Source organism: Blautia sp. AM47-4, from assembly GCF_003479865.1.
GTDB classification, from domain to species: domain Bacteria; phylum Bacillota; class Clostridia; order Lachnospirales; family Lachnospiraceae; genus Fusicatenibacter; species Fusicatenibacter saccharivorans.
This window is the reverse complement of record NZ_QUHY01000004.1, coordinates 115,344-205,110: the sequence shown is the minus strand read 5'-3', so window position 1 is coordinate 205,110 and position 89,767 is coordinate 115,344. Positions and strand designations below refer to the sequence as shown.

Annotated in this window: 78 protein-coding genes and 6 pseudogenes (1 of these 84 running past the window's edge); 75 read left to right on the top strand and 9 right to left on the bottom strand. The window is 49.2% G+C overall.

The annotated features are described in order from the left end of the window. Positions 1–251: 251 nt before the first annotated feature. Together DW965_RS04490 and DW965_RS04485 are read right to left on the bottom strand one after the other, a co-directional pair. Positions 252–2,324 carry an EAL domain-containing protein gene (locus DW965_RS04490; protein WP_119198081.1) on the bottom strand — a complete coding sequence of 691 codons (2,073 nt, stop codon included), beginning with the start codon at positions 2,322–2,324 and terminating at the stop codon, positions 252–254. A 364-nt stretch (positions 2,325–2,688) separates the two neighbouring features. Further along, a complete protein-coding gene (locus DW965_RS04485) occupies positions 2,689–4,224 on the bottom strand; it encodes an aminotransferase class I/II-fold pyridoxal phosphate-dependent enzyme (protein WP_118697361.1) in 1,536 nt (511 codons plus the stop codon). A gap of 298 nt (positions 4,225–4,522) precedes the next feature. On the opposite strand from DW965_RS04485, the gene DW965_RS04480 reads away from it, so the two are divergent. From DW965_RS04480 to DW965_RS20820, 3 genes are read left to right on the top strand one after another with little or no spacing between them, the layout of a single operon-like run. Further along, positions 4,523–5,845 carry an APC family permease gene (locus DW965_RS04480; protein WP_119198080.1) on the top strand — a complete coding sequence of 441 codons (1,323 nt, stop codon included), beginning with the start codon at positions 4,523–4,525 and terminating at the stop codon, positions 5,843–5,845. Between the two features lie 22 nt (positions 5,846–5,867). Next, on the top strand, positions 5,868–6,653 hold the full coding sequence (locus tag DW965_RS20825) for an MATE family efflux transporter (protein ID WP_330420880.1): 786 nt from the start codon (positions 5,868–5,870) through the stop codon (positions 6,651–6,653). Further along, positions 6,641–7,246, top strand: coding sequence for an MATE family efflux transporter (locus tag DW965_RS20820; protein WP_330420879.1), 606 nt, complete (start codon positions 6,641–6,643; stop codon positions 7,244–7,246). The genes DW965_RS20825 and DW965_RS20820 overlap by 13 nt, the downstream gene beginning before the upstream one ends. Positions 7,247–7,323: 77 nt before the next feature. Here DW965_RS20820 and DW965_RS04470 read toward each other — a convergent pair whose 3' ends face one another. Continuing rightward, positions 7,324–7,728, bottom strand: a complete 405-nt coding sequence (locus tag DW965_RS04470; protein ID WP_117801750.1) for an amino acid-binding protein — start codon at positions 7,726–7,728, stop codon at positions 7,324–7,326. Between the two features lie 322 nt (positions 7,729–8,050). Here DW965_RS04470 and DW965_RS20370 point away from each other — a divergent pair, with 322 nt between their 5' ends. The 6 genes and pseudogenes from DW965_RS20370 to glgD all read left to right on the top strand — a co-directional run bounded on the left by DW965_RS20370 (position 8,051) and on the right by glgD (position 13,307). Then, positions 8,051–8,629: a glycoside hydrolase family 3 C-terminal domain-containing protein gene (locus DW965_RS20370; protein WP_256372845.1), complete on the top strand. Its 579-nt coding sequence runs from the start codon at positions 8,051–8,053 to the stop codon at positions 8,627–8,629. Beyond that, the gene (locus DW965_RS20365) at positions 8,626–10,665 is read left to right on the top strand and encodes a glycoside hydrolase family 3 N-terminal domain-containing protein (protein ID WP_256372844.1); all 2,040 of its coding nucleotides are present in this window, start codon (positions 8,626–8,628) and stop codon (positions 10,663–10,665) included. Before DW965_RS20370 ends, DW965_RS20365 begins: the two co-directional genes overlap by 4 nt. Positions 10,666–10,964: 299 nt before the next feature. Beyond that, positions 10,965–11,680, top strand: a pseudogene (locus DW965_RS22455) (sugar phosphate nucleotidyltransferase); the annotation flags it as partial. After that, complete coding sequence (locus DW965_RS22450) at positions 11,660–12,040, top strand: sugar phosphate nucleotidyltransferase (RefSeq protein ID WP_442857823.1); 381 nt, start codon at positions 11,660–11,662, stop codon at positions 12,038–12,040. The pseudogene DW965_RS22455 and the gene DW965_RS22450, both read left to right, overlap by 21 nt. Before the next feature lie 5 nt (positions 12,041–12,045). Next, positions 12,046–12,171: a hypothetical protein gene (locus DW965_RS22445; RefSeq protein ID WP_256372491.1), complete on the top strand. Its 126-nt coding sequence runs from the start codon at positions 12,046–12,048 to the stop codon at positions 12,169–12,171. Further along, positions 12,165–13,307, top strand: coding sequence for a glucose-1-phosphate adenylyltransferase subunit GlgD (gene glgD / locus DW965_RS04455; RefSeq protein WP_022461388.1), 1,143 nt, complete (start codon positions 12,165–12,167; stop codon positions 13,305–13,307). The genes DW965_RS22445 and glgD overlap by 7 nt, the downstream gene beginning before the upstream one ends. A 221-nt stretch (positions 13,308–13,528) precedes the next feature. On the opposite strand, the gene DW965_RS04450 is transcribed toward glgD, so the two are convergent. Continuing rightward, positions 13,529–15,292, bottom strand: a complete 1,764-nt coding sequence (locus DW965_RS04450; protein WP_119198079.1) for a Na/Pi cotransporter family protein — start codon at positions 15,290–15,292, stop codon at positions 13,529–13,531. Between the two features lie 283 nt (positions 15,293–15,575). After that, positions 15,576–16,004 (bottom strand): hypothetical protein, encoded by a 429-nt coding sequence (locus DW965_RS04445; RefSeq protein WP_022461386.1) that lies wholly within the window; start codon positions 16,002–16,004, stop codon positions 15,576–15,578. A gap of 371 nt (positions 16,005–16,375) precedes the next feature. Between DW965_RS04445 and DW965_RS04440 the strand changes: the two genes are divergently transcribed. The 9 genes from DW965_RS04440 (at position 16,376) to DW965_RS04400 (ending at position 25,302) form a co-directional block, all read left to right on the top strand. Continuing rightward, the gene (locus DW965_RS04440) at positions 16,376–17,251 is read left to right on the top strand and encodes a methionyl aminopeptidase (RefSeq protein ID WP_022461385.1); all 876 of its coding nucleotides are present in this window, start codon (positions 16,376–16,378) and stop codon (positions 17,249–17,251) included. Between the two features lie 90 nt (positions 17,252–17,341). After that, entirely contained in the window at positions 17,342–18,250 is a 909-nt protein-coding gene (locus DW965_RS04435) for a radical SAM protein (protein WP_243036384.1), read from the top strand. 136 nt (positions 18,251–18,386) lie between these two features. Beyond that, a complete protein-coding gene (locus DW965_RS04430) occupies positions 18,387–19,589 on the top strand; it encodes a class I SAM-dependent rRNA methyltransferase (RefSeq protein WP_117760780.1) in 1,203 nt (400 codons plus the stop codon). 183 nt (positions 19,590–19,772) lie between these two features. Continuing rightward, positions 19,773–19,949, top strand: a complete 177-nt coding sequence (locus DW965_RS04425) for a DUF6472 family protein (RefSeq protein ID WP_226906373.1) — start codon at positions 19,773–19,775, stop codon at positions 19,947–19,949. A gap of 74 nt (positions 19,950–20,023) precedes the next feature. Continuing rightward, positions 20,024–20,545 (top strand): nitroreductase family protein, encoded by a 522-nt coding sequence (locus DW965_RS04420; RefSeq protein ID WP_022461381.1) that lies wholly within the window; start codon positions 20,024–20,026, stop codon positions 20,543–20,545. 135 nt (positions 20,546–20,680) lie between these two features. After that, on the top strand, positions 20,681–21,352 hold the full coding sequence (locus DW965_RS04415; protein WP_022461380.1) for a response regulator transcription factor: 672 nt from the start codon (positions 20,681–20,683) through the stop codon (positions 21,350–21,352). A 23-nt stretch (positions 21,353–21,375) separates the two neighbouring features. Next, positions 21,376–22,395 carry a sensor histidine kinase gene (locus tag DW965_RS04410; protein ID WP_243036376.1) on the top strand — a complete coding sequence of 340 codons (1,020 nt, stop codon included), beginning with the start codon at positions 21,376–21,378 and terminating at the stop codon, positions 22,393–22,395. 146 nt (positions 22,396–22,541) lie between these two features. Continuing rightward, positions 22,542–23,309, top strand: coding sequence for an ABC transporter ATP-binding protein (locus tag DW965_RS04405; RefSeq protein ID WP_055227632.1), 768 nt, complete (start codon positions 22,542–22,544; stop codon positions 23,307–23,309). Beyond that, positions 23,302–25,302: an ABC transporter permease gene (locus tag DW965_RS04400; RefSeq protein WP_117509265.1), complete on the top strand. Its 2,001-nt coding sequence runs from the start codon at positions 23,302–23,304 to the stop codon at positions 25,300–25,302. The genes DW965_RS04405 and DW965_RS04400 overlap by 8 nt, the downstream gene beginning before the upstream one ends. Positions 25,303–25,420: 118 nt before the next feature. Here the strand turns inward: DW965_RS04400 and DW965_RS04395 are convergent, their stop codons facing one another. Continuing rightward, positions 25,421–25,960, bottom strand: coding sequence for an FKBP-type peptidyl-prolyl cis-trans isomerase (locus DW965_RS04395; RefSeq protein ID WP_199681629.1), 540 nt, complete (start codon positions 25,958–25,960; stop codon positions 25,421–25,423). Positions 25,961–26,287: 327 nt separating this feature from the next. On the opposite strand from DW965_RS04395, the gene DW965_RS19670 reads away from it, so the two are divergent. From DW965_RS19670 to DW965_RS04335, 13 genes are all read left to right on the top strand, one after another. Beyond that, a complete protein-coding gene (locus DW965_RS19670; RefSeq protein WP_243036375.1) occupies positions 26,288–27,175 on the top strand; it encodes a hypothetical protein in 888 nt (295 codons plus the stop codon). Further along, positions 27,064–27,759 (top strand): VWA-like domain-containing protein, encoded by a 696-nt coding sequence (locus tag DW965_RS04385; protein ID WP_243036373.1) that lies wholly within the window; start codon positions 27,064–27,066, stop codon positions 27,757–27,759. The genes DW965_RS19670 and DW965_RS04385 overlap by 112 nt, the downstream gene beginning before the upstream one ends. 87 nt (positions 27,760–27,846) lie before the next feature. Continuing rightward, entirely contained in the window at positions 27,847–28,980 is a 1,134-nt protein-coding gene (locus DW965_RS04380; protein WP_119198075.1) for an ATP-binding protein, read from the top strand. Next, on the top strand, positions 28,956–29,285 hold the full coding sequence (locus tag DW965_RS04375) for a hypothetical protein (protein WP_119198074.1): 330 nt from the start codon (positions 28,956–28,958) through the stop codon (positions 29,283–29,285). Before DW965_RS04380 ends, DW965_RS04375 begins: the two co-directional genes overlap by 25 nt. 29 nt (positions 29,286–29,314) lie before the next feature. Further along, positions 29,315–29,911, top strand: a complete 597-nt coding sequence (gene truA, locus DW965_RS04370) for a tRNA pseudouridine(38-40) synthase TruA (RefSeq protein ID WP_256372490.1) — start codon at positions 29,315–29,317, stop codon at positions 29,909–29,911. Continuing rightward, entirely contained in the window at positions 29,896–30,051 is a 156-nt protein-coding gene (locus DW965_RS22440) for a hypothetical protein (RefSeq protein ID WP_256372843.1), read from the top strand. Before truA ends, DW965_RS22440 begins: the two co-directional genes overlap by 16 nt. A gap of 106 nt (positions 30,052–30,157) precedes the next feature. Next, positions 30,158–31,486 carry an electron transport complex subunit RsxC gene (rsxC, locus tag DW965_RS04365; protein ID WP_119198085.1) on the top strand — a complete coding sequence of 443 codons (1,329 nt, stop codon included), beginning with the start codon at positions 30,158–30,160 and terminating at the stop codon, positions 31,484–31,486. A 13-nt stretch (positions 31,487–31,499) separates the two neighbouring features. After that, a complete protein-coding gene (locus tag DW965_RS04360; RefSeq protein WP_118700452.1) occupies positions 31,500–32,456 on the top strand; it encodes an RnfABCDGE type electron transport complex subunit D in 957 nt (318 codons plus the stop codon). Beyond that, complete coding sequence (locus DW965_RS04355) at positions 32,453–33,091, top strand: FMN-binding protein (RefSeq protein WP_118749969.1); 639 nt, start codon at positions 32,453–32,455, stop codon at positions 33,089–33,091. Before DW965_RS04360 ends, DW965_RS04355 begins: the two co-directional genes overlap by 4 nt. After that, complete coding sequence (gene rsxE / locus DW965_RS04350) at positions 33,088–33,792, top strand: electron transport complex subunit RsxE (protein ID WP_022461369.1); 705 nt, start codon at positions 33,088–33,090, stop codon at positions 33,790–33,792. The genes DW965_RS04355 and rsxE overlap by 4 nt, the downstream gene beginning before the upstream one ends. Next, complete coding sequence (gene rsxA / locus DW965_RS04345; protein ID WP_022461368.1) at positions 33,789–34,364, top strand: electron transport complex subunit RsxA; 576 nt, start codon at positions 33,789–33,791, stop codon at positions 34,362–34,364. Before rsxE ends, rsxA begins: the two co-directional genes overlap by 4 nt. A 13-nt stretch (positions 34,365–34,377) precedes the next feature. After that, positions 34,378–35,172, top strand: a complete 795-nt coding sequence (locus DW965_RS04340; protein WP_118640218.1) for an RnfABCDGE type electron transport complex subunit B — start codon at positions 34,378–34,380, stop codon at positions 35,170–35,172. 191 nt (positions 35,173–35,363) lie between these two features. Continuing rightward, positions 35,364–35,864 (top strand): heme-degrading domain-containing protein, encoded by a 501-nt coding sequence (locus tag DW965_RS04335; protein WP_243036372.1) that lies wholly within the window; start codon positions 35,364–35,366, stop codon positions 35,862–35,864. Between the two features lie 113 nt (positions 35,865–35,977). On the opposite strand, the gene DW965_RS04330 is transcribed toward DW965_RS04335, so the two are convergent. Further along, complete coding sequence (locus tag DW965_RS04330; RefSeq protein ID WP_119198073.1) at positions 35,978–36,868, bottom strand: RluA family pseudouridine synthase; 891 nt, start codon at positions 36,866–36,868, stop codon at positions 35,978–35,980. Between the two features lie 257 nt (positions 36,869–37,125). On the opposite strand from DW965_RS04330, the gene ftsH reads away from it, so the two are divergent. The 39 genes and pseudogenes from ftsH (at position 37,126) to DW965_RS04130 (ending at position 84,513) form a co-directional block, all read left to right on the top strand. Beyond that, positions 37,126–38,985: an ATP-dependent zinc metalloprotease FtsH gene (ftsH, locus tag DW965_RS04325; RefSeq protein WP_117509257.1), complete on the top strand. Its 1,860-nt coding sequence runs from the start codon at positions 37,126–37,128 to the stop codon at positions 38,983–38,985. A 152-nt stretch (positions 38,986–39,137) separates the two neighbouring features. After that, positions 39,138–40,835: a hypothetical protein gene (locus DW965_RS19055; protein WP_158582805.1), complete on the top strand. Its 1,698-nt coding sequence runs from the start codon at positions 39,138–39,140 to the stop codon at positions 40,833–40,835. 61 nt (positions 40,836–40,896) lie between these two features. Then, complete coding sequence (locus DW965_RS19050) at positions 40,897–41,289, top strand: TIGR04086 family membrane protein (RefSeq protein WP_158554962.1); 393 nt, start codon at positions 40,897–40,899, stop codon at positions 41,287–41,289. A 133-nt stretch (positions 41,290–41,422) separates the two neighbouring features. Beyond that, the gene (gene scfA / locus DW965_RS04315) at positions 41,423–41,563 is read left to right on the top strand and encodes a six-cysteine ranthipeptide SCIFF (RefSeq protein ID WP_022461131.1); all 141 of its coding nucleotides are present in this window, start codon (positions 41,423–41,425) and stop codon (positions 41,561–41,563) included. Between the two features lie 116 nt (positions 41,564–41,679). Next, entirely contained in the window at positions 41,680–43,038 is a 1,359-nt protein-coding gene (scfB, locus tag DW965_RS04310) for a thioether cross-link-forming SCIFF peptide maturase (protein ID WP_117509255.1), read from the top strand. Between the two features lie 21 nt (positions 43,039–43,059). Beyond that, entirely contained in the window at positions 43,060–45,273 is a 2,214-nt protein-coding gene (gene secD / locus DW965_RS04305; protein ID WP_330420878.1) for a protein translocase subunit SecD, read from the top strand. Between the two features lie 147 nt (positions 45,274–45,420). Continuing rightward, a pseudogene (recJ, locus tag DW965_RS21995) lies at positions 45,421–47,144 on the top strand (single-stranded-DNA-specific exonuclease RecJ). A gap of 131 nt (positions 47,145–47,275) precedes the next feature. After that, positions 47,276–47,800, top strand: coding sequence for an adenine phosphoribosyltransferase (locus DW965_RS04295; RefSeq protein WP_117509253.1), 525 nt, complete (start codon positions 47,276–47,278; stop codon positions 47,798–47,800). 47 nt (positions 47,801–47,847) lie between these two features. Further along, positions 47,848–50,143: pseudogene (locus DW965_RS21990) on the top strand (RelA/SpoT family protein). 15 nt (positions 50,144–50,158) lie between these two features. Then, positions 50,159–50,668: an MBL fold metallo-hydrolase gene (locus DW965_RS04285; RefSeq protein WP_305764534.1), complete on the top strand. Its 510-nt coding sequence runs from the start codon at positions 50,159–50,161 to the stop codon at positions 50,666–50,668. Further along, positions 50,575–50,781, top strand: a complete 207-nt coding sequence (locus DW965_RS21985) for an MBL fold metallo-hydrolase (RefSeq protein ID WP_305764535.1) — start codon at positions 50,575–50,577, stop codon at positions 50,779–50,781. Before DW965_RS04285 ends, DW965_RS21985 begins: the two co-directional genes overlap by 94 nt. Further along, the gene (hemZ, locus tag DW965_RS04280; RefSeq protein ID WP_119198072.1) at positions 50,753–52,252 is read left to right on the top strand and encodes a coproporphyrinogen dehydrogenase HemZ; all 1,500 of its coding nucleotides are present in this window, start codon (positions 50,753–50,755) and stop codon (positions 52,250–52,252) included. Before DW965_RS21985 ends, hemZ begins: the two co-directional genes overlap by 29 nt. Further along, complete coding sequence (locus DW965_RS04275) at positions 52,249–52,929, top strand: HD-GYP domain-containing protein (protein ID WP_119198071.1); 681 nt, start codon at positions 52,249–52,251, stop codon at positions 52,927–52,929. The genes hemZ and DW965_RS04275 overlap by 4 nt, the downstream gene beginning before the upstream one ends. Beyond that, the gene (gene hisS / locus DW965_RS04270; RefSeq protein ID WP_055227609.1) at positions 52,862–54,118 is read left to right on the top strand and encodes a histidine--tRNA ligase; all 1,257 of its coding nucleotides are present in this window, start codon (positions 52,862–52,864) and stop codon (positions 54,116–54,118) included. Before DW965_RS04275 ends, hisS begins: the two co-directional genes overlap by 68 nt. Before the next feature lie 92 nt (positions 54,119–54,210). After that, entirely contained in the window at positions 54,211–56,019 is a 1,809-nt protein-coding gene (gene aspS, locus DW965_RS04265; RefSeq protein ID WP_119198070.1) for an aspartate--tRNA ligase, read from the top strand. A 223-nt stretch (positions 56,020–56,242) separates the two neighbouring features. After that, positions 56,243–56,506: a hypothetical protein gene (locus DW965_RS04260; protein ID WP_022461142.1), complete on the top strand. Its 264-nt coding sequence runs from the start codon at positions 56,243–56,245 to the stop codon at positions 56,504–56,506. Positions 56,507–56,728: 222 nt separating this feature from the next. Further along, positions 56,729–58,174, top strand: a complete 1,446-nt coding sequence (locus DW965_RS04255) for an efflux RND transporter periplasmic adaptor subunit (protein WP_119198069.1) — start codon at positions 56,729–56,731, stop codon at positions 58,172–58,174. Beyond that, entirely contained in the window at positions 58,171–58,854 is a 684-nt protein-coding gene (locus tag DW965_RS04250) for an ABC transporter ATP-binding protein (protein ID WP_119198068.1), read from the top strand. Before DW965_RS04255 ends, DW965_RS04250 begins: the two co-directional genes overlap by 4 nt. Next, entirely contained in the window at positions 58,851–61,238 is a 2,388-nt protein-coding gene (locus DW965_RS04245) for an efflux RND transporter periplasmic adaptor subunit (protein ID WP_119198067.1), read from the top strand. Before DW965_RS04250 ends, DW965_RS04245 begins: the two co-directional genes overlap by 4 nt. A gap of 11 nt (positions 61,239–61,249) precedes the next feature. Continuing rightward, on the top strand, positions 61,250–62,500 hold the full coding sequence (locus DW965_RS04240; protein ID WP_119198066.1) for an ABC transporter permease: 1,251 nt from the start codon (positions 61,250–61,252) through the stop codon (positions 62,498–62,500). Between the two features lie 275 nt (positions 62,501–62,775). Next, complete coding sequence (locus DW965_RS04235; RefSeq protein ID WP_022461147.1) at positions 62,776–63,243, top strand: CBS domain-containing protein; 468 nt, start codon at positions 62,776–62,778, stop codon at positions 63,241–63,243. A 22-nt stretch (positions 63,244–63,265) separates the two neighbouring features. After that, positions 63,266–65,032: an arginine--tRNA ligase gene (gene argS / locus DW965_RS04230; RefSeq protein ID WP_022461148.1), complete on the top strand. Its 1,767-nt coding sequence runs from the start codon at positions 63,266–63,268 to the stop codon at positions 65,030–65,032. A gap of 142 nt (positions 65,033–65,174) precedes the next feature. After that, entirely contained in the window at positions 65,175–66,782 is a 1,608-nt protein-coding gene (locus DW965_RS04225; RefSeq protein ID WP_117509242.1) for a serine/threonine protein kinase, read from the top strand. After that, positions 66,779–68,224: a hypothetical protein gene (locus DW965_RS04220; protein ID WP_022461150.1), complete on the top strand. Its 1,446-nt coding sequence runs from the start codon at positions 66,779–66,781 to the stop codon at positions 68,222–68,224. The genes DW965_RS04225 and DW965_RS04220 overlap by 4 nt, the downstream gene beginning before the upstream one ends. Positions 68,225–68,314: 90 nt before the next feature. After that, the gene (locus tag DW965_RS20790) at positions 68,315–69,934 is read left to right on the top strand and encodes an HAD hydrolase-like protein (RefSeq protein ID WP_022461151.1); all 1,620 of its coding nucleotides are present in this window, start codon (positions 68,315–68,317) and stop codon (positions 69,932–69,934) included. A 178-nt stretch (positions 69,935–70,112) separates the two neighbouring features. Continuing rightward, a complete protein-coding gene (gene rpsB / locus DW965_RS04210) occupies positions 70,113–70,844 on the top strand; it encodes a 30S ribosomal protein S2 (protein WP_022461152.1) in 732 nt (243 codons plus the stop codon). Between the two features lie 120 nt (positions 70,845–70,964). Further along, positions 70,965–71,902 (top strand): annotated as a pseudogene (gene tsf / locus DW965_RS21980) (translation elongation factor Ts). A 254-nt stretch (positions 71,903–72,156) separates the two neighbouring features. Further along, a complete protein-coding gene (locus DW965_RS04195) occupies positions 72,157–73,590 on the top strand; it encodes an FMN-binding protein (protein ID WP_119188815.1) in 1,434 nt (477 codons plus the stop codon). A gap of 8 nt (positions 73,591–73,598) precedes the next feature. Continuing rightward, positions 73,599–73,835 (top strand): FMN-binding protein, encoded by a 237-nt coding sequence (locus DW965_RS04190; protein ID WP_119221468.1) that lies wholly within the window; start codon positions 73,599–73,601, stop codon positions 73,833–73,835. Between the two features lie 175 nt (positions 73,836–74,010). Continuing rightward, on the top strand, positions 74,011–74,418 hold the full coding sequence (locus DW965_RS19655; protein ID WP_226906371.1) for a hypothetical protein: 408 nt from the start codon (positions 74,011–74,013) through the stop codon (positions 74,416–74,418). Positions 74,419–74,575: 157 nt separating this feature from the next. Next, the gene (locus DW965_RS04175; protein WP_118719127.1) at positions 74,576–77,314 is read left to right on the top strand and encodes a translation factor GTPase family protein; all 2,739 of its coding nucleotides are present in this window, start codon (positions 74,576–74,578) and stop codon (positions 77,312–77,314) included. 1 nt (position 77,315) lies between these two features. Beyond that, a pseudogene (locus DW965_RS20485) lies at positions 77,316–78,019 on the top strand (IspD/TarI family cytidylyltransferase). Further along, positions 78,016–79,029 (top strand): galactitol-1-phosphate 5-dehydrogenase, encoded by a 1,014-nt coding sequence (locus DW965_RS04160; protein ID WP_117760820.1) that lies wholly within the window; start codon positions 78,016–78,018, stop codon positions 79,027–79,029. The pseudogene DW965_RS20485 and the gene DW965_RS04160 overlap by 4 nt, the downstream one beginning before the upstream one ends. 6 nt (positions 79,030–79,035) lie before the next feature. After that, positions 79,036–79,707, top strand: coding sequence for a ribulose-phosphate 3-epimerase (locus tag DW965_RS04155; RefSeq protein WP_022462993.1), 672 nt, complete (start codon positions 79,036–79,038; stop codon positions 79,705–79,707). An 80-nt stretch (positions 79,708–79,787) separates the two neighbouring features. Next, a complete protein-coding gene (locus DW965_RS04150) occupies positions 79,788–80,348 on the top strand; it encodes a manganese efflux pump (RefSeq protein ID WP_055219426.1) in 561 nt (186 codons plus the stop codon). Positions 80,349–80,487: 139 nt separating this feature from the next. Beyond that, on the top strand, positions 80,488–81,252 hold the full coding sequence (locus DW965_RS04145) for a glycosyltransferase family 2 protein (protein ID WP_055219423.1): 765 nt from the start codon (positions 80,488–80,490) through the stop codon (positions 81,250–81,252). Further along, positions 81,252–82,647: pseudogene (locus DW965_RS04140) on the top strand (exopolysaccharide biosynthesis polyprenyl glycosylphosphotransferase). Before DW965_RS04145 ends, DW965_RS04140 begins: the two are co-directional and overlap by 1 nt. Next, positions 82,640–83,515 (top strand): LicD family protein, encoded by an 876-nt coding sequence (locus tag DW965_RS04135; protein ID WP_055219421.1) that lies wholly within the window; start codon positions 82,640–82,642, stop codon positions 83,513–83,515. Before DW965_RS04140 ends, DW965_RS04135 begins: the two are co-directional and overlap by 8 nt. A 17-nt stretch (positions 83,516–83,532) precedes the next feature. After that, positions 83,533–84,513 (top strand): glycosyltransferase family 2 protein, encoded by a 981-nt coding sequence (locus DW965_RS04130; RefSeq protein ID WP_055219419.1) that lies wholly within the window; start codon positions 83,533–83,535, stop codon positions 84,511–84,513. 58 nt (positions 84,514–84,571) lie between these two features. Here DW965_RS04130 and DW965_RS04125 read toward each other — a convergent pair whose 3' ends face one another. Together DW965_RS04125 and DW965_RS04120 are read right to left on the bottom strand one after the other, a co-directional pair. Beyond that, a complete protein-coding gene (locus DW965_RS04125; RefSeq protein WP_119198064.1) occupies positions 84,572–85,030 on the bottom strand; it encodes a hypothetical protein in 459 nt (152 codons plus the stop codon). 14 nt (positions 85,031–85,044) lie between these two features. After that, positions 85,045–86,817: a hypothetical protein gene (locus tag DW965_RS04120; protein ID WP_158582801.1), complete on the bottom strand. Its 1,773-nt coding sequence runs from the start codon at positions 86,815–86,817 to the stop codon at positions 85,045–85,047. A 199-nt stretch (positions 86,818–87,016) separates the two neighbouring features. Between DW965_RS04120 and DW965_RS04115 the strand changes: the two genes are divergently transcribed. The 5 genes from DW965_RS04115 to DW965_RS04095 form a co-directional block, all read left to right on the top strand. Then, positions 87,017–88,084 (top strand): DUF6077 domain-containing protein, encoded by a 1,068-nt coding sequence (locus DW965_RS04115; protein WP_118600536.1) that lies wholly within the window; start codon positions 87,017–87,019, stop codon positions 88,082–88,084. Between the two features lie 12 nt (positions 88,085–88,096). Continuing rightward, complete coding sequence (locus DW965_RS04110; RefSeq protein ID WP_055227571.1) at positions 88,097–88,933, top strand: hypothetical protein; 837 nt, start codon at positions 88,097–88,099, stop codon at positions 88,931–88,933. A 156-nt stretch (positions 88,934–89,089) separates the two neighbouring features. After that, positions 89,090–89,299: an EamA family transporter gene (locus DW965_RS19645; RefSeq protein ID WP_242998502.1), complete on the top strand. Its 210-nt coding sequence runs from the start codon at positions 89,090–89,092 to the stop codon at positions 89,297–89,299. Further along, positions 89,292–89,630: an EamA family transporter gene (locus DW965_RS04100; protein WP_022462983.1), complete on the top strand. Its 339-nt coding sequence runs from the start codon at positions 89,292–89,294 to the stop codon at positions 89,628–89,630. The genes DW965_RS19645 and DW965_RS04100 overlap by 8 nt, the downstream gene beginning before the upstream one ends. 95 nt (positions 89,631–89,725) lie before the next feature. After that, a protein-coding gene (locus DW965_RS04095; protein WP_055227568.1) for an acyltransferase family protein crosses the window boundary here: on the top strand, positions 89,726–89,767 show its 5' end (the start). Its footprint extends 1,089 nt past the window's final position; the window shows 42 of its 1,131 coding nt (coding positions 1–42); its start codon is at positions 89,726–89,728; the stop codon falls past the right edge of the window.

The window sequence follows — 89,767 nt, the reverse complement described above, 5'->3', positions numbered from 1 at the left end:
ACGAGTACAAAGAGAAGGGGATAAGTATGCCCATATACAAACAAAAAGCAGGAATCATAGTTTTATAAATGCTTACGATTTCTGCTCTTTGCTAAAGTTAATGACATTGTGCTTTTGCAGGGTTTGCTATGGATGTTTTTTGAGGGATGATTGCTCAGATACGCTCCGGGTCGCTGACTGGTACCTGTTTCGAAGCAGCAGATCAGACATAGATGCTGTGATTTGAAATGATGCTGCAGGAAGAGGTGGAATTACGCAAGATGCTTCCGGAAGTGTTCTATGACAGCAACGGATTCTGCACTGACAGGTTTCGGAACAGCGGACGGTTTTGCAAGAAAATAGCCCTGCAGGAGATCAACATCCAGTTCCAGTACCTTCAAAAGTTCAGCTGGAGTTTCCAGACCCTCGGCAATGATTTTCATGCCTCTTTGATGTGCATAGGAAACAATATTTTCTACGATCTGCTGCTTGTCCGGATCGGAGTCGATATCGCGGATGATGGAAAGATCCAGCTTGATATACGCCGGTGCAAGCTCCAGAAGCGTTTTTTCATTGCTGTAGCCGCTGCCGTAGTCATCCAGGGCAAATACACTGGAAAATCCCGGCATCTCACGTTTTTTCAACAGAGCTGTAAGATCCTGTGAATCCTCCTCTGTGATCTCGATGACAATCCGATCCTGAAGAAAGCTGTATTGTTCGACGTAAGCCACTGACTCATCGTGATTCATGTATTGGCTTGCAATCGAATTGACAAAGAGAAGCTCATCACCGCGTATCTGATGGGTGGAGAGGAATGTGGCATAGGATTTTGCAGAGAGAAACATAGTCAGACGTTCTATTTCATGCAGGCACTCTTCCTCGTGAGCCAGCTGCAGGATCTGATCCGGACGAGTAAGTGCCGGGAGATTTCCGCGCATCAGCGCCTCGTAGGCGTAGATACTGCCGTCCGCAGCGGAAACAATTGGCTGGAAGTAATACGTAAACAGCTCTTCATTCAACATTTTATGGAACAGGCGGCGCATCTCGGTTTCCTTTGCGTTTTTTGTAAAAAGCTCCAGATCGAATTCGGTAATGTACCCTTTTTCTGCTTTCTTTACCTGGTACATTGCGAAATCCGCATATTTTTTCAGCGTAGACAGATCTGTACTGTTTTCCGGATACCAGGAAACTCCGCCGGAAAGGCGAAGGGGCAGTTTACGACCACTTGGCAGCTCCAGGGCTGTATTTGAAACCGCAAGGGAAAGATTCTGCAGAAGTGCTCGAATTTCTTCCTGCGATTGGTAGCCGTAGAACAGAAGATTAAATTCATCGCCGGAAATACGGGCACAGAGCGTTTTAGCCGGCACAGAGGAGATAAAACACTGTCCTGCCTGCCGGATATAGGCATCGCCCCAGTCGTGGCCGAAGGTGTCGTTGGTGCGTTTTAGATTGTCAAGGTCGATCATCAGAAGGGCAGCGTGACCGAGAACTTCCGAATGCTCAAAAAGAGCTTCACTTTCCCGCTGAAACGCGCGTCGATTGTAGAGACCGGTCAATGCATCGTAATCACGCTCGTGCTCTATGCGCTGCCGTTCCAGCATAACGGAGGTAAAATCTTCGACAAGTCCGATCTGCGCATAGCCCTCGCGGGAGGTCTCCATACGGATGTAGCGGATTGTTCCGTCAGAAAATGAAATTTCATACACCTTGGAATGCCCGACCCATACGGTATGAGAATGTGTCTGGTCAAATTCACGCAGCATCTGCTGGAAATACCGGGTGGAAAGCCCGGAAACATCTTCAGATGGAAGGTTGAGCATGGGAAAAAAGTTCTTTGTGACATAGACCGTGTTGAGATCAAAACGCATCTCATAGCCACCCAGTTCAATACTTGCCATTTCCATGATACGCAGGAATTTTGTGGAGGTTGTCAGAATAATGTGGATACTGCCGTCATCGGAAAAGTCACCTTCTTCCAGGTAATTGGGAAGATAGGCAGCCTTTTCTTTCTCTGTAAGATAAGGGGAAAGATCAACGACCTGTCCCATCTGCTCAAGCGTATAGGCGGTATCGGCGTAGGCGGAAAAAATATTTGGCATGGCAAGGGCACCAACCCTTCCTTTGGCGGCATCGAGAACATTTTTTTCCAGGTCATTGATGCTGCCCTGACTGGAGGCTTCGACCGTAATATGCTCTTTTTTTCCGATCGTTGTATTGAATTCCTCAACAAGACGTTCAAAGGAAGCTAACTGATCTCCGTTGTAATACGTCCATACGGTCAGCGTAACGGGTTTGTCGGAGGCGCGGCATCCGCCAAGAAGCGATACAGCGAGAACAGAACTCAAAAGAAAGGTTGTGACTTGATTTGAAAGAATTATAACATAAAGGAACAGGAGCCGCAATCGAAATTAAGCCGTGGAACAGAAAAGTTGTTACAGTTCACTGGTTCCCAGCGAACTGTAACATTCGCAGCCCTCATTTAAAGTTTTGCTTCGCAAAAGGAGGGCTGCTCACGCCTGAATCACTTTCTTACGCAGCGAAACAGCAAGTGTTTCACTGCTGAGTGAACAGTAACGAAAAGTTACCTGTTGTTTGCCGGGTACCGGTGAAGTGTAATGCAGCAGGAAAGAATCCGGTAAAGGAAAAAAGCTCCGCCGGAAAAAAAGGTGGTATTTCCGGTGGAGCTCTGTGAAAAAAGTGATCAGAATTTTACTGATGATAATAAGAGAGAAAGTCGGTGATCTTTCCAACCGCATCCTTTAAAACTTCAATTCGCGGCAGGTAAACAACGCGGAAGTGATCCGGCTGTCCCCAGTTGAAGCCGCCGCCGTGGACAATCAGAAGTTTCTTGTCGCGCAGCAGATCGAGAGCAAATTTTTCATCGTTTGTAATATTGAACTTTTTGGTGTCAATTTTCGGGAACATGTAGAACGCAGCTTTTGGTTTGACTGCGGTGATACCCGGAATATCGCAGAATGCCTTGTAAACGTATTCGCGCTGCTCGTAAATCCGTCCGCCCGGAATGATGTAGTCGTTGACACTCTGGTGGCCGCCAAGAGCGGTCTGGACAACGGACTGTGCCGGAACATTGGAGCAGAGACGCATGTTGGAGAGCATTTTTAGCCCTTCAATATAGTCCTTTGCGATAGCTTTATTTCCACTTAAGATCATCCAGCCGATACGGAAGCCTGCGATCATGTGCGATTTGGAAAGACCACTGAAGGTGACACAGAACAGATCCGGTGCGAGGGATGCAATAGAAACATGCTCGAGACCGTCCATGACGAGCCGGTCATAAATTTCATCGGAAAAGATGATCAGCTGATGTTCTCTGGCAAGCTCGACAATCTGCTGCAGTACCTCTTTCGGATAGAGTGCACCGGTCGGGTTATTCGGATTGATGATAACAATCGCTTTTGTGCGGTCGGTGATCTTCTTTCGCATATCATCAATGTCCGGATACCATTCGGACTGTTCATCGCAGATGTAGTGGACGGCTTTTCCACCGGCCAGCGTTGCGCAGGCGGTCCAGAGCGGGTAATCCGGGGATGGGATGAGGATTTCATCCCCGTCATCCAGAAGAGCGGACATGCAGAGGTTGATCAGCTCACTGACGCCGTTTCCGGTGTAGATATCATCGATAGAAACATTTGGCAGTTTCTTTAACTGCGCATACTGCATGATCGCTTTTCGTGCAGAGAAGAGACCCTGGGAAGGAGAGTAACCCTCGCAGTCGGTAAGCTGATGGCTCATGTCGTAGATGACCTCATCAGGAGTACGGAAGCCAAATGGAGCCGGATTTCCAATGTTCAGTTTCAGAACCTGTGTGCCGCACGCTTCCATGCGGTTTGCTTCTTCTACGACAGGTCCGCGGACATCATATAAGACATTGTCGAGTTTCGATGATTTTTTAAATTCTCGCATAGGGGAACCTCCTGTTTTTGTCTGGGAAAGGGAAGCGGCAGATGGATCAGAAAAGGATTCTGCCGGATCGGAAACCGTATCTGCCGTATAGTTTACTGTGGAATCTTTTGCAAGCAGCCAGTCGGGATCGACCTGGAGCACATCGGCCAGAAAGTGAAGAATGTCGGAGCGCGGAACCGTTTTTCCGCTGACATACTGGCTGACATGGCTTTTTCCAAGCTTCACACCGCGCCGCTGGGCCGCTCGGATCAAATCGACCTGCTTGAACTGTTTCGCCTGCATGGCCAGTTTCAGACGGTCGGAAAAGGTTTCATTTGTCATAGAAAATCTCCTTAAGATAGAATACAAAATAAAAAAAAGTTCAAAACTGTGCTTATTGTAGCATGGACAAGAAAAAAGTTCAATAGAAAAACTGAAAATTGTAGAAATGTTGAAAAGTTCAAAATTAAAGCGAAACAAGTTCAATTATAATATTGTCTATTCTGTACAGGTAAAGCGTTAAACCTTGCGCATTTTGCAAATTGACAAACGATGAGATTTCGGTAGAATAAAAAATAGGATGCTATGCGTTTCTGTTGGGATCCGCCAATAGAAACGGGAGAGAAAGGAAGGAAAATGTATGGGGGAAGGTCATAAAAAACTGAATTTTTCCGATTGTATGGGACTTGCGATCGGACAGATCATCGGTTCGGGCATCATGGTACTGACGGGAATCGTCATCGGTCTGACAGGACACGGCATTGCCGCAGCGTTTATTTTAGGTGCCGTGCTTGCCATTATCACCTGTGTACCGTTCATCATCCTGACGTCCGCAATCCCGTCATCAGGCGCCGGCTTTACTTACATCCGACGATTGATGGGTGAAAAAGCCGGCTTTATGTACATTGCGATGTTTGTCTTAAGCCAGGTTCTGATCGCAACGTACGCGAAAGGCTTTGCGAGCTATTTCTGCTCGATTTTTCCACAGTTTGGCGAGTCGGCTGTCGCAATGGCAGCACTTGTAATCTGTACCGCCGTCAATCTCATCGGACTGAAATCGAGCGCACTGGTGCAAAAGGGCATGGTTGTGCTGTTGCTTTTGAGCCTGTTCTTATTTATTGTATTCGGTCTGCCCAAGGTGAGCTGGGATGCCCTGACACCGACGGTATCCAACCTGATGCCGAACGGTCCGAAGAACTTTTTCACAGGCGTAGCGCTTTTAAGTTTTGCGTGCGGAGGCGCAAAATTCGTTGCGGAGAACGGAGATGATATCGTGGAGCCGTCCCGCACGATTCCAAAGGTTATCGTGCTTTCCACGAGTATCGTTGCTGTATTCTACGTGCTGATCGGTATCGTGGCAGGCGGCGTGCTTCCGGTCGAAACGGTCGCATTTCAGAATCTGACGCTTGTCGCACAGGAGATTTTTCCAACCTGGCTGTACCTGTTTTTCGTGTTCGGTGGTGCCGTATTTGCGCTGCTTACCACCCTGAACGGAACCTTGAGCTGGGTGACAAGAGGACTGCAGGCTGCCGCAAAACAGGGCTGGCTGCCGGAAAAAACCGCGGAGGAGAATAGAAACGGTGTTCCGGCGATCCTTCTGATGGTCTTTTTCCTGATGGGCGCCATTCCGATCCTTACGGGAATGGATCTGACATTGATTTCCAACATGGGTGTCGGAACCGATATGGTGACGGAATTTATGGTACTCCTGGCCTGCTGGCGTCTGCCGGATATCTTCCCGGAAGAGTATCAGAAGTCTGCGTTTTGTATGAAAAAGCGGACACTTCACATTCTGCTGTTTTTCATCGGCATTCTGATGATCGGAACCTCGTATGTCAATCTGTCGGATCTTACCGTTCCAGCGGCGATTGCATGCGGCATCTATATTCTGGTGATGTTTGTTTACACGCAGGTCCGATATCCGTATGTGAAGGCAAAACAGGAAAAGAAAGAAAACAAATAAAGAAGAGAAATGGAGAAGAAACATGAGGGCAACAACAAAAGAGCAGGGTTTTTACAGCCAGATTTTTAAGCTGGTTCTGCCGATTGTGATTCAGAATCTTTTAAGCGCGGCAGTCAACTCTGCCGATGTCGTGATGCTGAATTACGTGGGACAGTCCGCTATTTCCGCGGTATCTCTGGCATCCAACTATGCAAATGTATTATTTATGGTTTATTACGGACTGGGAACAGGAGCAACACTTCTGTGTGCCCAGTACTTTGGAAAGGGCAATATGCGCGCAATTCAGACTGTTGAGGGAATCGCACTTCGATTCTCCGTCATCATCTCCGTTGTTGTGGCAGGAATTGCTTTTACCATGCCGCAGATGATGATGCGTCTGTTTACAGATAATGCGGAACTGATCCGGATCGGTGCTTCGTATCTGCGCGTCATGGGTGTGACCTACCTGTGCTGGGGCATCACGGAGATCTATCTTGCGGTACTTCGAAGCCTCGGCCGTGTGACGATCAGCATGGCGATGAATATGATGGCATTCGCACTGAACGTATTTTTCAACGCATGCTTCATTTTTGGCCTCTTCGGATTTCCGAAGCTTGGAGCAACCGGCGTTGCAATCGCAACGGCGATGTCGCGTGTCATTGAACTGATCGGCTGCGTGATTGTGTCGATTATGAGTAAGGATATCAAGCTTGATTTGCGGTATATGTTTATCCGCAACAAGCTGCTGTTTTCCGATTTTGTGAAGCTTTCACTTCCGGCACTTGGAATGATCTTTCCTGGGGCGTTGCATTTTCGATGTATTCTGTGATCCTGGGCCATCTGGGAAGCGATGCGGTAGCGGCAAACTCGCTCGTTGTCGTTGTAAGAAATATCGGAACCGTGCTGTGCTTTGGTGTGGCAAGTGCAGGCGGTATTCTGCTTGGAAATGTTATGGGAGAAGGAAATCTGGAAAAGGCGAAGGAATATGCATCGAAACTGCTGAAGCTGACGGTTGTTGCCGGAGCTGTGGGTGGACTGGTTGTGCTGGGTATCACGCCGTTTGTACTGAAGTTTGCTTCTTTAAATGAGACCGCGATGCATTATCTGAAATATATGCTGCTGATTAACACCTATTATATTATGGGGGCGGCCGTCAATACGACGCTGATTGCCGGAGTATTCCGTGCCGGAGGTGACACAAAGTTCGGACTGGTCTGCGATACGATTGATATGTGGTGCTACGCGGTGCCGCTTGGATTTATTGCAGCGTTTGTCTTCAAGCTTCCTGTCCTTGTGGTTTATTTCCTGCTGTGTACAGATGAGTTTGTAAAATGGCCGTGGGTTCTGAAACGGTATAAGAGCGGACTGTGGGCAAAAAACATTACGCGGGATCACCTGTTTGAGGATGAAGCAAAAGAATAGATGATATAGAAAAAGACATCTGCAGAGGTGAAAAATCACTTCGCCAGATGTCTTTTTTCGTGTTTTTCAAACATGCTCTAGAGAACGGTATATCCCTTGCTTTTTAAGCTTGCTTCTGTCTCGTATACATCCGGTACATGGAACACCATGATCGGGCAGCCGGACTCGCGGTTGAAGGAGAGATAGATATAGTCGATGCTGATATTTGTCTCAAGCAGTGTTTTCAGAAGGGAATTTAAGTTGCCCGGCTGATCGACGACTTCAACACCGAGTACATCCGTCTGGCGTGTCATGTAACCGGCAGCCTGAAGCGCCTGCTCTGCTTTATCCGGATCGGAAACGACCATGCGGACAATGCCGTACTCTGCGCTGTCGTTGTTGACAGAACCTAAAATATTGACGTCGTTTTCAAACAGAATCTGTGTGATCTGCTGCATCGTGCCTTTTTTATTTTCTGCGAAAATAGAAAGTTGTTTTAACATAATGGGGGCCTCCTAAAATTGATCTCTGATTCCATTATACTGCCAAAATCAAACGCGTCAACGAATTTTGTAAAAGAAGACGAAAAAAAGGTAAAAAAGCGTATCGTTTACAGAAAATTAATAGAATAAAAGCATCAATATAAAAAAATAAAAAAAGAAATCAATGAGCGAAAAAAAGACAGAAAAGTCGGATAATAAGAGAAAATGTACAAAATACAAATAAAATATGAGAAAACGGGTGAAAAAACTTTTGCATAATGACGAAAAATGCGTTACAATATAAGCGCTATATGTGAATTTATTATTGGGAGGTATTAGAATTATGGCAACATTTTATGCATCAAAAACAGGAGAAGTATCTGCAAGAGAAAAAGAACATTCCGCGCTGGTACGTGAACTGGCCGGTGAGTGCATGACACTTCTTGAAAACGACGGAACCCTGCCGCTTGCCGGTGCAGGAAAAGTCGCAGTTTATGGTAACGGCGTCCGCCACACGGTAAAAGGGGGTACCGGTTCCGGAGACGTTAACACAAGAACGGTTGTTACGATCGAACAGGGCTTAAAAGAGGCCGGCTTTGAAATTCTGACTGGTAAATGGCTCGATGAATATGACAAAGTGCTTGCAGATGCGCAGGCTGCATATCAGGCAGAGCTGGCAAAAAAAGCAGAGGAGCTTCACGTTCCGATTTTTGCTGTTATGTTCTCGGAAGTATTTGTGCAGCCTGACGTGCCGGTAATTACCGAAAAAGAGGACACCGATACCGCTATCTATGTTCTGTCAAGAAACTCCGGTGAAGGTGCAGACCGCTATAACAGAGCATGCGATTATCTGCTCGGCGAAAACGAGCTCGCTGACATTGCCTATCTGGCAGAGCATTATGAGAAAACAGTTTTATTTTGAATATTGCGAACCTTGTAGACACCACAGAGTTAAAGAAAATCAAAGGACTGAATGCAATTCTTCTTGCAGGACAGGCCGGAAATGCAACCGGAAACATCGTTGCAGACGTTGTTCTCGGAAAGAGCATCCCATCCGGAAAGCTGACTGATACATGGGCTGCTTCCTATGAAGACTATCCGTCCTCAAAAAATTTCAGCCACAACAACGGTGACACCAACGATGAGTATTACAGCGACGGCATTTATGTCGGCTACCGTTATTTTGACACCTTCAACGTAACCCCGAACTACTGCTTCGGCTATGGCAAAGGTTATACTGATTTTGAGACGGAAGTAAGGGACGTGGAGGCAGATGCCAAGAACGTTACCGTTACCGCATCCGTAAAGAATATTGGTGATACATTCGCCGGAAAAGAAGTCGTACAGGTTTACTATTCCGCACCGGATGGCACGATTGAGAAACCGTATCAGGAGCTTGGCGGCTTCGGAAAATCCGATCTGCTCTCGCCGGGTGAGTCCCAGACGATTACCATTTCCTTCCCGACGAGATCTATGGCTTCCTACGATGAGAAAAAAGCAGCATGGGTACTCGAGGCAGGAACGTATTACATCCGTGTCGGCAACAGCTCCAGAACAACGAAAGTAGCAGCAGCCCTGAATCTCAAAGAGACCGTTGTTACGGTTCAGGGAAAGAATCTCTTCCCGGCAGATGACGCTCCACAGGAACTCTCCAAAGCAGGCGTAACACCGTACAGCTATGAAGGTGAGGCAGAAGAAAAAGCAGCTGCAAAACAGATCGATATCTGCAGCAAATGCATCAAGACGGAGACTGTTGTCTACAGTGAGACACCGGAAGCATTCCCGGCTTATGAGGGAGAGAAGCTGACAGCGGCAGATGTAAAGAGCGGAAAAGCGACGTTAAAAGATCTCGTATCGCAGCTGACCGTAGAGGAGATGGCTGCCGTCTGCAATGGTACTGCAGACGGACTTGGCCAGGAAGGATTTATCGGATCTTCTTCCGATATGGCGCCTGGAGCAGCGGGAGATACAACTTCCATTCTTCTTGAGGACAGAGGTATTTACAATACGATTCTTGCAGACGGTCCGGCCGGTCTTCGTCTGATTCCGCACTTTGTCGTTGATGCAGACGGAAAGATGGTATCCTCCGGAAATCCTCTGGAAGATGCGTTTAACAAAAATGAAATCGAAGTTCCGGAAGGCGGCACGGAGTATTTCCAGTACTGCACCGCAATCCCGGTAGCAGCGCTTCTTGCGCAATCGTGGAACATGGATCTGATCCGGAAATGCGGTGATATCGTCGGAAAAGAGATGGAAGAATTCCACATTTCCGTATGGCTGGCGCCTGGCATGAATATTCACAGAAATCCGCTTTGCGGAAGAAACTTCGAGTACTACTCGGAAGATCCGCTGGTGGCAGGTATGTGCGCCGCAGCCGATACCAGAGGAATCCAGTCCCATGCCGGAATCGGAACCAGCATTAAGCACTTTGCAGCCAACAACCAGGAAGACAACCGTATGTACGTCAATGAGCACATCAGCGAGCGCGCAATGCGTGAAATCTATCTGAAGAGCTTTGAAATCGCAGTCAAGACAGCACAGCCGATGACGATCATGTCTTCCTACAACCTGGTAAACGGTGTGCATACTGCCAACAGCCACGACCTTCTGACCGCAGCAGCAAGAGATGAGTGGGGCTTCGCAGGCTATGTCATGACCGACTGGGGAACCTCAGAGGACATGAGCGGATTGTTCGCTTACAAATATAACCTGAAATATGGACATTCCACTTCAAGAGAGTGTGTTCTTGCAGGAAACGATCTGCAGATGCCTGGCCAGCAAGGAAACCGTCAGGAAATTGTAGCATCTGTTGCAGACGGAACTCTGCCGCTTGGACAGCTTCAGACCTGTGCATACCGCATTCTGAATGTTGTTCTGCAGTCCCTCGCCTATGATGACTGCAAACCATACGGTGATCAGTTCGATCTCGAAGAGGCAGTTACCGTTACAAAAGCATAAAAAATCAAAAAACATAGAAGCAGCCCCGCAGACCTTTACCATAAGGCTTTGCGGGGCTGCTTTTTGTACGGTCAAAGGAGCAAGGCTGTGACTGCAAGAGATAAGCGATTTCCGCAATCTGCAAGCCCAGCTTGGTGGCATAAAATGTAAAAAGCTCACGAAAGAACTGTAAAACTGGAGAAAAATACAGAATAAAATCGGTAAAAAAATAAAAAATAGTGAAAAATGCACAAAAAGATTGTCCATAGAGCAAATAGTGTGTTATAATGAATGCATCTATTAAAACAGGGGGATAGATTATGGCAAAAGAAATGATAGCAATGCTTCTTGCCGGAGGTCAGGGATCTCGCCTTTATGCGCTGACCGAGAAGCTTGCAAAACCGGCAGTTCCATTTGGCGGAAAATATAGAATCATCGATTTCCCACTTTCTAACTGCGTAAATTCCGGAATTGATACCGTAGGTATTCTGACACAGTATCAGCCAATGGTGTTAAATGAGTACATAGGAAACGGCCAGCCGTGGGATCTGGACCGCCTCCATGGAGGTGTTCACGTGCTGCCTCCTTATCAGAAAGCCTCAGGTTCTGACTGGTATAAAGGAACTGCAAATGCCATCTACCAGAATATTCCATTCATCGAGAGCTACGATCCGGAGTACGTCATCATCCTTTCCGGAGACCAGATCTGCAAACAGGACTACAGCGATTTCCTCCGCTCCATAAGGAAAAGGGGGCAGAGTTCAGCGTTGCGGTTATGGAAGTACCGTGGGAGGAAGCATCCCGTTTCGGACTTATGGTGGCAGATGAAAATGACAAAATCACCGAGTTTCAGGAAAAACCAAAACAGCCGAAATCCAATCTGGCATCCATGGGTATCTACATTTTTAACTGGGATATCCTGAAAAAATATCTGATTGAGGACGAGGCAGACCCGAATTCTTCGAATGATTTCGGAAACAACATCATCCCGAATCTTTTAAAAGACGGACGCAATATGTACGCTTATCACTTCAGCGGATACTGGAAAGATGTAGGAACCATCTCCTCCTTGTGGGAGGCAAACATGGAAATCCTCGATCCGGAACACAGCGGAATCAACCTGTTTGACAATAACTGGAAGATTTACAGCCGAAACAGCGGAAAAACAGGCCATAAGATCACCGAAACCGCTGTTGTGGAAAACTGTATGATCACCGATGGCTGCCGTATTGCAGGTCATGTCAAACATTCGATTCTGTTCTCCGGCGTAAAAATCGCAGAGGGCGCAGAAGTAGAAGATGCCGTTATCATGGGAGGAACCGTGATCGAATCCGGAGCAGTCGTGAAACACTGTATTGTTGCGGAAAACGTTGTGATTGGCCAGAATGCGTGGTAGGAGAAATGCCGCATGACGGTGAAAAAGGTGTTGCCACCATCGGATCCGGAATCCATATCGGTGAGCGTGCCAAAGTAGGACCAAATGCAATGGTAAATGCAAATGTAAAGGATGGTGAAGAAGAATGGTAAACGCAAATGCAGATGCACTGGGCATCATTTTCCCAAACAGCTATGATGAGCAGGTACCGGATCTGGTAAACGAGCGTCTGATGGCCTCCATTCCTTTTGCCAGCCGTTACCGCATGGTGGACTTTATTTTATCCAGCATGGTAAACTGCGGAATCGGAAATGTATCCATTATCGTCCGCAAAAATTACCATTCGCTGATGGATCATCTCGGCTCCGGACGTGAGTGGGATCTTGCCAGAAAAAAAGGCGGCTTAAACATTGTTCCGCCTTATTCCGAGAAGAAAATTCAGGTGTACTCCGGAAGAGTGGAAGCACTGGCAAATGTTCTCGATTTCCTGAAATGGCAGAAAGAAAAATACGTTGTTATGGCAGATACCAACATTGCCTGCAATTTTGATTTCAAAGAGATGCTGAATCAGCATATCGAAAGCGGCGCAGATGTTACTGCAGCTTATACCAAGCAGCCGATTCCGGAAGGCGTCAGAAGCTCTTACGAGAAAACCAATTATCTGCACTACACCTTCTCCATGGCAGGACAGAAGATCAGCAAGATTTTTGTAAACTCAGAGGAACACGGAGTACAAAATGTATCGATGAATATCTACGTGATGGAGCGTAAGCTTCTGATCGACGAAATCAAAAAAGGCTTTGTCCTTGGAAATAAATTCTTTGAGCGTGATGTTCTGGCACCGCAAACGGAGAAACTGAACATTCAGGGATATGAGTTTACCGGTTATCAGGCAAGAATCGACGATATGAAGAGCTATTTTGATGAGAACATGAAGCTCTTAAAAGATGAGAATCTGGATAGTCTCTTCTCCGGCAACCCGATCTATACCAAAGTCCGCGACGACAATCCGACCCGTTATATCAACGGATCAAAAGCGAAAAACGTGATGGTAGCAGACGGCTGTGTGATCGAAGGCGAAATCGAAAACAGCATTTTGTTCCGTGGTGTCAAGGTAGCCAAGGGAGCAAAAGTAAAGAACTGCATTCTGATGCAGGATACTGTGATTGAAGCAGGCGCTGAGATTGAGTACGTTGTTTCTGATAAATACGTTACGGTATCTGAAGGAAAACAGCTCAAAGGAACCGATTCCTTCCCGGTATTTATTGCGAAGGATCAGGTTGTATAAAGAAAAGAATAGAATGAAATAGAAATACCGACTGCCAATGTAGAATATATCAATATTGATGGGCAGTCGGTATTTTTTGGAAAAATTCAGAGAAAAATAGTAGATTGAGTAATGCATCTGTGATATGGTAATAAAACAAAACAGTGATAGCCTAAGGAAGGGAAGATTCTTACCATAAAAATTCCCGGTTGTACAGCTTATGGTTACAGTACAGTCTGTTTTTAGGCTTTCAGCGTTGGCAGCTGATACTGTTTTTTCAGCTCTTTATATTCTGTCTCAAATTCTTCTTCTTTCTTTAATGCATGCAGATACTCATGTGTATCAAAGGATCCGCTGTGGATCTGGCTGACGCAGACGGCAATGTTGGAGCAGTGGTCGGAAATCCGTTCGAAGTCGGTCATCACATCGGAAAGGATAAAACCAAGCTCGATCGTGCATTTTCCACTCTGGAGCCGTTCGATGTGGTGGTTCTTCAGGCTGGAATTCAGGCTGTCAATCACCTGCTCGAGTGGTTCCACTTCATTTGCTTTTTTTACATCTTCATTATTGAAAACGGAGAAGGTCAGGCTGACAATATCTTTGACTGCTTTTCCATAAACAGCAAGCTCTGCGGCTCCATCAGAAGAGAACTGCAGGTTCTTGTCATGCATCTCTCTTGAAGCTTTCATGATGTTGACGGTGTGATCGGAAATTCGTTCGAAATCGCCGATGCAGTGCAGAATCATGGAAAGTGTCTGGCTGTCCTTCGGGGAAAGCTTTTCGCTGGAAAGCTTCACCAGATATGTGCCGAGGGCATCTTCAAAATGATCCACCTTTTTCTCAAGAATATCTACATTTTCCGCATCCGCCTCGTTGTAGGAGGCCATCAGGTCAACAGAAGTAACAAGGCCGGTTTCGGTCAGTTCTGCCATTTTTGCGGCTGCAACTTTACACTGCTGCAGAGCAAAAGCCGGGCTGTCGAGGAAACGGGTATCGAGCATCTGAACAGCTTCGTCTGCTTTTTCTTCCGGTCCGTCCGGAATGGTCAGTTTCGCAAGTTTGACCAGTCCGTCTGCAAACGGGAACAGGATCAGTGTTGCGAAAATATTGAAGCCGGAGTGAACGATTGCGATGCCGGCTGCATTTGCCGAGGTTTCCAGGAATGGAAAATGTACAAAGGCATTGATTCCATAGAAGAGAACCAGGAAAAGAACAGTACCGATAATGTTAAAATAAAGGTGAACCATTGCGGTACGGCGTGCATTGCGGCTTGTACCGATGGAGGAGAGCAATGCGGTGATACATGTACCGATATTCTGTCCCATGATGATAGGGATCGCTACGGCGTAGCTGACGGAACCGGTTGCGCAGAGTGCCTGGAGAATACCGACAGAAGCAGAGGAACTCTGGATCACGGCGGTCAGAATGGTTCCGGCAAGAACACCGAGCACCGGAATTGAGAATTTTACGAGAAGTCCCGTGAATTCCGGTACATCTGCGAGCGGTGATACAGCGCTGCTCATGGTGTGCATACCAAACATCAGAATGGAAAAACCGGTTAACAGGGTACCGACATTTTTCTTTTTATCGCTCTTTGCCAGCATCAGCATAAAAACGCCGATGATTGCAAGAATGGGGGAAAAGGACGACGGGTTCAGCATTTTAATGAATACATTGTCGCCCTGAATGCCGGTAAGACTTAAGATCCAGGAAGTGATGGTGGTACCGATATTGGCGCCCATGATGATGCCGACTGCCTGGTTCAGCTTCATGATGCCGGAGTTTACGAATCCGACAACCATAACAGTAGTTGCAGAAGAGGACTGGATAACTGCGGTAACACCGGCACCTAAAAGAACTGCCATAATCCGCTTTGATGTCAGCTTTTCCAGCAGGTATTCCAGTTTACCGCCGGAAAGTTTGGTCAGGCCATCGCCCATGGCACTCATGCCGTATAAGAACATGGCAAGGCCACCGACAAAGGATAACACTCCAAAAATGTCCATAATTTCTCCCTTTACGTAATTTTCTTTTTCTTTTCGTGGTTTTAACAATAGATACACGTTTTGCAGGTCTTACTCGAGAAAAAACCTACATTTAGAAGATAACACATCTAAAAACAGTTTTGTGTTAAATGTATGTAAAGTTTGTAAAACGGTCAAAACAACTCAAAATCCGGTGCGGCACTGTTTTGTGCCGGTACCGGATCGTTTCTCGATTCCTTTGCATCCGAAAGAAGCTGCCACTCGCAGGATCTGCAGATGCGGGTAGTTTGGCTGAATATGATTTTCATAAGAAATCTTTTAACTTTTCCATGTTGTATTCTTCAAATTTTCGCAGCTTATCCATCAGATCCCGGATTTTGGGATCCGCGTCCTCATACTGGCGGTACTTCTGGATTGCCTCGACGATGCCCATGCTGCTTCCGGTAATCAGCATGCTGGCAATGTGTGAGACGGACGGATCCGTCATAGTCTGCAGGTTTATCATAAAATACGTGCGTGCTTTTTCCATTATGCCAAGGCCTTTTTCATCGTAGCCGTGTTCATTCAGCAGCTCCTTTGCCGCCTGATGAAATTCCTCATAGCCCTGAAACTGGGTTTTCAGATGTTCTTTTAAGTCTTTGTCCTCAACGACTCCAATGAGCTGCCGGATCGTGTCGACACCCATCTGGGAGTTCTGGTAAATAAAGTTTAAAAGCTCTGCATCTCCACTCATCGTGCATCTTCCTTTCTTACTTTCTTTGGTGGTTTCATGAAAAAGTATTGCCGGAAATCGGGGCAAATATACCTGATTTGAATTGTAATTTTACCTGGAATCCATATTTCGGCAGCGACAGGAAAGGAGGCTGGCATTTGCTGACCACAAAAGATATGGTGCATTACGGGCCGGAGTCGGCGATTGGGATTCTGGGAGAAACGGGATCTGTCATCTGGGCAGATGGTCTCTTTTGAGAGAGTTATTCATTTGGGAACTTTTGCTTGCAGTTTTGCCGGAGTGTGGTAAAGTAGTAGAGGAGTTATATGAATTTCAGCGGGAGACAGAAAATCGGATCTGTCGTTCCGCGTTCAGAAAGAGGATAGAACATTATGCTGAAAAAAATTGGAAGAAATGATCCCTGCTGGTGCGGCAGCGGGAAGAAGTACAAAGACTGCCATCTGGCGCTGGATGAGAAAATCAATTCTTATAAATTAAAGGGATGGAAAATTCCGCCGAAGAAAATTATCAAAAGACCTGATCAGATCGATGGGATTCGTGAAAGCGGTCTTGTCAATATTGCAGTTCTGGATTATGTGGCCGAAAACATTCATGCAGGCATGAGTACGGAAGATATCGACCGTCTGGTCGCAGAAAAGACAAAAGAACTCGGCGGAATTGCAGCACCGCTGAACTATGAGGGATTTCCGAAGAGCGTGTGTACCTCCATCAACGATGCGGTATGCCATGGAATTCCGAACGAAGAGGAAATTCTGCAGGACGGAGATATCATCAATGTTGATGTTTCTACCATTTACAAGGGATATTTTTCCGACTCTTCCCGTATGTTCTGTATCGGTGAGGTAGACGATGTTTCAAAGAAGCTGGTGGAAGATACGTTAAAAGCCGTACAGCTCGGACTCTCCGAAGTACGTCCGTTTAACCGGCTTGGCAATGTCGGCGCGGTGATCAATGAATTTGCCCAGAGCCAGGGCTATAAAGTTGTCCGTGACATCGGTGGCCATGGCGTCGGTCTGGAGTTTCACGAGGATCCGTTCGTCAGCTATGTCACAAGACGAGATACCGGAATGCTGCTCGTGCCGGGCATGGTATTCACCATTGAGCCTATGATCAATCTCGGAACCGATGAAATTTTCATCGACTCCGACAACGACTGGACTGTCTACACCGAAGACGGCGCACCGTCAGCCCAGTGGGAGGTTACGGTTGCGGTAACAGAAGATGGATATGAAATTCTGGCATATTAATTGACGCATAGAAATACAAAAGCTGTGTCTGTGGAAGAAACTATTTTCCGGAGACACGGCTTTTTTCTAAAGAGAAAAGGGAGAAATATTATGCTGGATTTGGAACAGGAGATGAGCCGGTGCCGGGTTTGTCCGCGGAAGTGCGGAGCGGACCGGGAGCATGGAAAGACGGGATATTGTAAGGCGCCCTCCGGGGTTGCGGCGGCGCGGGCTGCACTGCATTTCTGGGAGGAGCCGTGTATTTCCGGGACGACGGGGTCGGGGACGGTTTTCTTTTCCGGATGTAATCTGCGGTGTGTTTACTGTCAGAACCATCATATTGCGGAGATGGAGAGCGGAAAAGTGATTTCGATCGGGCGGCTTTCGGATATTTTTCTGGAGCTGCAGGCGCAGAATGCGAATAACATCAATCTCGTGACGCCGAGCCACTACGTGCTGCAGATCCGGGAAGCACTTCTTCTGGCGAAAGAGAAGGGACTTACCGTACCGATTGTCTATAACTGCGGTGGGTATGAGAGCGTGGAAGCCCTGCAGGCCCTTGATGGGCTGATCGATATTTACCTGACGGATTTTAAATATATGGTTCCCTCGCTTGCAAAAGCGTACTCGCGGGCAGAAGATTACCCGGAAACAGCAAAACGGGCGCTGGCGGAAATGGTGCGTCAGACGGGCAGGGCTGTATTCGATGAGAATGGTCTGATGAAAAAAGGTGTGATTGTGCGCCATTTATTGCTGCCCGGTGCTGTAAAAAATGCAAAAGCTGTGGTAAAATACGTCTATGAGACGTACGGCGATACCGTCTGGCTGAGCCTCATGAGCCAGTACACGCCGCTTCCGCAGGTGGAAAACATAAGTCCGCTGAACCGGAAAACGACAAAGCGGGAGTATGAGCGTCTGCTGGACTATACGTTTTCCCTCGGCGTCACCAACGCCTTTTTACAGGAAGGCCCGGTGGCCGAGGAGAGCTTCATTCCGAAGTTTGACGGAAGAGGAATCTGACGTTATAGTTCACTCGTGCAAAAAGGAGCTGTGCAGCAGCAAAAAGCGCTGGAAGCGCGGTTTTGAGAATGCAAGCAAAACACATTTGTCTATGATTAGATATGACTAACTATATTGTTTTAAGGAGGAAAAACTTTTGAGCAACGCAGTTGTAACACTGAAAAAAGGAGAGGGCCGCGCCTTAAAGCAGGGCGGAGCCTGGATTTTTGATAATGAGATCGCTTCGATTTTAGGAGCATATGAAAACGGAGATATCGTGCTGGTGCGCGACTTCGACGGATATCCGATGGGACGAGGTTTTATCAACGAGCATTCCAAAATCCGCATCCGTATGATGACAAGAAATATCGACCAGGAAATCGATGAAGCATTTTTGAGAAAAAGAGTGCAGGATGCCTGGGAATACCGCAAAAAAGTGACAGACACATCAAGCTGCCGCCTGATCTTTGGCGAGGCAGACTTCCTGCCGGGACTCGTAGTGGATAAATTCTCCGATGTGCTGGTCGTTCAGTCACTGGCACTTGGTATCGACAAAATGAAAATGACGATTATCCGCCTGTTGGAGGAGGTTCTGGCGGCTGACGGGGTTAAGATCCGCGGCGTGTTTGAGCGAAGTGATGCAAAAGTGCGTGAGCAGGAGGGCATGGAGCGTGTGAAAGGATTTCTCTCCGAGCCGTTTGACACCAGCGTGGAAATCGTCGAGAATGGTGTCCACTATCTCGTCGATGTCAAGGACGGCCAGAAAACTGGTTTCTTCCTGGATCAGAAATACAACCGTCTGGCTGTGCAGAAGCTCTGCAAGGACGCGAGAGTGCTCGACTGCTTTACCCATACCGGATCGTTTGCACTGAATGCGGCATATGCAGGAGCAAAGGAAGTTATCGGCGTTGATGCATCAGAGCTCGGCGTAGAGCAGGCACGGAAAAACGCATCCTTAAATGGTCTGGAAAACGTAGCATCTTTCGTGTGCGAGGATGTCTTTGAACTGTTGCCGCGTCTTGAAAAAGAGGGAGAAAAATTCGACGTCGTTATCCTTGACCCGCCGGCCTTCACAAAATCAAGAAACTCCATCAAAAACGCAATCAAGGGATATCGTGAAATCAATCTGCGCGGCATGAAACTGGTCAAAGACGGCGGCTATCTGTGCACCTGTTCGTGTTCCCACTTTATGGACTACGAACTCTTCACGAAAACCATCAACCAGGCGGCTCACAACGTCCACAAACGCCTTCGTCAGGTAGAATACCGCACCCAGGCCCCGGATCATCCAATTCTGTGGGCGGCGGATGAGTCCTATTACCTGAAATTTTATATCTTCCAGGTTGTGGATGAAAAATAAGAAGTAAAAAGCCCCGAAATCCCAGTGTTTATGCGGCTTCCCGGGTTTTCTTGGAAAAGTGAAAAAGTACCGTAAATATCGTAAAATGGTGTAATTTGATACGAAAATGGTGTAAAAAATGGGAGGAATTACCATATGACAGAACCAACACCCCATGCACAAAAGAAAAAGCACTCCCGCCAGATGGCCACAAGCTGTGAGTCGTGTGGCAATTTTGTGTATGATGAGGATTATGAGTGCTACACCTGCGAGGTGGATCTCGATGAGGATGAGATGGCACGTTTTCTGCAGGATAAATTTTACAACTGTCCGTACTACCAGCTCGGCGACGAGTATCGGATTGTGCGGAAACAGATGTAGGCAGGCAATGCGTCCGGTATACAAAGCTGCGGCGTTTGCGATAAAAACAAAAAAAGAACAGGAGGATTTTTACCATGAACAACGAAGTATTAAATGCAATCAAAACAAGAAGAAGCATCCGCAAATACAAAGCGGAGCAGATTACGGATGAGCAGCTCGATGCGATTCTGGAGGCTGGAACGTATGCGGCAACCGGCATGGGAAAACAGTCGCCGGTGATTGTTGTGGTACAGAAACCGGAGCTGATTGCAAAGCTTTCGAAAATGAATGCGGCTGTTATGGGTACAACATCCGATCCGTTCTACGGCGCTCCGACCGTTCTGATCGTGCTTGCTGACCCGGAGCGCGGAACTTATGTGGAGGACGGCTCTCTTGTCATGGGAAATCTGATGCTGGCAGCACATGCCGTTGGTGTGGATTCCTGCTGGATCCATCGTGCAAAAGAAGAGTTTGCAAGCCCGGAGGGAAAAGCTCTCTTAAAAGAGTGGGGACTTTCCGAAAATTACGTTGGCATCGGCCACTGCATCCTCGGTTATCGTGACTGCGAGTACCCGGAGGCAAAAGAAAGAAAAGCAGATTACATTGTAAGAGTATAATCATCTGCGAAAACGGCTCCGGGAGCGGCTGTGCGTTGAAAACACCCGCCCGGAGTCCATATTTTTAACGGAATCAAGCAAGTAGCGAAGCGGATTGCGAATATCCGCTTTGCTAGAGACAACAGAGGAACAGCCATGTATCGAATTATGATTGTAGAAGATGATGAAGTCATCGCCCGCGCCGTGCAGCAGAGCCTGGTTTCCTGGGGCATGGATGCGTTCTGCGTACAGGATTTTTCCGGCGTTCTCGCCGAATTTGCCGTGAAAAATCCGCAATTAGTGCTGATGGACATTCATCTTCCCTTTTTTAACGGATTTCACTGGTGCCAGGAGATTCGAAAAGTCTCGAAAGTGCCGGTAATTTTTCTTTCTTCTGCATCGGACAACATGAACATCATTATGGCCGTTAATATGGGCGGCGATGACTTTATCGCGAAGCCGTTTGATTTAAGTGTCCTGACCGCCAAAGTCCAGGCGATGCTCCGCCGCACCTACGAATTTGCCGGAGAAACGAATTTCCTCGAGCACCGCGGTGCCATGCTCGATACGGGAAGTGGTGTGCTGAATTACCGGGGAAAGCGGATTGAGCTGACAAAAAATGAGTGGCGCATTCTGCAGTCCCTTCTCGAAAATAAAGGAAAAGCCGTCAGCCGCGATATGCTGATGATGCATCTGTGGGAGTCGGACAGCTTTATAGATGACAACACGCTGACCGTCAACGTCACGCGCCTGCGGAAAAAACTGGAGGAGGCAGGACTTACAGACTTTATCCAGACGAAAAAGGGTGTCGGCTACCTGATCGCATGACGGAAGCAGAACAGGAGAAAAGGATGGAACAACAGAAAGAGGGAATCCGGCAGGAGTTTATGCTTCTTAACTGGTATTTGAAAGAGCATCTTGCATCGGCCGTGCGGATTGCCGCTTTTATAGGAGTATTTTCACTCCTCTGTTTTCTGCGCAATGTGCCGCAGGATGTCACCGTTTATATGATCGTGCTGATGGCTGCTGCCGGAGCCGCAGGTTTTTGCTTTCATTATGGGAAGTACCGGAAACATCATCTGGTCTTAGCACTCCTTGCCGCCGAACCGCAGGGCAAAACAGAAGCGCTTCCGGAGGCGGACGGGCTTCTGGCGCGGGATTACCAGCAGATCATCGCATCCTACGAGCGGCAGTTTCAGGAAGAACAGATTAAGATGGAGCAGAAATACCGCGATATGATGGAGTATTACACGATGTGGACCCATCAGATCAAAACGCCGATTGCGGCGATGCGGCTGCTTCTGCAGGAGGAGGATACGCCGCTTTCGCGTGAAATGCAGAGCGAACTTTTCCAAACGGAGCAGTATGTGCAGATGGCGCTGCAGTACCTGCGCATGGAAAAAATGACATCGGATCTTGTCTTTGCAAGGTACGATTTGGATGCGCTGATCCGCCAGGCTGTGCGGAAATATGCCCCGCTTTTTATCCGCCGGAAAATTATCCTTTCCTACGAGCCGGTGCACTGCGAGGTGCTGACAGATGAAAAATGGCTCGTCTTTGTGCTGGAGCAGATTCTGTCAAATGCGCTGAAATACACGAAAAGTGGCAGTATTCACATCTATCTGTCACCGGATGCACCAAAAACGCTGGTGATTGAGGACACCGGCATCGGCATTGCGCCGGAGGATCTGCCGCGGATTTTCGAAAAAGGCTACACGGGCTGCAACGGCCGCGCAGACAAGCGGTCAACGGGCATCGGACTGTATCTGTGCCGCCAGATCATGGAGAAACTTTCGCATACCATCCGCATCGAGTCGGAGATGGGAGTGGGAACGAAGGTGTATCTTGGGCTGGATACCGTATCTCTGTAGTACATAGAGAGCTTCGCCGGGAATCTTACAGAAATGTAAGGTTGCCGGTCTTTTTGTAAGATGATCCTAAGGCAGAAGAGGGCGCGGACGGGTATAATAAGCCTTGTCAATTAAGAAAACAGTTCAGACAGAAAGGAAAATGTGACATGGCAATTCTGGAAGTAGAACATCTGAAAAAAACATATACCACGCGCCTTGGCAGCAACCGGGTGGAAGCGTTGAAAGACGTTAATTTTACAGTGGAACGGGGCGAATTTGTTGCAATCATGGGCGAATCGGGAAGCGGAAAAACGACGCTTCTGAATCTGCTCGCAGCACTAGACAAGCCAACTGGCGGACAGGTGCGGTTAAATGGAAAGAATCTCGGCGAATTAAAAGAGAAGGAGATTGCCGGATTCCGCCGCGAAAACTTAGGCTTCGTGTTCCAGGACTTCAACCTGCTCGATACCTTTTCCCTGCGTGACAACATTTATCTGCCGCTCGTGCTGGAAGGAAAAAAATACGAGGAGATGAGTCTTCGGGCAGAGCCGATTGCGAAAAAACTCGGCATCACCCAGGTCCTCAATAAATACCCATATGAGGTGTCCGGCGGACAGAAGCAGCGTGCAGCCGTTGCGCGTGCGCTGATTACCAATCCGGAGCTGGTTCTTGCGGATGAGCCTTCCGGCGCGCTCGATTCCCATGCAGCGGATGGCCTCATGAAACTGTTCGGGGAGATCAACGAGGAGGGCCAGACGATTGTTATGGTAACGCACAGTGTGAAGGCGGCCTGCTCGGCGAAACGTGTGCTGTTCATTAAGGACGGCGAGGTCTTCCACCAGCTGTATCGCGGTTCTTTAGGGCGCGATGAGATGTATCAGAAGATCTCCGATACGCTGACAATTCTTGCGACGGGTGGTGAACGGGATGAATAATCTGCTGTATGCCAGACTGGCAAAAACAAATTTGAGCAAAAACCGTCAGAATATTCTTCCGTATCTGCTGTCATGCATCGGCACGGTGGTGATGTTTTTTATCATGGATACACTGGCGCAGGGAAGTGGCTTTGATTCCATGATCGGAAAAGATACGATCCTGACAGTGATGGGGATGGGAACCTATATCATTGGCCTGTTCGCGGTGATTTTTCTGATCTACAGCAACAGTTTTCTGGCAAAAAGAAGAAAAAAAGAGTTCGGTCTGTTCCAGATTCTCGGCATGGAGAAAAAGCATCTGGCGAAGATCCTCTTTTTTGAGAGTCTGTATCTGTGGGCGGCATCGCTTGGAATCGGTATTCTGCTCGGTGTGTTGCTGTACCGCCTGCTGTTTCTGGTGCTGATGAAGCTGACCGGACTGAACGGAACAATTGGTTTTGCGTTCAGTGCAAAAGCCGTGGGAAGTACGATGCTGCTGTTCGGCCTGACTTTTGTGATCAATTTTCTCTTAAGCCTTCGCCAGATCCACGTCTCACAGCCGGTCGAACTGCTGCACGGCGGCGCGCAGGGTGAGCGGGAACCGAAAACGAAGCTTTTGACGGCGGTTCTTGGATTCATGCTTCTTGGTGTTGGCTATTATCTGGCTCTGACCTGCCAATCCTCGATGGATGCACTTGATAAGTTTTTTAATGCAATCGCTTTGGTTATGGTGGGAACGTACTGCCTGTTTTCTGCTGGAAGTATTGCATTTTTGAAAATTCTGAAGAAAAACAAGAATTACTATTACCAGACACGCCATTTTACAAGCATTTCGGGCATGCTGTACCGCATGAAGCAAAATGCGGTCGGTCTTGCGAATATCTGTATTCTGTCAACGGGTGTGCTTCTGGTTATCTCCATCAGCACATGTCTGTGGACGGGAATTGAGGAGGTTACCTATACGCGGTTTCCACATCAGATTTCGATCGAAGCAAATACTGGCGTGAGCGGCATTATGAAGACGGTGGAGCCGGTCAGTCAGAAGATGATAGAGGAAGTGAAAACTGGGATTGATCAGCATCTGGAAGAAAAGCAGCTCAGAAAAAAGTATGAAAGTGATCAGAGATACTATGTTATGCTTGCTGCTGTAGATAGAAACAAAGTAGAAAAAACACAGTCAGATGATGCTGCGGCGAGCACACTGATAAAAATCATGGAAGAGTCGGAGTACAATCAGGTAACCGGCGAACAGGTAGAGCTGGAACCAGGGCAGGCTCTGGTTTTTCAGGCAAAACAGAAAAATTATGGATATGACACGATTGAACTGGGAAATCAGATGTATGAAGTAAAAAAATGGAATACCGATAAAAAATCGTACATTCTGGATGAGAAGACGCAGGTGTATGAGACAATGACGGTGGTGACGCGGAACCATGAAGCAAAGGAAGCGTATGCGGCTGTGCAGGGAAAGGAGCCAGAAGGATACAGTTGGGAATATGCTCTGGATCTTATCGGGGATGCTGGCGAACAGATCACAGTTGGAGATGAGATTGAGACGATACTGACGGAATCATCTTTTAACGGATGGGTGGAAGTGCGCGAAAAAGAGCGCAATACGGTTTACAGTCTGTATGGTTCACTTCTGTTTTTAGGTGTTTTCGTCGGCGCGCTGTTTTTGATGGGTGCTGTTATGATTATCTATTACAAGCAGGTTTCAGAAGGCTTCGATGACCGAAAACGGTTCCAGATTATGCAGAAGGTCGGCATGAGCCGCAAAGAAATCCGTCAGACGATTCAGTCACAGGTGGTAACGGTCTTTTTCCTGCCGCTCGCGGTGGCCGTGGTGCATACAATGGTAGCGTTTCCATTGACCAGGCGTATCATGGCAATGCTGAATTTCCCGGACAGCAATCTGTTCCTGGCTGCAACAGCGATTACGATTGCGGCGTTTGCCGTGGTTTACCTGATCGTCTATGTGCTGACGGCGCGGGCGTATTACAAAATTGTGGAATAAGAAGATGTACTTTTTTTAATACATCGAAGCGCCTTTGAAAAAAACTTAACAAAAAAATAATAAGAAAAAGACATCCGGCGCAGACGGAAAATCTGCTGGGGATGTCTTTTTGGTTGTTCTATTTATAAATGCCGTTGATGGTAACTTTGAAAAGAGCTTCCTTTCCATTGAGTTCGTCTTTTCCATAGTCTTCCGGGAAAGTGACGGTTACATCTACGCTGTCGCCCGGGTGATGGCCGATGAGCTGTTCTTCAAAGTCATCGATGTAAGTGTGGGAGCCGATCACAAGATCAGCGCCGTTTCCTTTTGTGTTTCCACCTTCAAATTCCACGCCGTCAATGGAGCCGACATAGTCGATATTGACGGTATCACCGTCCTCGATGGTAAGGGAAGTGTCGGTCTGCAAAGAGGCAGAAGCCGAAGTGGAGGCTGATGAGGCGGATGCGGCCGATGAGGCTGTGGAGGTATCCTCCGAGGCACTTTTGACAGAGAGTCGTTTGGAATCGAGTACGCTGGCAATAATAAGGCCGACGATCACAACGACAATCAGAGCCGGTCCGGCCCAGCTCCAGATCTTTTTGTAATGCGCTACTTTCGCTTCGTGCTCCCGCTCTTTGGCACGCCGTTCCTTGGCAGCTTTTCTGTTTTCTTTGTTCATAAAAAGGATCTCCTTTGCACTTTTACGACTGCAATCGTATTTTATAATATCAAGTATATCATAAAAATATGGTAAAAGTGTGAAAAAAATAACACGATCCAACATTGTCAATGCTCAAAAATGACGATATAATGAGTGCAAGTGAGCCAAATGAAAATTTATTTTCAGTTGGCGAACGACGAATGTTGCTTACGCGGCAGCGTAAGATTGAGTGCAAGTGAGCCAAATGAAAATTTATTTTCAGTTGGCGAACGACGAATGTCGCTTACGCGGCAGCGTAAGATTGAGTACAAGTGAGAAAACGCGGCGAGTAAGGGAGTGAATAAAATGGATGACTGGAGTAGTTTCAGAACGACGACATCCGAACAGCAGCGCCTCCGGGCTGCACTTTCCAGCTTTTGTGAATCGCAGGATCTTCCGGAAGAACAGCGAGCCGCATATACCGCATACCTGCGGAAACGCATTCGTCCCGCTGTCGAAATGCTGATTCGTGAGGATGATTTTTCAAAGCTGGAACGTATTCTGCAGACCGGATGGCTGTCCGATGCAGACCGAAAACGTTTTCTCAACCTTGCTGCCGACCAGCAGAAATGGCAGGCCTTCCGCATTCTCCTGAACCGGAGCTCACAGGATCCGATGCAGGAGAATACGGAAAGCAGAAAAACAGAAGCTGCGTTTCAAAAAGAAAAGCCCACAAAAGAAAAAGAAGCGCTGGCGCTCCGGCTTTTCGAAGAAGCCCGCAAAAACCTCTGCTGGCTGTACCCGGAACTTGGTGAAGCGATTCTTTTCTTTCAGCATCAGCCATCCGACAGGACAAAAGCCATCACATCCGACGGTCATACGATATATTTTAACTCCGATTTTGTACTCTGCATGTGTGCCGAAAATTCATCGTTCCTCAAGGAAGGCTATCAGCACCTGCTGCTGGAATGCATCCGCCGGTTTGGGAAAGAAACACCGGAGCCGGAAAAAAAAGAACAGCCCCCGGTTTCATGGCTGATGCCGGAAAAAGAAAAACAGTCTCCGGTTCATGGCTGGTGCCGGGAAAAGAACCGGAACTTATCGAGTCTTTTCAATCAGTCTGGAAACGTGCTTCCCGCAAGTTGGCGGAAAACTACGGCACCGGCGGCCTGCGGCGAGGCCAGAACCGTGGTGGAAAAAAAGAAACCCTGTCCGGGATCGAAAAAAGAGCGTACGATTACCGCCGCTTCCTGAAACGCTTTACCGTTACCCGCGAGGAAATGGAGCTGGATCTCGACAGCTTCGATCCAGTCGCTTACCATTATGGGCTTATGTATTACGGAAATTTCCCTTTCATCGAGCCGCCGGAGACGCGCGAGGGAAACCGTCTCGAAGAGCTGGTTATCGCGATCGACACATCCGGTTCGTGCAAAAAAGAAATTGTAGCAAAGTTCCTTGGTGAGACGCGCAGCATTCTTGAAGAAAAAGAAAACTTCTTTTCCCGATGGAACGTCTGCCTGATCCAGTGCGACAGCTTCGTGCAGGATGTCACGATGATCCATTCACCGAAAGAATGGGAAGCTTACCGTGAAACAATTATCATCAAGGGCCGAGGCGGAACCGATTTCCGTCCTGTCTTTCAGAAAGTGGAAGAGTTGCGGAAACAGCATGTATTCCGAAACTTAAAAGCGTTGATCTATTTTACCGACGGAGACGGAATTTATCCCGAACAAAAGCCCGATTACGAGACGGCATTTGTCTTTGTCAGACAGACCGAAAAAATGAATCTTGTCCCAAAATGGGCAAAAAAACTGCTGACAGAAGAATGTACTCTTTGAACAAAACTGACAAAAAAGCATCTCGCAAAATCAAACACAGAAAGATTTCGAGAGTACATAAAGAGTGCATAAGATAAGAGAGATCATATGAACATACAAGAAGCAAAAGAGACAATTGAAAAAGCCCTGCGCGCATACTTTGCAAGAGATGAAATTGGTTTTCCGCTGGTTCCGCTCCGGCAGCAGCGTCCCATTCTCCTGATCGGCCCGCCGGGCATCGGAAAAACGGCAATTATGGAGCAGATCGCAGAAGAGTGCGGTGTGGGGCTTGTCGCCTACACGATGACACACCATACGCGTCAGAGTGCCATGGGCCTTCCGGAGATCTGCACACGTGGAATCGAAGGGAAAATGGTACATACAACGGAATACACGATGAGCGAGATCATCGCCTCGATCTATGACTGCATGGAGCAGACCGGAAAGAAGCGGGGTATCCTCTTTCTCGATGAAATTAACTGCGTCTCCGAGACCCTCGCTCCGGTAATGCTGCAGCTTTTGCAGGACAAAAAATTTGGCAATCAGCACATCCCGGATGACTGGCTGATCGTGGCCGCCGGAAATCCGCCGGAATATAATAAATCTGTGCGGGAATTTGATGTGGCAACGCTTGACCGTGTGCGGAAGATCGAGGTGCTTCCCGAGCTTTCCGTCTGGCTCTCCTACGCAGAGAAAAATCAGATCCACAGCGCCGTGACAACGTACCTTATGGCACACAGTGACCATTTTTATTCTGTTTCGCAGGAAGCGGATGAGAAGCGTTTTGTGACAGCACGCGGCTGGGAGGATTTGTCGGCAGTGCTGAAAAGTTATGAAATCCTGCATTTTCCGGTCGACGAAGCACTGATCGGACAATATTTGCAGGAAGAAAAGACGGCGGAGGAATTCAGCTCGTACTACAGGATTTACGAAAAATATGGACAGGATTACGGTGTAGAGGAGATTCTGACCGGTGCATTTTCCGGAAAATCATGGCAGAAAAACAGAAGATGGCGGCAAATGGTTCCGCAGAAGAGCGATCTGTACTGTTGTCTCTGTTTCATGCGGCACTTCAGAAAGAGGCATCTGGCTGCCAGAAGCAGGAGCACACGGCAAAGGAGCTCTCCGAGTGCTTTCGCCAGTTTACCGGGCTTTGCAGGCAGAAAAAAGATGAGACATACGCATCCTGGCTACAACAGAAAGAGCAGGGATTTGCAGTGTGCAAACAGCAGGGACTGCTGAAAAAGGGCGAGGAAGAAACGAATGCGCGGGTCTTGAAAAAGTTAAAAAAACTCGAGGAGACCGCTAAAAAATGTCGCAAAACCGATTCAGATCAGATGAAAGAGCTTTTTGAAACGGTATGTGAACTGGAACAGGAAAAAGTGGAGAAGGAAGTAAAGGATGTGAAACTGCAGATCCGCCGTGCCGCTGAATTTTTACAGAACAGCTTTCCGGGCGGAGCAGAAGTGGTGCTGTTTGAAGCAAATCTGGCGCGAAGTCCAGCGTTACGGAGCTTTTTGATTGAGAAAAGCATGGATGCCGAATGATAAGCGGCCACTTTGGAAAGGAGAAAAAGATGAATTATAAAATGATCCTGCAGTACGACGGCACGCGCTATAACGGCTGGCAGAAGCAGGGAAATACGGACAACACGATTCAGGGCAAGCTCGAAACGCTGCTGTCCAGGATCGCAGGAGAGCCGGTGGAGATCCACGGCGCGGGCAGAACCGATGCCGGCGTCCATGCGGCGGGACAGGTCGCAAATGCAAAGTTCCATACCGATCTATCCGATGAAGAACTTCTGCAGACAATCAACCATTATCTGCCGGAAGACATCGAAGTCACCAGCCTCGCGCGGATGCCGGAGCGCTTCCACAGCCGTCTGAATGCGGTGGACAAAACATACGAATACCGTATCGTGATCGATGGCAGAAAGCATGTTTTCGAGCGGAAATACGTGTATTTTCCGGAAGCACCGCTCGATGTGGAAAAAATGAAAGAAGCATCGAAAGCGTTTATCGGAACGTATGATTTCAGGAGCTTCTGTGCCAACAAACGTATGAAAAAATCGACGGTACGGACGATTACCGGAATTGATTTCTGCGAGAAAGACGGGATTCTTATCATTCCTATACCGGAACCGGTTTTCTGTACCACATGGTGCGGATCCTGACCGGAACGCTTGTGGAGGCCGGGATGGGAAAACGGGATATCGCATCAATGACGGAGCTTCTCAAAGCAAAAAATCGCGAAAGTGCGGGTTTTCTTGCACCGGCATGCGGACTCCTGTTAAAAGAAGTCCGATATGAATAACCGAAATAATCAGGGCAATGCACCAGCCTTTTTTGCATAAAAAACCGAAAAAAGGCTGTGAATTGATAAATGCAGCATAGAAAAGAGAAAGGATGAGGTGAAAAGCATGTTTCAGAAGAAAAGAAATACTTTTCATGGCGGCGTTCACCCGTACGAGGGAAAAGAGCTCTCCAAGGACAAACCGATTGTCAAAGCGCAGCCGGGCAACTTATTGTATTACGCAGTGTCACAGCACATCGGAGCGCCTGCTGTGCCGATCGTACAAAAAGGCGACCATGTAAAAGCGGGACAGAAAATCGCAGAAGCGGGAGGATTTGTTTCGGCTCCTGTTTACGCATCGGTTTCCGGCACGGTAAAAGGAATTGAGAAAAAAGTTTCCGCAGCCGGTTCCCCGGTAGACTGTATCGTTGTGGAGAACGACGGGCTGTATGAAAAAGAAACATTTGAGGAGTGCCCGCACTGGGAAAAGCTCGATGCAGATACGATCCGGAAGAAGATCAAAGAAGCCGGAATCGTCGGAATGGGAGGTGCGGGTTTCCCGACACACGTCAAGGTATCACCGAAAGATCCGTCAGCGATTGACCACATTCTTGTCAACGGTGCCGAGTGCGAACCATATCTGACAAGCGACTACCGCAGAATGCTCGAAGAGCCGGAAAAGGTGATCGGAGGTTTAAAAATCATGCTGCATATGTTCCCGAGGGCAAAGGGAGTCATCTGCATTGAAGACAACAAACCGGACTGTATCGCGAAGTTCCGTGAGCTGGTGCTTCCGGAGGATAACATTGAGGTTCTGGAGCTTAAAACGAAATACCCGCAGGGTGCCGAGCGTATGCTGATCTATGCAGCAATGGGACGAAAGGTAAATTCCTCCATGCTGCCGGCGGACGCGGGCTGTATCGTGGACAACATCGACACCGTAACCGCTATTTACCAGGCAGTCCGCTTCGGCGAACCGCTGATGAGCCGTATTGTTACCGTGACGGGAGATGCAGTACAGAATCCATGCAACTTTGAAGTGCCGGTCGGCATGCTCTTGTCCGAACTTTTAGAGCAGGCAGGCAGTCTGAAACATGAGGCAGCTAAGATCATCTGCGGAGGCCCGATGATGGGAAAAGCATTGTTTACAATGGATGTTCCTGTTACTAAGACAACATCTGCACTGACCTGCCTTACGGAGGATGAAGTATCTGCGCTGGCACCATCTGCCTGCATCAACTGCGGACGCTGCGTTTCCGTCTGTCCGGGTCAGATTCTTCCGGCCCGCCTTTCCGTTTTTGCGGAGCACGGAGAGGAAGAGAAGTTCCTGAAATACGGCGGAATGGAGTGCTGTGAATGTGGCTGTTGTTCCTTTATCTGCCCGGCAAGACGTCCGCTGACGCAGGAAATCAGCTCGATGCGTAAAGTGCTTCTGGCAAAGAGAAAGAAGAAATAGGGGGATCTTACATATGAATGGATTATTACACGTATCATCTTCCCCACACGCGCGGTCCAAGGTGACGACAGACAAAATCATGTTTGCCGTCCTGCTTGCCCTTGCCCCGGCAGCCTGCGTGGGAGTCTGGAATTTCGGCCTTCGGGCACTGCTTCTGATTGCGATTTCGATGGCAGTCTGTCCCCTGACGGAATATCTGTATGAAAAAGGAATGAAGAAACCGGTGACGATTGCCGACGGCAGTGCACTGGTAACCGGTCTTCTGCTGGCAATGAACATGCCGGTGCAGGCACCTCTTTGGATGCCGGTGATCGGTGGTGTGTTTGCAATTCTCGTTGTAAAACAGCTTTTCGGCGGTCTTGGCCAGAACATCATGAACCCGGCGCTTGCAGGAAGATGTTTCCTTTTGATTTCCTTCCCGGGTCATATGACAAACTTCGCTGCCCCGGCAGCCGCACACCTCGTGGATACCGTATCCGGTGCGACACCGCTCGCCGCAGCAAAAGCAGGAGAGCAGGTGAATCTGCTGTCTATGTTCCTTGGAAATACGACCGGAACGATCGGTGAGACTTCCGCACTGGCACTTCTGCTTGGCGGCATCTTCCTTGTCTGTATTCATGTGATCGACCTCAATATTCCGCTCATCTACATTGGAACAGAGCTTTTATTTGCCCTGATTTTCGGCGGCCACGGTTTTGATATCAATTTCCTTGGCGCGCATCTTTTTGGCGGTGGTCTGATGCTTGGCGCATGGTTCATGGCAACCGATTACGTTACCCGCCCGATCACAAAGAAGGGACAGTATATCTACGCGGTCATTTTAGGACTTCTGACCGGTGTATTCCGTATCTTTGGAAATTCGGCAGAGGGCGTTTCCTATGCTATCATCTTTACCAACCTTCTGGTTCCGCTTATTGAGCGCGTGACCGTGCCGGTTGGATTCGGAAGAGGAGGCAAGAAGAAAGCATGAATAAAATAGTAAAAAATGCCCTGATTCTTGCGGCGATTACGCTGATCGCCGGCCTGCTTCTCGGTGCGGCCCACCAGGTAACCTTAGAGCCGATCCAGAAACAGCAGGAAAAAGAAAAACAGGAATCCTGCCAGAACGTATTCCCGGAGGCAGTTTCCTTTGAAGAAGTAACAATGAGCGATGCAGAACAGGCAGAGCTTACGGCAGCACTGATCGGCCACGGTTTTGAAGCACAGACGATTGACGAACTGCTGCTTGCAAAAGACGCATCCGGCGCGACGATCGGCCTGGTTGAGATCATCTCCACAACCGAAGGCTATGGCGGCGGCATGCAGTTCTCGATGGGAATTGCATCGGACGGAACGACAAAAGGAATCTCTTTCCTGTCACTTTCCGAGACGGCCGGCCTTGGTATGCGTGCCGACACAGACGATTTCAAGAATCAGTTCAAGGATAAAAACGTAGAAGCATTCTCCTACACAAAATCCGGCGCATCCGCGGATGATGAAATCGATGCGCTGAGCGGAGCAACTCTGACAACGAACGCTGTAACAAACGGTGTCAATGCAGGAATCTGCTGTTTTAACTACTGCAGTGAATCCGGTCTGCTTTCCGGAGAGGGAGGGAACTCATGAGAAAAGATACGCCGCTGGAACGGCTTTATAATGGTATCATAAAAGAAAACCCGACCTTCGTCATGATGCTGGGTATGTGTCCGACGCTTGCGGTTACCACTTCTGCAAAGAACGGTATCGGCATGGGCCTTGCGACGATGGTCATCCTGACCGCCTCCAACCTGATGATTTCCCTGCTTCGGAAAATCATCCCGGACGGCGTGCGTATGCCAGCATACATCGTTGTTGTGGCATCGTTTGTAACCATCGTGGAATTTTTGATGGAAGGTTTTATTCCGGCACTCTATTCCGCCCTTGGCATCTACATCCCGCTGATCGTTGTAAACTGTATCATCCTGGGACGCGCCGAGGCATATGCTGGAAAACATGGTCCGATCCCGTCTTTATTTGATGGTATCGGCATGGGCCTTGGATTTACCGTCGGCCTGACCCTGATCGGTATGTTCCGTGAGCTGATCGGAGCCGGAACCCTGTTCGGTATCCAGGTAATGCCGAGTGCTTACGAGCCGGTCAACATCTTCATCATGGCGCCGGGTGCATTCCTTGTGCTGGCAATGCTCGTTGCGGTGCAGAACCGCATCAAACGCCAGAAGTCAGAGAAAACCGGAAAACCGGCAGTCCCGGCAGAAGAGACCGGCTGTATGGCATGCGCCAATAAGGCATACTGCCAGGCTGTGAAAGGAAAGGAGGAAGCGAAATGAAAGAACTGATTTTGATTGCCATCGGTGCTGCGCTGGTGAACAACGTTGTCTTAAGCCAGTTCCTCGGCATCTGTGCGTTCCTCGGTGTTTCCAAAAAGATGGATACGGCGGCCGGCATGGGCGGAGCGGTTATTTTTGTCCTCACGATTTCTTCATTTGTGACAAGTCTGATTTACAAATTTATCCTGGCACCGGCAGAACTTGATTATCTGAAAACGATCGTTTTCATTCTTGTCATCGCGGCGCTGGTACAGCTCGTTGAGATGTTCCTGAAAAAGACGATTCCGTCTCTGTACCGAGCGCTCGGCGTTTACCTTCCGCTGATTACAACAAACTGCGCGGTACTCGGTGTGGCACTCATCAACGTACAGAAGGATTACACGATTCTGCAGGGTACGGTTTACGGTCTGGCAACCGCAATCGGCTTTACGATTGCCATGGTGCTGATGGCCGGCCTGCGGGAAAAGATGGAGTACAACGATATCCCGGAGTCATTCAAAGGAATGCCGATCGTTCTTCTTACGGCTATGCTGATGTCAATGGCATTTATGGGATTTTCCGGAATGATCTAGGAGGGATGAAGAGATGAATGGTATTTTAGCAGCCACCCTGATGGTGGGTGGAACCGGCCTTTTGATTGGTATTCTCCTTGGAATTGCCGGAAAGAAGTTTTATGTGGAAGTGGACGAGCGCGAGACGAAGGTCCGTGAAGCGCTGCCGGGCAACAACTGCGGCGGCTGCGGTTACCCGGGCTGTGACGGAGCGGCGGCTGCAGTGGTAAAGGGTGAAGCCCCGATTTCGGTCTGTCCGGTCGGCGGAGCGCCGGTTGCGGCAGCGATCGGTGCCATTATGGGACAGGAAGCCGGAGCACAGGAGCGCAGAAAAGCAGTGGTACGGTGCGCCGGTACGTGTGACGTGGCAAAGAACAAGTATGAATACACGGGTGCAAGGGACTGCTCCTACGCCGGTTTTGTACCGGGCGGCGGTCCGAAGAGCTGCGGAAACGGATGTCTTGGTTTTGGAAACTGCGTGAAGGCATGTAAGTTTGATGCGATCCATATTGAAAACGGCATTGCCGTTGTGGACGGCGAAGCGTGCAAGGCATGCGGTGCCTGCGTGAAGGCCTGTCCGAGAAATCTGATCGACCTGATTCCGTATGAGCAGAAGATCACGGTGAAATGCCGCTCAACCGAGAAGGGCAAGGCGGTGATGGCAGCGTGTGAGATCGGCTGTATCGGATGTAAGAAGTGCGAGAAGAACTGCCCGTCGGATGCAATTCACGTTGTGGACCAGCGCGCCGAAATCGACCCGGCAAAATGTACAGGCTGCGGCCTCTGCGCGGAGAACTGCCCGCGGAAGTGTATTATGGTAGAAAAATAAAAATGAGAAATTCCATGCTGTGGGAGGGAACTTCTGCGGCGTGGAATTTTTGCTTTTCGGTGATATCGTGTTAGCCAATGCCGGGGGTGGCTGGCTTGACTTGAATTTGGGAAAATGATAAACTGAAAGTCAGAAAACGAGGGGCGAAAAGCTAAAAAAATATAAAATGGCAGAAAGGACGGGGCAAAAGTATGACAATGACAATGGATGAACTGATGAAAGTGCTCGATATGCAGGAGGATATTCTGCAGTTTACGCATTTTACAAATGCAGACGCATGGGAACTGGGAACGATGATCCTGATGGAGGCAAGACGGCGCGGAGCACAGGTTGGCATCATGATCCGCAGAAGCAACGGGGAAGTTGTATTCCAGTATTGTGATAACGGCATTACGCCGCACAATGTGGAGCTGATGAGACGGAAGAGCAATTCGGTGCTTCTGACGGAGCGGAGTTCGCTGCAGCTCTACATGGCAGCGACGAATGCGCCGGAGAGCGTAAAACAGATGGTACTGGACCCGAAGGAATACGCAATGCTGGGCGGAGGTTTTCCGATCTGCGTGGAAGAAGTCGGCGTTGTGGCAACCGTAGCAGTGTCCGGCATGGGACAGGTTTCGGATCATGATATGATTGTGAAATGCATCAGCAAATATTTGCATATCGATGAAGTACCGAGAATCAGAACTGTATGAAAATGATGATTGAAACTAAATTTTGTGTATGATACAATGTCACCGGCAAAAAGACATGACAGTTCCATCAGGGACAACAAAACCCCCGTGAGCGGCAACTCACGGGGGTTGGTTTATGTCAGCAGGTTTTGCATATCTTCCGGCAGTGGTGCGTGGAAGTTTAAGGGTTCTCCGGTGATCGGATGGACGAAGGAGAGCGATGCAGAGTGAAGTGCCTGGCGGGGGAAAGTGCCGGGAGTTTTGTTGTAGAGGGTATCGCCGAGCAGCGGATGGCCGATGTAAGCCATGTGGACGCGGATCTGGTGGGTGCGGCCGGTTTCGAGATTGAGTTCGAGGTGGGAGAAAACGGAGCAGTGCGCGAGGGTGCGGTAATGGGTTACGGAGCGCTCGCCGGAGGCAAAGTCGACGGTGCGCTGGATGAGGGAGCCGTTGAGGCGGGCGATCGGGGCGTCGATGGTGCCGGATGCAGCGGTTTCGCCGAGGGCGAAGGCCTGATACGTGCGGTGGATTTCGCGGGAGCGCATGGCCTGGGAGAGGACGGCGGCGCTTAAGGCGTGCTTGGCGAGTACGATAAGGCCGGTGGTGTCGCGGTCGAGGCGGTTGATGCAGCGGTAGACGAAGGGTTCACCTTTCTGTTCAAAATACCATGCAATGCCGTTTGCCAGCGTATTTTCATAATTTCCAATCGACGGATGAATCGGCGTATCAGCGGGTTTATCCACAACGAGGATGTCGTCATCCTCATACACAACCGAAAACGGAACCGGTCGCGGCAGAATTCCGTCGGAGGGTTCTGTTTCGACAAGGTGCGTTTCGATCACATCCCCGGCGTGCACGGTCTGGCTCGTCCAGGCGCGGACGCCGTTTCGGAAAATGCCGTCCTCTGTGCGTTTTAAGCCCGTAATAATATGGCGCGAATATCCATGCCGGCGGAGAAACCATTCCACAGTCAGATTTTCCCGTTCCTCCTCCGGCGAAACCACATATGTAAACCTGTGTCCCATACACAAAACCTCCGTTTCTATAGCTTTTTTATCGAATGAACCCCGTCATTTCGGGGCAAAATTTCAAAAAGAGACTTTCCCAGTCTTTCGCAAGTATAGCCGAAAACAGATGGAAAAGCAAGAAACTTACCTTTCTATAGCGAAAATATAAAAAAGTATAAAAGTTTCATGAAATGTCAGAATTTGATTGATTTTAGCGAAAGAAAAGTTTATGCTACTAAAAAAGAAAGAAAATCAAGAAACAGGAGGGGATACAGATGAAACAGGTGCAAAAACCGAAAAAACCCATAATTTTTTATTATGTGATTGCGCTGATCGTCATTCTGCTGTTAAATCTTCTGCTTTTCCCGAGACTTCTCGAGCCAAAAGTAACAGAAGTTGATTACGGAAAATTTTTGCAGATGGTAGATAACAACGAAATCAGCGAAGTCCAGATCCAGTCAAATGAGATTATTTTCAGCGACAAATCAAGCCCGGCGAATTATTATAAGACGGGTGTGATGAATGATTACAAGCTGGTAGATCGTTTATATGAGGCAGGTATTACCGAATTCGGAACGCCGATCATAGAGCAGATGTCGCCACTCATGGAATTTCTTTTAACATGGGTAATACCGATCGTTGTGATGGTTGCGCTCGGACAGTGGCTGATGAAACGCATGACGAGCAAGATGATGGGCGGCATGGGAAATGCGATGAGCTTTGGAAAGAGCAACGCCAAGGTTTATGTACAGTCCGAAACCGGCATTAAATTTGCAGATGTTGCCGGAGAGGATGAGGCAAAAGAAATTTTACAGGAGATTGTTGACTTCCTGCATAATCCAAAAAAATATGAAGAAATTGGTGCAAAAATGCCGAAAGGAGCACTGCTTGTCGGCCCTCCAGGAACCGGTAAAACGCTGCTTGCAAAGGCAGTAGCCGGAGAGGCAAATGTTCCGTTCTTCTCCATTTCCGGTTCTGAGTTTGTCGAGATGTTCGTCGGCATGGGAGCTGCGAAGGTGCGTGACCTGTTCCAGCAGGCAAATGAGAAAGCACCGTGTATCGTCTTTATCGATGAGATCGATACCGTCGGCAAAAAACGTGACGGCGGCGGATTCTCCGGAAACGACGAGCGTGAGCAGACCCTGAACCAGCTGCTTGCCGAGATGGATGGATTCGATGGAAAGAAAGGCGTTGTCATTCTGGCAGCGACGAACCGTCCGGATTCCCTGGACCCGGCACTTCTTCGTCCGGGCCGTTTCGACCGCCGTGTGCCGGTTGAACTGCCTGACTTAAAAGGCCGTGAGGAAATCCTGAAAGTCCATGCGAAAAACATCCGCGTGGGCGACAATGTCGATTACAATGCGATCGCACGTATGGCATCCGGTGCTTCTGGTGCAGAACTTGCCAATATGATCAACGAGGCAGCACTCCGTGCCGTCCGTGATGGAAGAAAATTCGTCACCCAGGCGGATCTGGAGGAGAGCGTTGAGGTTGTCATCGCCGGATACCAGAAGAAGAATAAGATCATGACCGACAAAGAGAAACTGATCGTTTCCTACCACGAGGTCGGCCATGCACTCGTCGCAGCACTGCAGAGCCATTCCGCTCCAGTTACGAAGATCACCATTATCCCGCGTACGTCCGGCGCCCTCGGCTATACGATGCAGGTGGATGAAGATGAGCATAATCTGATGAGCCGTGAAGAGCTGGAAAATAAAATTGCAACCCTGACCGGCGGCCGTGTGGCAGAGGATCTGGTGTTCCATTCCATCACGACAGGTGCTTCGAACGATATCGAGCAGGCAACGAAGGTGGCAAGAGCCATGATCACCCGCTTCGGTATGAACGAGGAATTTGGTATGGTTGCATTTGAGACGGTAACGAACCAGTACCTCGGCGGTGACACTTCCCTGGCATGCTCCGAATCGACAGCAGCACAGATTGATGAGAAGGTTGTTGCAGCAGTCAGAAAACAGTACGACAAAGCAGAGCAGCTCTTAAAAGATAACATGCCGAAACTCCACGAGCTGGCAAAATATCTGTATGAGAAAGAGACAATCACAGGTGATGAGTTTATGGAAATCCTGAATTTATCCCCGGATCAGCTCACGACAACGAGAATGGAAACAAACTAAAAAGCGATAAAAGCAGATGAGAATCCCGCGTTTCAAGGCGACTTCAGCCTTGCGCGGGATTCTTTCTTGTGCTATAATGCTGTAATGCGAAATTATGACACAAAAAGACAGATTTTTTTAGGATAGACCAAGAGAACATAAGGAGAAACGCAATGAAGAAAAAACAGGCATGGAAAGTGATGGGTGCTGTCCTTGCGGGCACACTGGTATTTTCCGATGCAGTTCCGCTCCGTGCCAGCGCATCGGCAGGAACGGAAAAAAGCGCAGTACAGAACGAAACTGTCTCCGGAACGGAGAACGGTACAGAGACAAAACGGGCAGCCGTTTATGTGAATCTGAAAACCGGCGATGATACGGCAGACGGTACAACGGCAGAGACAGCAGTAAAAACCGTGGAAAAAGCACAGGAGCTTCTTGCGGTTGCAGCGGCAGAACTGCAGGCGGACGGGAAAACAACCGAAAAAAACACTGCTGCAGATACCAGCAAAACGGCAGCGGAGGAAGCAGCAGAAAAATATCTGGTATTCGTCGGAATGGATGAAAAAGAGCTGGAAACGTATCGAAAGAAACAGCAGAAAACAGACTTCAGGGGAAGAGTAACAGATACCGTTTTTGCGGCAGATGAAATCGTGGTGACAGAAGCCGGATATGAGGCTGTTCTGGCAGCAGAAAAAGCAAAAGAAACGGTTTCGGAAACACCAACGCTTGCGCCAGGCGAGTCTCCGGCACCGGATGCGGCAGAAGATACCGTAACACCAACTCCGGGTCCGACGGAAACGCCGGATGCAGAGCCAACCGCAGAACCAACGGTGACCCCGGACGCAGAACCGACGGAAACGCCGGACGCAGAGCCGACCGTAACGCCGGCGGAGGAACCAACGGCAACTCCGACACCGGATGCGGACAACGGAGAAGATACAGGGGATACACCAACGGCAGCGCCGACACCGGATGCGGAACCGACCGTAACGCCGGAAGTAACTCCGACGACAGCACCGGGCGAGAATACCGATGACAGTGAAAATCCGGAGAATCCGGAAACTCCGGCAGAAGATCCAACCGTGACACCTGCCCCGGATGATACAGCAAAAGACGATCTTGCAGCAGATGATACAAACCAGGACGATACAAACCAGGATAACCAGAACGGAACGGGAAATGATGCATCATCGGACCAGTGGAAACAGGATGAAAATCTGGATGACCTTGTAAAAGATGAAATTCAGAAAGAAAACGAAACCGTAAAAAATTTCGATGAAATTTCCAATCCATCCGGTACGGACAGCACAGAAGACGGCTATCTGATCTCCAATGTCTCTCTTTTGATCCAGCCGGTGGCAGTAAGTCTGTCCAGAAGCCTTGTATCAGAGGAGCAGACGGAAACAGCAGAAGCTGAGACGGCGGACGAAGGCGAGCATGAACTGCTTGCAGCTGCAGAGCAGAAATCCAACCTGAGTGCAGGTGAAATGACAGCAAGTGCAGCCGATGACGTAAGTACGCTGCGTGCCGCAGGAACGATCCTTGTAGGACCGGACAACTACGGAACGAATAAGACATCCACTCCGACTCCGACAGCCACACCGTCGAAGAGCAGCAGTAACAACAGCTCTTCCAATTCCAATACCGGAAGCACAAAGATTCCGCAGAAGAAGACACAGACCACTGTAAGCATCCGCAGCATCCCGGTCAACACCGGCGATGAGACGATGGTGCTTCCGCTGGCGATCAGCTCCGCACTTTCTGCAGCCGTTATGTTCTGCATGGCATTCCTTCAGATGCAGGCGAAACGCGCAAAGAGCATGGCCGCATGGCTGGAATTCAAAAAGAATCATCCGTTTGACGAAAAATAAAGAAACAGGCATATCCGGAAAAGCCATTCCATACATTTACAGTATGGGAGGGCTTTTTCTTATGGAAGAAAAGAAAACATGGGCGGTGGGTGCGGGCAGCGGGATCAGCTGGCTGAAGGCTCTTCTCGTTTCCTATCTGATCTCGGTGCTTCTTCTTTTGCTGCTGTCTTTCCTGCTCTGGAAATTTTCCTGGAAGGAAAGCTGGGTGCAGGCGGGCATTGTGGTGATCTATCTGGCATCAAGCTTTTCCGGCGGAAGAATGGCAGGAAACATGGCGGGAAAACGGCGGTTTCTCTGGGGCATCTGCTTTGGAATCGTGTATTTTGCCATTCTGATCATCGTCTCCGCAGTCTTCCTGCCGGGCGGATTTGCCGGAGCCGGAAGACTTCTGTGGGCGGCAGCAGTCTGTGCCGTCGGCGGAATGGCAGGCGGAATGACGGCACACGGCAGATAAAAGCGGACAAAACAGAACATTTTTTCAAAAAACAGACTTTTAAATTTGAAAAACCTATGCTATAATGGGAAGAGCTAATGGCCGAAGACTATAAAAAAGTCGCGCGTCAACTACAATGAAGGAGGAATGTGCCATGAAACACATCAAAACTTTAAATACAAAAAGCTTACAGAACACTGTAAAAAAAGGTGGATGCGGTGAGTGCCAGACATCCTGCCAGTCCGCATGTAAGACTTCTTGCACCGTAGGCAACCAGAGCTGCGAGCATAAGTAAAAGTAATCCATAAGGACGAGTAAAAGGTGTTCCCAGAACCGGTTTCGCCGGATTTGGGAACATTCTTTTTGCCAGGCACATCAAAAAAAGAGAGAGTTATAGAAAGGAATACCACAGTGATACATTTATATAAAAGCAATGGCTTCAACATGGTGCTGGACGTCAACAGCGGCTCCGTCCATGTTGTGGATGACTGCGTATACGATGTCCTTTCCTGCATGAACGAAGGAAAAAATGCAGAAGAGGCAGCAGAGGCGCTTAGCAGTAAATATGCCGAGCAGGACATCACCGAAGCCAGAGAAGAAATTCAGGAACTTACAGACAACGGCATGCTCTTTACAAAAGACATTTACGAAAACGCAATTGATCAGTTTTCCAACCGTCCGACCGTCGTAAAAGCACTCTGCCTCCACATTGCACACGACTGCAACCTTGCCTGTCGTTACTGCTTCGCAGAAGAGGGCGAGTATCACGGAAGACGTGCACTGATGTCCCTGGAAGTCGGCAAAAAAGCGCTTGATTTCCTGATCGCAAACTCCGGCAGCAGAAGAAACCTCGAGGTAGATTTCTTCGGCGGTGAACCGCTGATGAACTGGGATGTTGTAAAACAGCTCGTAGCCTACGGAAGGGAACAGGAGAAGTTACATAACAAGAACTTCCGTTTCACCCTGACCACCAATGGTGTTCTCTTAAACGACGAGGTCATGGAGTTCTGCAATAAAGAGATGGGCAACGTCGTATTAAGTATCGACGGAAGAAAAGAAGTTCACGATCACATGCGTCCGTTCCGCAAAGGTGCCGGAAGCTACGATCTGATCGTGCCGAAATTCCAGAAATTCGCTGAGCTTCGTCATCAGGATAAATACTATGTGCGCGGAACCTTCACGCATTACAACACAGACTTTGCAGCTGATGTTCTCCATCTGGCAGACCTCGGCTTCAAGCAGATCTCGGTTGAGCCTGTTGTAGCGCCTCCGACCGAGGACTATGCGATCCGTGAGGAAGACCTTCCGGTGATCTTCGAACAGTACGACATTCTGGCAAGAGAGATGATCAAGAGAGAAAAAGAAGGAAGAGGCTTCAATTTCTTCCACTTTATGATCGATCTGACCGGCGGACCATGTGTTTATAAACGTCTTTCCGGCTGCGGTTCCGGAACCGAGTACCTTGCGGTAACACCGTGGGGCGATTTCTATCCGTGCCACCAGTTCGTAGGACAGGAAGATTTCTGCCTCGGAAATGTTTACGAAGGCGTGAAAAAGACAGAAACTGTCAACGAATTCAAAAAATGCAACGTTTATTCCAAGAAGGAGTGCAGCCAGTGCTTTGCACGGTTCTACTGCAGCGGCGGATGCGCGGCAAACTCCTACAATTTCACAGGTAAGATCAACGATGTTTACGAGATCGGATGCAAGATGCAGCAGAAACGGATCGAGTGTGCATTGATGATAAAGGCAGCTCTGGCCGAAGATTAAAGAAAAGAGGAAAATCGCGACATGATGAAGAAGAAACAGAGTATCATCGCACTCGTCCTGGCAGCCATTGTAACAGTGCTTCTTGGATGGACGATGATCAAAGGATGGGGTCCTACCGGAACCGGTTCGATGAAGAACATCAACCTGGGTCTGGATCTGTCCGGCGGTGTCAGCATTACCTATCAGGCCGTAAAGGACAACCCGACAGACGAAGAAATGTCAGATACCCGCTACAAGCTGGAACAGCGTGCGCAGCAGTACAGCGAAGAGGCACAGGTATATCTGCAGGGCGACAACCGTATCACCATTGAAATCCCGGGTGCAACCGATGCAACCACCATTCTGGAAGAGATGGGTAAACCGGGAAGCCTGTATTTCATCAAACAGACCAACGATGACGGAACAGAAAACTACACCTACGACAGCACGACCGGCGAGTACGTTCTGAACGGAAAAACTATCGAAGAGCTCGAGGAGGACGGCTCCGTCGTTCTGACCGGTAAAGATGTGGAGAGCGCAGAAGCCATGCATCAGCAGAACTCCACCACAAAAGCAACCGAGAGCGTCGTTCAGCTGAAAATGACCGACGAAGGAAAACAGAAATTTGCAGACGCAACCCAGGAAGCCTACAGCGCAGGAAAGAGCATCGGTATCTACTATGATGAAAAATTCGTCAGTGTACCGAGTGTAAACGCTGTGATTTCCGATGGTACTGCAGTCATCTCCGGCGGAAACATGGACTGGGATGAAGCAACCAGCCTGGCATCCACCCTCCGTATCGGTTCCCTTTCCCTGAAACTTGAGGAGATCAACTCCAGCGTCGTTGGAGCACAGCTTGGATCTGCAGCTGTTTCCACCAGCGTAAAAGCGGGAGCGATCGGCATTGTACTGATTATCCTTTTCCTTGCAATCGTATATCGCCTGCCTGGTATTGCTGCCGGATGGGCACTGCTCATCTATGTTGAGCTGAATCTGATTGCTTTAAATGCATTTGACCTGACATTGACCCTGCCTGGTATCGCAGGTGTTATCCTGTCGATCGGTATGGCGGTCGATGCGAACGTTATCATCTACGCCCGTATCGAGGAGGAGATCGGTGCCGGAAAGACGGTTCATGCGGCAATCCGCGACGGATTCAAGAAGGCAGCTTCTGCCATCCTGGACGGAAACGTGACGACCCTGATTGCAGCAGCTGTTCTGTATGCGCTTGCGAGCGGAAGTGTCCGCGGATTCGCCATGACACTTGCTCTTGGTATTGTTCTTTCCATGTTCAGCGCCATGGTTGTTTCCAGACTGCTGGTCAACAGCCTGTACGGTATGGGACTGAAGGATGCGAAATACTACGGAACCAAGAAAGAGCGCAAGGGATTTCCATTTGTGGAAAAGAGAAAGATCTTCTTCACGATCTCCTGCATTCTGCTGCTTGCCGTTCCGGCCAGCATGATTTTCATGCATCAGACAAAGGGAAGCGCACTGAACTTCGGCCTTGACTTCAAGGGCGGTACTTCCATCAACGTTCCGTTCAACGAGGATTACTCCATCGAAGAGCTGGACAAAGAGGTAGAGCCGGTTGTGGAAGGCGTGACAAAAGATTCCAATATTCAGATGACAAAGGTTGTCGGAGGCAACAATGTCATCATCAAAACACGTTCTCTGACTCTGGAAGAGCGTGAGCAGGTTTACCAGGCAATGGCAGACAATTTCGGTGTCGATACTTCTGAAATCACTTTCGACAACATTTCTTCTACTGTAAGTAAAGAAATGAGCCAGAATGCGATGAAAGCAGTTATCATCGCTGTAGTCTGCATGCTGCTGTACATCTGGATCCGTTTCCGCGACATCCGTTTCGCATCGAGTGCCATCCTTGCACTGATGCACGATATCGCCATTGTATTCGGATTCTATGTGGTATCCCGTATTTCGGTCGGCAGCACCTTTATCGCGTGTATGCTGACGATCCTCGGCTATTCCATCAACAGTACGATCGTCATCTTCGACCGTATCCGTGAGAATCTGCCGGAGTTAAAGAGAGAGCCGATCGAGTCCCTGGTTGACCGCTGCATCACGGACACCCTGACCCGAAGCATTTACAGTTCCCTCACCACCTTTATCACCATCTTTGTTCTGTTCGTGATGGGAGTTTCTTCCATCCGCGACTTTGCAGCACCTCTGATGGTTGGTATCGTATGCGGAGCTACACTTCTGTCTGCATCACAGGTGCCCTGTGGTATGTGATGAAGCACGTTGGAAAAAACAAATATGTGCCGTCCAAAGCAGTACAGAATAAGACAAAAAATAAATAAAAGCAGCAAAAACCATAAAAAGAGAAACGCCGGACCGGAAAAGTCCGGCGTTTCCTGCTAACAGGAAAGAGGAGAACATATGAAGAAAGAACGCTGGGTAGTTTCGGCAAAACGCGCTGATTTCCAGGCAATTGCGGACCGGTTCGGCATCGATCCCGTCATCGCCCGCCTGATCCGGAACCGGGATGTGACCGGGGAGAAAGAGATCGAAGAGTATCTCTTCGGTGATCTGGAGCAGCTCCACGATCCGCTGCTGATGAAGGATATGGAGCGCGCGGCAGATCTGATCGCAGAAAAAATCCGGGAGAAAAAGCCGATCCGCATCATCGGGGACTACGACATCGACGGTGTTACGGCAACGTATATTCTGCTGACCGGATTAAAAGATCTCGGTGCCGATGCGGATGTGCGTATCCCGGACCGGATTGCAGACGGATACGGCTTAAATGAGCATCTTGTGCAGTTTGCCGCGGATGAGGGGCGGGACACGATCGTCACCTGTGACAACGGCATCGCGGCGGGCAGTCAGATCCGTCTGGCAAAAGAGCTTGGCATGACGGTTGTTGTGACGGACCACCACGAGGTTCCGTTTGAGGAGGATGAAAACGGAGAACGCCGCTACATCCTGCCGCCGGCGGACGCGGTTGTCAATCCGAAACAGAAAGACTGTTCCTATCCGTTTCCGGGCCTCTGCGGTGCGGCCGTCGCATGGAAACTGATCCAGACGATGGAGGCAAAAGCAGGTATTCCAAAGGAGCACAGCTTCCGCTTTCTGGAATTTGTCGCCATTGCGACGATCGGTGATGTGATGGATCTGCAGGGAGAAAACCGGATTTTTGTAAAAGCCGGCCTCGGGCGCTCCATAAAACGCAGAACCTCGGCCTGCAGGAGCTGATCCGTGTGCAGGGCATCGAGGCGGAAAACGTGACACCGTATCACATCGGCTTCGTTCTCGGCCCGTGCATCAACGCATCGGGACGGCTTGACACGGCGGAGCATTCGTTAAAACTGCTCTGCGCAAAGACACGTGAGGAGGCCGCAAAGCTTGCCGGGGACTTGAAAGACCTGAATGAAAGCCGCAAAGAGCTGACGCGCCAGGGTGAGGCGAAAGCAATCGAGCTCGTGGAAACCTCCCCGCTGCAGAACGACAAAGTCCTCGTCGTCTATCTGCCGGACTGCCACGAGAGCCTTGCCGGAATCATCGCAGGTCGCCTGCGGGAGCACTTCCACAAACCATCCTTCGTACTCACCAGAAGTGAGGAGGGCGTCAAGGGCTCCGGCCGCTCGATCGAAGCGTATTCGATGTATGAGGAGCTCTGCAAATGCAAAGAACTGATGACGAAATTCGGCGGCCACCCGATGGCTGCGGGCCTTTCCCTCGCAGGAGAGGAGATGATCGAACCGTTCCGCCGGGCACTGAACGATAATTCCACGCTGACGGAAGAGGATTTCGTCGAAAAAGTTGTGATCGATGTGCCGATGCCGATCACCTACATCACCAAAAATCTGATCCGCCAGTTAAGTCTCTTGGAGCCGTTCGGAAAAGGCAACACGAAACCGCTGTTCGCACAGAAAGGACTGACTGTATTAAATTACCGCATTTTTGGAAAGAATAGAAACGTGGTGAAAGTACAGCTTGCCGATGCGGGCGGATACCAGATGGATGGTGTCTATTTCGGCGAGGGAGAAGCGTTCGCCGCATACGTGGATGCACATCCGACCCTCTCGGTAGCGTACTATCCGTCGATCGATACGTGGAACGGACGCGACAAATTACAGATCAATATCCAGAGTTATTTTTAAAGATGCAGAAAAGCCGCAAATACCTGATTTTTCTGCCCTGTTTTCTATCGGAAACAAAATTGACGCAGAAGAATATTGATGCTATACTGTAAGGTGAATTGTCAAACCTTGACGAAACGGAGGAATATTTTATGAAAAAAGTAGAGGATTACGTAAGAAGTATTCCGGATTTCCCGGAACCGGGTATTATTTTCAGAGATGTAACGAGTATCCTGCAGGACGCAGACGGACTGCAGCTTGCCATAGATGAGATGCAGCATTTTGTAGAAGAAGTAGACTGTGACGTAATCTGCGGAACCGAGTCCCGCGGCTTCATTTTCGGTATGCCGATTGCTTACAATCTGCACAAACCGTTCGTGCCGATCCGTAAAAAAGGAAAACTTCCTCTGGAGACCATCGAGGAGAGCTATGACCTAGAGTACGGCAGCGCAACGATCGAGATGCACAAAGACTCCATCAAACCGGGCCAGAAGGTAGTCATCATCGACGACCTGATTGCAACCGGCGGTACCGTGGAGGCTTGTGCAAAAATGATCGAGCGCCTCGGCGGCGAAGTAACCAGAATCGTGTTCCTGATGGAGCTTGCCGGCTTAAAAGGACGCGAAAAACTGGCAAAATATGATGTAAAATCTGTCATCCGTTACGATGGCAAATAACGTATCCAACGAAACGCAGGGGTTAATCATGAGAGCGGAGGATACATATGGAAGAAGAGAAAAGAATCAGTGAAGAAGAATTAAAGAAGGATGTGGCGGCGGCAGAAGCCAGAATCCGCAAGACGGACGATTTTACAAGTCCGGAGGAATTATACGGGGAATTGATCGCTTCTGTGAAAAAATATCATCCATCGGACGATATTTCCCTGATCGAAAAAGCATACCGCGTGGCAGCGGATGCACATAAGGACCAGAAAAGAAAGAGCGGGGAACCGTACATCATCCATCCGCTCTGTGTGGCAATTATCCTGGCAGATCTGGAGCTCGACAAGGAGTCGATCGCGGCAGGCCTTCTGCACGACGTTGTCGAAGATACCGTCATGACCGAAGAAGAGCTGACCGAGGAGTTCGGCCCGGAGGTGTCCTGATTGTAAGCGGTGTCACGAAGCTGGCACAGCTGAAATATTCTGCGGATAAGGTCGAGGAGCAGGCAGAAAACCTGAGAAAGATGTTCCTTGCGATGGCAAAGGATATCCGTGTTATTCTGGTAAAACTGGCGGACCGTCTGCACAACATGCGGACCGCACAGTACTGGTCGCCGGAGACGCAGAAGAAAAAAGCGCGTGAGACGATGGATATTTATGCCCCGATCGCACAGCGCCTCGGTATTTCCAAGATCAAGGTCGAACTCGATGACCTTTCTCTGAAATATCTGGAGCCGGATGCGTACTATGAACTGGTGCAGAAGGTCAGCATGAAGCGGGAGCAGCGGCAGGAGTTTGTCGATGCGATCGTAAAAGAGGTGACCCGTCATATCCACCAGGCCGGCATTGAGGCAGATGTCAACGGACGAATCAAGCACTTTTTCAGCATCTACAAAAAGATGGTCAACCAGCATAAGACGCTGGATCAGATCTATGACCTCTTTGCGGTCCGCATCATCGTGGAATCCGTCAAAGACTGCTATGCAGCGCTCGGTGTCATCCATGAAATGTACACGCCGATCCCGGGCCGTTTCAAAGATTACATTGCGATGCCGAAGCCAAACCGTTACCAGTCCCTGCATACAACCCTGATCGGACCGAACGGACAGCCGTTTGAGATTCAGATCCGTACTTATGAGATGCACCGGATTGCAGAATACGGTATCGCTGCACACTGGAAATACAAAGAGGCCTCCGACGGCAAGAAACCGGGACCGGAGCAGGAAGAGGAAAAACTGACCTGCTGCGCCAGATTCTGGAGTGGCAGCAGGACATGGCGGACAACCATGAGTTCATGAACCTCTTAAAGAGCGATCTCGACCTGTTTGCCGACAATGTTTACTGTTTCAGCCCGGCGGGCGATGTCAAAACGCTTCCGGTCGGCTCCTGTGCCATCGACTTTGCTTATTCCGTCCACAGTGCGGTCGGCAACAAGATGGTCGGAGCGAGGGTCAACGGAAAACTCGTGCCGATCGAGACGGAACTTCACAACGGAGACCGCGTCGAGATCATCACCTCGCAGAACTCCAAGGGACCGAGCCGCGACTGGCTGAAAATTGCGAAGAGTTCCCAGGCAAAGAGCCGCATCAACCAGTGGTTCCGCCAGCAGAACAAGACGGACAACATCGTCAAAGGCAAGGAAATGCTCACCAGCTATGCAAAGCTGAAGGGCAAAAATCTTGGAATCTATACAAAACCGATGTACGAAGAGGCTGTCATGAGAAAGTACGGCTTCCGCGACTGGGATTCCGTTCTTGCGGCCATCGGCCACGGCGGCTTAAAAGAGGGCCAGGTCCTCAACAAGCTGATTGAGACGTATGAAAAGCAGCATAAAAAAGAGATCACCGACGAGCAGGTGCTCGAGGCGGCATCCGGAGAGAAAGTTCTGCCGGTTGGAAAGAGCAAGGGCGGCATCGTCGTGCGCGGTATCCACGATGTGGCAGTTCGCTTCTCCAAATGCTGCAATCCGATCCCGGGCGATGAGATCGTGGGCTTTGTCACAAGAGGACGCGGCGTGACCATTCACCGCACCGACTGTGTCAATGTCCTGAATCTGCCGGAATCTGAGCGGGCGCGCCTCATTGATGCTGAATGGCAGGCAGAGGACAACGGCGGCTCTCTCTATACCGTGGAGATCAGCGTTTACGCAAACAACCGTACCGGTCTTCTGGTGGATATCTCCAAGATCTTTACCGAGCGGAAGATCGACCTTGCGGCGATGAACGTGAGAACGAGCAAGCAGGGAACGGCTTCCATCGATGTGACGTTCGACGTGCACAACAACGAAGAGCTGAACAGCATCATCGAGAAGGTGCGCCAGGTGGAGAGCGTGATCGATATTCAGAGATCGAGAGGATAAAAAGGAGAAAAGCGTATGATAAAGGTAAATTACCGGGCACTTGGAATGCTCTCGACAAACTGCTACGTTGTGGAAAATCCGGACAGCCAGAAGGTGCTGATCGTGGACCCGGGCGATTCGCCGCTGGAGATTGAACGCCAGATCGACGAGATCGACGGCGACCCGGAGGCCATTCTGCTGACCCATGGCCATTTCGACCATATGCTGGCAGCGGATGCGTTGCGGAAAAAATACCATATTCCGGTCTATGTCCATGAAAAGGAGCAGCACCTTCTGGGGGATGCAAGGGAAAATCTTTCCGGCCTCTGGAGCGCGCCGTACACGATGCAGGCAGACAAAACGGTAAAAGAGGGCGATATTCTGCATCTGGCGGATTTTAAATCCATGTGCTTGCAACACCAGGCCATACGGCAGGAGGCGTCTGCTATTATATTCCGGCAGAAAAAGCACTTTTTTCCGGCGATACGCTGTTTTGCGAATCATATGGAAGATACGATTTCCCGACATCCTCCGGAAGAGATCTGATTGCATCGGTCAAACGCCTGTTAAAAGAGCTTCCCGGGGATGTGACTGTGTATCCGGGCCACAACGATGAAACTACGATTGAACATGAAAAGAGGTACAATCCCCTTGCTTAATATCAGCCTTTGTTTTAACAGAAAAGATTTTGAATACGATGTGTATTCCCTGATCAAGGCATTCTATCCCGGCTGCGAGATCACCTCGTGGTACGAAGAGGATGGGGCGCCGGACGGGGAATTTGCATATTATGATAAGATCCTGTACGCGGCAGACCAGATCTGCTTTTCCATAGAAAATGAGAAGCACGAAGAGCTTTCTGCCGCGTGTGAGGCGGTGGAATATGAAAAAGACCGCCACGAAACGAAAAATGTCCTGAAACGGATGGTCTATCGCACGCTCTCGAAAGTGAGCGGAAAAGAACTTCCGTGGGGCGATCTCACCGGCATCCGTCCGACGAAAATTCCGATGAAGATGCTTGAAGAGGGTAAAAAAAATGTAGAGATTGCGAAATACATGCGCGAAACTTACTACACCAGCCCGGAAAAGACGGCACTTGCGATCACGATTGCCAACCGGGAAAAGGACATTTTAAAGACGATCGACTACGAACACGGTTACAGCCTGTACATCGGCATCCCGTTCTGTCCGAGCATCTGCCTGTACTGTTCCTTCGGCTCCCATGTGTTAAGCCGCTGGGAGCATATGGTAGATCCGTATCTCGATGCACTGATCAAAGAACTGATCTTTATCAGTGAGAACATGAAGGATTACACCCTTGATACGATCTACATCGGAGGCGGTACGCCGACCACGCTGAATGCGGCACAGATGGAGCGCCTGCTCACGAAAGTGACAGAGCTTTTCCCGATGGAGCAGGTGCAGGAGTTCACCGTGGAGGCAGGACGGCCGGATACGATCCATGAGGAGGTCTTAAAAGCCATCCGCAAATTCCCGGTCACCCGTATTTCGATCAATCCACAGACCATGAACCAGGAAACGCTGGATCTGATCGGACGCCACCATACCGTGGAGGAGATCGAGGAGAAGTTCCGTATGGCGCGTTCCCTTGGATTTGACAACATCAACATGGATCTGATCGTCGGTCTGCCGGGCGAGGACAAGGAAAAAGTGGCGCATACGTTGGAAAAAGTGGAAGCGCTGAATCCGGATTCCCTGACCGTCCATTCCCTTGCGTTAAAGCGTGCAACGAGACTCAACCTGTTCAAAGACAAATATCAGGAAATCTCGTTTGAAAACTCTGCCGAGATCATGAAAATGACGATGGACAGCGCACACCGCATGGAGATGGGACCGTATTACATGTACCGCCAGAAAAATATGGCGGGTAACTTTGAGAATGTCGGCTACTCCCGCGAAGGAAAAGCAGGCATCTACAACATCCTCATTATGGAGGAAAAACAGTCCATTCTGGCCGCGGGAGCCGGAGCGTCCACGAAATTCGTGTTTGAACATGGAGAGCGCATTGAGCGGGTGGAGAACGTGAAGGATCTGAAAAACTACGTGGAGCGTATCGATGAAATGATCGAGAGAAAACGTATCGGAATGGAGAAGTATCTGCCAAAATGAAAGAAAATTCCAGTCAGCAGCTTCACATGCTGCGCTATACCCTGACCGAGCAGCTCATCCACGGCATGGAAGTGAGCAATTTAGCTTACGATCTTGCGCGGGAACTGGGGTATGAGAAAGAAATCTGCTATGAGCTTGCAAAAGCGGGCGTTCTCCACGATATCGGAAAGATTGTACTGGAGAATTACGTAGAAGAACAGGATACACTCGTCGTCGAGGAGATGCGCTTTGTGCGGACCCATTCCACACTGGGCTATGAACTCCTGCAGGGACGCGGATACTCCGATTTTGTGCTGGAGAGTATTCTGTATCACCATGAAAATTATGACGGAACCGGGTATCCGGCCAATCTGGCGGGAGAAAAGATTCCGTTTGGGGCGCGTATCTTACGCATCTGTGATGTGTACTGCGCGCTGACCTCCGACCGCCCGTACCGGAGTGCGTTTACGCGGAAACAGGCGATGGAGCTTATGACAGAAGAAGTCAAAAATTTCGATCTGAAAATGTTCCTGGCATTTCAGAGAGTGATCCACAGCGGCAGCCGGAAAGCGATCGAGCTTTCTGATGTCGATGAATTGATCCGGGAAATCATAAAGGAGAAAACAGAAAATGGCATTAAAGAAGAAACCGGTTACCGGAATGAAAGATATTTTACCGAAAGAAATGGCAATCCGTGACTACGTGATCCGTCTGATCAAGGAAACTTACGGAACCTTCGGCTTTACCTCCATGGAGACCCCATGCGTGGAGCACATCGAAAACCTGAACAGCAAACAGGGCGGCGAGAATGAGAAACTGATTTTCAAGATCTTAAAAAGAGGAGAGAAGCTGAAACTCGAGACCGCTGAGAAAGAAAACGATCTCGTAGACAGCGGCCTGCGTTATGACCTGACCGTTCCGCTCTGCCGTTACTATTCCAACAACGCAAACGAGCTTCCGTCCCCGTTCAAAGCACTTCAGATGGGAAATGTATGGCGTGCAGACCGTCCGCAGAGAGGAAGATACCGCCAGTTCATGCAGTGCGATATCGATATCCTCGGCGAGCCGACCAACCTCGCAGAGATTGAGCTGATCCTTGCTACCACCACACTGCTTGGAAAACTGGACTTCAAGAACTTTACGATCCGTATCAATGACCGCCGTATCTTAAAAGCAATGGCAGCCTACAGCGGATTCCCGGAGGAGTCCTATGACACCGTATTTATTATCCTCGATAAGATGGATAAAATCGGTTTTGAGGGCGTTGCCAAAGAGCTCGAGGAAGCCGGCTTTGCAAAAGAGTCCGTAGAGAAATACCTGAAAATGTTCGAGGAGATCACCCCGGATACCGCAGGCGTAGAGTACTGCCGTGAGAAACTCGAGGGATTCCTTGACAAAGAGTACGCAGACGGCCTGAAGACCATCATCGACAGTGTCAATGCCGTGAAGACCGCAGAATTTAAGATCGCTTTCGATCCGACTCTGGTGCGCGGAATGTCCTACTACACCGGACCGATCTTCGAGATCGCTATGGATGAGTACGGCGGATCTGTCGGAGGCGGCGGACGCTACGATGAAATGATCGGAAAATTCACCGGAAACCAGACCTGCGCATGCGGATTCTCCATCGGATTTGAGCGTATCGTTATGCTTCTGCTTGAGAGAGATTACCAGATCCCGGGCGCACAGAAGAAAAAAGCGTACCTGATCGAGAAAAACATGCCGGCAGAGGGAATGCAGAAGATCATTCAGCAGGCGACAAAAGAGAGAAGTGAAGGCACGGCCATCAACATCGCCGTGATGAAGAAGAACAAGAAATTCCAGAAAGAGCAGCTTGCCAGCGAGGGCTACACTGAGATCGAAGAATTTTTTGTTGACAAAATGTAAGGAATATCCAATAATAGTAATCGCATGAAAAAACGATGTGCTGCGGATGCAGATTCTTTGTGTCCGCAGTTCCAAATAGGAGGAACAAGAAAATGGCTGAATCCATGAAAGGCCTGAAGAGAACCTGCCGCTGTACGGAAGTCACAAAAGCAGATATCGGAAAAAAAGTAACCCTGATGGGCTGGGTACAGAAGAGCCGTAATAAAGGCGGAATTATTTTCGTCGATCTGCGTGACAGAAGCGGTATTATGCAGATTATCTTTGAGAACGGCCCGATCAGTGAGGAAGGTTTTGAAAAAGCAGCAAAACTGCGCAGCGAGTTTGTGATCGCCGTAGAAGGCGAAGTCATGGCCCGCTCCGGTGCGGTAAACGAGAATCTGGCAACAGGAGAACTTGAAGTAAAGGCTGAGTCCTTACGCATCCTTTCCGAGGCAGAAACCCCGCCGTTCCCGATCGAGGAGGATTCTAAGACGAGAGAAGAGCTCCGTCTGAAATACCGTTACCTGGATCTGCGCCGACCGGATATCCAGAGAAACCTGATTATGAGAAGCAAGGTGGCAATGCTCACCCGTGAGTTCATGTCAAAAGAAGGTTTTCTTGAGATCGAAACCCCGATGCTGACGAAATCCACACCGGAAGGCGCCAGAGACTATCTGGTACCGAGCCGTGTTCATCCGGGCAGCTTCTATGCACTGCCGCAGTCTCCGCAGCTGTTCAAACAGCTTCTGATGTGCTCCGGCTATGACCGCTATATCCAGATTGTAAAATGTTTCCGTGACGAGGACCTGCGTGCCGACCGTCAGCCGGAGTTCACCCAGATCGATATGGAGCTTGCTTTCGTTGATGTAGATGATGTTATCGATGTCAATGAGAGACTGCTGGCACACCTGTTCAAAGAGGTGCTCGGCGTTGAGGTACAGCTCCCGATCCAGAGAATGACCTGGAAAGAGGCTATGAACCGTTTCGGTTCCGACAAACCGGACCTGCGTTTCGGTATGGAGCTGGTTGATGTTTCCGAGACCGTAAAAGATACCGAGTTCGTTGTATTTAAGGGCGCACTTGAAAACGGCGGTTCTGTCCGCGGTATTAACGCAAAGGGACAGGGCGCAATGCCGAGAAAGAAAATCGACAAGCTCGTTGAGTTTGCGAAAGGTTACGGTGCAAAAGGTCTTGCATACATTGCAATCCATGAGGATGGAAGCTGGAAATCTTCCTTCTCCAAATTTATGACAGAGGAGCAGATGGAAGCCCTCATCAAAGCCATGGACGGACAGGCTGGAGACCTTCTTCTCTTCGCAGCAGACCGCAACAAGATTGTTTGGAACGTTCTTGGCGCACTTCGTCTGGAACTGGCAGAGCAGATGGGACTTCTCGACAAGAACGAATACCGTTTCGTATGGATTACCGAGTTCCCGCTTCTGGAGTGGTCCGATGAGGAGAACCGTTTCACCGCAATGCATCACCCGTTCACCATGCCGATGGACGAGGATCTGCCGCTTCTGGATACCGATCCGGGCGCAGTTCGTGCAAAAGCTTACGATATCGTCCTGAACGGCACTGAGATCGGAGGAGGAAGCGTTCGTATTCACCAAAACGATGTGCAGGAGAAGATGTTTGAGATGCTTGGTTTCACAAAGGAACAGGCACATGAGCGATTTGGTTTCCTTCTGGATGCTTTCAAATACGGAGTTCCGCCTCACGCCGGACTGGCTTACGGACTGGACCGTCTTGTGATGCTGATGGCAAAAGAGGACAGCATCCGCGACGTCATCGCATTCCCGAAGGTAAAAGATGCTTCCTGTCTGATGACCGAGGCTCCGTCACCGGTTGACGCAGTACAGCTGGAAGAGCTTGGTCTTGAGGTTGAGCCGCAGGCTGAGGAAGAGACAACAGAAGAGTAAAGAAAATTTTGTAATTTACAGGACAGACAATTTTGCAGAAGTGCAGCGTTGTCTGTCCTTTTTTAGGTTTCACTCGATCGGTGTAAAGAAAAACTTAAGAAATTCTTCCACGTCTTCCCCGTTGTTTTGCTGGAAAAAAGTGCTACAATATGGTTTGTAAGAAAGATACGGAAACATCCACAGCAAGTGGAACACATAGAGAAAAAGACAAGGAGGGATCACGATGTTAGTTACATTAGTCATGCTGGCAACCTGTTTTGGTCTGCTCTGCGGAATTGGAATTTTATTTGGGATCGTCGGACTGCTGCTGAAATTTGGAGGAAAAGTCCTTGGCGCATGCGCCACTATTCTTCTCCCGATCGGCGTGATCTGGCTTGGATTTAAAATCGTGTTCGCCGTCGTTCCGCTTCTGTTCAAACTGGTCTGTGCAGCGCTGATCTGTTATCTCGTATACCGCATTCTGCGGGAGATGAAACTTGTAGCATAAAAAATAAAATCTAACAGATTCGAAAGAAAACCTGCTTTCCGTCATAAACACGGAGGCAGGTTTTTAATGACAAAAACAAAAATCTATTTTCAGAAAAAGCCAGTATTTGCTAAAAAAAGAGTAAGGAAAAAGTAAGAAAACAAAAAACAAAATGTGATACGATAGAACTAACTTGGGAAAGCAGAAAATTAATTTGTAAAATAGAAAAGTGGGAGGAAGCATATGAAGAAAAAAGTAATCGCGATTGTGTGTGCAGTCGCAGTGCTGGCGGCAGCCGGAGGGGGAGTGACATGGCATTTCCTTGGAAACGGTACAAAAGAGGACGATAACGTCGTCTATGTCAATACTGTAAAAGCCCTGACCAATCTGGGAACTGGAAATGGAATGGAAAACCGCTATGCCGGTGTTGTGGAGTCGGAAAATACCTGGAAAGTAGAGAAAAACAGCGAGAAAAAGGTAAAGGAAGTTTATGTGGAAGTCGGTCAGGAGGTTCAGGTCGGAACACCGCTGTTCTCCTACGATACCGAGAAATTCCAGAGTGACCTCGAGCAGGCGCAGCTGGATCTGGAACGCATAAACAATGAACTTTCAAGTATGAATACCAATATCAACCAGCTTTACAAAGACAAAAAGCAGGCATCAAAAGACCAGCAGGCAAGCATCACACTGGAAATTCAGGAAGCGGAGCTGGATTTAAAGAAAAAAGAATATGAAGGAAAATCAAAACAGGCGGAGATTGATAAATTAAACGATAACATCACCAATGCGACCGTGATCAGCGAAATCGCCGGTGTTGTAAAATCAATCAACAACGATGACAGCAGCGCCGGCGCTTACTCCGGTGACAACTCCGACAATTCCTTCCTGACCGTTCTTGCAACGGGAGATTTCCGTGTAAAAGGCCAGATCAATGAACAGAATATGAGCGACGGTTCGATTACCGAAGGAAGCCAGGTGATCGTGCATTCTCGTGTAGATGAGAATCAGACCTGGACCGGAACCGTGACAAAGATTGATCGGGAAAATGCAAAGACCGGCAATAACAACATGTACAGCAGTTCCGGCGATGGCATGACACAGTCGAGCTCCTATCCGTTCTATGTACAGCTTGCCGGAACGAATGGTCTGATGCTCGGCCAGCACGTTTACGTAGAGCCGGATGTCGGCCAGCAGGAAGTCAAAACAGGAATCTGGCTGTCTGACTCCTTTATCAACGATGTCGACAGCAATCCTTACGTCTGGGCCGATAATGGAAAAGGCAAACTGGAAAAACGAAGCGTAACCCTTGGAACACACGATGAAAATATGATGGAATATCAGATCACCGACGGCCTTGCAGAAGATGATGCAATCACCTTCCCGGAGGACGGTCTGGAAGAAGGGATGAAGACCGTAGTCAGCACCGACGGATCACTGGGACAGAGCAATCCGGCCGGCGGCGAGGATGACGGAATGGTGGATGACGGTATGCTTGACAACGACGATGGAATGGTCGACGACGGTATGACGCAGGATGAAAAAGGCATGGTTGACAATACCATGGACGGCGCAGAGTACAGCGGTGAGGAAGATACAACGAACGTGATCGGCGGCGCCGACAATGGTGAGGCAGAACCGGCAGACACACAGGAAGCCGGATCAGCAGATGACGGGGAGGTGCAGCCGTGATTCTGGAATTAGAGAATATCTGTAAAGAATATATGCAGGGCAAAATCCCGGTTCCGGTTCTGAAAAACATCAACTTCTCCATGGAAGAAGGCGAGTACGTTGCGATCATGGGTCCTTCCGGTTCCGGAAAAACAACACTGATGAATATTGTCGGCTGCCTCGACCAGGCGACGAGCGGACGGTTGATCCTCGACGGACAGGACATCAGCAAATGCAGTGACAATCAGATGTCGGACATCCGCCTGCAGAAAATCGGCTTTGTATTCCAGAACTTCCAACTCCTTGCAAGACAGAGCGCAATGGAAAATGTATGCCTTCCGTTGACGTACGCGGGCGTGCCGAAAAAAGAGAGAAGAGAGCGGGCAGCGATTGCCCTCGAGCGGGTGGGGCTCGGCGACCGTATGAGTTTCAAACCGACCCAGCTCTCCGGCGGACAGAAACAGCGTGTGGCGATTGCAAGAGCGATCGTCAACCATCCGAAAATTCTGCTGGCTGATGAGCCGACCGGAGCGCTCGACTCCCATTCCGGCGAGCAGGTCATGGAGCTGTTCCAGAGCCTGAACGACGAGGGCGTCAGCATCTTGATGATTACGCATGACGCGGAGATCGCATCGATGGCACAGCGCACCGTGGAGATCCGCGACGGAATGATGAAATCGAAGGAGGTGGCCGAAATATGAAAAAAGGAAAAGCCGCAAAGAAAGCCGCGATTGCAGTTGTGACCGCAGTTGCCGTGGGCGGTGTCAGTGTCGGCGGTTATTACGGCATCCGCCAGGCGCAGAAGACGACCGTAAAAGTGTATCCGGTCAGTGACTTTACGAGTGGTTACTGGGGAGACAACATGAACATGGAAGGCCAGATCACCTCGACGGCTTCCCAGAACATCTATCTTTCCGACAGCCAGACCATTTCCCAGGTTCTCGTCAAAGAGGGCGATGTGGTAAATGCCGGAGACACGCTGATGACATACGATACCAGCATGATCGAGCTGGATCTGGAAACGCAGCAGTTACAGCTTGCACAGACAAAGCTGAAAATCCAGCAGAGTGAAAAAGAACTGGAAAAGCTGAAAAAGACAAAACCGGTAGCGGATACGCCGCTGGATCCGGTGGAGCCGGATTTCCCGGATTTTCCAGATGAACCCATCGATCCGGATTTCCCGGACGAACCGATTCCGACCCCAGAACCGGAGCCGACGTACGAGGATGCTGTTCTGTACAGCAGTACGAATAAGCTTGTATTTGGTTCCAAACCATACAAAGGAGAAGGAACGCAGGAAGACCCATACACCTATCTCTGCGCACCGGGGACAGTCCTGACAGGCGGATTCCTGAATCAGATGGCAGGATACGCGGATGAAAAGGGAACGAAAAAAGAAGAGGACAGCGAAGGATACTGGTTTCGCCTGGAGATTCATGAGGAAAACAAAGCCGCAGAGGCGCTGGAAACCGTGTGGGAGCAGGATGGAACGAAGATTGCGAAAGCATACGAGACTTCGTATGAAGCAGTCCTGAGTCTGAAAGAATCCGAATCGGCGGATGCACCGGAAATAAAAATTACCACGCCGCTTGCCAACACAGAGGTGGCAGAGGGCGGCGAGCTGAAGCTGAAAATCGGAATCAATGAGAAGAAAGATACCGAAGAGAAGCCGGATGAGAAAGCCGACGATAAAACGGATGATAGAACCGAGAGTCCGTCCGAGGACGATGTGACACAGCCGGGTGAAGCCGGAAATGGAAGCGGTGAGGCAGACGATTCCACGGAAAACACAGAAACGGATGTCACTTACACATACGTTTGGAAACACAACGGAAAGACAATCGACGGAGATTTTAAGGATACTTACACAAAAGAAAACATCACAAAAGAGGATGCCGGAATCTATATAGTAGAAGTGACAGCGAAAAATGACAAGGGTACTTCCATGGCAGTCAGCACTGCAAATGTGGCGGTAAAAGAAGGAACGATTACCCCGACACCAAGTGTAACTCCGACTCCGAGCGTTACGCCGGGACCGAGTGTAACTCCAGAGCCGACCGTCAGCCCGGAACCAAGTACAACACCGATTCCGACCACAGAGCCGGTTCCAACAGAAACTCCGGTGCCGAGCGAGACCCCAGTTCCAACGGAAACGCCGACGCCGACCGAAGCCCCGGCAGAACCGGAGGCGGAACCGCAGAGCGAAGATGAACCGGAAGCAGTGCAGACGACAGCAAAAACCGTATTCTACGGTGAAAAAGCATCGGTACAGTCCCTCTTTACATCATCCACAGGAAGCAGCGCAAATAACAATACTTCTTCCGGTGATGATACCCAGATGACCTACACAAAAGATGAGTTGAAAAAAGCCATCAGCAAAAAAGAAAGCCAGATCCGTGATCTGAAGCTGGATCAGAAGGAAGAGGAACTCAAAGTCAAAAATACGCAGAAATCCCTGGATTCCCAGACCGTAAAAGCGACGATCAGCGGTATCGTAAAAAAAGTCGGAAATGCAGAAAATCCATCCAATGACGGAAGCGCGTTTATCCAGGTCAGCGGAAATGAAGGCCTGTATGTGCGCGGTTATCTGAGCGAGATGTATCTCGATCAGATCAAAGCGGGCGATAAGCTTAACGTAACTTCATGGTCTTCCGGTGCATTTGCGGTCGCAACCGTAACCGAAATTTCACCGTATCCGACAACAAGTTACATGTCTTACAGCGAGACACCGGCATCCTTCTATCCCTTCACAGCGGTCATACAGGAAGGTGGGGAAGGCTTTGAAAACGGTGACTGGATTGAAATTGCAATGACCGTTGGCGCCGATGTGGAAAACGGCAATGGACTGTACGTCAGCAAAGAATTCATTCGCGAGGAGAACGGGCAGAAATTTGTTTATATCCGGGATGAGAAGGATAAATTAAAGAAACAGGATGTTGTAACCGGAAAACTTCTGTGGGGCAGCTATTACGAAGTAAAGAGCGGCCTTTCCGAAGAAGATTACATTGCATTCCCATACGGTAAAACGGTAGTGGAAGGCGCAGATACGAAGGAATCCAGCTCATCGGATTATTATAACAGTTAAGGAGGCGCATCATGTTAGAAAATGTAAGACTATCCTTTCAGGGAATCTGGTCACACAAAATGCGTTCCTTTCTGACTATGCTGGGTATTATCATCGGAATTGCATCAATCATCTCCATTGTTTCCACAATCAAGGGAACGAATGAGCAGATCAAACAGAACCTGATCGGAGCCGGAAATAACAATGTGACTGTACGGTTAAAACAGGGGGATGGTGATTACTGGATGGATGGTGGGCTGCCAAGTGGCGTATCAAAGCTGTCCGCCGACCAGAAAAAGCGGATCCGCGAACAGGAACAGGTGGAGAATGCCTCATTTTATACCGAAAGAACGTATGTGAGCGGTATTGCGAAAGGAAATACAACACTGGACAGTGCAAAGGCACTTGGTGTGGATGAAAATTATTTATCCACATGTGGATACCAGATTTACCAGGGACGTGGCTTTGTGGAGAGTGACTTTTCGAAGATTCACAAAGTTGTCCTGCTTGACGATACTGCGGTGCTGACGCTGTTTCCAAATGAATCACCGGTCGGAAAAACGATTGAAATCATGGGTGAGCCGTTTACTGTTGTCGGTGTGATCAAAAAATCCGATTCCTTTCAGCCGGTCATCAATTCCAGGGAGGATTACAATACGTATAATCAGGAATCCTACCCGCTGGTGCTGATGCCGGGTGTATGCTGGCCGATCGTATTTCAGTATGATGAGCCGGAAAATGCCGTTGTAATGGCGCAAACGACCGAGGATATGAGTACAGTTGGAAAAACAACCGCAGAGATCATGAACGAGGCTGTTACCAATACATCGGACTCTCTGGCGTATAAAGCGGAGGATCTGCTGGAAAAAGCGAAGAGTCTGCAGGAATTAGGTCAGAGCACGAACCAGCAGCTGATCTGGATCGCAAGCATTTCACTTCTTGTCGGCGGTATCGGTGTTATGAACATTATGCTGGTATCTGTAACGGAGCGTACGAGTGAAATCGGTCTGAAAAAAGCAATTGGAGCGAGAAAACGCAGAATTCTGTTCCAGTTCCTGACGGAGGCGGCAGTGCTTACCAGCATCGGCGGACTGCTCGGTGTACTGGGCGGCATCATCATGGCGCAGGTGATCTCGAGAGTATCACAGACGCCTGTGGCAATCAGCATTCCGGCGATCATCTTCTCCGTGGTATTCTCCATGGTGATCGGTATCGTATTCGGACTGCTGCCGTCGGTAAAAGCAGCAAATCTGAATCCGATCGATGCGTTGCGAAGAGAATAGAACAAAAAAGAGTTGAAAAATCCGTGCGGGCACAGCGTAGGTGCTGGATCCGTGCGGATTTTTTGTGCGGCGTGTGCGGATGAAACTTAAGATCTTTACTTTTTGCGGAAAGTCGGTTATACTGGAAAATAAGCGCAATTTGCGGCGCAGCAAAGAGGCATTCGAGTTTCGGATTCGGTATGTTTATGAAAATATAAGAAAGATTCAAAGACATTTCACATTCGTTTATGGTATAATCAAACAAGAGTATGACCAACGAAAAGGAGTATACGCGAATGAATATTTTGTTTTTTATCACACCGAAAAGTGAAACGGCTTATCTGTATGACGACTGCTCACTTCGGCAGGCCATCGAGAAGATCGAATATCATAAATACACGGCGGTTCCGGTACTGAACAAAAAGGGCTGCTACGTGGGAACACTGACGGAAGGAGATCTGCTCCGCATCATAAAAGAACGGTATCTGCTGAATTACCATGAAGCAGAGGATATCCCGCTCTGGCAGGTTCCAAAACGGTGGAATTATGAGTCCGTCAACATCAACAGCAACATCGAGGACCTGATCGAGATGTCCATGCGGCAGAATTTCGTTCCAGTTGTGGATGACGAGGGAATCTTCATCGGCATCATCCGAAGAAGAGATATCATCCAGTACTGTTATCAGAAAAGCGGCATCAAAGAAGAGGAAGAAGCCCGGCGCAGCGCGCGGAAACAAAACGCAGAACAGATGATTCTGCAGTAAAGAAGAAAATGAGGGAAACATTATGAAAAAACTGATCGATCTTATCCAGGAAGAGCTGGTAAAAGCCTTTACCGCTGCGGAGATGGACCCGTCCTATGCAAGGGTTTCCGTTTCCAACCGCCCGGATCTGTGCGAATACCAGTGCAACGGCGCAATGGCAGCTGCAAAAGCATACCACAAAGCACCGATCCAGCTGGCTGAAGCAGTTGTAGAAAAAGTGACCGATCACAGCGTGATCGGTGAAATTGAAGCCGTAAAACCGGGATTCATCAACCTGAAAATCAACCCGGAATTTCTGGCAGATTATCTTTCCAAAATGCAGAACGACGAAGATCTTTCTGTAGAGAAAGCAAAAAATCCGAAAACCATCATCGTAGATTACGGCGGAGCAAACGTGGCAAAACCGCTTCACGTCGGCCATCTCCGTTCCGCGATCATCGGGGAAAGCATTAAGCGTATGGGACGCTTCATGGGCCACAACATGATCGGTGACGTTCATCTTGGAGACTGGGGTCTGCAGATGGGACTGATCATCACCGAGCTGCAGGAGCGCCATCCGGAGCTTGTTTATTTTGATGAGTCCTTTACGGGAGAGTACCCGGAGGAAGCACCGTTTACGATCAGCGAGCTCGAGGAGATTTATCCTTGCGCAAGCGGCAAATCGAAAGAGGACGAGGACTATAAGAAACGTGCACTCGAGGCAACGAGAGAGCTGCAGCAGGGCAGAAGAGGATATCGTGCGATCTGGAAACACATTATGAACGTTTCTGTTGCCGATCTGAAAAAGAACTATGGAAACCTCGACGTTCATTTCGATCTGTGGATGGGTGAGTCCGATGCACAGGAGTACATTCCAGACATGGTAGATTACCTGAAAGACAATGGTTATGCACATTATGACCAGGGCGCACTCGTTGTTGATGTCAAAGAAGAGACAGACACAAAAGAGATCCCGCCGTGCATGATCTTAAAATCCGATGGGGCAGCTCTGTATGATACGACAGACCTGGCAACCATCATCCAGCGTATGAAACTGTACAAGCCGGACGAGATCTGCTATCTGGCAGACAAACGTCAGGAGCTTCACTTCGTACAGTGTTTCCGCTGTGCAAGAAAAGCAAAACTGGTGAATGATGATACCGTTCTTTCCTTTATCGGCTTTGGTACCATGAACGGAAAAGACGGAAAACCGTTCAAGACCCGTGAGGGCGGCGTTATGCGTCTGGAGCGTCTGATCGGCGAGATCAACGATGAGATGTATCAGAAGATCGTGGAGAACCGCAGCGTAAAAGATACGGATGCAAGAGGAACGGCACAGATTGTCGGACTGTCTGCTATTAAATACGGTGACCTGTCCAACCAGGCATCGAAAGATTATGTATTCGATGTTGAGAGATTTACTTCCTTCGAGGGAAACACCGGTCCGTACATCCTGTACACGATCGTTCGTACAAAATCCATCCTCGGAAAATATAAAGAAGAGGGAAATGAACTGAAGAAAGGCGCACTTCTGGCACCGAAGAGCGACAGCGAGAAAGCTCTGATGCTTTCCGTATCCCGTTTCAACGGCGTTGTGGAGAACGCATTCGAGGAGAAAGCACCGCATAAGATCTGTGCTTATATCTACGAGCTTGCAAACGAGTTCAACCATTTCTACCACGAGACCAAGATCTTAAGTGAGCAGGATGAGGCAAGAAAAGCATCTTACCTGGCACTGCTGGATCTTGTCCGCGAGGTACTTGAGACCTGCATCGACCTGCTGGGATTCTCGGCACCGGAACGGATGTAAGATTCGTCAAGAGGGAAAAAATAGATAAAAAACAGGCGATTTTTTTGGCAGCCGTCGGCTTCTGTAGTTCTTGCGGAAACGGCGGCTGTTGTGTTATACTTACATCACGATTTTTCATCCGCTTGGACATTCGTCCTGAAAAATCGATTCTATATTACTCTATCGAAGAGCCATTCGGCTCAATTTATATCCATGTACAAAAACAGAATATCGGACTGACAAACACTTTGACGTAAAAAGAGGAGGCGGGATCATTGGAAAAGTAGAACTTCCGGGAGGGAAGTATCGCCTGCTGTCAGTGCTCGGAAGAGGGGCAACGTCTGTCGTTTATCTTGCAGAGAAAACTGGATCCGGAAAGCGGTATGCAGTCAAGGTAAGTATATGTGACAGGGAAAAACTGCGCCGGGAAGCGTTTCTTTTACAGAAGTTTTCATATCCCGGGATTCCCTGTGCGGTGGAACTTCTGGAAAGTGGGACAAAAAGCTTTCTGGTGATGGAAGCTGTAAACGGAAAATCTATCGGACAGCGTATGCGTAAGGGAGAACGGTTTTCCAGCCGGGAAATTCTGAAAACGGGAATTGCCCTGAGCGGGATTCTCTGTTATCTCCATGCACAGAACCCGCCGGTTTTCTACCGGGATCTGAAGCCGGACAACGTGATGATAACAGAGCGTGGTGAAATATACCTTGTGGATTTCGGTGCAGCCGGAACAGAAGAAACGGGTGTGGAAGTCCGTTATGGAACCCGCGGTTATGCAGCGCCGGAGCAGTATGACGGGAAGTGTGACGCCCGTTCCGATCTTTATGCACTCGGCGCACTGCTTGCGGCAATGGCGAAGCATGCGAAAAAGCGGCAGAAAAGAGGACTCTGGCGGGTGATGGAAAAGTGTATGCAGAAAAAGCCGGAGGAGCGGTATGCGTCTGCCGGAGAAGTCAAAAAGGCACTGCGGCGGCTGGAAAGAAAGCAAAAAGGCAGGAAGACTCTGCGGATCTTTGCAGTTTTTGCTTTTCTGACAGGAGGAGCGGCTGCGGTTGCCAGCAGGATGCCATGGGGGCAGTTTCCGGCGGCAGACGAATGGGAGGAGCAGGGAGATCTCTGGTTCTGCGGAAATCCGGTGGAAGAAGGCAGTCTGCCGAACTACCAGAAAGCGCGGGAAGCGTTCTTAAAGGCAGACCATCTCAGTCAGGCGGGGCGTGTGGAGCAGGAACTTGTGGAATACTGTCTGGCGGATGATGCGGCAAGGGAAAAAATGCAGATGGAGCCATTGCTGGCTGAATTTTATGATGACACGCAGCAGGAGCCGGAAAAGGAAAAACGCTGCCGCAGATATCTTGCTGTTGCAGGAATGTATTTCAGTTTTTCCGAAGAACTGGCGCGTGAAAATGACACAGACGCCATGCGGAAAGGAATCGAAGTGCTGGAAAAGGCCGCAGGCGAGAATATGGAGGGGCAGTGGGAGGCGGTTATCTGGCAGAGACTGGCGGATGCGTGCTATCTTGGCGGAAAATCCGGGGATGGGGAAAGAGAACAGGACTGGTGCCAGGAGAGTTTTCTCTATTACGAACGGCTTCTGTGCAGCAGACAGGATGGAAACCGGCGGAAAAATCTGCTCAGGGCCGCAGAGCTGGCACTTCAGTTCGACATGCAGGAAAAAGCAGAACAGTACCTCAACGAGGCCGCAGAAATTCCGGGAATGGAGGAGGATATTTTTTATCAGCAGATCAGAAAAAGATGGGAGGAAGCAGGATGAGAAAAAAGACCATATGCGCAATGATGACAGGATTCCTGGCAGTCCAGGGAATCGAAGTCCACGCGGAGACACAGCAGACGACAGGCGAGGCCGCAAGTGCGGTGGAAAGCGTGGAATTAGAAGCTGAAATCATCGAGAACAGTGATGTGACAGATGCAGACGGGAAAGCCGGACCGGAGGAACTGCTGCCGGACGAAAAGTCAGAAGAAGAACCGCCTATAGAAGAGAAACCAGAGCAGGAACCAGAGCCGCCGGAAGAGAAAACAGATCCGGCAGAGACCGGAAAGAAAGAGAAAGAAGGAGAAGAAAAAATGCTTCCCCCGACGGTAATTCCGGATCCGGAGAAAGAACCAGCGGAAAGGTGGGAAGAAGAGGAGAAAGAAATTTCGGAAGATTCAGAATCGGGGAAGCCAGGAGAATTGCCGGAGGCAGGAGATATGGGTTCCGGGGAATCGGAATCAGAGGAAGGATGTGAAGAAACAGATACAAAAGAATCAGAGACAGAAGAGTCAGATTCGGAGAGAACGGATTTTGGAGAAATGGACACAGAAAAACCAGATTATGAAGATACAGGTTCAGAAAAATCCGGAACGGAAAATTTGATGCCAGAAGATCCGGAACCGGAAAAGCCTGATATGGAAGAAACGAAGCAGGAATCTCCGTCAACCGAAAAAGAGTCAGAAAATCAAACCTCGGAAACAAAAGCACCAGAAAAAGAGGAGCCTACCGTAATGCCAGATGCCGGAAAGTCAAACACAGAAAAGCAGGAACAAACGGGGCCCGGGCAATCGTCTCCGGAGAAAGAAGAACTCAAAACAGACGAACAGCTGCCCGTTGCTGCAGCCACGCCCGAGGAGGTGACCCAAGATCCAGATGATATTCCGCTACAAACAGAAGAAAGCAGTCCTCCGCCTGCCGAAACTCCATCTAAGAGTGCCGGGGAGGAGCCATCTCAAATACGGCCGCAGATCATCGCCGATTTCGTATTATCACAGATAGCAGACGAAGATTTCGAAGCGCCGAACCCCCTGATTATCCGCCCGGCCGACACCAGCGTCGAAATAGATCCCGGTTATACCCCGGAAATTCTGCTCGAGGGAGCCGCCGACACGGCTGAAATTCTTTCCTGCATGGTAAATGGCTCCGAAGCCGAATATGAATGGAAAGAAAACAAAATCTGTCTGAAAGCCGAGAGCCTTTCCGAAGGCTACAACCGCATCACTGTAAAAGTGCGTGGCGCAGACGGCATTGTACGAACCATGAAACCGTGGGAAGTCAACGTGAAACCAAAAACTTCCACACTTGTCAGCCAAAGAACCAGCCAGAAACCAAAAGGAACCCGCCTCTTGCAGTCCTTAAGGCGCCTCTGGAACCTGATTCGTGCCATTGCCGAAATTCAGAATCAGACCACCCGCTATCTGCGTGCACTCTGCAGAAAATAGCCTGATCCGGTTTTGTTTGTATTTCTAATTTCGATATGCTAGAATAAAAGACATGTCATACGATAAAAAAGTAAAAGAGGAAATAAGAGTATGTCAGATATGATATTATTTGATCTGGACGGAACCCTGACCGATTCCGGTCCTGGAATTACAAGATGCGTACAGTATGCGCTGGCATCCTTTGGCATCGAAGAGCCGGATCTGGAAAAACTGAACTGTTACGTGGGACCGCCGCTTCTGGAATCTTTCATGAATTTTGCAGGCCTTGGCTGCGAAGAAGCACAGCAGGCCATCACAAAATACCGGGAGCGGTACGAGGCAGAGGGCATTTTTGAAAATGAAGTATACGAGGGAATCCCGGAGGTTCTGGCGTATCTGAAAGAGAAGGGAAAAATTCTGGCGGTAGCATCGTCCAAACCGGAAAAATACGTGGAGCAGATCCTGGAGCATTTCGAAATCAGAAAGTATTTTACCGTAGTAACCGGTTCAGAAATGAACGAAACCAGAACCGACAAAGGAGAAGTCATCGCAGAGACGCTGCGCCGACTCGGAGCAGAAGACAGCCGTTCCGACGTGGTGATGGTTGGTGACAGAAGCTATGACGTAATCGGGGCAAGAGAAAACGGACTGCTCTGTGTCGGCGTATCGTATGGGTACGGCGGAAGAGAAGAACTCGAGGCAGCAGGTGCCGCAAAGGTATGTGATACACCGGAAGAACTGAAACTGCTGGCGGAGGATCCGAAAGAAGAGAAGAAAAGACGCGACCGCATCAAAAAAATGAAGCCGGAGCGTATCCCGTGGCTGACAAGAGGAGAAAGTGGAACAGGAATCTTTGCGCAGAAAGAGAAAAAAGCAGAGAATATAAAAGAAAAAAGGACAGCGAAAACAGAGCCAAAAACGGAGGAAATCGTAATTCCTATCCAGCGGAAGCTATGGCGTCTTTTAAAACCGCTTCTGACGTACGAACTGTTTCTGATCGGAGCAACCGTACTTCTGGCGCTGATCCTGATGACGTTTACGACCGGCGGTTATCTGGAAGAGCGTATGCACGCGACATCCGTTCTTGCATCAGCAATCGGCAGTCTGGCGGCGATCCCGGTTCTCTGGAAACAGTACAAAAAAGATGAAGGCATGTTCCCGAAACCGGAAAAACGGTGGAGTGCGGCAGAGGCAGCCGCCTGTATTCTGCTGGTTATGACCTTCGGCCATCTCCTGAATACTGTAATGAACGTGACCGGCTTTACCAGAATCTTTTCCGGCTATCAGGACATGGCATCAAAGATTTATGAAGGACAGAACCCGCTGCTTCTGATCCTGTCCGTCGGTGTGCTGAGCGCGGCCGCAGAGGAAATTGTTTTCCGCGGCATGATTTACCGCAGGGCAAAAGATTTCTGGGGAACCGGCTGGGGCATCGCAGCATCATGTCTGCTGTTCGGTGCATATCACGGCAATGTGACGCAGTTTGTCTATGCAGCCGTGGTAAGTGTGCTTCTGATCCTTATTTATGAGCGGTGCGGAACACTCCTTGCCCCGGTTCTTGCGCACATGGCAGAAAATATCTGGGGACTTTACCGGAGCCAGTTCGTATCCTGGATGACCCAAAAAGCACCGGCAGGTGCATGGATGTTCATCTTTTTGGAAGCGGTAATCTGCGCCGGAACATTCTGGTATCTGTTTTTAAAGGATAAACAGGGAAAAACACAAAAATAACAGAAAAAAACCGCAGAATCCGCGAAAAAAATGCTTGTCATGAAAAAAACTCTGTGATACAATCTTACTGTTGCACAATAAGCACCCATGCGGTACCAAGGATGGTGCCTGTTTTTTGAAAAACAGGTTCCAAGGTGAAAAAACATGGGGAAGAATAAAACCATAAGGAGATAAAACAATGAGCGTAATTTCAATGAAACAGTTACTGGAAGCCGGTGTTCATTTCGGACATCAGACAAGAAGATGGAATCCTAAAATGGCTCCGTACATCTACACAGAGCGTAATGGTATCTACATCATCGACCTGCAGAAATCTGTAGGAATGGTAGATGACGCATACAAAGCTGTTGCAGACATCGCAGCAGACGGCGGCACAATCCTTTTCGTAGGAACCAAAAAACAGGCTCAGGACGCTATCGCTGTTGAGGCAGAGCGCTGCGGAATGTACTATGTAAACGAGAGATGGCTCGGCGGTATGCTGACCAACTTCAAAACCATCCAGAGCCGTATTGCAAGACTGAAAGCAATCGAGACCATGGAGCAGGATGGCACCTTCGAAGTTCTTCCGAAAAAAGAAGTCATTGAGTTAAAGAAAGAGCTTGCAAAACTGCAGAAAAACCTTGGCGGTATCAAAGAAATGAAGAGACTGCCGGACGCTATCTTCGTAGTAGATCCGAAAAAAGAGAGAATCTGCGTACAGGAAGCTCATACACTGGGAATTCCGCTGATCGGTATCTGCGATACCAACTGCGATCCGGAAGAGCTTGACTATGTAATTCCGGGTAATGACGACGCTATCCGTGCCGTAAAACTGATCGTTTCCAAAATGGCAGACGCAGTTATCGAGGCAAAACAGGGCGAGGCTGAGGAAGCTGCATACGAAGAAGCAGCAGAGACAGACGCTGAATAATTTACGCGAAGTAATGAACTGGGGGGAACTTGAAATTCAGGTTCCCTTCGGCGAATCTCACAATAGCAGACCGGCATGAAGATGCAGTCTGCTGAATCACGTATACGGAGGAATAAAACAATGGCTATTACAGCAGCAATGGTAAAAGAGTTAAGAGAAGTAAGCGGTGCTGGTATGATGGACTGCAAGAAAGCTCTTACAGCTACCGAAGGTGATATGGACAAAGCAATGGAGTTCCTGAGAGAAAAAGGACTTGCTACTGCTCAGAAAAAAGCTGGCAGAATCGCAGCTGAGGGTATCGTTATGCTGAACGTATCCGAGGATGGAAAGAAAGCTGTCGCTGTAGAAGTAAACGCTGAGACAGACTTCGTTGCAAAGAACGAGAAATTCCGTGGCTATGTAGCACAGGTTGCAGAGCAGGCTATGGATACAACTGCAGCAGACGTAGAAGGATTCCTGGCAGAGCTTGGAAATTCGATACCAACGAGACCGTTGGCGAAGAGCTGGCTCATCAGATCGCTACCATCGGCGAGAACATGAACATCCGTCGTTTCCAGCAGGTAAAAGAGGAGAACGGTTTCGTTGCTTCTTATACTCATATGGGCGGTAAAATCGGTGTTCTGGTTGACGTTGAGACAGATGTTGTAAACGATGACCTCAAAGAGATGGCTAAAAACGTTGCAATGCAGATTGCAGCTCTTCGTCCGCAGTACACAAACCGCGACGAAGTAAGCGCTGATTACATCGCACATGAGAAAGAAATCCTCATGGCTCAGATTCAGAACGACCCGAAAGAGTCCCAGAAACCGGAAAAAGTTATCCAGGGAATGATCCAGGGCCGTATCAACAAAGAGCTCAAAGAGATCTGCCTGCTTGATCAGGTATACGTAAAAGCAGAAGACGGAAAACAGTCCGTAGCTCAGTATGTAGCACAGGTTGCAAAAGCAAACAACGCAACCGTAGCAGTAAAAGGCTTCGTTCGTTTCGAGACCGGTGAAGGAATCGAGAAGAAAGAAGAGAACTTTGCTGAGGAAGTTGCTAAACAGATGAACGCATAATTCAACTGTGAATTTGTAAAAATAACGCAAAAATATAAAACCCTCATAAATGTGCAGAAAATACACGATTTATGAGGGTTTTTTACTGTCACAGGCAGTATCCATCGGAAATGCAGTAAGTGCCCTGAAGGATACCGTCCCCGGAGATTTCTCGGCAATGAATCTTTCGGAGATTTGTGAATTAATCCAGGAACATAAATCGAATGGTCCGGTAATGGAGATGAAACGTTAAACATAAGAAAAGAGGAACAAATTTGAAAAAACAAGACAAAAGAAACTGGCCGAAAGCAGTGATTCAGATCCTTTCTTTCCTGCTGATCCCGGGCTTGTTTGAGGCGCAGTTTTCTGCGGTTGGGACGATTATTTCCGCAGTTTATCAGGGGACGGTTTCGTGGGAACGGATCAGGTATTCGGTATGGATGGTGCTGGCGACGGTTCCGGCGGTGATTATTGTGGGACGGTTTTTCTGCGGATATTTCTGCAGCTTCGGGGCTGTGCAGGATTTTCTGTGGTTTGCAGGAAATAAGCTGAAAAAGCGGTTTCGAAAAGCAGGTGCGAAAAACCTGCATTCAAATTCAAAGAAGAGTGGAAGAAATGTTCCAACAGGCTGGATCAAATATGGTGTGCTCCTGTTCTGGGCAGTCTTCGTATGGAGCGGTATGATAAAATGGAACATCGCAGGGCCGTGGCAGGTGTTTGGACAGTACAGTTCCATCGGACACTGGCCGGGTGTGAAGCCGATGTTTTCGATTGGCGGTGCGCTGATTCTGGTGATTTTCGTCGGATCCGTCTTAATCCAGCGCTTTTTCTGCCGGTATCTCTGTCCCATGGGAGCCATCTACAGCCTGATTTCCAGATGTACGCTGTTAAAAATTGTAAAACCGCGGAGCAAATGCGGAAGCTGCCGTCTCTGTACTGCAAAATGTACCATGGGAATTGATCTGACAGAAAAAGAGCAGACGGCAGGCGGCGAGTGTATTGGATGCGGGGTATGTATAAACGGATGTCTGAAGAACAATGCACACTGGAAGTACCGATACAGCGTGTGGATCGGTGTCGGGGTGACCTGCCTTACGATTGCAGCGTCACAGTTCCTGATCCGGAGCGAGAGCGGTTCCGTTGGTAAGACAGCAGGTGATGCGGCCATTGATACGGCAGAACAGAATCTGGACAGCAGATTCCAGGACGGCACTTATTCCGGAAGTGGAGAAGGCTACCGCGGAACCGTGACCGTTTCCGTAAAAGTGGAACAGGGAACGATAACCGGACTGACGATAGAGAACGCCGAGGATGATCAGACATATCTGGACAGAGCAAAGTCAGGAATCTTTTCGGAAATCATGAAAAAACAGAGTGCCGAGGAGATAGATACCGTTTCCGGCGCCACCTACAGCAGTAAAGGGTTGATTGAGGCCACTCAAAATGCGTTAAAAGAAGCCGCCGGAGATGAGAATACTGTACAGGAAAATACAGCATCTGAATCGACGGATACAACGGAAGAAAAACAGGCATTCCTGGACGCCGGCCGTTTCCACGACCTGAAAGACGGCATCTGCACGGGTACCGCCGATGCCTTCCGCGGGGATGTCGAAGTGCAGGTAACGGTAGAAAACCAGAAAGTGACCGACATCTCCATCCTTCCTACTGCGACACCGAGGAATACTTTTTCCGTGCAGCGCCTTACGTGATAGGGCAGATGAAAGAAGAACAGAGCCTTAACATCGACGCCTTGAGCGGTGCCACCTACAGCAGCAACGGTATCATTCACGCCACCGCCAATGCACTCGAAATCCCGGAAGACGAATATGCACCGCGTCCTGGCCGGGATCTGGCACATAAGCAGAAAGAGCACGGTCATATTGTAAAACATACGATCGAGAGCCAGGAGCAGTATGAAGAAAAAGTAAAAGAATACGAAGACGCACAGAATTAAAAAACAAAAATAATCTCAAAATAAGCACTGTAAATACATTCATCTGTATTTGCAGTGCTTTTCTGCTGTAACAGAACCCCGCCCGACTGCATCAAAAATATAAAAAATTTAACAATCATTTGATATAGACCTTATAGGAACAGGATAGCAGTTAAAATACAAATGTGCTACGATCGTGATTGTAGTAAAAAATATTCTGAAAGAAATGGCAGGAACAGTAAAAATACAGCGGTTAGGCTGGAGTCTGGAATGGATGCAGCGCATATCTGAAAAAGGAAACGAAAACCTGGGACAGCTGGGATATACGGATCATTCGCAGAAACACTGTATGCAGGTTGCCCATCATGCAGAGTACGGTACACTTCTTGCAAATGAACTTTTAAAAGAAACGGATATGACGTTGGAAGACAGAGTAACCATCGTTCCTCGGTTCTGCAGTTATTGCAGCTGTAAAACTGGCAGGCGGAACGATCAACGTGGCGGTTGCATGCCTGGCGATTTTATTTGCACTGGGATTTGTTTTCCTGAAAATTGCAGATCGGCAGCCGATGGCGGGGGAGAGATAAAACAGAACATAGCATAAAAAATCTCAAAGCAGGAGAGAAATCCGCTTTGAGATTTTTTGCGTTTCACTCCGGGGTTCCGCAATGAGAGGTTTTGTGGTACAATAAGCAGTGAGTCGGGCCGCAGGGGATGAGGGGGCCTGAAAAATATGAATCATACAGACAGGATGAAACAAAATGGAAAAAACCAAAAAACTGGCGGTAGGCATTTTAGCGCATGTCGATGCGGGAAAGACGACGCTGGCAGAGGGAATTTTATATAAAACAGGCCAGATCCGGAAAGCCGGAAGAGTGGATCACAAGGACGCCTTTCTGGACACGGAGGAACTGGAAAAAGCAAGGGGTATCACGATCTTTTCCAAACAGGCCGTGCTGAAGCTGAACGAGACGGAGGTCACACTCCTTGACACGCCGGGCCATGTGGATTTCTCGGCGGAGATGGAGCGCACTTTACAGGTCATGGACTATGCGGTTCTTCTGATCAGCGGTGCGAACGGCGTGCAGGGTCATGTGGAAACCCTGTGGCGGCTGCTCGCGCGGTATGAGATCCCGGTCTTTCTCTTTATCAACAAGATGGATCAGCCGGGCACGGATGCGGAAAAACTGCTGGAAGAACTGCAGAGCCGTCTCTCAGAGCACTGCCTGAATTTCTCGCAGGATCTCCAGAACGCAGAATTGCTGGAAGAACTCGCCATGTGTGATGAGGACGTGCTGGAGCAGTATCTGGAAACGGGAAGCGTGGAAGAAGACCAGATCCGCACGATGATCGCAGAGCGGAAGGTTTTTCCGTGCTGCTTTGGCTCTGCACTCAAGATGGAGGGCGTGACGGAATTTCTGAAAATTCTGGACCGGTTTACAAAAACGCCGGAGTACGGCGGGGATTTTGGCGCGCGCGTTTTTAAGATTTCAAGGGACACGGCAGGAAACCGTCTGACGCATCTGAAAATCACGGGCGGCGTGCTGAAGGTGAAGCAGATGCTCGGCGAAGAAAAGGCAGACCAGATCCGTATTTATTCCGGTGCGGGCTATACGATGGTACAGGAAGCACCGGCGGGGACGATCTGTGCCGTAACGGGACTGAACAGCACTTTCTCCGGTCAGGGCATCGGCAACGAAACCGAGGCGGAAAAACCGGTGCTGGAGCCGGTGCTGACGTACCGCATCGAGCTTCCGCCGGACTGCGATGTCCATCAGATGCTTGGAAAACTGCGCCAGTTAGAAGAAGAAATCCCGGAGCTCCACATTGTCTGGAATGAGCGCCTCGCGGAAATCCATGCGCAGGTCATGGGTGAGGTGCAGATCGAGATCTTAAAGAGTCTGATCCACGAGCGTTTCGGCGAATGGGTGGAATTCGGAGCCGGAAATATTGTATACAAAGAGACGATCCGCAGTACCGTGGAGGGTGTCGGCCATTTCGAGCCGCTGCGCCATTATGCGGAAGTTCATTTGCTGCTGGAGCCGGCAGAACCGGGCAGCGGACTGCAGATTGGAACCGTCTGCAGCGAGGACACCCTGGACCGCAACTGGCAGCGTCTGATCCTCACACATCTGCTGGAGCGGAAGCATCCCGGCGTGCTGACCGGGTCGGAGATTACCGATATGAAAATCACGCTGGTCAAGGGCCGTGCGCACATTAAGCACACCGAGGGCGGCGACTTCCGCCAGGCGACGTATCGTGCGGTGCGGCAGGGGCTGAAAAAAGCAGAATCCGTTCTGCTGGAGCCGGTCTATGCGTTCCGTCTGGAAATTCCGTCGGAATCGACGGGACGGGCGCTGAACGATATCCAGCGGATGTACGGCAGCTTTGAACCGCCGGAAATGGAAGGCGATATGACAGTGATCACCGGAACCGCACCGGTTGTGACGATGCAGGATTATCAGAAAGAAGTGACTGCTTACAGCCGGGGACGCGGAAGAGTGTTCTGTACCTTAAAAGGATATGAGCCATGTCACAACGCGGAGGAAGTGATTGCCTCCATCGGTTACGATTCCGAGGCGGATGTGGAAAATCCGACGGGTTCTGTGTTCTGTGCCCACGGGGCAGGCTTTGTCGTTCCATGGAATGAAGTGGAAGACCATATGCATCTGGAATACACGCTGGAAAATCCGGAAGAAGAAAGCGATTCAGCCGAATCTGCGGCAGACCGGATCGGCGGAGCATCCTCTGTGCAGAAAGCAAAAAAAGCATCCGACCGCGTGCCGATGGCAGCTTCCCTGCAGGAGGCAAAGGAGCTGGAAGAAATCTTTACGAGGACATACGGCAAAGTGGAGCGGAAGCGCGCCGGTTTCGAGCGGCGGACACGTCCGGCCACCTCGTCATCCGGCATCGGGGATCCCAAATATGCAAAATCAAACCGCCCGAAGGAGCCGCAGGAGGAATATCTGCTGGTGGACGGCTATAACATTATTTTTGCATGGGATGATTTAAATGAGCTGGCGAAGTATAATATTGAGAGCGCCAGAGGAAAACTGATGGACATCCTGTCAAATTATCAGGGATATAAAAAAATGACGCTGATTCTTGTCTTTGATGCCTACAAAGTAAAAGGCAACCAGGGTGAGGTCGGCATGTACCATAATATTCATGTCGTTTATACGAAAGAGGCGGAGACGGCTGACCAGTACATCGAGAAAACGGTTCACAGGATCGGCCACAACGGCAACGTAACGGTGGCTTCCTCGGACGGTCTCGAGCAGATCATCATTATGGGAGCGGGCGCGCATCGTCTCTCCGCACGGGATCTGCGCACCGAGATTGAACATACAAACGGCCAGATCCGGGAAAACTATCTGGAGAAAGAACAGAAAACGAAGTCGTACCTGCTGGAGAACGCCTCCGGAGAACTGGGAGACTTTTTAAAAGAGCTGGAAGAAGAGCGAAAAAAAGAGAGTAAAAAGAGCAAAGGAAAGGCTTAAGATGAATTACGCAATCATACTATCGGGGGGAATCGGAACGAGAATGCAGATGGGGGATTTTCCGAAGCAGTATCTGGAAGTGGAAAAGAAACCGATTCTGCTGTATACGCTGGAGCAGTTTCAGAAAAGCAGTGCCGTTGAGAAAATCGTCATCGTGGCGGCAGATGCCTGGAGAGAGAAGATCCGCGGATGGATGGAAGAAGACGGGATTACGAAATTTCTCGCCTTTGCGGATGCCGGGGATACGCGGCAGGAATCCATTCATAATGGCCTTACCGTCTGCATGGAGGATTCCGTATCGGAGAACGACGGTGTGATCATCCACGACGGCGTGCGGCCTCTGGTGAGCGAACAGCTGATTGGCGACTGCCTTGCGGCGCTTGCCGATCATGAGGCTGTATGCCGGTGCTGCCGATGAAGGACACGATCTATCAGAGCAGCGACGGAACGAAAATTGACCATCTGCTGGAGCGCAGCACGCTGTTTGCCGGTCAGGCGCCGGAAGCTTTCCGGCTGCATCCGTACGCGAAGATCAACCGGGAAGCATCGGAAGAGGAGCTGTCCCTCACAAGGGGAACAAGTGAAATTGCCTACCGCCATGGAATGGATGTGGCGATGATCCCAGGGGATGAGCGGAACTTTAAGATTACAACAAGGAGCGACCTGGAGCGTTTCTGTACGATTGTGGAAGGAGAAACGAAATGAGAGCATACGAGCTGCATGGAGTCAATGATTTAAGAAGGGAAGACATCGAAAAACCGGAAATCCCATCCGGCTGGGTTCTGGTGCAGGTAAAGGCATCAGGAATCTGCAGCTCCGATATTCCGCGGATTTTCACAAACGGAACATACCATTTTCCAACGATTCCGGGTCACGAGTTTTCAGGCGTGGTTGCCGCATACGGCGAGGGTGTGCCGGAAGAGCGAGTTGGAAAACGGGTCGGCATTTTCCCGCTGATCCCATGCCGCACCTGCCCGCAGTGCCGGCAGAAAAAATATGAGATGTGCGAACACTACGATTACCTCGGCTCGCGCCGGGACGGCGGCTTTGCGGAATACGTAGCCGTGCCGGACTGGAACCTGATGGAGCTGCCGGAAAACGTCAGCTTCCGCGAGGCAGCAATGCTGGAGCCGCTCTCTGTGGCGCTTCATGCGGTGAAACGAAGCGGTGTGAAGCCGGGCGATACCGCAGCAGTGATCGGAACGGGCATGATCGGTTTTGCAGCGGCAGCGTGGGCGAAAGCGCTCGGCGCCGAAACCGTTTTTGTGATTGGACGGGGCGAAGCAAAACGTGCGATCGCAGAACAGATCCCGGGCATCTCATATGTGATGGAAGAGGAGAGTAAAGCGATTCAGGCGGATGTTGTAGTAGAAGCGGTCGGAACGCCGCAGGCCGTTTCCAGTGCAGTTCTTCTTGCGAGACCAGGCGGAAGCATCGTGCTGATGGGAAATCCATCGGGCGATCTTGCGATGGAAAAGAACGTGTACTGGCGCATACTGCGCAAACAGCTGAACCTGATGGGAACGTGGAATTCTTCTTATGAAAAAGATGAAGCCTGCGACTGGACGGAGGTACTCGATGCGCTTTCGAAGAAGAAAATCCCGGCACAGGCGCTGATCACGCACTGTTTCCCGTCCGAAAAGCTGATGGACGGACTGGAACTGATGAAAAATCATAAAGAGCCATACTGCAAAGTAATGGTTTCATGGGAGTAGAAAAATATGAGAAAAAGTCAGATATCGGCATCCATGATGTGCTCAAACCTTGTGGATCTGCAGGCGACGATCGATGTATTTGAAAAAGAAAAAGTCGAATATCTCCATATCGATGTGATGGACGGCGAGTTCGTTCCGAACTTCGGCCTTGGCGTCGACTACATCCGCGGACTGCGGGAACTGACGAGTATTCCGCTTGATCTTCATCTGATGATTAAAGACCCGGAGTACAAGCTGCCGTGGATCGGCATTCACAAAGAGGACATCGTGACGATTCATTATGAGAGCACTTTCCAGGTGCAGCGCGCGCTCGATTACCTCGTGCCGTACGGCTGCAAGCGGTTCCTCGCGATCAACCCGGCGACACCGATCGGGCAGATCGAGGAAGTGCTTGATTATATCGACGGCGTCAATCTTCTGATGGTGAATCCGGGCTTTGCCGGGCAGAAAATTGTGCCGAGTACGCTGCGCAAGGCGGAAAAGCTGCAGAAATTTCTGCAGGAGATGCACCGGGAGGACATCATTTTAGAAGTGGACGGAAACATTACGAAGGAGCACGGCGCGACGCTGCGTTCCTGTGGAGCCAGCATTTTTGTGGCGGGAACTTCGAGCATTTTCTGCACCGATGTATCGCACTTCGGAGAAAAAATCCGGGAATTCCGGAAAGCAGTGGAATAAGAAAAAGAACTGCCTTCCCGGGATGCACGGTTTGAAAAACAGACGAATACTGTAAAGTGAGAAATGACGGAGCGTGTCATATGGTAGAATTGCTTCTGCTTGCTGCGGCGCTCTCAGCCGATAACTTTGCAGTAAGCATCGGATATGGAAGCAGCAATACGAGAATTTCACCAGGCATGACGGCGCTGCTGAATCTGTTTTGCAGTGCTGCCCTGGTTGCTTCCGCGCAGTTTGGAAAAAGATTTCTGCAGTCCGCAGGACCGGAATGGGGAACCAGAGTGGGTGCGGGCTGCTTTTTTCTTATGGGAACGCTGAAAATTTTTGAGGAACTGAGAAAACGCAGAAGAAAAAAGCAGGGAAAACCAGAAGCAAGACTGGAACATCTGGAAAAACAGCTCCACCCACTGGAATTTGGCCTGCTGGCGGTTTCGATGTCGGTGGATGGAATTGTCTCCGGCGTCTTTGCCGCGGATCTTCCGGTGACAGGAGGACAGATCTTTTTTGCCTCCTTCGCGGTCGGAATGGCGGCGATGTATGCCGGAACTGCCATCGGAAAAAAGACGGGGCAGAAAAACGGCGGAAACGGAGCACTGTTCGGAGGAATTCTGTTCTATTTACTGGCGTTTTTAAAGCTCACATAGAATTACATGTAAGAAAGAAAAACCAGCAGATCCCGGCGTAAAATTGACAAGCCCGTGCAGATATGCTATAAAAGTAGGAGGTTTGCTGCTGGAAAATTAAAAAAACAGATGCAGCAGACAAAGTAAGAGAGGAAAATACATGATTTCAGTAGTAATCCCTTCGTACAACGGTGCAGAAACACTGTTTCAGGCAATCGACTCAGTCCTTTGCCAGACAACAAAAACCCCGCTGGAAATCCTGGTGATCGACGACAATTCCACGGACGATACGCTGGAAAAAATGGGGCGTTACGGAGAAAATGACCGGGTACGGTATATCCGGAATGAGACAAACAAAGGAGCGTCCGCATCCAGAAACCGCGGTGTACAGCTCGCAAAGGGCGATTACATTGCCTTTCTGGACGCGGATGATTACTGGGATCCCGAAAAACTGGAAAAGCAGGAAAAAGCCCTTGCAAAGACCGGTGATGTGCTCTGCTGTACGGGTCGGGAGCTGATTTACGATCAGGAACCGGAAAAGCAGAAGATCTTTTCTGTCCCGGAGCGGATCACCTACAAAATGCTGCTGCGCGGCAACGTGATCGGCTGCTCGTCGGTACTGGCCAAAAGAAGCGTTCTGCTGGAATTCCCGATGGAAAAGGACGAGTGCCACGAGGATTATCTGGACTGGCTGCGGATCCTGAAAAAATACGGGACAGCCTGCGGTGTGGATGAGCCTTTGCTGAAATACCGGCTGTCCAGCACAGGAAAATCGGGGAATAAACTGCATTCTGCAGGAATGACTTACCGTGTTTACCGCGAGCTGGGAATGGGAACGTTCCGCTCCCTGTACTGTTTTGCGTGCTATGCCGTAAACGGTGTGCGGAAGTATTACGGTAAGGGCAAAAAGAGAGGAAGAGATTGATGAACTATAAAAACAGGGAACAGTACAAACATCTGATGCGTGTCCTGGCGGTCGCGGCGATTGTGCTTCTGGAATGCGCTGTTTTTTCTGTGTTCTGGGACAGATACTATGCGAGCCACCTGTGGCTGGAGCCGTTCTGGGATAAGGGAAATCAGATTATCGTCGTGATCTACGGCATTTTTCTTCTGGTTTTCATGTACATTTACGGCGGCATGAAGATCGGCTACATGAAGGGAAGCAGCATCATCTATTCCCAGATGATGACGGCATTCTGTGCCAATGCGCTGATGTATCTGCAGATTATCCTGCTGTGGCGTCACCTGCCGTACATTCTGCCGATGGTCGGCATGACACTCGTGGACTTTGCGCTGGCAGGCATTGTATCCTGGCTTTTTGAGAAGACGTTTGCGCGTCTCTTTCCGCCAAGAGAGGTGCTTCTGATTTACGGTGAATACCCGATGGAAAGCCTGGAGCTGAAGATGAACCAGCGGCCGGACAAGTATATTGTAGCACATAAGGTGAGCGTGGAAGTGGGAGAGAAAGAGCTCTGCCGCCAGATTGACGCATACGGTCAGGAGGGCGTGATCCTGGGCGATCTTCATTCGGAGCTGCGCAACCGTCTGCTGAAATATTGCTATGCGAAAGAAATCCGTGTCTATCTGACGCCGAAGCTGTCGGATATTATGGTACGGAAAGCGGAAGCGCTCCATATTTTCGATACACCGCTTCTGCTCGCGCGAAACAGTGGTCTTTCGTTTGATCAGAGATTCTGCAAGCGCCTGCTGGATCTGCTCGTATCGACGATTCTTCTTGTGATCACGTCGCCGATTATGCTGATCGCAGCGCTCTGCATCAAGTTGTATGACCATGGCCCGGTGTTCTTTAAACAGAAACGTCTCACGATCGGCGGAAAAGAATTCTATGTCTACAAATTCCGAAGCATGATCGTGGATGCCGAAAAAGACGGCGTAGCCGCCTGGCAACGAAGAACGACAGCCGCATTACGCCGGTCGGGAAGGTGATCCGCGCGACGAGAATTGATGAGCTGCCGCAGCTTCTGAACATTTTCAAGGGCGATATGAGCGTCGTCGGACCGCGCCCGGAGCGGCCGGAGATTGCAAAGGAATATGAGGAATCGATTCCGGAGTTTGCTTACCGTCTGAAAGTAAAGGCAGGCCTTACCGGCTACGCCAGATTTACGGAAAGTACAACACGACCGCATACGATAAGTTGAAGCTGGATCTGATGTACATAGAGAGCTATTCGATTTTAGAGGATCTGAAGCTGATTCTTGCAACCTTTAAGATTGTCTTCACAAAGGAGAGCACAGAAGGGCTCGAGGAAGGACAGACGATCAGCCTGAACGCAAAGGAAGAGGAGAAAAAAGATGTTTAATACCGAGGACGAAATTCTGCGCCGGCTGCAGGAAAAAAATCTGGAAATGGCCGTCATGTTTTACCACTGGTGCCAGAGAAACCATCTGACCTGTTATCTCTGCGGCGGCGGCTGTATCGGTGCAATCCGCCACGGCGGCTTTATTCCGTGGGACGATGATCTCGACTTTTTCATGCCGCGGAAAGATTACGAGAAGTTCCTGAAAATCTGGGATACGCAGGAGGAGAGTAAAATCTACAAGCTCGAGTACCCGAAAGAGGGCTTCTGCAATGCGCACACGTTTGCGAACATCCGCGACAGCCGCACCACGCAGGTGAAAAAGGAGCAGGTCGATATGGATCTCTGCCACGGCGTTGCGCTTGATATTCTCCCGATCGAGGGCTATGCACCGGGAAACCTTGCGCGGAAATGGCAGGTGATCGAGGGAAAGATTTTCCAGCTCTTCTGCACGCAGGTTATTCCGACCAAAGAACGCCACGGCGCGTTTATGCATTACCTGGGAACGATTCTGCTGGCGCTGGCTCCGACGCAGAAGATGCGGTACCGGATCTGGAAGCAGGCAGAAAACTATATTACAAAATTTGATATCGACAGCCCACGGGTGGACGGCATCACCGAGATGTGCGCACCGCAGGCGATTCTCCGGAAATATCCGAAAAAGATTTTTGCATCGGCGATTGAGGTTCCGTTCGAGAACGAGCGCCTGCCGATTCCGGTCGGATATGACACATATCTGCGCATGGCGTTCGGCGATTATATGAAACTGCCGCCGAAAGAACAGCAGAAAGGCCACCACGATGCGGCGTTTCTGGATCTCGATCATCCGTATGAGCAGTATAAGGGGATACACTACTGCTGTAAGAAATAAAGAAAGAGGATAAAACAATGCCGGAAATTTCAATCATTACCCCGGTGTATCAGGCAGAAAAATTTTTAAAAAAATGTGTGGATTCCATTCTCTCCCAGTCTTTTACGGACTGGGAGCTGCTTCTTGTAGATGATGGAAGCACCGACAAAAGCAGTGAAATCTGCCGGACATACGCAGAACAGGATGCGCGGATCCGTTATCACCAAAAAGAGAACGGCGGCGTCAGTTCGGCGCGGAATGCGGGCGTTGCGCTTGCAGAGGGGCGTTATATCACGTTTGTGGACAGCGACGATTTCGCAGCGGAGGATCTTCTGGAAACACTGTATCGTCTGGCGGAAAAATATGATGCCGAAATGAGTATCTGCCGCGGATACGATCTCTATGAAGGAAGGCCGGTGCCGGATCTGAAACAGGAGGGAATCGAATCTGTGACCGACAGCGAGGAGGGACTGCGCCAGGTGATGAAGGCGCGCGTGTTCGGCGTGATGCCGTGGGGCAAGCTGTATCGGAGAGAGATTTTCGAGGGCGTTGTCTATCCGGAGAAAACAATCGCCGAGGATGCATACGTCATCGTTCCGTTAATGGAGCACTGCCGGAAGGTGGCCTTTTCCACAGCACAGAAATACTATTATGTGCACCGGCGCGAAAGCCTCACGACAAGCGGTTTTCGCTGGTCAGATCTGGGTTCGGTGGAAGTATGGGATCATAATCAGAATGTCGTGGAAGAACGCCACCCGGCGCTGAAAAAAGAAGCAGGTGTGCGCTGCTGCTGGGCGCGGTTTTTCGTGCTGGACAAGCTGATGCTGTTGGAAACCATGGACGCGGAGAAAAAGGCGCTTGCGAAGAGGCTGGCAAAAGAGCTTAAAAAGCATCCGCTTCTGGTACTGGAAGGCGATCACTTCACGAACGGGCGGAAAATCGCCTATCTGACCCTGTTTCTGGGAACCGGAATTTACCGGCAGTGCGTTCGTGCACTGTTCCGGAAAAGAAATTTATAAAAAATGCGGCAGAAACGAATGAGATTTTCGTTTCTGCCGCATTTTTATATGGATTTTTCTAGCTTTCTTTTTCGGAAAGCAGAACACCGTTTTTATCAAACACATACGTTGTTCCGTCAATTTTTTTCGTCCCGGTGACGCATCCGCCCCAGCTCTGGAAATAATATGTTTTTCCGTCAATTTCTGCCCAGCCGGTCTGCATGGAAGCATCATCGTTGAAGTAATACCAGTTGTTTTTATAATAGAACCACTGCGATTTTCTCGCACCGCCCCAGCTGTAGGTAAAGTACCAGACACCTTCCCGGATCACCCATTGGTTTGCCGGCATGACGCCGTTTTCATCAACAAAATAAAGATTGTTGTCATACGTAAAGGCTTCATCCGTTTTCCGTGTACAGTCCTCATTAATATAATAGTATTTATTCTGAAGCAGCAGCCAGCCTTCGTGTGCGGCACCGCCCCAGCTTCTGAGATAATAATAGTTTCCATCCCATTTCAGCCACTGGTTCTGATACATTTTTCCGCTCTTATTTACAAAGTAGAGATTGTTGTCATACAGGAACTTTCGTTCTGCTTTAGGGAACCGTCCGCATTCATAAAATACCAGGCGCCATCGATCTGATACCAGCCATTGGTTACGCAGGAATATTTCTGTACATAATACCAGGCACCGTCATGGTACAGCCAGGTGCTGCCGGAAATACCGCCCCAGGAAAGAAATTTGACGCGGTAACCGTTTAAGGTAAGTGTCGTATTGCGTGCGGCACCTCCCCATGTGTAAAAATAGTACATCGTTTTGGTCTCCGGATCAGCGTGCCATCCGGACGAATACATAATACCGGTATCCTTGGCGAGATAGTACCAGTTGTTGCTGATAAACTGCCATCCGGTCTGCATCTCACCACTGCCGGAAAAATAATAGTAATCTCCGTCAAGCAGAAGCCAGCCTGTTGCCATAACGCCGTCCGCGCCGAGGTAATACGTTTTGTGGTCGAGGGTGAGCCAGCCGGTATACGGTGTTTCATCATCGTTGTAGTAATACCATTTTCCATCCCGTTTTACCCAGCCGATGACGTGGCGTTCGTTTGTGATCACGCCGTTTTCATCAGCGGTATATTTGATGCCCGTTTCTGTGTCGCGCCAGGAAGTGGAGCACACGAGAAGATGGCTGCTGTCTGCATAATATTTCTGTCCGCCGCGGGTGAAAAATCCGCTGTACGGGATGCCGTCATGATAAGCAACGAGCTTGGAAGAACGGTCGCGGTAAATTTCATAGGTATCATCCACGTTGGAAGTGACCGCGGAACCGGAAAAGTCAGCAATGACTGCCGGAAGATCGCCGGAATATTCTGTCGTGGAAAATACGCGCAGCCCCAGAGAGGTCAGGGTCTCGACGGTATCGTTATCCATAATACGGAAGTCACCGGTCTGGATAAAATATTCCGGGTTGACGGCAGCAAGATAGTCTGCATCGACAGCATTCGGATATCCGTGATGATTGGAAGTCATCAGATCAATGCTGTACAGCCCGTAGTTCGAAACAATCCGGCTGGCATCTCCCTCGACGTCGTCGATATCGCTCGTCAGAAAAGCGCGGTGGTCGTTTGCGGAGGCAATTACACCAAGACAGAACTGGTTGGCGTCCTCTTTTGGACTTGTGAGATAATCTTCCTCGTAGTTGACAATCTGGATCTGGAAATTTCCAAAAGCAAAATCAGGAGATCCTTCTTCTGCGGAGGCGGCACCGGGATTCAGATGCTGGATCAGGGTCACGCCTTCAGTCTCTTCTGCAGCAGTAAGAAGCTGGTCGTAGACATAAAGATTGTCCCAGAGACGCGCAGTATTATAGATATAACTGTCATCATACGGGAGCAGATAAACCCGGTCGGGGGAATACAGCCGCACGATGGTATCGCCGGTTCCAATATGGTCGCTGTGCGGATGTGTTGCAACATAAAACTGCAGATTATCGGAGGTGACACCGAGGGAGTCCAGGTAGGAGAGTACCTCATCGTCGTAGCCGGTCGACGTTGTGATGCCGCTGCGCAGCGGATAACGCGGATCAGATCCGTCAGGGTAATCCCAGTCCTCGCCGGAGTCTACCATGCCGAAAATTTTCTGGCCATTATCGTCTACACTTTCCAGAACGATGGCATTGGAGCCGCTGTCGAGTGTCAGAATGTGAATTTTTGCTGTAGTATCAGCCGCATGTGTGTTTTCCGGGGTGAGAAAAAGAAAAGCAGCGGCAAGGGATGCCGCGCCAATGGAAAACATGGATCTGCGGGTATGCCGGGAAAAAGGCATATCAATGGCTCCTTTCGTAACATATATCATTAAAACAAAAAGTAAAACAGCCGGGTGGAAAATAAGCGCTCAACATCACAATTATACAAAATTTCAGGGAAAAGTCAATGTTTATTAGAATTTCGATTACTTGACGCAGACAGGGCATCATGTTAGAATGAGTGGGATTGGGAATGTAAGGAAAAGAAAGGAACCAAACATGATTACCTTATTAAAAATGCCGGCACTGTTTCTGGGAATGCTCGCAGTGTTCTGCTGCCTGGGTTCTTTTTTTATCAGAGAAAACAGGTATGAGAGCGGACATCTGGGTGAAACTGTGCTGTTTGGCTTTATTGCATATTACTTCTTATTTGAACTGATTTCTGTGCCGATGATGGTGCTCGGTGCAAAGCTGCATCTGCTCGCATGGGTATGGGCTGCTGTTGTGGCTGTCCTTGTAATTGCTTCCATCTGTCTTCATCTGGGAATGTGGAGAGAGTGGGGAAAAAGAAGCGGCGGTTTCTGGAGAGGAAAGACGGCGGCTTTTTATGTGATGCTGGTGCTGATTGGAATCCAGCTGTATTTTGTTGCTGCACTGCAGGAAAACGGCAGTGCGGATGCAGCGTATTATGTGGGAAGTGTGACAACGAACCTTGCGACAGATTCCATCAGTAGCTTTGACCCATATACAGGAAAAGCACTGGATTTTTTTAACATCCGTTATGTGTTCAGCATGTATCCGGCAGCAAATGCAGTACTGTGCCGTTTAACGGGCCTTCATCCGCTCGTAGTGACGAAGGTGATTCTCTGTATGATGACGGTAGTTTTAAGTTATCTCGTCTATGCACAGATCGGAAAGGCGCTGTTAAAAGAAAAACAGATGGTATGGGTGCTCCTGTGCTTTATTAGTGTTGTGAATCTGAATTTTCATACGATCTTTTCAAATGCGTCGTTCCTGCTGACGAGGGGATACGAGGGAAAGGCCGTATTGTGCAATATCATCCTCCCGTTTCTGTTTTATCTTGGTCTGCGCATGTATCAGGAGAAAAACGGAAAGAGAGTCTGGCTGCTGTTTTTCATGACAGGCGTCGCTGCGATTGACCTTACGATGTCATCCATGATGACTGTACCGGTGGCCATGAGTGCTGTGATTCTGCCGAATCTTGTGCGGAAAAAACGCTGGGGACAGAGCAGGCTCTATCTGCTTGCTGTGCTACCGTGTGTGCTGGTGCTTGGGGTCTATCTCCTTGGTGTGCGCGGTATCCTGCAGATTCCGGTTGTGCGGTAGAAAGGAGAAAATGTGGGCGGAATAAATCTGAATGAGAGCGGCCTCGATTTTGTGAGACAGGTCTTTGTGACGTTTGGAGGAAACACAACCGTACTGACGCTGTTTCTGCTGTCGGTGCTGTATCTCGCTTTAAAAGGAAAAAAGGAAGAGCGGTATGTGTTCGTAACAACCGCTGTTTTTCTGGCCTTTACGGTATACAATCCATTTGCGGTGAAATATATCCTGGGAAAACTTGGAATGGTCAATGTCTATTACCGGTTTTTCTGGATTCTGCCGATGGTACTGACCATCGGATATGCCTGCACGAAAGTTGTGGGCGGGCAGAAAAAAGGCTGGAGACGGTATCTGACCGCGGCTGCGCTGGCAGCGGTCATCTGTTTTGGCGGAAATTCCGTACTGGCTGGCGGACTGCCGAAGCTGCCGGATAACCAGTACAAGATGCCAGATGATCTTCTGGCCGTCTGTACGGTGCTGCACGAAGAAGCGGGAGAGGGAACCGTAAGAGTTGTCTTTGAACCGGATTTCAACCTGATCGTGCGGCAGTATGATGCTTCGTTTGAACTGGTTCTGGACCGCGATATGGTTCTGACCTATCAGGGCTCCAATACGGTATCAACCGATGCACTGACCGAGCAGGAAATTGAAGACGAAACAAAGATCCTTCAGATTATCACACAGATGGATCTGTCGCTGGATCAGAAAGAATTTTACAGAAGTCTTAGGGAAATGAATGCAGAGTATATTGTACTTTCGAGCAGTTCAGCGGCAGTATCCTATGTGGAAACAGCGGGGTGCATCCCGGTAAGAGAAGTAGAAGGGCATATCATTTTCCGCGTGGAAGAAAAGTAAGAAGGAGGACTTGTTTTTGAATAAGGCAAAAGATTATATTCAGCTGCACCTGAATATCCTGCTGTTTTCTCTGACGAGTGTGTTCTCAAAAGCAGCATCGGTCAGCTGAACCGGGGAGGAATCAAAAATCCTCTATTATATGTATTTTTATTTCTGATGGTTGCAAACTGTGGCATTTACGCTATTGCATGGCAGAAGGTAATCAAAAAATTCTCTTTGTCAACCGCATATGCAAACCGCAGCGTCTATCTGATCTGGTCCCAGATCTGGGCCGTGCTCATTTTTCATGAAAATCTGACGGTAAAAAATATCATCGGCCTTCTGATTGTGCTGGTGGGAGTTATGGTGGTGCAGCGATATGAATAAATATATGATTTTAATGCTGATCTGTACAATGTTTTCAGCAGTATCACAGATTCTGCTGAAACAAAGCGCCAACGAGGAGCATGCATCTGCACTTCGCGAGTATCTGAACTGGCGCGTGATTGTGGCGTATCTGATTTTTGGCAGTGTACTTCTTTTAAATACGTATGCCTACACACAGGTAGATTTGAAATACGGTCCGGTGTTGGATACCTTTACGTACGTCTTTGTCCTGCTGCTTTCCTTTGGCGTTTTGAAAGAAAAGGTATCAAAAGGAAAGCTGATTGGGAATCTGATTATTATCCTGGGAGTACTGGTGTATACATTGCCGTAAAACGTTCCGATGATGGAAAGAAAGCGATATCAGCTAAGCAGTCCTTGTCCTTTGAAATAGGGGGTCTGCGTACAATAAACGAACGGCTTTTGATTATGAATAAGAAAAAAATAGATTATCGTTTTAAGATATTATAT

Bases quoted from the DNA above. Each gene is read 5' to 3' on its own strand.
- DW965_RS04485 (WP_118697361.1), bottom strand. From the start codon at position 4,224: ATGACAAATGAAACCTTTTCCGACCGTCTGAAACTGGCCATGCAGGCG.
- DW965_RS04480 (WP_119198080.1), top strand. From the start codon at position 4,523: ATGGGGGAAGGTCATAAAAAACTGAATTTTTCCGATTGTATGGGACTT.
- DW965_RS20825 (WP_330420880.1), top strand. From the start codon at position 5,868: ATGAGGGCAACAACAAAAGAGCAGGGTTTTTACAGCCAGATTTTTAAG.
- DW965_RS20820 (WP_330420879.1), top strand. From the start codon at position 6,641: ATGTATTCTGTGATCCTGGGCCATCTGGGAAGCGATGCGGTAGCGGCA.
- DW965_RS04470 (WP_117801750.1), bottom strand. From the start codon at position 7,728: ATGTTAAAACAACTTTCTATTTTCGCAGAAAATAAAAAAGGCACGATG.
- DW965_RS20370 (WP_256372845.1), top strand. From the start codon at position 8,051: ATGGCAACATTTTATGCATCAAAAACAGGAGAAGTATCTGCAAGAGAA.
- DW965_RS22450 (WP_442857823.1), top strand. From the start codon at position 11,660: ATGTACGCTTATCACTTCAGCGGATACTGGAAAGATGTAGGAACCATC.
- DW965_RS22445 (WP_256372491.1), top strand. From the start codon at position 12,046: ATGCCGCATGACGGTGAAAAAGGTGTTGCCACCATCGGATCCGGAATC.
- glgD (WP_022461388.1), top strand. From the start codon at position 12,165: ATGGTAAACGCAAATGCAGATGCACTGGGCATCATTTTCCCAAACAGC.
- DW965_RS04450 (WP_119198079.1), bottom strand. From the start codon at position 15,292: ATGGACATTTTTGGAGTGTTATCCTTTGTCGGTGGCCTTGCCATGTTC.
- DW965_RS04445 (WP_022461386.1), bottom strand. From the start codon at position 16,004: ATGAGTGGAGATGCAGAGCTTTTAAACTTTATTTACCAGAACTCCCAG.
- DW965_RS04440 (WP_022461385.1), top strand. From the start codon at position 16,376: ATGCTGAAAAAAATTGGAAGAAATGATCCCTGCTGGTGCGGCAGCGGG.
- DW965_RS04435 (WP_243036384.1), top strand. From the start codon at position 17,342: ATGCTGGATTTGGAACAGGAGATGAGCCGGTGCCGGGTTTGTCCGCGG.
- DW965_RS04425 (WP_226906373.1), top strand. From the start codon at position 19,773: ATGGCCACAAGCTGTGAGTCGTGTGGCAATTTTGTGTATGATGAGGAT.
- DW965_RS04420 (WP_022461381.1), top strand. From the start codon at position 20,024: ATGAACAACGAAGTATTAAATGCAATCAAAACAAGAAGAAGCATCCGC.
- DW965_RS04415 (WP_022461380.1), top strand. From the start codon at position 20,681: ATGTATCGAATTATGATTGTAGAAGATGATGAAGTCATCGCCCGCGCC.
- DW965_RS04410 (WP_243036376.1), top strand. From the start codon at position 21,376: ATGGAACAACAGAAAGAGGGAATCCGGCAGGAGTTTATGCTTCTTAAC.
- DW965_RS04405 (WP_055227632.1), top strand. From the start codon at position 22,542: ATGGCAATTCTGGAAGTAGAACATCTGAAAAAAACATATACCACGCGC.
- DW965_RS04400 (WP_117509265.1), top strand. From the start codon at position 23,302: ATGAATAATCTGCTGTATGCCAGACTGGCAAAAACAAATTTGAGCAAA.
- DW965_RS04395 (WP_199681629.1), bottom strand. From the start codon at position 25,960: ATGAACAAAGAAAACAGAAAAGCTGCCAAGGAACGGCGTGCCAAAGAG.
- DW965_RS19670 (WP_243036375.1), top strand. From the start codon at position 26,288: ATGGATGACTGGAGTAGTTTCAGAACGACGACATCCGAACAGCAGCGC.
- DW965_RS04380 (WP_119198075.1), top strand. From the start codon at position 27,847: ATGAACATACAAGAAGCAAAAGAGACAATTGAAAAAGCCCTGCGCGCA.
- truA (WP_256372490.1), top strand. From the start codon at position 29,315: ATGAATTATAAAATGATCCTGCAGTACGACGGCACGCGCTATAACGGC.
- DW965_RS22440 (WP_256372843.1), top strand. From the start codon at position 29,896: ATGGTGCGGATCCTGACCGGAACGCTTGTGGAGGCCGGGATGGGAAAA.
- rsxC (WP_119198085.1), top strand. From the start codon at position 30,158: ATGTTTCAGAAGAAAAGAAATACTTTTCATGGCGGCGTTCACCCGTAC.
- DW965_RS04360 (WP_118700452.1), top strand. From the start codon at position 31,500: ATGAATGGATTATTACACGTATCATCTTCCCCACACGCGCGGTCCAAG.
- DW965_RS04355 (WP_118749969.1), top strand. From the start codon at position 32,453: ATGAATAAAATAGTAAAAAATGCCCTGATTCTTGCGGCGATTACGCTG.
- rsxE (WP_022461369.1), top strand. From the start codon at position 33,088: ATGAGAAAAGATACGCCGCTGGAACGGCTTTATAATGGTATCATAAAA.
- rsxA (WP_022461368.1), top strand. From the start codon at position 33,789: ATGAAAGAACTGATTTTGATTGCCATCGGTGCTGCGCTGGTGAACAAC.
- DW965_RS04340 (WP_118640218.1), top strand. From the start codon at position 34,378: ATGAATGGTATTTTAGCAGCCACCCTGATGGTGGGTGGAACCGGCCTT.
- DW965_RS04335 (WP_243036372.1), top strand. From the start codon at position 35,364: ATGACAATGACAATGGATGAACTGATGAAAGTGCTCGATATGCAGGAG.
- DW965_RS04330 (WP_119198073.1), bottom strand. From the start codon at position 36,868: ATGGGACACAGGTTTACATATGTGGTTTCGCCGGAGGAGGAACGGGAA.
- ftsH (WP_117509257.1), top strand. From the start codon at position 37,126: ATGAAACAGGTGCAAAAACCGAAAAAACCCATAATTTTTTATTATGTG.
- DW965_RS19055 (WP_158582805.1), top strand. From the start codon at position 39,138: ATGAAGAAAAAACAGGCATGGAAAGTGATGGGTGCTGTCCTTGCGGGC.
- DW965_RS19050 (WP_158554962.1), top strand. From the start codon at position 40,897: ATGGAAGAAAAGAAAACATGGGCGGTGGGTGCGGGCAGCGGGATCAGC.
- scfA (WP_022461131.1), top strand. From the start codon at position 41,423: ATGAAACACATCAAAACTTTAAATACAAAAAGCTTACAGAACACTGTA.
- secD (WP_330420878.1), top strand. From the start codon at position 43,060: ATGATGAAGAAGAAACAGAGTATCATCGCACTCGTCCTGGCAGCCATT.
- DW965_RS04295 (WP_117509253.1), top strand. From the start codon at position 47,276: ATGAAAAAAGTAGAGGATTACGTAAGAAGTATTCCGGATTTCCCGGAA.
- DW965_RS04285 (WP_305764534.1), top strand. From the start codon at position 50,159: ATGATAAAGGTAAATTACCGGGCACTTGGAATGCTCTCGACAAACTGC.
- hemZ (WP_119198072.1), top strand. From the start codon at position 50,753: ATGAAAAGAGGTACAATCCCCTTGCTTAATATCAGCCTTTGTTTTAAC.
- DW965_RS04275 (WP_119198071.1), top strand. From the start codon at position 52,249: ATGAAAGAAAATTCCAGTCAGCAGCTTCACATGCTGCGCTATACCCTG.
- hisS (WP_055227609.1), top strand. From the start codon at position 52,862: ATGGCATTAAAGAAGAAACCGGTTACCGGAATGAAAGATATTTTACCG.
- aspS (WP_119198070.1), top strand. From the start codon at position 54,211: ATGGCTGAATCCATGAAAGGCCTGAAGAGAACCTGCCGCTGTACGGAA.
- DW965_RS04260 (WP_022461142.1), top strand. From the start codon at position 56,243: ATGTTAGTTACATTAGTCATGCTGGCAACCTGTTTTGGTCTGCTCTGC.
- DW965_RS04255 (WP_119198069.1), top strand. From the start codon at position 56,729: ATGAAGAAAAAAGTAATCGCGATTGTGTGTGCAGTCGCAGTGCTGGCG.
- DW965_RS04245 (WP_119198067.1), top strand. From the start codon at position 58,851: ATGAAAAAAGGAAAAGCCGCAAAGAAAGCCGCGATTGCAGTTGTGACC.
- DW965_RS04240 (WP_119198066.1), top strand. From the start codon at position 61,250: ATGTTAGAAAATGTAAGACTATCCTTTCAGGGAATCTGGTCACACAAA.
- DW965_RS04235 (WP_022461147.1), top strand. From the start codon at position 62,776: ATGAATATTTTGTTTTTTATCACACCGAAAAGTGAAACGGCTTATCTG.
- argS (WP_022461148.1), top strand. From the start codon at position 63,266: ATGAAAAAACTGATCGATCTTATCCAGGAAGAGCTGGTAAAAGCCTTT.
- DW965_RS04220 (WP_022461150.1), top strand. From the start codon at position 66,779: ATGAGAAAAAAGACCATATGCGCAATGATGACAGGATTCCTGGCAGTC.
- DW965_RS20790 (WP_022461151.1), top strand. From the start codon at position 68,315: ATGTCAGATATGATATTATTTGATCTGGACGGAACCCTGACCGATTCC.
- rpsB (WP_022461152.1), top strand. From the start codon at position 70,113: ATGAGCGTAATTTCAATGAAACAGTTACTGGAAGCCGGTGTTCATTTC.
- DW965_RS04190 (WP_119221468.1), top strand. From the start codon at position 73,599: ATGAAAGAAGAACAGAGCCTTAACATCGACGCCTTGAGCGGTGCCACC.
- DW965_RS04175 (WP_118719127.1), top strand. From the start codon at position 74,576: ATGGAAAAAACCAAAAAACTGGCGGTAGGCATTTTAGCGCATGTCGAT.
- DW965_RS04160 (WP_117760820.1), top strand. From the start codon at position 78,016: ATGAGAGCATACGAGCTGCATGGAGTCAATGATTTAAGAAGGGAAGAC.
- DW965_RS04155 (WP_022462993.1), top strand. From the start codon at position 79,036: ATGAGAAAAAGTCAGATATCGGCATCCATGATGTGCTCAAACCTTGTG.
- DW965_RS04150 (WP_055219426.1), top strand. From the start codon at position 79,788: ATGGTAGAATTGCTTCTGCTTGCTGCGGCGCTCTCAGCCGATAACTTT.
- DW965_RS04145 (WP_055219423.1), top strand. From the start codon at position 80,488: ATGATTTCAGTAGTAATCCCTTCGTACAACGGTGCAGAAACACTGTTT.
- DW965_RS04135 (WP_055219421.1), top strand. From the start codon at position 82,640: ATGTTTAATACCGAGGACGAAATTCTGCGCCGGCTGCAGGAAAAAAAT.
- DW965_RS04130 (WP_055219419.1), top strand. From the start codon at position 83,533: ATGCCGGAAATTTCAATCATTACCCCGGTGTATCAGGCAGAAAAATTT.
- DW965_RS04125 (WP_119198064.1), bottom strand. From the start codon at position 85,030: ATGTATCAGAACCAGTGGCTGAAATGGGATGGAAACTATTATTATCTC.
- DW965_RS04120 (WP_158582801.1), bottom strand. From the start codon at position 86,817: ATGCCTTTTTCCCGGCATACCCGCAGATCCATGTTTTCCATTGGCGCG.
- DW965_RS04115 (WP_118600536.1), top strand. From the start codon at position 87,017: ATGATTACCTTATTAAAAATGCCGGCACTGTTTCTGGGAATGCTCGCA.
- DW965_RS19645 (WP_242998502.1), top strand. From the start codon at position 89,090: ATGGTTGCAAACTGTGGCATTTACGCTATTGCATGGCAGAAGGTAATC.
- DW965_RS04100 (WP_022462983.1), top strand. From the start codon at position 89,292: ATGAATAAATATATGATTTTAATGCTGATCTGTACAATGTTTTCAGCA.